Source organism: Vampirovibrio chlorellavorus (assembly GCF_003149375.1).
Lineage (GTDB): Bacteria > Cyanobacteriota > Vampirovibrionia > Vampirovibrionales > Vampirovibrionaceae > Vampirovibrio > Vampirovibrio chlorellavorus_B.
In genome coordinates this window covers 114305-229647 of record NZ_QFWH01000002.1, presented here as the reverse complement: position 1 = coordinate 229647, position 115343 = coordinate 114305, and the positions used below count along the sequence as shown (strand labels likewise).

Annotated in this window: 104 protein-coding genes, 1 tRNA gene, 1 other RNA gene and 1 pseudogene (2 of these 107 running past the window's edge); 48 read left to right on the top strand and 59 right to left on the bottom strand. The window is 54.2% G+C overall.

The genetic code is table 11. The features are described from left to right. The 9 genes from DF283_RS03400 to DF283_RS03360 all read left to right on the top strand — a co-directional run. A protein-coding gene (locus tag DF283_RS03400) for a type II secretion system F family protein (protein WP_303673303.1) crosses the window boundary here: on the top strand, positions 1-259 show its 3' portion. It extends 698 nt beyond the left edge of the window; only the last 259 of its 957 coding nucleotides appear in the window; the start codon falls outside the window, past its left edge; its stop codon occupies positions 257-259. Positions 260-262: 3 nt separating this feature from the next. After that, positions 263-1228: a type II secretion system F family protein gene (locus DF283_RS03395; protein ID WP_303673302.1), complete on the top strand. Its 966-nt coding sequence runs from the start codon at positions 263-265 to the stop codon at positions 1226-1228. Positions 1229-1873: 645 nt separating this feature from the next. Then, positions 1874-3400 (top strand): globin-coupled sensor protein, encoded by a 1527-nt coding sequence (locus tag DF283_RS03390; RefSeq protein WP_303673301.1) that lies wholly within the window; start codon positions 1874-1876, stop codon positions 3398-3400. Between the two features lie 176 nt (positions 3401-3576). Next, positions 3577-3786 (top strand): hypothetical protein, encoded by a 210-nt coding sequence (locus DF283_RS03385; protein ID WP_303673300.1) that lies wholly within the window; start codon positions 3577-3579, stop codon positions 3784-3786. A gap of 227 nt (positions 3787-4013) precedes the next feature. After that, positions 4014-4238: a hypothetical protein gene (locus tag DF283_RS03380; protein WP_303673299.1), complete on the top strand. Its 225-nt coding sequence runs from the start codon at positions 4014-4016 to the stop codon at positions 4236-4238. 88 nt (positions 4239-4326) lie between these two features. Then, entirely contained in the window at positions 4327-5310 is a 984-nt protein-coding gene (gene thiL, locus DF283_RS03375) for a thiamine-phosphate kinase (RefSeq protein ID WP_303673298.1), read from the top strand. Next, positions 5307-6038: a 2-C-methyl-D-erythritol 4-phosphate cytidylyltransferase gene (gene ispD, locus DF283_RS03370; protein ID WP_303673297.1), complete on the top strand. Its 732-nt coding sequence runs from the start codon at positions 5307-5309 to the stop codon at positions 6036-6038. The genes thiL and ispD overlap by 4 nt, the downstream gene beginning before the upstream one ends. Positions 6039-6118: 80 nt before the next feature. Continuing rightward, positions 6119-6748 carry a Holliday junction branch migration protein RuvA gene (gene ruvA / locus DF283_RS03365; RefSeq protein ID WP_303673296.1) on the top strand — a complete coding sequence of 210 codons (630 nt, stop codon included), beginning with the start codon at positions 6119-6121 and terminating at the stop codon, positions 6746-6748. A 428-nt stretch (positions 6749-7176) separates the two neighbouring features. Beyond that, a complete protein-coding gene (locus DF283_RS03360) occupies positions 7177-7737 on the top strand; it encodes a hypothetical protein (protein ID WP_303673295.1) in 561 nt (186 codons plus the stop codon). 83 nt (positions 7738-7820) lie between these two features. On the opposite strand, the gene rpmA is transcribed toward DF283_RS03360, so the two are convergent. From rpmA to ispH, 4 genes are all read right to left on the bottom strand, one after another. Continuing rightward, complete coding sequence (rpmA, locus tag DF283_RS03355; RefSeq protein ID WP_303673294.1) at positions 7821-8081, bottom strand: 50S ribosomal protein L27; 261 nt, start codon at positions 8079-8081, stop codon at positions 7821-7823. 64 nt (positions 8082-8145) lie between these two features. After that, a complete protein-coding gene (rplU, locus tag DF283_RS03350; RefSeq protein ID WP_303673293.1) occupies positions 8146-8463 on the bottom strand; it encodes a 50S ribosomal protein L21 in 318 nt (105 codons plus the stop codon). Between the two features lie 151 nt (positions 8464-8614). Further along, a complete protein-coding gene (locus DF283_RS03345) occupies positions 8615-9694 on the bottom strand; it encodes a 30S ribosomal protein S1 (RefSeq protein WP_303673292.1) in 1080 nt (359 codons plus the stop codon). A 46-nt stretch (positions 9695-9740) separates the two neighbouring features. Further along, positions 9741-10640, bottom strand: a complete 900-nt coding sequence (gene ispH, locus DF283_RS03340; RefSeq protein WP_303673291.1) for a 4-hydroxy-3-methylbut-2-enyl diphosphate reductase — start codon at positions 10638-10640, stop codon at positions 9741-9743. A gap of 287 nt (positions 10641-10927) precedes the next feature. Between ispH and DF283_RS03335 the strand changes: the two genes are divergently transcribed. From DF283_RS03335 to trpS, 4 genes are all read left to right on the top strand, one after another. Continuing rightward, the gene (locus DF283_RS03335) at positions 10928-11746 is read left to right on the top strand and encodes a sigma-70 family RNA polymerase sigma factor (RefSeq protein ID WP_303673290.1); all 819 of its coding nucleotides are present in this window, start codon (positions 10928-10930) and stop codon (positions 11744-11746) included. Between the two features lie 56 nt (positions 11747-11802). Then, a complete protein-coding gene (locus DF283_RS03330; protein WP_303673289.1) occupies positions 11803-12831 on the top strand; it encodes a prepilin peptidase in 1029 nt (342 codons plus the stop codon). 147 nt (positions 12832-12978) lie between these two features. Then, positions 12979-13617: a hypothetical protein gene (locus tag DF283_RS03325; protein WP_303673288.1), complete on the top strand. Its 639-nt coding sequence runs from the start codon at positions 12979-12981 to the stop codon at positions 13615-13617. Positions 13618-13780: 163 nt separating this feature from the next. Further along, positions 13781-14839 carry a tryptophan--tRNA ligase gene (trpS, locus tag DF283_RS03320; protein ID WP_303673287.1) on the top strand — a complete coding sequence of 353 codons (1059 nt, stop codon included), beginning with the start codon at positions 13781-13783 and terminating at the stop codon, positions 14837-14839. 151 nt (positions 14840-14990) lie between these two features. Here the strand turns inward: trpS and DF283_RS03315 are convergent, their stop codons facing one another. The 3 genes from DF283_RS03315 to mqnC all read right to left on the bottom strand — a co-directional run bounded on the left by DF283_RS03315 (position 14991) and on the right by mqnC (position 17693). Next, positions 14991-15260 carry a hypothetical protein gene (locus DF283_RS03315; protein WP_303673286.1) on the bottom strand — a complete coding sequence of 90 codons (270 nt, stop codon included), beginning with the start codon at positions 15258-15260 and terminating at the stop codon, positions 14991-14993. Between the two features lie 268 nt (positions 15261-15528). After that, positions 15529-16338 (bottom strand): hypothetical protein, encoded by an 810-nt coding sequence (locus DF283_RS03310; protein ID WP_303673285.1) that lies wholly within the window; start codon positions 16336-16338, stop codon positions 15529-15531. A gap of 251 nt (positions 16339-16589) precedes the next feature. Beyond that, positions 16590-17693: a cyclic dehypoxanthinyl futalosine synthase gene (mqnC, locus tag DF283_RS03305; protein WP_303673284.1), complete on the bottom strand. Its 1104-nt coding sequence runs from the start codon at positions 17691-17693 to the stop codon at positions 16590-16592. Between the two features lie 191 nt (positions 17694-17884). Here mqnC and DF283_RS03300 point away from each other — a divergent pair, with 191 nt between their 5' ends. Next, positions 17885-19597, top strand: a complete 1713-nt coding sequence (locus DF283_RS03300) for a radical SAM protein (RefSeq protein ID WP_303673283.1) — start codon at positions 17885-17887, stop codon at positions 19595-19597. Between the two features lie 44 nt (positions 19598-19641). On the opposite strand, the gene DF283_RS03295 is transcribed toward DF283_RS03300, so the two are convergent. Beyond that, a complete protein-coding gene (locus DF283_RS03295) occupies positions 19642-20817 on the bottom strand; it encodes a hypothetical protein (protein WP_303673282.1) in 1176 nt (391 codons plus the stop codon). 130 nt (positions 20818-20947) lie between these two features. Between DF283_RS03295 and ispG the strand changes: the two are divergent. Continuing rightward, positions 20948-22027 (top strand): annotated as a pseudogene (ispG, locus tag DF283_RS03290) (flavodoxin-dependent (E)-4-hydroxy-3-methylbut-2-enyl-diphosphate synthase); the annotation flags it as partial. 605 nt (positions 22028-22632) lie between these two features. On the opposite strand, the gene DF283_RS03285 reads toward ispG, so the two are convergent. Continuing rightward, on the bottom strand, positions 22633-24846 hold the full coding sequence (locus DF283_RS03285) for a cellulose biosynthesis cyclic di-GMP-binding regulatory protein BcsB (RefSeq protein ID WP_303673281.1): 2214 nt from the start codon (positions 24844-24846) through the stop codon (positions 22633-22635). A 54-nt stretch (positions 24847-24900) separates the two neighbouring features. Next, the gene (locus tag DF283_RS03280; protein WP_303673280.1) at positions 24901-27096 is read right to left on the bottom strand and encodes a cellulose biosynthesis cyclic di-GMP-binding regulatory protein BcsB; all 2196 of its coding nucleotides are present in this window, start codon (positions 27094-27096) and stop codon (positions 24901-24903) included. Between the two features lie 233 nt (positions 27097-27329). Between DF283_RS03280 and DF283_RS03275 the strand changes: the two genes are divergently transcribed. Continuing rightward, positions 27330-27878, top strand: coding sequence for a DJ-1/PfpI family protein (locus tag DF283_RS03275; RefSeq protein WP_303673279.1), 549 nt, complete (start codon positions 27330-27332; stop codon positions 27876-27878). Positions 27879-28020: 142 nt separating this feature from the next. After that, a complete protein-coding gene (locus DF283_RS03270; protein WP_303673278.1) occupies positions 28021-28266 on the top strand; it encodes a hypothetical protein in 246 nt (81 codons plus the stop codon). A gap of 91 nt (positions 28267-28357) precedes the next feature. On the opposite strand, the gene tyrS is transcribed toward DF283_RS03270, so the two are convergent. From tyrS to DF283_RS03250, 4 genes are all read right to left on the bottom strand, one after another. Then, positions 28358-29617, bottom strand: coding sequence for a tyrosine--tRNA ligase (tyrS, locus tag DF283_RS03265; protein WP_303673277.1), 1260 nt, complete (start codon positions 29615-29617; stop codon positions 28358-28360). Between the two features lie 193 nt (positions 29618-29810). Next, positions 29811-30032 (bottom strand): hypothetical protein, encoded by a 222-nt coding sequence (locus DF283_RS03260; protein ID WP_303673276.1) that lies wholly within the window; start codon positions 30030-30032, stop codon positions 29811-29813. Positions 30033-30038: 6 nt separating this feature from the next. Continuing rightward, entirely contained in the window at positions 30039-31943 is a 1905-nt protein-coding gene (glmS, locus tag DF283_RS03255) for a glutamine--fructose-6-phosphate transaminase (isomerizing) (protein WP_303673275.1), read from the bottom strand. A 242-nt stretch (positions 31944-32185) separates the two neighbouring features. Further along, positions 32186-32479 (bottom strand): hypothetical protein, encoded by a 294-nt coding sequence (locus DF283_RS03250; protein ID WP_303673274.1) that lies wholly within the window; start codon positions 32477-32479, stop codon positions 32186-32188. A gap of 530 nt (positions 32480-33009) precedes the next feature. On the opposite strand from DF283_RS03250, the gene mnmL reads away from it, so the two are divergent. The 3 genes from mnmL to DF283_RS03235 all read left to right on the top strand — a co-directional run bounded on the left by mnmL (position 33010) and on the right by DF283_RS03235 (position 36741). After that, positions 33010-33951 carry a tRNA modification radical SAM protein MnmL/YtqA gene (gene mnmL, locus DF283_RS03245; RefSeq protein ID WP_303673273.1) on the top strand — a complete coding sequence of 314 codons (942 nt, stop codon included), beginning with the start codon at positions 33010-33012 and terminating at the stop codon, positions 33949-33951. Between the two features lie 585 nt (positions 33952-34536). Then, positions 34537-35526, top strand: coding sequence for a sigma-70 family RNA polymerase sigma factor (locus tag DF283_RS03240; protein WP_303673272.1), 990 nt, complete (start codon positions 34537-34539; stop codon positions 35524-35526). A 105-nt stretch (positions 35527-35631) separates the two neighbouring features. Then, on the top strand, positions 35632-36741 hold the full coding sequence (locus DF283_RS03235) for a 30S ribosomal protein S1 (protein WP_303673271.1): 1110 nt from the start codon (positions 35632-35634) through the stop codon (positions 36739-36741). Between the two features lie 73 nt (positions 36742-36814). Here DF283_RS03235 and DF283_RS03230 read toward each other — a convergent pair whose 3' ends face one another. Together DF283_RS03230 and DF283_RS03225 are read right to left on the bottom strand one after the other, a co-directional pair. Then, entirely contained in the window at positions 36815-37540 is a 726-nt protein-coding gene (locus DF283_RS03230; protein ID WP_303673270.1) for a M14 family zinc carboxypeptidase, read from the bottom strand. A gap of 41 nt (positions 37541-37581) precedes the next feature. Further along, positions 37582-38280: a lysophospholipid acyltransferase family protein gene (locus DF283_RS03225; RefSeq protein ID WP_303673269.1), complete on the bottom strand. Its 699-nt coding sequence runs from the start codon at positions 38278-38280 to the stop codon at positions 37582-37584. A gap of 102 nt (positions 38281-38382) precedes the next feature. On the opposite strand from DF283_RS03225, the gene rpe reads away from it, so the two are divergent. The 3 genes from rpe to DF283_RS03210 all read left to right on the top strand — a co-directional run bounded on the left by rpe (position 38383) and on the right by DF283_RS03210 (position 40421). Next, a complete protein-coding gene (rpe, locus tag DF283_RS03220; protein WP_303673268.1) occupies positions 38383-39054 on the top strand; it encodes a ribulose-phosphate 3-epimerase in 672 nt (223 codons plus the stop codon). Between the two features lie 230 nt (positions 39055-39284). Beyond that, entirely contained in the window at positions 39285-39965 is a 681-nt protein-coding gene (locus tag DF283_RS03215) for a hypothetical protein (protein WP_303673267.1), read from the top strand. Positions 39966-40103: 138 nt separating this feature from the next. After that, complete coding sequence (locus tag DF283_RS03210; RefSeq protein WP_303673266.1) at positions 40104-40421, top strand: hypothetical protein; 318 nt, start codon at positions 40104-40106, stop codon at positions 40419-40421. A gap of 38 nt (positions 40422-40459) precedes the next feature. On the opposite strand, the gene DF283_RS03205 is transcribed toward DF283_RS03210, so the two are convergent. Beyond that, positions 40460-40693 (bottom strand): DUF294 nucleotidyltransferase-like/CBS domain-containing protein, encoded by a 234-nt coding sequence (locus tag DF283_RS03205; RefSeq protein WP_303673265.1) that lies wholly within the window; start codon positions 40691-40693, stop codon positions 40460-40462. 1031 nt (positions 40694-41724) lie between these two features. On the opposite strand from DF283_RS03205, the gene DF283_RS03200 reads away from it, so the two are divergent. Then, positions 41725-42378, top strand: a complete 654-nt coding sequence (locus DF283_RS03200) for a hypothetical protein (protein ID WP_303673264.1) — start codon at positions 41725-41727, stop codon at positions 42376-42378. Between the two features lie 3 nt (positions 42379-42381). Here the strand turns inward: DF283_RS03200 and DF283_RS03195 are convergent, their stop codons facing one another. After that, positions 42382-42783 carry a hypothetical protein gene (locus DF283_RS03195; RefSeq protein WP_303673263.1) on the bottom strand — a complete coding sequence of 134 codons (402 nt, stop codon included), beginning with the start codon at positions 42781-42783 and terminating at the stop codon, positions 42382-42384. A 333-nt stretch (positions 42784-43116) separates the two neighbouring features. Here DF283_RS03195 and DF283_RS03190 point away from each other — a divergent pair, with 333 nt between their 5' ends. After that, complete coding sequence (locus DF283_RS03190) at positions 43117-43680, top strand: hypothetical protein (protein WP_303673262.1); 564 nt, start codon at positions 43117-43119, stop codon at positions 43678-43680. A gap of 145 nt (positions 43681-43825) precedes the next feature. Beyond that, positions 43826-45091, top strand: coding sequence for an adenosylhomocysteinase (gene ahcY, locus DF283_RS03185; protein WP_303673541.1), 1266 nt, complete (start codon positions 43826-43828; stop codon positions 45089-45091). 156 nt (positions 45092-45247) lie between these two features. Here ahcY and DF283_RS03180 read toward each other — a convergent pair whose 3' ends face one another. The 3 genes from DF283_RS03180 to DF283_RS03170 form a co-directional block, all read right to left on the bottom strand. Further along, positions 45248-45997: a PD-(D/E)XK nuclease family protein gene (locus DF283_RS03180; RefSeq protein WP_303673261.1), complete on the bottom strand. Its 750-nt coding sequence runs from the start codon at positions 45995-45997 to the stop codon at positions 45248-45250. Then, positions 45981-50135, bottom strand: a complete 4155-nt coding sequence (locus tag DF283_RS03175; RefSeq protein ID WP_303673260.1) for an ATP-dependent helicase — start codon at positions 50133-50135, stop codon at positions 45981-45983. Before DF283_RS03175 ends, DF283_RS03180 begins: the two co-directional genes overlap by 17 nt. Before the next feature lie 174 nt (positions 50136-50309). Then, a complete protein-coding gene (locus DF283_RS03170; protein WP_303673259.1) occupies positions 50310-50456 on the bottom strand; it encodes a hypothetical protein in 147 nt (48 codons plus the stop codon). Between the two features lie 204 nt (positions 50457-50660). Between DF283_RS03170 and fliW the strand changes: the two genes are divergently transcribed. Genes fliW through DF283_RS03150 form a run of 4 tightly spaced genes read left to right on the top strand, consistent with a single transcriptional unit; the run spans position 50661 to position 52883 of the window. After that, positions 50661-51167, top strand: a complete 507-nt coding sequence (fliW, locus tag DF283_RS03165; protein WP_303673258.1) for a flagellar assembly protein FliW — start codon at positions 50661-50663, stop codon at positions 51165-51167. A 5-nt stretch (positions 51168-51172) separates the two neighbouring features. Continuing rightward, positions 51173-51433 carry a carbon storage regulator CsrA gene (csrA, locus tag DF283_RS03160; RefSeq protein ID WP_303673257.1) on the top strand — a complete coding sequence of 87 codons (261 nt, stop codon included), beginning with the start codon at positions 51173-51175 and terminating at the stop codon, positions 51431-51433. A gap of 4 nt (positions 51434-51437) precedes the next feature. Beyond that, a complete protein-coding gene (locus DF283_RS03155; protein ID WP_303673256.1) occupies positions 51438-52172 on the top strand; it encodes a tetratricopeptide repeat protein in 735 nt (244 codons plus the stop codon). Positions 52173-52175: 3 nt separating this feature from the next. Next, entirely contained in the window at positions 52176-52883 is a 708-nt protein-coding gene (locus tag DF283_RS03150; RefSeq protein ID WP_303673255.1) for a glycosyltransferase family 2 protein, read from the top strand. A 53-nt stretch (positions 52884-52936) separates the two neighbouring features. Here the strand turns inward: DF283_RS03150 and nadC are convergent, their stop codons facing one another. Next, the gene (nadC, locus tag DF283_RS03145; RefSeq protein ID WP_303673254.1) at positions 52937-53809 is read right to left on the bottom strand and encodes a carboxylating nicotinate-nucleotide diphosphorylase; all 873 of its coding nucleotides are present in this window, start codon (positions 53807-53809) and stop codon (positions 52937-52939) included. A gap of 14 nt (positions 53810-53823) precedes the next feature. Beyond that, complete coding sequence (nadB, locus tag DF283_RS03140) at positions 53824-55410, bottom strand: L-aspartate oxidase (RefSeq protein WP_303673253.1); 1587 nt, start codon at positions 55408-55410, stop codon at positions 53824-53826. Between the two features lie 230 nt (positions 55411-55640). Between nadB and DF283_RS03135 the strand changes: the two genes are divergently transcribed. The 6 genes from DF283_RS03135 (at position 55641) to rbfA (ending at position 63056) form a co-directional block, all read left to right on the top strand. Then, entirely contained in the window at positions 55641-57653 is a 2013-nt protein-coding gene (locus DF283_RS03135; protein WP_303673252.1) for a monovalent cation:proton antiporter family protein, read from the top strand. Between the two features lie 158 nt (positions 57654-57811). Further along, entirely contained in the window at positions 57812-58417 is a 606-nt protein-coding gene (locus DF283_RS03130; RefSeq protein ID WP_303673251.1) for a ribosome maturation factor RimP, read from the top strand. Positions 58418-58458: 41 nt separating this feature from the next. Next, on the top strand, positions 58459-59775 hold the full coding sequence (nusA, locus tag DF283_RS03125) for a transcription termination factor NusA (RefSeq protein ID WP_303673250.1): 1317 nt from the start codon (positions 58459-58461) through the stop codon (positions 59773-59775). Positions 59776-59802: 27 nt separating this feature from the next. Then, positions 59803-60072, top strand: a complete 270-nt coding sequence (locus DF283_RS12785; RefSeq protein WP_443082984.1) for a YlxR family protein — start codon at positions 59803-59805, stop codon at positions 60070-60072. Next, positions 60069-62567, top strand: coding sequence for a translation initiation factor IF-2 (gene infB, locus DF283_RS03120; protein ID WP_303673249.1), 2499 nt, complete (start codon positions 60069-60071; stop codon positions 62565-62567). The genes DF283_RS12785 and infB overlap by 4 nt, the downstream gene beginning before the upstream one ends. Before the next feature lie 120 nt (positions 62568-62687). Continuing rightward, entirely contained in the window at positions 62688-63056 is a 369-nt protein-coding gene (gene rbfA / locus DF283_RS03115; protein ID WP_303673248.1) for a 30S ribosome-binding factor RbfA, read from the top strand. 62 nt (positions 63057-63118) lie between these two features. Here rbfA and DF283_RS03110 read toward each other — a convergent pair whose 3' ends face one another. From DF283_RS03110 to DF283_RS03095, 4 genes are all read right to left on the bottom strand, one after another. Beyond that, entirely contained in the window at positions 63119-64132 is a 1014-nt protein-coding gene (locus DF283_RS03110; protein WP_303673247.1) for a PdxA family dehydrogenase, read from the bottom strand. After that, positions 64125-65501 (bottom strand): four-carbon acid sugar kinase family protein, encoded by a 1377-nt coding sequence (locus DF283_RS03105; RefSeq protein ID WP_303673246.1) that lies wholly within the window; start codon positions 65499-65501, stop codon positions 64125-64127. Before DF283_RS03105 ends, DF283_RS03110 begins: the two co-directional genes overlap by 8 nt. A 102-nt stretch (positions 65502-65603) precedes the next feature. Then, entirely contained in the window at positions 65604-65957 is a 354-nt protein-coding gene (gene ssb / locus DF283_RS03100) for a single-stranded DNA-binding protein (protein ID WP_303673245.1), read from the bottom strand. A 134-nt stretch (positions 65958-66091) separates the two neighbouring features. Next, the gene (locus DF283_RS03095; RefSeq protein ID WP_303673244.1) at positions 66092-66955 is read right to left on the bottom strand and encodes an inositol monophosphatase family protein; all 864 of its coding nucleotides are present in this window, start codon (positions 66953-66955) and stop codon (positions 66092-66094) included. 93 nt (positions 66956-67048) lie between these two features. Between DF283_RS03095 and dusB the strand changes: the two genes are divergently transcribed. Both dusB and DF283_RS03085 read left to right on the top strand, forming a co-directional pair. Further along, complete coding sequence (gene dusB / locus DF283_RS03090) at positions 67049-68101, top strand: tRNA dihydrouridine synthase DusB (protein ID WP_303673243.1); 1053 nt, start codon at positions 67049-67051, stop codon at positions 68099-68101. A 310-nt stretch (positions 68102-68411) separates the two neighbouring features. Continuing rightward, positions 68412-70154 carry a hypothetical protein gene (locus tag DF283_RS03085; protein WP_303673242.1) on the top strand — a complete coding sequence of 581 codons (1743 nt, stop codon included), beginning with the start codon at positions 68412-68414 and terminating at the stop codon, positions 70152-70154. 153 nt (positions 70155-70307) lie between these two features. On the opposite strand, the gene rplT is transcribed toward DF283_RS03085, so the two are convergent. From rplT to DF283_RS03065, 4 genes are all read right to left on the bottom strand, one after another. Continuing rightward, a complete protein-coding gene (gene rplT / locus DF283_RS03080) occupies positions 70308-70661 on the bottom strand; it encodes a 50S ribosomal protein L20 (RefSeq protein WP_303673540.1) in 354 nt (117 codons plus the stop codon). Between the two features lie 51 nt (positions 70662-70712). Continuing rightward, on the bottom strand, positions 70713-70922 hold the full coding sequence (gene rpmI / locus DF283_RS03075; RefSeq protein ID WP_144102406.1) for a 50S ribosomal protein L35: 210 nt from the start codon (positions 70920-70922) through the stop codon (positions 70713-70715). A gap of 102 nt (positions 70923-71024) precedes the next feature. Beyond that, entirely contained in the window at positions 71025-71504 is a 480-nt protein-coding gene (gene infC / locus DF283_RS03070; RefSeq protein ID WP_303673539.1) for a translation initiation factor IF-3, read from the bottom strand. A 151-nt stretch (positions 71505-71655) separates the two neighbouring features. After that, positions 71656-71736: transfer RNA gene (locus DF283_RS03065), tRNA-Leu, on the bottom strand. Between the two features lie 409 nt (positions 71737-72145). Between DF283_RS03065 and DF283_RS03060 the strand changes: the two genes are divergently transcribed. Beyond that, a complete protein-coding gene (locus DF283_RS03060) occupies positions 72146-73858 on the top strand; it encodes a GGDEF domain-containing protein (RefSeq protein WP_303673241.1) in 1713 nt (570 codons plus the stop codon). Between the two features lie 52 nt (positions 73859-73910). Here DF283_RS03060 and DF283_RS03055 read toward each other — a convergent pair whose 3' ends face one another. From DF283_RS03055 to DF283_RS03040, 4 genes are all read right to left on the bottom strand, one after another. Continuing rightward, positions 73911-74972 (bottom strand): KpsF/GutQ family sugar-phosphate isomerase, encoded by a 1062-nt coding sequence (locus tag DF283_RS03055; RefSeq protein WP_303673240.1) that lies wholly within the window; start codon positions 74970-74972, stop codon positions 73911-73913. A gap of 194 nt (positions 74973-75166) precedes the next feature. Further along, positions 75167-75811 carry a hypothetical protein gene (locus tag DF283_RS03050; protein WP_303673239.1) on the bottom strand — a complete coding sequence of 215 codons (645 nt, stop codon included), beginning with the start codon at positions 75809-75811 and terminating at the stop codon, positions 75167-75169. A 125-nt stretch (positions 75812-75936) separates the two neighbouring features. Beyond that, positions 75937-76929: a vWA domain-containing protein gene (locus DF283_RS03045; RefSeq protein ID WP_303673238.1), complete on the bottom strand. Its 993-nt coding sequence runs from the start codon at positions 76927-76929 to the stop codon at positions 75937-75939. A gap of 594 nt (positions 76930-77523) precedes the next feature. Beyond that, entirely contained in the window at positions 77524-79020 is a 1497-nt protein-coding gene (locus DF283_RS03040) for a tetratricopeptide repeat protein (protein WP_303673538.1), read from the bottom strand. A 219-nt stretch (positions 79021-79239) separates the two neighbouring features. Between DF283_RS03040 and DF283_RS03035 the strand changes: the two genes are divergently transcribed. The 3 genes from DF283_RS03035 (at position 79240) to DF283_RS03025 (ending at position 80881) form a co-directional block, all read left to right on the top strand. Continuing rightward, positions 79240-79773 (top strand): thioredoxin family protein, encoded by a 534-nt coding sequence (locus tag DF283_RS03035; protein WP_303673237.1) that lies wholly within the window; start codon positions 79240-79242, stop codon positions 79771-79773. 471 nt (positions 79774-80244) lie between these two features. Further along, complete coding sequence (locus DF283_RS03030; protein ID WP_303673236.1) at positions 80245-80382, top strand: hypothetical protein; 138 nt, start codon at positions 80245-80247, stop codon at positions 80380-80382. A 163-nt stretch (positions 80383-80545) separates the two neighbouring features. Further along, positions 80546-80881 carry a hypothetical protein gene (locus tag DF283_RS03025; protein WP_303673235.1) on the top strand — a complete coding sequence of 112 codons (336 nt, stop codon included), beginning with the start codon at positions 80546-80548 and terminating at the stop codon, positions 80879-80881. Between the two features lie 10 nt (positions 80882-80891). On the opposite strand, the gene DF283_RS03020 is transcribed toward DF283_RS03025, so the two are convergent. The 6 genes from DF283_RS03020 to DF283_RS02995 form a co-directional block, all read right to left on the bottom strand. Continuing rightward, on the bottom strand, positions 80892-82130 hold the full coding sequence (locus tag DF283_RS03020) for a tetratricopeptide repeat protein (protein WP_303673234.1): 1239 nt from the start codon (positions 82128-82130) through the stop codon (positions 80892-80894). Beyond that, entirely contained in the window at positions 82127-83449 is a 1323-nt protein-coding gene (locus tag DF283_RS03015; protein WP_303673233.1) for a tetratricopeptide repeat protein, read from the bottom strand. The genes DF283_RS03020 and DF283_RS03015 overlap by 4 nt, the downstream gene beginning before the upstream one ends. Continuing rightward, entirely contained in the window at positions 83449-83862 is a 414-nt protein-coding gene (locus DF283_RS03010) for a hypothetical protein (protein WP_303673232.1), read from the bottom strand. The genes DF283_RS03015 and DF283_RS03010 overlap by 1 nt, the downstream gene beginning before the upstream one ends. Before the next feature lie 88 nt (positions 83863-83950). Beyond that, entirely contained in the window at positions 83951-84766 is an 816-nt protein-coding gene (locus DF283_RS03005; RefSeq protein WP_303673231.1) for an SH3 domain-containing protein, read from the bottom strand. 327 nt (positions 84767-85093) lie between these two features. Then, positions 85094-86020: a hypothetical protein gene (locus DF283_RS03000; RefSeq protein ID WP_303673230.1), complete on the bottom strand. Its 927-nt coding sequence runs from the start codon at positions 86018-86020 to the stop codon at positions 85094-85096. A 526-nt stretch (positions 86021-86546) separates the two neighbouring features. Further along, on the bottom strand, positions 86547-87734 hold the full coding sequence (locus DF283_RS02995) for an LptF/LptG family permease (RefSeq protein ID WP_303673229.1): 1188 nt from the start codon (positions 87732-87734) through the stop codon (positions 86547-86549). Positions 87735-87949: 215 nt separating this feature from the next. On the opposite strand from DF283_RS02995, the gene trxA reads away from it, so the two are divergent. Continuing rightward, positions 87950-88279 carry a thioredoxin gene (trxA, locus tag DF283_RS02990; RefSeq protein WP_303673228.1) on the top strand — a complete coding sequence of 110 codons (330 nt, stop codon included), beginning with the start codon at positions 87950-87952 and terminating at the stop codon, positions 88277-88279. 271 nt (positions 88280-88550) lie between these two features. Here the strand turns inward: trxA and DF283_RS02985 are convergent, their stop codons facing one another. From DF283_RS02985 to DF283_RS02940, 10 genes are all read right to left on the bottom strand, one after another. Next, on the bottom strand, positions 88551-88769 hold the full coding sequence (locus tag DF283_RS02985) for a hypothetical protein (protein ID WP_303673227.1): 219 nt from the start codon (positions 88767-88769) through the stop codon (positions 88551-88553). A 115-nt stretch (positions 88770-88884) separates the two neighbouring features. Next, positions 88885-90231 carry a response regulator gene (locus DF283_RS02980; RefSeq protein ID WP_303673226.1) on the bottom strand — a complete coding sequence of 449 codons (1347 nt, stop codon included), beginning with the start codon at positions 90229-90231 and terminating at the stop codon, positions 88885-88887. Next, positions 90228-91382 (bottom strand): ATP-binding protein, encoded by a 1155-nt coding sequence (locus DF283_RS02975; protein ID WP_303673225.1) that lies wholly within the window; start codon positions 91380-91382, stop codon positions 90228-90230. The genes DF283_RS02980 and DF283_RS02975 overlap by 4 nt, the downstream gene beginning before the upstream one ends. Beyond that, positions 91375-92169: an SIR2 family NAD-dependent protein deacylase gene (locus DF283_RS02970; RefSeq protein ID WP_303673224.1), complete on the bottom strand. Its 795-nt coding sequence runs from the start codon at positions 92167-92169 to the stop codon at positions 91375-91377. Before DF283_RS02970 ends, DF283_RS02975 begins: the two co-directional genes overlap by 8 nt. Before the next feature lie 53 nt (positions 92170-92222). Continuing rightward, positions 92223-93191, bottom strand: coding sequence for an SPFH domain-containing protein (locus DF283_RS02965; protein WP_303673223.1), 969 nt, complete (start codon positions 93189-93191; stop codon positions 92223-92225). A gap of 84 nt (positions 93192-93275) precedes the next feature. Continuing rightward, positions 93276-93734, bottom strand: coding sequence for an NfeD family protein (locus tag DF283_RS02960; RefSeq protein WP_303673222.1), 459 nt, complete (start codon positions 93732-93734; stop codon positions 93276-93278). A 78-nt stretch (positions 93735-93812) separates the two neighbouring features. Next, positions 93813-94709 carry a glycine--tRNA ligase subunit alpha gene (gene glyQ / locus DF283_RS02955; protein ID WP_303673221.1) on the bottom strand — a complete coding sequence of 299 codons (897 nt, stop codon included), beginning with the start codon at positions 94707-94709 and terminating at the stop codon, positions 93813-93815. A 130-nt stretch (positions 94710-94839) separates the two neighbouring features. Next, on the bottom strand, positions 94840-95730 hold the full coding sequence (locus DF283_RS02950) for a glycerophosphodiester phosphodiesterase (RefSeq protein WP_303673220.1): 891 nt from the start codon (positions 95728-95730) through the stop codon (positions 94840-94842). Positions 95731-95922: 192 nt separating this feature from the next. Further along, complete coding sequence (locus DF283_RS02945; protein WP_303673219.1) at positions 95923-98667, bottom strand: ATP-dependent helicase; 2745 nt, start codon at positions 98665-98667, stop codon at positions 95923-95925. Then, positions 98667-101942 (bottom strand): PD-(D/E)XK nuclease family protein, encoded by a 3276-nt coding sequence (locus DF283_RS02940; protein WP_303673218.1) that lies wholly within the window; start codon positions 101940-101942, stop codon positions 98667-98669. The genes DF283_RS02945 and DF283_RS02940 overlap by 1 nt, the downstream gene beginning before the upstream one ends. A 184-nt stretch (positions 101943-102126) precedes the next feature. On the opposite strand from DF283_RS02940, the gene DF283_RS02935 reads away from it, so the two are divergent. Beyond that, positions 102127-103146, top strand: coding sequence for a polyprenyl synthetase family protein (locus DF283_RS02935; protein WP_303673217.1), 1020 nt, complete (start codon positions 102127-102129; stop codon positions 103144-103146). 190 nt (positions 103147-103336) lie between these two features. After that, entirely contained in the window at positions 103337-103756 is a 420-nt protein-coding gene (locus DF283_RS02930) for a DUF6812 domain-containing protein (RefSeq protein WP_303673216.1), read from the top strand. Here the strand turns inward: DF283_RS02930 and DF283_RS02925 are convergent. From DF283_RS02925 to der, 4 genes are all read right to left on the bottom strand, one after another. Beyond that, entirely contained in the window at positions 103753-104304 is a 552-nt protein-coding gene (locus tag DF283_RS02925; protein WP_303673215.1) for a hypothetical protein, read from the bottom strand. The two genes, DF283_RS02930 and DF283_RS02925, sit on opposite strands and share 4 nt — an antisense overlap. 61 nt (positions 104305-104365) lie before the next feature. Beyond that, the gene (locus DF283_RS02920) at positions 104366-105388 is read right to left on the bottom strand and encodes an NAD(P)H-dependent glycerol-3-phosphate dehydrogenase (protein WP_303673214.1); all 1023 of its coding nucleotides are present in this window, start codon (positions 105386-105388) and stop codon (positions 104366-104368) included. Next, on the bottom strand, positions 105389-105970 hold the full coding sequence (plsY, locus tag DF283_RS02915; protein WP_303673213.1) for a glycerol-3-phosphate 1-O-acyltransferase PlsY: 582 nt from the start codon (positions 105968-105970) through the stop codon (positions 105389-105391). It abuts the gene before it with no gap. Between the two features lie 12 nt (positions 105971-105982). Then, the gene (der, locus tag DF283_RS02910) at positions 105983-107368 is read right to left on the bottom strand and encodes a ribosome biogenesis GTPase Der (RefSeq protein WP_303673212.1); all 1386 of its coding nucleotides are present in this window, start codon (positions 107366-107368) and stop codon (positions 105983-105985) included. A 228-nt stretch (positions 107369-107596) separates the two neighbouring features. Here der and DF283_RS02905 point away from each other — a divergent pair, with 228 nt between their 5' ends. Together DF283_RS02905 and DF283_RS02900 are read left to right on the top strand one after the other, a co-directional pair. Beyond that, entirely contained in the window at positions 107597-108463 is an 867-nt protein-coding gene (locus tag DF283_RS02905) for a BtpA/SgcQ family protein (protein WP_303673211.1), read from the top strand. 111 nt (positions 108464-108574) lie between these two features. Then, positions 108575-110098 (top strand): carboxypeptidase M32, encoded by a 1524-nt coding sequence (locus DF283_RS02900; RefSeq protein ID WP_303673210.1) that lies wholly within the window; start codon positions 108575-108577, stop codon positions 110096-110098. 114 nt (positions 110099-110212) lie between these two features. On the opposite strand, the gene DF283_RS02895 is transcribed toward DF283_RS02900, so the two are convergent. Continuing rightward, the gene (locus DF283_RS02895; protein WP_303673209.1) at positions 110213-111091 is read right to left on the bottom strand and encodes a hypothetical protein; all 879 of its coding nucleotides are present in this window, start codon (positions 111089-111091) and stop codon (positions 110213-110215) included. A gap of 374 nt (positions 111092-111465) precedes the next feature. Here DF283_RS02895 and DF283_RS02890 point away from each other — a divergent pair, with 374 nt between their 5' ends. Further along, positions 111466-112065: a hypothetical protein gene (locus tag DF283_RS02890; RefSeq protein WP_303673208.1), complete on the top strand. Its 600-nt coding sequence runs from the start codon at positions 111466-111468 to the stop codon at positions 112063-112065. Positions 112066-112185: 120 nt separating this feature from the next. Here the strand turns inward: DF283_RS02890 and ssrA are convergent. From ssrA to DF283_RS02875, 3 genes are all read right to left on the bottom strand, one after another. Beyond that, positions 112186-112617: a transfer-messenger RNA gene (gene ssrA / locus DF283_RS02885) on the bottom strand. A gap of 423 nt (positions 112618-113040) precedes the next feature. Next, a complete protein-coding gene (locus DF283_RS02880) occupies positions 113041-113526 on the bottom strand; it encodes an FKBP-type peptidyl-prolyl cis-trans isomerase (protein ID WP_303673207.1) in 486 nt (161 codons plus the stop codon). A 179-nt stretch (positions 113527-113705) separates the two neighbouring features. Continuing rightward, on the bottom strand, positions 113706-115343 hold the 3' portion of the coding sequence (locus DF283_RS02875; RefSeq protein WP_303673206.1) for a phosphoribosyltransferase-like protein. The gene runs 198 nt beyond the window's last position; only the last 1638 of its 1836 coding nucleotides appear in the window; its start codon lies beyond the right edge, outside the window; its stop codon occupies positions 113706-113708.

Below are 115343 nucleotides of genomic sequence, written 5' to 3'. Positions count from 1 at the left end.
GGGCAATCTGTCTCACACCATCCGGGATCGCTACAAACTCTTCCAGAAAGTAGGCGCCATTTCCGCTCAGGGTAAGCTGTCCGCGGGGATTGTCTGCTGTGTGCCCTTGCTGCTTTGTCTCATTATGTACATGTTCCTGCCGGAGGCCACCACCCAATTCGTGACCAACCCCATTGGCATTGTGCTTCTGGTGCTGGCGGGCTTCTGGGTCTGCTGCGGCATTGGGGTGCTTTACAAGATTGTGCAAATTGAGGTGTAACCCATGCAACTGGCGCTGATGATCTTGTGTTTGCTTGGAACCGCCGTCTTCCTGATTTTAGGACTCAAGGCCAATAAAGAAGATGAACAGGTGCAGGCCCGTATCAACTCGCTCAGCCAGCGAGAGGCCAAAAAGAAAACCAGCCGGGCCAAACAACTGGAAAACAGTTTCTCGCATCGGGTCATTTTCCCGCTGGCGCAACTGGTGTTTGACAATACACAGGCCATTATTCCGTTAAGCAGCAAATCCTGGGTAAAGTCCAAACTCATTCAGGCAGGCTACCAAAAACCGCACTACCAAAAAACCTTTCTCGGCATACAACTGCTCTGCACCGTCATTCTGTTCGGCCTGTTTTTCAGCCTGATTTCACTGGTTGGCAATTTCAGCGGCACCATTGGCCTGAGTGTGGCCACTGCCTTTGGGCTGGCCGGATATGGTTTACCCATGTTGTGGTTGACCCAGCAGGCCCAAAAACGGCAAGAAGGCATTCAGAAGTCTCTGGCCGATTTTCTGGATTTGCTGGTCATTTGCATGGAAGCAGGACTGGGGCTGGATGTGGCCATCAACAAGATCACCAGCCTGAAGTCCGTAAAGACCTCTACCTACCTGCGGGAGGAATTAACCCGCTACACCCGGGACGTGGGCTTTGGACGCAGCCGTAAAGACGCCTTGCTGGACATGGCCGAACGCACCGGGGTTGATGATTTGAACGCCATTATCAACGCCATAATCCAGTCCTACGAAATGGGAACCAGCGTGGCCCATACCTTGCGGGTGCAGGCCGATTCGCTCCGCACAAAGCGCCTGACCAAAGCCGAGGAAAAGGCGAACAAGATCCCGGTCAAAATGGTTATCCCCATCTATGTATTCCTGTTTCCTGCCATCTTTGTGTGTATTTTTGGGCCCATTGGCATGGTCATGATCGACGCCCTGAAGGGGATTTTTGCGGGGGCCAGCCTGCAGGGCTAAAGGGGACTTTTATAAAGGTGTCATCCGGGCGTTTCCACGAACAAAAGCCTTAAAAGAGTGTAAGATTGACACTTTCCAGCACTTGCGCCCAAAAAGTTTTTCTTTACAATTTGGATGAATTTAATTATCATAATAGGAAATTAATCTCATCTTTGAGTTACGAATTTACACGAACTTAAAGACTTCTCGGATTCAGGTTTTTATAGCAGCCAGCCCTTGGCGGCTTTCCATTTTAAATGGTTCATCAAGGCGCAACAAAATTCAGGATCGACTGAGTTTTGTGGGTCTTAATTTTGGAACAGTTTAATTAGATATCCAACCCCACCTGTTGAAAAATAGGTGCTTTGGAACAATTGGTGACGAGTGAGGTAAAAACAAGGCGGGCTTCAAACCCCGCTTTTTCTTTTTCCTGACAAATCGAACGTAGGGTCAGGCATTGCCAAAATTTAAAACTTCTTGTATGTTGTTTATATATTTTTACAATCCATCATATTCCAGATCCCAATCTTAAAAATCAGCCATTTTCGTTCTCGTACAAGTGTTTTAAAGCAACACCAACAACCTGGCAAAACCAGCGCGTGGGACATATCCATACCCGCCATTAATTTTTATTGGAGTTATTGTGAAATTTGAGGAAGTCCATTAATGCAAGCCAGTACCGATCGGGAAGCACGCCTTAGCTTTTTAAGAATTGACTCTCAAGCCTGTCAAACGCTCCAGGGTATTTCTCCCGTTCTGGAAGGTCAGTTAGAGCAAGTTTTAGACGAGTTCTACAATCACATCTTCCAGTGGCCTGAATTAAAGGCCAAATTTCCCAATGAGGCCAGGGTGAGCTATGCCAAAAAAGCGCAGGCGGAACACTGGAAAATGCTCTTTTCCGGGCGCTTCGACAGTCTTTATATGGAACGAATCACCGTCGTTGGAAAAACGCACGAGCAAAAGGCCATTGAGCCTCGCTTCTACTTGGGCGGGTATTGCTTTGCCCTGACCAAATTGATGGCCACCGTGTTTGACCATTACTCCCAAAAAGGCAAAAAACAGCAGGATTTTCTGCCCGCCATGCAAAGCATCCTGAAAGCGGCTTTTCTGGATATGGACATGGCCATCAGCATTTACAACGATACGGTCAAGAAAACCGCTGCCGAAAAGCTGTCCAGCTCTCTCAACGAAGTACTGGGCAAAGTGTCGGAAGTAGACGAAAACGTAACCACGCTGGCCAGCGCGGTGGAAGAGTCGACCGCAAACATCCGCCAGATACTGGAATCCAGCGGAAAAGTCGAGCAAAACGTGAACGATGTTGGCCACAGCGCCAATCAGGTTTCAGACAACATGCAAACCGTGTCTGCGGCGACTGAAGAAATGTCCATGGCCATCAACACCGTGGCTGCAGCCATGGAGCAGATGGAGGCCTCCCTGAAAGAGGTTTCCAGCAACGCGGCCAAAGCCTCCAGTGTGGCCAGTAGCGCCGTATCCAAGGCGGAAGGCACAAAATCCACCGTGGGACAGCTGGGTATTTCCGCCGATGAAATCGGCAAGATCGTGGGCATCATTAAAGACATTGCCTCCCAGACCAACCTGCTGGCCCTGAATGCCACTATCGAGGCGGCCAGCGCCGGGGAGGCAGGAAAAGGCTTCGCCGTGGTGGCCAACGAGGTCAAGGCGTTAGCCAAACAATCCGCCCAAGCCTCTGAAACCATCCGCAACCAGGTCGAGGAAATGCAGGGCAACACCCGAACCTCGATTCAGGCCATTAATGAAATCACCGAAATCATTGAACAAATGAATGAAATTAACCACACCATTGCCGGAGCGGTTGAAGAGCAAACCGCCACCTCCAATGAAATCGCCAAAAACATCACAGAGACCGCAAGAGCGGCACAGGATGTGGCCCAAAACATCAGTGTTTCCACAGCGCTGGCCAATGATGTGGCGGCCAGCGTGACAGAGTCCAAAGTGGCCTTTGCCCAGATCAATCAAAACCTGGAAGAATTAAATCATGGCGCTCAGGATATGGCCAAAGCCGCTGCCAACTCTGCCGTCCGGGCCTCCCAGATTACCGAGGATCTCAAGGCCACCATCAACGACGCCGCGTCTTCGGAAAATCGTCCCAAACTGGTCACCCACCCGGAATACCAGGAGGCGGTGCGCCCGGGACAAACCACCCTGGCCTGAGCCCACCCAGCCGGATCAGAGAAGGTGCGCTTGTCCCATAGACAAAGGGCTCCGCTTCTGCTTTAATAGCCCTGTCAGAATTGATGATTCTGGTATTCTTCAGCTCCAATCTGCGGAAAGCCGGTTTCAAAAATTCAGTCAAAATCAAGCATGCAAGCATTTAAAAAGGTACTATTATGGCTGATCTCAAAGCAATGCTGAGCCAAATGATTCAGATGCCAGCCAAGTCCAGGGTGGGTCAACCGTCACAGCCTGCTGCCAGTGGCGCAAAAAAGGCCATCGATGCCCTGAGCGGTTTCAGCGCCATGCTGAAAAATGGGGAGATTCGCTCCAACCTGAATCAACCGGCCTTACCGTATACGGCGACCAAAAGCTGGGTTGCCTAAACCCAGCCGCCCGAAAGGCAGTATTTTTTATTCACTTAAAGAGATTAAAGCGAGGAAACATGACGCTTCCTCGCTTTAGGTTTTATCCAATCACGGGGTTTCTTGCCCTACCAAATCGCCCTGATTACGGCCACTTTCATTTTTTCGACAATTTGCATGGCAACTTTGGATGATAACTTGTTTTTATTTTTATATCATTAGCAAGTAATCAGGAGAAAAGGTTGCTCATGTCTCAACGACTTGGACAAAATCCAAATGCTTTCTTGCAACTGGCAGGAAAATTACCGGCTGTCAGCACCCGCTCGGCAGGCTCTCCTGTTCCGGTAGCCGCCAGTGGCCCTGGTACTGACCAGTTTGGCCAATTCCTGCAAGGACTGCAATCACGCCCCATCAACCTGGAGCGTCCGCGAGCGGCGGAAGGACAAGGTCAAAAGTTGGACTTGTCGGCGTAAGCACGATCAACCGTGATAAGATTTCTAAGAGAGGCTTAGTTGGCCTCTCTTTTAGCGTTTAAGCCCCGTTTTTCAAAGTCTTGCCACCATGTCCAAAGAACTTGCCATTATTGATCTCATCGCCCAATTATCCGGGCAAACAGAAGCTTTGGCCGATGACGCCTACTGGGACGAGCCCGCCCGACTGGTCTATACCACTGACATGCTGGTAGAGAACCGTCATTTCAGCCTGGACTACTTTACGCCCCAGGATTTGGGCTGGAAAGCGGCGGCGGTCAATATCAGCGATTTGGCGGGTATGGGCGCGCAACTGAAATGTGTTCTCATCTCGCTGGGCTTGCCGGAGCATCTGCCTCTGGCCTTTGTCAGCGACCTTTATCAGGGCTTCCAAAGCGCCTGCCAGCAATTCGGCGGATTCATCGCTGGCGGGGATACCGTCGGCAGCCCCACCCTGACCCTCAACGTGACCGCCATCGGCACCTGCCCCCAGGGAAGCCACCCCGGTCGCCGTTTTGCCGCCCAACCCGGTGACTGGGTGATTGCCACAGGCTTTCATGGCCTGAGTAAAGTGGGGTTGGAAGCCCTGACCCACCAATGGCCGGACTACCACACCAGCAAGCAGGCTCACTTACACCCACTGCCCCAGATACAGGCTGGTCAAGTGCTAGCCAGCCAGTTTGAACGCTACGCCCTGATGGACAGCAGCGACGGGCTGGCCGACGCCCTCATCAAAATCGGCCACAGCAGCAAGCAAGCTGTGGTGGTGGAGCAGCGCAAATTACCCATTCACCCGGAAGTGAGGGCTTACGCCCAGCAGGAGGTCACCCGGAATACTGTGTTAAATGCTGAACAGGTAGCGCTGGACACCGTGCTATACGGCGGGGAAGACTTCCAGCTGGTGGCCACAGTGCCGGCGGTGGACGCTGATATATTGGCCCACTTCCACGTGATTGGCCGGGTCGGCGCAGCATCATTGACACCGGGAGCCTATCTGACCACGGAGCCCTCTCTCCCTCCCGTTTCCCTGCAACTGGATCAGGCCTATCAACATTTTCAGGGGGAATCCCCGTGAGTCCCTCTGCGTGCTGGGCCGTGATTCCGGCGGGCGGCACGGGCAGCCGATTTTCATCCACCCAGAACAAACTACTGGCCCCACTGGCCGGGAAACCCGTGCTTTGCCGCACCGTGGCCGCCCTGCTAGGCGTCCCCGACATTGAAGGCATAGTGGTCACGGCTAGCGCTGACCATTTGGAAACCTATCGCCATTTGCTGGAACGAGAATTTCCGGCGCGGAATCTGCGCTTTACCACGGGCGGCAGCTCCCGCAGGGCCTCCGTCTATCAAGGGCTACTGGCCTTACCGAATCACGCCACGATTGCCCTGATCCACGATGCGGCTCGTCCGCTCATCCAGGCACAAACCATAGCGCAAGCCCTGCAGGCCGTGCAGCAGGGGGCCCTGGGCAGTGTGGTGGCCATCCCGGTGGTGGACACCCTCAAAACGGTGGCTCCGCAAGGCAATTCACAAGGCGAACCACTGACCATCACCCAAACCGTGGATCGCAGTTGCTTTTGGCGGGCTCAAACCCCGCAAGTATTTCAGCTTGAAACCTTACGGCAGGCCCATGAACAGGTTCCCCAAGAGGCAGTGGTCACGGATGACGCCCAACTCCTGGAGCTGCTGAATCTCGGGCCCCTGCACATTGTGCCGGGAGAGGTCAGCAACCTCAAAATCACCACCCCGGAAGACATCACCCTGGCCGAATGGTATTTGCAGCGGGCAGCATACAATCGCCAATAACCAATATCCCTGCGCTCTGATTTCTTTGCGCGCAATATAGGCGCTATAATGGGCAACATCAATTGAACAGGAAGCAAAGCATGCTGTCGTATCTCAAGGGCGAATTGGTTGGCAAAGCGTTGGAATCCCCACGGGGCGCTTATTTTCTGGTGGATATGCACGGCATGGGCTTTGAAGTGCTGACCAGTCAGCGTTCCGTGGAGAGCAGCCCTCCCGTCGGACAGGCCGTTCAATTGTTTACCACCCTGGTGGTGCGGGAAGACGCACTGTTTCTGGTCGGTTTCAACAGCAAGGAAGAGCGGGATCTCTTCAATATTCTGCAAAGCGCCTCCGGCATCGGCACCAAGGTGGCGCTCTCTCTACTGTCCGCCTTGTCCGTTTCCGAAATCGCCCAGGCAGTGGTGTCCAACAACTTCAACCTCCTGACCAAAGCCAAAGGGGTGGGCAACAAGCTGGCCCAAAAAATGACCCTGGAGCTGAAGGAAAAGATGATGAACTGGCGCACGGTGGACTTTGCCAACCAGCTCAGCGCCGAAACGTTTCAGGGCGCCTCTGAGGCATTCGTGGAGGCGGAATCGGTTCTGCTATCGCTGGGATATCAGCCCGAGGAAATCCAGCGCAGCTTCAAGGCCATCGCCGCCGAGTCATCGCCCGATTCTTCGGAACTCATCCTGCGTGAATCGCTGCGCTGGCTAGCGCATTCCGTGTAGGCCAAGCAGTCAAGACCAGCCTGCCTCCCGCCCCGCATTGAGAGAAATCCGTTCCCATCTGCTGGCGGGTGCTTTGCTATGGATGGGTGACTGTCAAAAGAAAAGAAACCCCTGCTCGTGGGTCAAGCAGGGGAGGAGATGATGAATTCTGAACCAGAGCCTTCAGCATCTCCGGCAGAGAGAAAGAAGAGAGAGCAGTGAAAAGCCTGTGCCGGGGAGCCCGGCTGTGCTTGTATTAAAACAAGCAGTCGGATGGCTGATTCTAGGAACTTCCTCTCAATTTCTGGCGTACCACTGGGAGAAAAGTCACTTTCACCCTGCCACTCCCTTTGAAGGGTGAACGGGGATTCCACGATGTTCGGAATAAAACCCTAAACTTTTAAAACAACCGGTCGATAAACAGCTTATAGAAAAATGAGCCTGTATCGATGACTGCCCATCCCGCCCAAACCTCTCAACACCCTGAAACCGTTGCCCCCGGAAATCCAGAGCGCCCTCCAGACTTGTCCTTCTCAAAGGCCGATGCCAAGAGCGGCGGACTGTCGGTGTCTTCCCCGGAAGCCGATGCTCCCTTGACCAGTGCCACCGTCCCGTCTGACCCGGCAGTGGTTTCAATCGCCAAATATCAAGCCGTGGTTGACGAATTGGCCCGCTATAAAGCCCATTTCGGGGAACTTCCAGAATTATCCATTCCAGCAACGGAGGGGCCTCCCGACCCCAGCCAGCCCCTCACCACGGGCAGGCCGGAAGATTCGGAGAATGCCTCGGAGTCTCCCCTGCTGACCGCAAACCCCACGCCGGCAGAATGTATCGACCCGGAGCAAAGCCGGGAGGAAACCGAGCAGTTGCTGAGTATCCTGTCTGTCAATGATCGGGATTTGGCCCATGAAGTGAACGATTTAAGGGAATTGCTGAACATCTCATCATCGTCTCCCAACAGCCCTTTAAAACATTTTGGCTTTCAGCGGGGCAAATCGGCCAATCAATAAGCCCGTTCTCTGCTAACTCCTACGACAAAAAACCCGAACCGCAAAAAGGGCTCGGGTTTTTGAATGGTTTTGAAGAAGATCGATTAAGAGAGTACCGGGATGATGCTGACCTTTTGGGAGGTCTTGCGGTGACGCTCAAACTTGACGGCGCCAGCCACAAGAGCGAACAGGGTGTCATCCCCGCCACGGCCTACGTTGGTACCGGGGTGGAACTTGGTGCCACGCTGACGAACCAAAATTTCGCCGGCATTGACCGCTTGACCACCAAACCGCTTGACGCCCAGCCGTTTAGACTCGCTATCGCGTCCGTTCTTTGTCGATCCTACACCTTTTTTTGATGCCATTGCTTGTTTTCTCCAGATTTAAACTTGCTGCGACAAATACCCGCCATCAGGCAGGCGGTCAAAATTACTTCGGCAGATTCAACCCTTCGATCTGAATTTGGGTGTAGCTCTGACGATGGCCATTTTTGCGGCGGTAACCTTTTTTGCAGCGCATTTTGTAAACCAACACTTTGGGGCCACGGAAGTGACGCAACACTTTGGCCTTCACAGTGGCACCGCTCACGTAAGGAGCGCCCACCAGAGATTTTTCGCCGTCAACGACCATTAAAACGTTGCCGATTTCAAAAGTCTCATCCACATCTTTGGGCAACAAATCCACATCGATGTAACGACCTTCTTGAACCTGATATTGTTTTCCGTTCAAATCCACAATAGCTAACATGTGTTTAATACCTTTGTTGAGGGGAATCTAACCGTACAATTGCGGGACACAGATCTCGATGGTGACGGCTGAAGTGAGGAATCAATATACCAACACCAAAAAACCGTGTCAAATGAGTGAGAATTTCAGAGCCAGAGGCCCAAGGCCTACCCTACTGGGCAGGACCTTGGAACTCCAAAGTGATTTTGCGCTCACCGGCAAAGATGGAAACGATGCGGAAGCTGTAGCTTTCGGTCAGGAAGTACTGACGGCCGCTGTTATCGTAGGCGCAGTAGGCTTCTACACCGGGGGCCAGCTCAGCCAGCACACCGGAGTTGAGCAACTTGGAAATACGACCGTTCAACACTTCGCCCACCTTGAACTGCTCGTTCACGGAGACCCAGGGATCGGGCTGTAAACGTTTCAGGCTCAGGCTAATGCGCTGCAGATCGCGGTCTACGGTCAACACACGAACCGTCAGGCGCTCGCCTAGGGTCAGCACTTCGGACGGGTGCTGAATCCGGCGCCAGGTAATTTCAGACAACGGCAGCAAACCATCGATGCCGTTGATATCCACAAACACCCCGAAATCGGTGATCTTCACGATTTCGCCTTCCACGATGTCGGCTTCATTCAGCTTGCCAATGGTTTCGGCGCGCATTTTGGCCTTTTGCTCGAACACGGCTTCCCGGTGGCTGAGGATGAGCTTGTTTTTGTGCTTGTCCACTTCCAGAATTTTGGCAGGCAAGGCATCACCGACCAAATCGTGCAGGGTTTTGGCCACCCGCAACTGACTGGCGGGAATAAAGCCCTTGAAGCCCAGAATATTGACGATAACACCACCCTTGGTGGTGCCGCTGACGGTGGTTTCCACGATTTCACGGGAATCACGCAGTTCCATCAGACGATCCCAGTTTTTCCACATGGCCACCCGACGGATGGACAGAGTATAGTGGGCGCGGGTTTCATCGGCGCCATCATGCTGGCTCAGCAGGAACAACTCCAGCACCTGACCGGGCTTGTACTGCGCTTTCAGGTCATCCAGACTGTAGCAACCCGGAACTTCCTTCATGGGAACGACACCTTCGGACTTACCGCCGATATCCACCGTCATGCCATCTTTTTCCAGTTTCAAAACCTCGCCCACCACAATGGTGCCAGGCTTCAAAGCGGTTTCAAAACTCTTTTCCAGCAAGTCGGCAAAGCTTTGGCGCATTTCATCCGACGTTTCTAATAATGTGGTCATTCCCATTAATCAAAATTCCTTTTTGATTGCTAACTGTAACGTTGATTGGAGTTTAAAGCGCTTGCAGGTACTCCAGAACCTCCTGAATCAACCAGTCCGGGGTGGAAGCCCCAGCGGTGACGCCGATGATGCTGGCCTTTTCCAGGGCCTCGCATCCTTCGAGTTCCTTGTAAGTTTCAATGTGGATGGTATCCGTGCCTTCCGCCCGGCAGATTTCAGCCAAATGCGTGGTATTGGCACTATTTTTACCACCAATCACCACCATGAACTCCACTTTGCCGGTCAACTCCAGGGCGGAGTTCTGCCGAAAATAAGTGGCCGGGCAAATGGTATTGAACACCTTCAGCTCTTTGGCTACCTTGGAGAGTTCTTTAACCATCTCAAAAAAGTTTTCTTCCATCTGGGTGGTTTGGGACACCACCCCGATACGGCGACGAGGTACATCCTTCAGCTTCTCGGCGATCTCGTTCACCTTGTTAATGGCCACGATTTTGGCCCCCGGTACCCGTTGAGAGTAAGCCTTGATCCCGATAATCTCGGGATGCTCTTCCTTGCCCACGATGACCACAGTGTACCCTTCCTCAGCCAGCTGGATGGCCTTGTTCTGCACCAGGCGAACATCGGGGCAGGTGGCGTCAGAGACTTCCACGCCCTTGGCCAGCGCTTCATCCACCATCTCCGGCGGGGCCCCGTGGGTACGAATGACGCAAACGCTTCCCGGCGGCACTTCATCCAGGGAGGATACGGTTTTGATATGCTTGGCATCCAGGTGATCAATCACTTGCTGATTGTGAATCAACTGCCCTAGAACATAAACGGGCTTATCACTGCTTTCCCCAACCGCCAGTGTTTTATCCACGGCTTTTTGAACCCCGTGACAGAAACCGGAATGTTCTGCCACCAGTATGGTTTTGGGCTTTTTGGACTCGGTTACGGAGTGGGTGAGTTCCAAGCGGACTACAAACCTTTCGTTTAAAATCCCTGTTGATGCCAGGCATCTGAACGATGCGAACATTTGGAATAACAGGGGACACCGTTTCGTTCCTTAATTTGTATTACAATCCACCCGAAAAAATCAACCATCTTTAGGAAAGGGCCGCAGCCCTTGCGATGCTATAATGCCGAAAGCATCTTTATACTTCGTCGCCGGCCCCGCACCTTGAAAGCGTGTTTGACCCGTTTCATCAGGAGAGCCGCGAATGTTATCCAGAGCTGAGTGAGTTAGAGGACGGTGACTTCGTGAGCAGTACGCCTACCAGAGCATCTTCGGAAGATATCTTCTCCAGCGATCTGGAAGACTTGCTCCATAGTTATCTCAGCTGCGATTTGGACGCCCAAAGCAAAGAAAAATTGCGCGACCAGATTGTGGCCCGGGTGATGCCTTACGTTAAAAAAATCGCCCACGGACTGGCCCGGCGCAGCTCCGATCCGGTGGAAGACCTGATTCAGGTGGGCAATATTGGTCTGCTGAAAGCCATTGATAAATTCAACCCCCTGGTGGGCACCAGCTTTAAAACCTATGCCACCTATTTCATTACCGGGGAAATCCGCCACTACCTCCGGGACAAAACGGCCATGATCAAGGCCCCCCGGCAGATGTACGAGCTGTACTACCGAATCAATCAGATTGTCCACAAGCTGACCGAATATCTGGGGCGCACCCCCACCGACCTGGAAATCGCCGAGGAACTGCAATGCCCGGTCACCAAGATTACCCAGGCCCAGGACATTGAGCGTCGCCGCCTGCCCGTTTCGCTGGATCAGTATCTGGTCAATGACAACGGCGGCAATGAAACGGTCTACATGGAACGACTGGTCGACCACGCCCAAACCGAGTTCCGGGAAACCCATGAAAACCGGCTGGTCATTGAGCGGGCCATGGCCAACCTGAAACCCGATCTGCGGGATGTCATCACCATGACCTACTACGAAGACCTCAGCCAAACCGAAATCGCCGAGCGTCTGGGTATCTCTCAAATGCAGGTGAGCCGCCGGTTGCGCAAAGCGCTGGATTTATTGTCCCAAACGCTGAAAGCGGATCAGGGGACCTCTTCATAAAAAATTTTCCGCCACTCACAAAAGCCATCGTGTGAACTGAATAGAAAGAAAACCCCGTGTTTGACCCCGTTACGCAGGCCTTCTGGATTCCCTTTATTTTTGTGATTGGGCTGTGCGTGGGCAGCTTTTTGAACGTTATGGCCCTGCGCTTTCTGGCCGATGAGCCCATTGTGCTACCCCCCTCTCACTGCCCTAAGTGCGATACCAAACTACGCCCTGTTGATAACATTCCGGTCCTTAGCTATCTGCTGCTGGGGGGCAAATGCCACAATTGCAAGGCTCCTATTAGCATTCAGTATCCGCTGATTGAGCTGGCCACAGGGGCCCTGTTCTGTTTTACCGTGTGGTTTTTTGGCCTGAACTGGCAATCGGCCTTTTTAATGTTCATGATTGCCAACCTCATTGTCATTTTCATCACCGACCTGCGGGAAAGCCTGATTTTTAACTTCAACTCCATCTACATGCTCATCCCCGTCGGATTGCTTTACAGCCTGCTGAATCTGGGCGGGATGGAGGGAACGGCCTTTACTGTGGATTTAGGCGCGTTGGTGCTACATGTGCCCGAGGCCCTGATATCGGCCTTATGGGCCATGTTGATTTCACTGATTTTCTTTGAGGGCATGATTCTGCTTTCCCTGTTCTTCTTTGGCACGGAAGGGTTTGGCCACGGAGACACCTTTTTGATGATGGGCGCCGGCGCCTTTCTAGGCTGGCCACTGACGGTTTTGGCGCTGGGCTTGGGCTTTCTGGCCCAAACCATTCCAGCCATCCCCTTACTGATCCTTCAATGGATTCAAAACAAACAATATGTTTCTCTCATCTCCGGGGCGGTCGCTCTGGGGTGTGGCACCAGTCCCCTGTTACTGATGAACTCGGGGCTTCCCGCGGAAACGACGGTCTGGATCAGCCTGGGTTGCCTCATACTCTCGCTGATTTCGCTATTGGTCTTCCTCAAGCAGGTGCGCACCGCCCAGACCTTTACCTATTTACCCTTGGGCCCGGCCCTGATTATCGGCATTCTGGTGTCCCTGTACTGGGGAAACGATCTGATTGGCTGGTACCAGCACTACTTGCTGCGGCACTAGAAAAACGACCCTTGCCCAAAGCCTATTGTCGAGCCGATGGGTTTTTGTGCTACTCTCTTCATTGAGATTCATCATTTTCAACGGTCGGTTTTAATTTTCGTAAGCCTCCTCAAGATCCCCCTTGCGTCCTCACGTTGGAGAAGTGCCGTGCTTGCTTTTCATTTGCTGAACCACCGCATTCTGGTCGATCCGGTTTACGGTCTGGAAGTCCTGAACCACATGTGGGCCACCGAGCCGGTGGGCACCACCAGTATTTTACTGACCTCCATTGGTCTGCTGATCACCCTGAGCTTTAAATTGCTGGATTTTATGTGGGACATCTACAAGGAACGGGCCCGGCAAGGGCGACTGCAAGTGGAACTCACCGTGGAATCCAGCCCGGAGGGTAAGCCTGCCCTGTGCGCCATTGTGTCTAATGTGGGTCGGGAACCGGTGGTCGTTCGGGATATTGGCTACAGCAAACCCCGCCTGATTGGCAGCGAGTTTATTCGGCTACAAACAGCCGAGTCTCCCTTACCGCATGCCTTAAACGCCCGTGAACTGATTCGCATCCACAACATCACCGAAAACGAAGCGGACCTGAACCAGTTATTGGGCCGCTTTCGGGTCAAGGACTCTCTGGGGAAGCTGTGGGAAGTCCCGGATTTAGAGATTCGCAAGGCCCGACGGGCTCTAAAAAATATGCGTGGCAAACCGCGCCCCATGGAAAAAGGCCCCAAGCCCTTGCCCCGCACAGAAATACTGGCCCAACTGGAAGCCAGCGCCCCCATTTCCACCCAAAACTAAAGGCCGCGCAGCCTTTGAGTCAGGCGCGTACCCCTTCCCCAAACGCATGTAAAGCTGGGCGCAGCCCGCAAGCCATGGCATTGCCCTTGGCGATTACTGTCCGGCAACTGTTTCAGAATGCGCCAATGACAGGCGGCGGCGCTTCCCCTATAATGGGGCCATTATGACTGAGCCAAACCAATCCCCCCCCGCCCCCACTGAAATTCTCAACCTGAAAGAAATTGAAAAGCTGCCCGCATCGGCCAAAGTGGTCATGTCCGGCATGCGCCCCACCGGTAAGCTCCACCTGGGGCACTACATGGGCGTTCTTAAAAACTGGGTTACCCTGCAAGACCAGTACCCCTGCTTTTTCTCCATTGCCGACTGGCATGCCCTCACCACCAAGTACGATGACACGGCCAGCTTGAGAGACAATATCCTGGAAATGGCTTTGGATTGGCTGGCCGCTGGCATTGATCCGCAAAAAGCCACCCTGTTTGTGCAGTCTTCCATCCCGGAAATTGCCGAACTCCACCTGCTGCTGAGCATGATTACCCCGGCCAAATGGGTACAGACCGATCCCACCCTGAAGGACATGGTGGCCATGTTGCATGAAGATTTGTCTTACGGCCTGCTGGGGTATCCGGTGCTGCAAACCGTGGATATTCTCTCGGTTCGGGCCGGGTTGGTGCCGGTGGGCAAAGACCAGTTGGCCCATCTGGAGATTTCCAGAGACATTGCCCGCCGCTTTAATCACCTCTATCAAACCGACTTATTCGCCGAACCTCGCCCCCTGCTGACTAAAACACCCATGCTCATTGGGCTGGATGGCCGCAAAATGGGGAAATCCTTCAACAACGCCATTTACCTGAGCGATTCCGCCGAAGAGACCTGGAGCAAGGTGAAAACGGCCATTACCGATCCAGCCCGAATCAAGCGCACCGACCCCGGGACGCCGGAAAACTGCGAAGTGGTTTACAAGTACTACCAGGCCTTTGCCGATGCCAGCGCTCAGGCGGTGACCGCTGAGGAGTGCCGTGCGGCAGCCCGGGGTTGTATGGATTGCAAAAAACAGCTGGGCGAGCTGATTAACGCGCAGATGGCTCCCATGCGGGAACGCCGGGCCCTGTACGCATCCGACAAGGCCCAGGTGGAAGCGCTGCTGAAAACCGGCGGCGATCAGGCCCGTGCCCGCTGTCAGGAGACGCTTCAGCAGGTTAAACAATTAATGAAACTGTTTTAACAGCCACCCCAATGACCGAAGAAAAAAGAAAACAGCGTAGTCAGGGACGCACGCTGCCAAAAGGGGACAATAAGGGTCTGTTGTCAGTTGACGAATCTCTAAAACCGGTTTCTCAAACCAGTTTTTACAAATACTTTGTAAATAATAAAGCCTAGCGGCCACCCAGAAACAGGTTGGTTCCACTTCCTGGGAACAATATTGGCTGCTGAAAAGGCCCATCAAATAAACCTTGGAAACTTGTATTAAATGAGAAGGGGTTAAACTGTGGATAGAAGACCGTGTTTAACGGTTGACCACTGGTGAAAAAGAGCAAAGCCCCAATATCTTGAGAAAATGCGGCCCGCTGACCACCGGGCAGGTTGGGGAAAACCCCTTGAGTCAAAAAGGGATTGGGAAATAAAAAGCCGCCTGGTACTGACATTACCGTTGTCCTCCAAAAATTCAGATTGATAAGCCTAAAAAAAGAATGAACGAATGCTGACTATATTTCGCCATCAATCCATACATTTACTCTCTCGGGTAATCCTGAGATATAGTTCAGCCAATATAATAAAAACAATCAAAAAGACAGAATTGCCCCCGGGTCGAAAAATGGTGTAACAAACTTATTACAACCCGGCCTGATAAAACCCTTGCCCCCCTTGAAGCCCGTTTGCGACATCCCACTGCCGCCTTCCCGGATCCGCCCCCTAAAAAGACGCGGTAGGCTTGGCGTTAAATAGTCTGTAAAGCTCCTGCTCCCGGCCACCCACAGTGTACAGGCCCATTGACTGAAACTTGTAGGCCAGGCTTTGCCCTTCCGCCTCCAGCGTTTCCCGGACACTTTGGGAAAACACAATACTGTTAGATCCTGCAAAAGAAGTCAGCCGCTGCATTTCCTGCAAGGCCGCCTCAAAAGTGGTTTCCCGATCCAGGACGTGAATGCCAATACGGAAGGGAGGCTGAGGATCCTTGGGACGCAGCAAGGCGTAATGACTCAACACGGCTTGGGAAGCAGTCAGGGCATAGTGGATAGATTGCGACAGTGACGAAAATTCCAGGGTGAAGTCACTAAAATCCCGATCCAGGGGTTTTCCGGCCTGCCGGGCGGGCCCTTGCTCCAGCAACTGGGCGCCGGCAGGGCAGTGACTCGAATCATAATTGACCTGAACCAGATACCAACGATTTGTCACCAGCTTTTTTTGCCGGGTCTCCTGTAAGGCATGCAAGCGTTTCAAGCGAGTCCGCTGCAATTCGGCCTGATGCTCCAGATCACGGCGCTGCTCGATCGTCTTGAAATATTCCGACAGAATGCTCAACCCAAAAAACAACACCGTAAACACGCAGGCCACAATCCCCTGCGTGGTAGAAATCTCCTGCCGGTTAAAATACAGGACCGGGGGGGTGATAAAAAGCTGCACTGTCGCGTTCAAGGGGGCAAACAACTGGGTCAAAGGCCCCAAAAAAGGGTTTAGGGCCTTGTTATTGACCGCAAGCAACAACCAATGAAAAATGGCCACTGGCGAAATAACCGCAAACAGGGCAGCCAACACGTCACAAAAAATATACAGGATTCGCAGCATCGCTCAAAAGGGATGAGTGCCCGTTTATCGAAGGTTCAATCTCTGGTAAACCGGCACCCAGAACCCGTTCTCAACATTCAATACAGCAAGGCCTAAACCTGCTTCCCCCCAGCATAGCCTGAAACCATGCGCCGGGTGTTCCTCTCAATAGAGGAATTCGGGAAATGGGCACATCACAGGGGTTAAAATCAGGCCTGCTGTGGGTAGGTTTGCAAAATGTTATAGGCCGTATCCCGCTGGGCGGCGTCAAATCCGGCCCGATGAATGACCTTGACCATCTCTTCCACGCTTTTGCGGGTGGGGTTAATGCCGCACTGGGTCACCACATTCTCTTCCAACAACAGGCCGCCCATATCGTTGGCCCCCATTCTGAGGGCAGTTTGGCCGATCTTGAGCCCCTGAGTGATCCAGGAGGCCCCGATGTTGGGAATATTATCCAGCACAATGCGGGCCAGGGCGCTGACTTTGAGATACTCCACGCCAGTAGCGGGTGGATTGGGCAATTTTTCCAGCTTGGTGTTCAGCTTTTGGAAAGTCCAGGGAATAAAGCTGAGGAAACCACCAGTTTTATCCTGCAAATTCCGAATCTGGAACAGGTGATCCACAATGTGCCAGTCCTCTTCCATCATGCCAAACATCATGGTGGCCGATGTTTTCAGGCCCAGCCCATGGGCCACTTCCATCACTTCCAGCCAGTCGTGGGTACTGACTTTTTTGTGGCTGACCTTACGGCGGATGTCATCGTGCAAAATTTCGCCCCCGGCCCCCGGAATGGAGGAAATGCCCGCCTCAATCAGTTGCTCAATCACCCATTGCAGGCTTTTACCGGTGATCTGGGTCATGTAGGCGATTTCGGTGGGAGAAAAAGAGTGGATGGTCAGGGTGGGGAAGTCCTTGCGCAGGTTGCGCACCACATCCAGGTAGTATTCAAACGGCAAATCGGGGTTGACCCCGCCTTGCAGCAGCAGTTGGGTGCCGCCGGCATCGACCAGTTCCTGGGTTTTTTCCTTGATCTGAAAGTAATTCAGGGTGTACGCGTCGGCATCGTCCTTGTGGCGGTAAAAGGCGCAGAACAGGCAGTCCACATTGCACACGTTGGTGTAGTTCACATTGCGATCGATGACAAAGGTCACCGGGGAACCGGGGGGGTGAAAGCGCTCCTTGACCGCCTCGGCCATCAGGCCCAGTTCAAACAGACTGGCCTCTCGCAGCAGGCGAAGGGCTTCGTTTTCGTCAATTCTGGGGTGGGAATCCGCGTTGAGTGAGGTGGAACTTTGGGCAATCGTAGACATTGGTCTGTGTTACTATCCTATAGATTCCGGGCGCTATATAATGCATACCATAGCAGAAAACCCGTCAGGGCCCAAGGCGTCAACACAAGTAACCACTCGTCCGTTAAAACGCACTATTTAGCCCACCATTTAATTAAAACCCACTGATCCGAATCAGCACCGCTTGAACCCAGGGAGCATTTTTCCGTTTTATGCCCACCACGCAATTGAAAAAGCCTGATAACCGCCCCAGCTATCGCCAGGATGCGCATGAAGAAGCTTATTTATACCAACCTGTCGCCCCCAACCCGGACGCCTTGCGGGTGGCCATGGTATATCCGGCCCCGTATCAAATCGCCATGTCCTCTCTGGGTTTTATGATTCTGTTCAAGCAACTGGATATCAATCCGGATATTGACGCCCGCCGCATATACGCGGACACCTTGCAGGAGCATAACCCCAAGGAACTGGAGTTAATGGGCCTGTCCTTCGCCTTTGAGCTGGATATTGTGAAGGTGCTGGACATTTACGCCGAATACGACATTCCCATGTTCGCCAAAGACCGGGATCGCAGCCACCCCCTGATTTTTGCCGGCGGCCCGGTGCCCATGAGCAACCCGGAGCCCTTTGCCGAATTCTTCGACTTTTTCCTGATTGGGGAAGGCGAAGAGGTCATGAACACCCTCATGAACGTTTATCGCCAATACCGCCACCTCACCGATCGGGAGGAACTGATTCACCGGTTGGCCGCCGAAGTCCCCGGTTTGTACGCACCCGGGATGTATGAGGTGCATTATGAAAGCCCCGATGGCCCCATTAGCGCCATTGTCCCCAAGTACGACGATATTCCGGCCCTGGTGCAAAAGCAGATTGTGGCCAACATGGACGATTTCATCGCCCACACCCCCATTCTCAGCGACAAGGCCATCTTCTCCAATACCTTGCTGGTAGAGGTCATGCGGGGTTGCGCCCACCGTTGCCGCTTCTGTCTGGCCAGCTACAGCATGCTGGGCCCGATGGGGTCCGGGCTACCGGCAGCCCGAGGCGGCACCATCGAGAAGGTCATTCAAATCATTGAAAACGGCATTCAGTACACTGATAAAGTGGGCCTGTTAGGCGCCTTGGTCTCCGATCACCCGGAGTTCCCGGCCTTGTGCGATTACCTGGACAGCAAGGAAGGCTTGACCGTTTCCTCCTCCTCCCTGCGGGTGGACACCATTACCGAGCAAATCGCCAACACCTTTAAAAAGGGCGGCCAAAAGCAACTGACCCTGGCCATTGAAACCGGCTCAGAGCGCATGCGTCGCCGGGTGAATAAAAACCTGCGCCATGAGCAGATTCTGCAAGCCGCAGGAACCCTGGCCAAGGCCGGACTGGAAGGCGTGAAGTTCTACGGGATGGTGGGCTTGCCCGATGAGACTGATCATGACGTGGAGCTGCTGGCGGACTTGTTAAAAGAAGTGCGCAAAGAGAATCCCAAACTGAAAATCCATTTGGGATGCAGCTCCTTTGTGCCCAAGGCGGGTACGCCCTTCCAGTGGCAACCCAAGATCGACAACAAAACCGTGGATCATCGCTTTGAGATTCTGCGGAAAAAGCTGCTGAAAGTGGCCGATGTGCGGGCTTCCAGCGCCAAGTGGGATTACTTTCAGGCCTTTCTGTCCCGAGGGGATCGCCGTTTGAGCAAGCTGATCGTGCGCTTCTACCAGTTGGGCGGCAGTCTGGGTTCGGTTAATCGGGCTTACAAGGAGCTGAAAAAGGAAGGCCTGGTGGACTTCCCGGATCTGGATTGGTACGCCCTGCGGGAGCGCCCCGAACATGAGATCCTGCCCTGGGAGATGATTAGTCTGGGCGTGCCCAAACACATCCTGTACAAGGAAGGGCTGCCCCCGCCCGGCTTTGAAAACGCCGTATTTAAAAACTAGTCTGGCATTTTCAGCTTTAACGCTCTGAGGCTCAAGTCCTGTGTTTAATCGGGCGGATTTTTAGCTGCGCCCAATTTATCCGCGGCCCAATTGAAGGGCAGTAGCACATTGTCCAGCAACCCGGAGACAAACAGGGTGGTCTTCACCCACTTGCCAGCCCCGGTCTGGTCGTGGGGAACCACCCCCGGATACTTTTGCTCGGTAGCGGTAATGGCGGCGGCGGCTTTTTGCCAAAACGCCTTTACTGGACTCACCTTTTGGGTATTGGAGGCCTGAACGCCCTGAATGGCCGCTTTTCCCAGCAGGGTGCCATCCTTAATGCCATGAATGCCTAACGCCGTGATCAAGACGGCGGCCAGATTCTCCCCGCTGGCGGTGTAATGTTCGGCCTTGGCCGCATTCATACGAGGGGAGTGCTGCGCGGCCTTGACTTCGCTGTTCACGGCTGCGGCGGTGCCCCAGCCCATAATCCCCAAGCCGGACAAGCCTCCCAGAAAAGGGTACTTGGCCCCCAAAAAAGCCACCGCCCCAATGATGCCAGCACTCATGGCCGGATGCTGCCGACAGACAGCCACAAAATCCGCCACAGAGCGGTACATGCCGTACAGGCGATAATCCCAGCCGGTGCCCCGATAGTGATTACGCCCTGACATCCAGGAATCCATAGCCTCTTGGTATGCGGCGTTTTTAAACCGTCGCTCAAAGGGGTTTCCGGCAAATTCCGCCTGTATCATTTCCGACACACTGCTGAATAGCTTTCCGTGGCGGCGGGCCTCATCCAGAGCGGCCCGCTCAAACTCTGGCTTCAGGGCTTTCCGGTTCACCCGCTCCAGAATCTGTAGCACCTTTTTTTCATCCGTCCCGAAGCGGGCTTCCACCGTGGCCCGGCAAAATGTCTTGGCCAGCAGTTTGGCCTGCTTTTCCCGCTGATGAGCCTGATGACGCTGCCGTTGAAAATCCAGAACGGAGAAGGGCAAAGCCGACCGGGGAAAGGCCGAGAAAATCCCACCGCTCATCCCCACAGGCGGTAAGGCTCCCGAAGGCGTGGAGGACACTGGGGGTAAAGGCAGGGACCTGCCAAATGTCCGTATCCCCTGAGGCGTTTCCGCAGGAAAGGACTGTCTATGGGCAGGCCAAGCCAGCCATGTGTTCTGAACCATCATTTCTTTCCGCATCAGTTGGGTATGAACAAGCTCGGCGTTCACCGCCGAATGGCTCATTATACCGAATCCAGCTCCGCCGCTCAATTTCCTGAATGTGCTTGGAGATAGAAGGTCCTGGTCTTTCATGCCGGGGGCGATGGCGCTAGAATAGGGGCACGTCACCAATCAACAATCAAACAGGTATCAGGCCATGGACATTCAAAGACGCAGATCTCGCCAAATTAATGTAGGGAACGTGGCAGTGGGCGGAGACGCTCCCATTTCGGTACAGTCCATGCTGACCAACGACACCCGTGACGTAAAAGAAAGCGTCTACCAAATCCAGCGTCTGGCCGACGCCGGGTGCGAAATCATCCGCCTGGCCGTGCCGGATAAGGAAGCGGCAGAAGCCCTGAAGGCCATCGTGCCCCAATCGCCCATTCCGGTGGTGGCCGATATTCACTTTGATTACCGGCTGGCCCTGGCCGCCGCCGACAACGGGGTGCATTGCATCCGCATCAATCCGGGCAACCAGCCTCGCAAGGAGTTCATTCGGGCCGTGGTGGCCAAGTGCAAGGAACGGGAGATCCCCATCCGCATCGGGGTGAACAGTGGCTCGGTGGAAAAACCCATCAAGGACGCTTATCCCGATGATTTGGTGACCCAGTTGGTGGAAAGCGCCCTGCTGAATGCCCGCATTCTGGAAGAAGAGGATTTTTTTGAGTTTAAAATCTCGGTGAAAGCCAGCGATCCGCTGAAGATGGTGGAGGCTTATCGCCGGTTGGCCAAGCTGGTGGATTACCCCCTGCATCTGGGCGTCACGGAGGCCGGTACTTTAAAGCGGGGGCTGATTAAAACCTCCATGGCCTTTGGCATGCTGCTATCGGAAGGGATTGGCGACACCATTCGGGTGTCGCTCACCGCCGATTCGATTGAGGAAGTGTTTGCCGGTCACGAAATTTTACGGGGTATGGGCCTGCGCCAATCCGGCTCTAATCTCATTAGCTGCCCCTCCTGCGGACGGTGTGAGGTGGATTTGCACGGACTGGCTAACTCCGTGGAAGCCCTGATGGCCGATATGGATCGTCAAAATCCGGGCAAGCCACTGGATGTAGCGGTGATGGGCTGCTTTGTGAATGGCCCCGGCGAAGCGGGTCACGCCGATATCGGCATTGCGGGCGGCATTGGGCAGTACTACATTTTTAAAGGCGAAGAAAAAGTGATGCGGGTGCCAGAACACGAGGCGCTGGAGAAGTTCAAGGCCGAGTTGCAAAAGACTTACGCCGAATACGACCCGGACGCCAAGAAGCATCAACCCAAGCAGGCGGCCAATTGGCAAACCGCCAACAAGGACGCCGAAACGCTGGCCGTGGAAGCGCACATTGCGGAGTTGGAATCCTCCGTTTAACGCCGCTCTCAGAAACGTGGATTGCCCCTGCTGAGGAGGCTTTCTGGGAAAATTCGATCAGTGAATTTCCGCCTGTTGAGAGGGGTGGGAACAAGTTGGGTATAAGCTTTTTGTTGCGCTTTGTGGGTGATAATTAAAAGCATCTGATGGGTAATGGAGTAACTGCTCCCGAGATTGTTTCGCTTTTTCCTGTTGCAGCCGCATGAACAGCCAATAATTTGCTGGGACCCCTCTGAAAAATAAGCTTTTTGTAGAAATGCTATTCATACTTTAAAAACCCACATTTTTGAAATGCTACAGTGTATCTTTACTACAAAAGCTAGCAATCCGGGCGTTTAAAAATCTTTCATGAACAAGATATCTTACCTTTAAAAAAATGGGGTATTAAGGCTTACAGCAAGGGGAGGTCTGGAGGGGGGCAGGGCGTGCCCTGGACTCTGTCCCCCTTCCAGTGGGGTACAAGGGGCAAAGCCCCTTGAAAAGCTCTATCGTCCAAACAGGAAGCGCAGCACAGAGATTACACCCATCAAGCTGAAGAAGCCGATGGCAATCCAGCCCCAGGTGGGCATCTGGAAGCCGCCCCGCTGCGCTTGCGGGTAGAAAAAGCGCGCCTCTCCCTTGCTCAGTAAAATGGCGCTTTGGGGGCCGTTGTCGTTGACCACGGTCAGGTTTCCCTGATTAATGCCCTTAAACCAGGCATCGTTGGCAAACAACTGGGCATCCCGCACCAGGGCCGTGTCATTCTCCCCGGTAACCAGCAAAACCACCCGGGCGTCATTCCAGGGGGAGAGCATTTCTTCCACAATGCCCTGACCCGGGGCATAGTTCAGTTGGGCCACTTTGGTTTTCTGGTCTTCCTGCAAGGTGTTCCAGGTACCTTCGGTCAGCAGGGCCGTTTTGTCTTTCAACTCGGTAAACAACTTGTTTTGGCTGTGCTGACCGATGATGACCAGATGACGATCTTTTTTAATGTCATCCGGCAGTTTGGAGGCGTGATAGGCTGCCAGCTCGATGCCTTTGCGAGAGGCCGACTCCCGCCCCATGCGGGTGGCAAACTGCAGCATGGTTTCCAGATCAGTTCGGTTAATGGTATCCGGCAACACAATGGCCGTTCGTGACATATCCTGATAGGCCGTAAATGGATAGCCGCCATCGTTGATCAGGCCCACATCCGGCAAGGGGGCTTTGATTTCCCCGGGGAATTCGACGTAAGAGGTATTATGCACCGTGCCCCAAATATGCACATCCGTCACAAAGCGACACAAGTCGTACTTTTCCGGGTACAGGTGAAAGCGATATTCCAGATCGTTGAAGGTGTGGAACTCCTCGGTGGGAATTTCCACGGTTAAATCGGCCAGACTTTTGCCGTTTTTGTCATCCAGCGGCACACTTTTAATGGCCTTGCCGTTCAACAGCACTTCCAGCTTGGACTGGGTGGCATCCAACTGCGAGGCGTAGCTGTACATGGTGTGCAGCTTCACTTTTTGCCGACCGGGCAGGTAAATATCGGGCATCAGCTTCAGCTGATAAAAAATGGGCAGGGCCGTAATGCCCCGAGAGGTCTGGGTTTTGAGGCCCAGATTGTCAAAATTATCGCCGGATTGCAAGATAAAGCCGTCCCAGGCCCGATGCGGATAATCGGCCCCTTTCTGGTAGTCTTTCACAATGGCGGAGCGCCCCACCAGCACTTTATTCAGGCTCCCCTGAGCCAGCACATGGGCCGCTTTTTTCACCCCGGCGGGGCCATTGCCGCTCACAATCAGCACCGCCCGGGTGGGATTGTAGGGGTTGGGCACCAGTTGCAGCACCCCGTAATCATCGGGCAGGGTGGTGCCGCTTTTATCGGAGAACCGCCCGTCGGACAGGGGCAAATCCAGGCCACTGGCCACCGAGCCAATGGCGCTGTTCTCCTGCGGCGTACCCACCAGAATGACATTCTGGTTCGACTGCAAGGCGCTTTCATCCCCCATGGAGGGCTTGAGGTCCCGCCATTTAGCCTGTTGCCCCAGATGGGCCGCCACCACCCCGAAGGCTTCCAGCGCTTCATCGGAGGGGGCGTTGGGCAGCACATAGGTAACCCTGGTAGGGGTGTAGTTATTCAAGGGATCCAGTAAAGGGAAAGGATACTGGGCCAGATCCGGGTGTACCCGCTCCCAACTGTAATTGAGGGTCAGGGCGCTGTCCGGTAAAATTTCCGTCCACAGTTCCTCGCTAAAGGGATCTTCGCACTTGTAGGTGTAGTGCTGATCCACCTGAAACGACAGCATGTTGTTGTCTTTCAGCAGCTCCGGGGGTACCGAAATATTCACCGTGGTGGGGGTCACATTGTTTTTCCCCAGCGGAATGGATTTCAGGATGCGATTGTTCACCAGCACGTTCAGGCTGGAGCGCTCCGGCAGCAGGTTGCTGCCATGCTGAAAGGTCAGGTGAATATTGGAGGAGGGCAGCACTTTCCAGCCCTTGGGTCGGGTAAAGGGATAATCCCGCTGGGTGCGCACCGTTTTGAGTCGATAGCCTTGCGGATCGCCCAGTTCCTTCATGCCAATGCGCAGGGAGGAGCCCGCCGCGGGCTTGGCCGCCGGGGCCGGGGCTACCGACTGGGCTTGCGACACGGGCAGCAGGCTGAGAGACGGGGCCAGAATTAGCCCCAACAGGGTCACCAGTGTGGTCCATTGCATCAGGTTGGGTTTACGATTCATCCCGTGGGTTCCTTATGGCTCAAAGCGTTTTAAATCTTGTTTAACCGGTTAGCCCTAGCGCCTGAACAGGGCTCGAACCAGCATGGGCAGAATAATCAGTACCAAAAAGGCGCCCAGCAAGCCCCAAATAATGACACTCCAGGAAAGCCCTTTCACCCAGCTCAAGGCGGCATCCCACCAATTGCCGGTTACGGCGTTTTTTTCCTCGATATGGAAGCGGGTTTCTGTAATGGGGTTGAGCTGGCTTTGCAAGGTAGACGCCTGTTGCACAAAGCCGCTGGCCAGTGTCTCAAACTGCTCGTCCGACTCAAACAGCTCACCCAGGGCCAAAAACCCGGCGGGTTTGCTGGCCGTAAACACGCTGGCCACCCGATCCGGGGCCAAGGCGTATTGTTCCAGATAGGCCCCCTGCCCCAACTCGGCGGTCTCCCCGCTGATGGTGCCTCCGTTGGGGTCAGCCAGCTTCAGCACCTGCATCAGGGAACTGCCGGACAACTGCCACACCAGCTTGGCCCCGGCGGGCAAGGCGGCCGCATCGGTGGATTCCCGGAAAATAGCCAGATTCCGGTCACCGGGCAGACTGGCGAAGCCTTTGCTCAGGGACAGGCGCAAGTCCGTATCGGCCAGGGTAGAGCGCCCCAAACGGGTGGTAAAGCCCAGCAGGGTATCCAGCACGGCGGCACTGGGCGAAGCGGGCACGGCCAGATGAACGCCTTCCAGATTGTCCGCTTTGGAATACGGGTACATGGTGCTGTTCAGCAAGCCCGCATCCGGCAAATACGACCCCGGCGCCCCTTCCACCCGGAACTGGGAATCATCCAGAATCTTGCCCCAGGCGTTGTCCTCGTAATTGTCCACGCACCAGCCGTACTTGTCCGGCATCAGGTGGAACTGGGCCACCAACTCGTTGCGCGGGTGAATCAATTCGCTGGCCACCGGAATGCTGGCCCGCAACAGTTGCTCCCCAGCCGGGTTGGTCAGGGGCAAATTGGCAATAGACACATCGTTCAGGCGCAGCTCCAGCGAGGAGAATTCCGGGTTGAGCTGGGGGCTGTAGCTGTAGTTGAGATCCAGCCACAATTTACCGCCGCTCTTGTGAAACTTACTGACCACCGGCACTTTGTAGGTAATGGGCGGGGCGTTGATTTTATGCACTTCCTGAATGTCAAAGCCCAACTCCCGGAAGGTGCGGGACTGCCCTTCCACAAAGCGAGGCACCTTGGCCGTGCGGGTGCCGGGGGGATTCCAGCCACTGGGGACTTCCGCCGCACCACCAGCCAACATGGAAGCCTTCGGGCGCAAGGTTAAGGCTTCCGCAGCCTTAAGTACCGCTTCATCAGTGTTGCCAGTGACCACCAACACGGTTTGAGACTGGGAGCCAGGGGCCTGAAAAAACAAGACCAATCCCTGATCCGGGCCTAAAGACTGACCGGACTGCTTATTGACCCATTGTCCCCCTTGCAGGGCATAATTACCCACCGCCCCGGCCACAGACTGTACGCCAGACAAGTGCGAGGCGGTGCCAATCCAGACGGCATGCTCATCAGGGGCCGCCGAGGAACGTCCAAACACCACCCGACTCTTCAGCTCATGGTCCTGAGCCTGCTGGGCCAAATGCACATTGACCAGGGCCAGGGCCTGCAATTCTTTATCTGAGGCCGATTGATCCACCACATACTGCACCCGGGCCGGACTGTAGGTCAACTCATCGATGATGGGGTAGGGGAAAGCGCCGAGATCCACCTTGGGCACCACCGGCTGATAGTCAAACACAATGCGGGTGGCAGGCAGAATTTGCGTCCACAGGGACTTATCCAGCGGATCTTCACAATGATCGGTGTAATGCTGCTGCACCCGAAAATTGAGCGTATTAAAGTCCTGCAACAGGCCCACCGGCAGGGGAATGGTCATCTTGGTGCCTTCGGCGTTTTGTGGGGTCAGCGGAATGTGCTTGATCACCTTGTCATTGACCATGACCTGCAACCAGGAGCGATGGGGCTGCAATTCGATGGAATGCTGGAACTCCAGGTAAACCGCACTTTTAGGAGAGACCTGCCAAGTTTTGGGCTTGGTAAATTTGGCCTGATACTGAGAACTGACCGTGGGCAGCAGGATGACATCGTTGACTTTCAGGCGCTTGAGCGGCACCACTTCCGTAGCGGCCAAGGTGGGCATGCTATTCGGGCCAAGCCCCAGGCTGATGGCCAACAGAAAACCGGCCCACGTGCGCTTCAAAACCGCTTTACTCACCGTTACTCCTTGAGTTTAAAGAAGTTGTCCCAATACATCACTCAAAACTGGATATGGTTCTGATTATAATATGCCACCGGGGTTTGTGGGGCCGATTTCGGATCCGGCTCCTACAAAACGTCTGCTTTGGCCCCAGTACCGAAATCCCCGAACGGGCCCTTTCCGCAACGTGGCATCTTTGCTTAAATAAGGGCTCAAGAGACTACGTTCCCCGATCAATGGAGATACAGGCCATGGCCCAAAAGATTTTGATGCTGATTGCCCCCGACCAATTTCGGGATGAGGAGTTACTAGTCCCCCGAAAAATCCTGACCGAAGCAGGCTGGAGCGTGGAGACAGCCAGCACCCGCACGGGCACGGCCACGGGCATGCTGGGAGCCACCGAAGTGATCCACTTTGACCTGACCCACGCTCAGGATCAGGCTCAAAAACAGGCCTATGAGGCCGTCATCGTGGTGGGTGGCATGGGTTCCCCCGAGTATTTGTGGGAGAACGCCCCAGTGCATCAACTGCTGCAAACCCTCAACCAGCAACACCGGCTGATTGCGGCCATTTGCCTGTCCGGGGCGGTATTGGCCAAAGCCGGATTGCTGAACGGCAAACAGGCCACCGTGTGGGAGAGCCCGGACGCTCTGGCAGTCTTTAAATCGCATCAGGTGACTTATACAGGCGATCCCGTGACTGTGGATGGTCGCTTTGTGACCGCCAATGGCCCCGAGGCGGCTGAGGCCTTTGCCCAGGCCATTCTCACCCAGTTGAAGACCTTAACCCCCAGCGCGTAAGGTCATTTCAATCAATACAAGCCAAGCCGCCTTACCTCTTTATAAAAGCCCCTGAGCAACTTTTCGGGTTCAGGGGCTTTAATTTGCTAGATTCATAGTAAAAAACAGATCCATTTCCCCAGAGATTTAGAGGTACCCGACCGTGGCCATTTCCATTCACGAACTCCGCAAACCCAACGCCTCAGAGAACCCCTGGCAAAGCGCCCCTGTGTTTTCCAGCGCAGCCAACACCAGTCCCTTTCATGTGGCATCCGTAGCTCCAACAGCCTTCAGTTGGCAAGCGCAAGCCCCGAAACAGGCACAAGCAGCTTGTACCCTGCCAACGAATGGCACCCCCCGCTCCAGAGGCATCCTGAAGTTCGTCAACTACCTGTACGATCGGCAGTAAACAACCGATTCAGGAGTGTACAAAACCGGGCAAGCAAACAGCAATTCACAGCGGATTGTTGGCTTCTCAGGGTTGTTGTTATTGCGGTTGGCTACTGAAAATTCAGGCGGATGAACTTACGCTTGCCCACCTGCAAGACCACGGACTGACCAGTGGCATAGGCAATCTGGGCGTCTACATCCGCCACCTTTTCACCATCCAGCTTCACGCCGCCCCCCTGAATGAGCCGCCGAGCCTCGTTCCGGCTGGGGGCCAACTGCTGATCGGTCAACAAGGCGGTTAACCCATAGGGAGTCTCCGCCGACAGCGCCAATTCCGGCATGTCTTCGGGGATATCGCGCTTTTGAAACTTGGTAATAAAGGCCTGCTCGGCAGCGGCAGCCGCTTCCGGGCCATGATACTGACCCACCAGATGCTTGGCCAGATACATTTTAATGTCCCGGGGGTTCAACACCCCATCTTTAAACTGCTGGGCCTGTTCTTCCAGTTGTTGCTCGTTCAACAAGTCCAGCAACAACTCGTAGCGGGGCAGCAAGGCATCGGGGATGGACATTAGTTTGCCGTAAAAATCCTCGGGAACATCGGTCAGGTTGATGCAATGCTCGGGATAGGACTTGGACATCTTGACCTTGCCGTCGGTGCCTTCCAGCAGGGGCATCAGCAGCACCATTTGCGGATCTCGCTCCCGTCCGTAGGCCAATTGCAGCTCTCGGCCCATCAGGTTGTTAAAGCGCTGATCCGTACCGCCCAGCTCAATGTCGGCATCCACCACCACGGAATCATAGCCTTGCATCAGGGGGTAAAACAGCTCGTGCAGGGAAATGGGGCGGTTCTCTTTCAGGCGGTTGGCAAAGTCTTCCCGGGCGATGATTTGAGCCACGGTGGTTTTGGCGGCCAGCTTCAAAAAGTCTTCCAGTTTCATGCCGCTAAGCCACTCACTGTTGCGCACCACCTGGGCCTTGCGCACATCAATGACTTTTCCGGCCTGATCCAGATAGGTTTGAGCGTTGACCTGCACTTCCGCATCGGTCAGCGGCGGGCGAGTGGCGCTTCGCCCGGAGGGATCGCCAATCATGGCCGTGGCATCCCCGATAATTAAAATAGCCTGATGGCCCAAGTCCTGAAAGGCCCGCAGCTTGCGCAACACCACAGTGTGGCCCAAATGCAGATCGGGGCGGGTGGGATCCAGGCCCAGTTTTACTTTTAAGGGCGTGGCCGTATCCGCGGCCTTTTGCAGCTTGCGGGCCAATTCCATGACCCCGCCCGGCAACAGTTCTCCGCCACGGCAAAGGGTTTGGGCCTGCTCTAGAAAAATCTGGTTGATCTCAATCGGGGAAGAAGTCGTTGTCATAAGATGATGGTACCACGTTTCAAAAAAGGGGCTAGAAAGAAGAGAGACTGGAAAGTAGAGGATATCACTAGAAACCAGAGGAGCCAGAAAAAAGGGCGCACCAAGGGAAAGCGGAACAACGGGCCGCATCACGCTGGAGCGGGTGCGCCATAGACAGGGCAATACGATAACAAAAAAAGCGCCAACGTGCCCGCTAGTTTTTCAGGTAAGCCCCTTCGCACCAAAAGGGCTGCATCGGATCGGCCAAATCCACCCGCACCACCGCCCAGCGCAGCAAGCGGGCAGGGGTTTCCAACTGGTGCAGCAAACGCTCTTCCAGCACCGCCAAGGGCTCCGCTTCCTGGAGCAGGCTGGACCACCCTTCCAGGCGAATCTGAAAGCTCTCCACAGTAGCGTGGGCATGGGTCAGTGGCACCGTTGCTTACTCCACCGTTACGCTTTTGGCCAGATTGCGGGGCTGATCCACGTCCTTGCCTAAAAATTCAGCCATGTAATAGGCCAATAATTGCAGGGGAATGGTGGTCAGCATGGGCGAAAAATGCTCTGCCGACTCTGGAATCTCCAGAATGTCCTCAAAGGTATCCCGCAATTCATTGGGAATGGGCGTGTTGGTAATACCAATCAGCCTAGCCTCACGGGCCTTGGCCTCCTGACAGTTGGAAATCATCTTCTCAAACACCGGGCCTTTGGTCAGCACGGAGACCACCGGGACATTGCTGTCCAGCATGGCGATGGGGCCGTGCTTCAGTTCGCTGCCGGAGTATCCTTCCGCATGGATGTAGCTGATTTCCTTCAGCTTCAGGGCACCTTCCAGCGCCACCGGGAAGTTGACCCCCCGGGCAATGAACAGGACATCCCGGGCCTGACCGTATTTGCGGGCCAGCACTTGCAGCGGCTCAGTATTGTGCAGCACGCTTTCAATGCGGGCGGGCATTTTCAGCAGTTCGGATTTAAGCGACTCCAATTGCTCTGGGGACAGGGTCTGCCGTTTTTCCGCCAAGGACAAGCCCAACAGGTACAAGGCGGTAATTTGGGCGGTAAAGCTCTTGGTGGCGGCCACGCTGACTTCCACCCCGGCCCGCACGGGCATTACAAAATCCGCCTCCCGGGCCATGCTGGAGTCTTCCCGGTTGGTGAGTGTGAGGACTTTGGCCCCTTTTTGATGTGACAAGCGCAAGGCAGCCAAGGTATCAGCGGTTTCGCCCGACTGAGACATGGTAATGACCAAATCCCGATCGCTGATAAACGGGTTGCGGTAGCGGAATTCGCCAGCGGCTTCCACTTCCACCGGCAACTGCACCAGTTCCTCAATAAAGTATTTACCCACCAGCCCGGCGTTATAAGAAGTGCCGCAGCCGATGATCACAATGCGGTTGATGGCGCTCAAATGCTTATCGAAACGCTGCTCCTGCTCGGGGGTATCCCCCAGAATCCAGATGGGCTGGTGTACACTTTGCAGTCGCCCGGTCAGGGAGTTGCGCACCACATCGGGCTGCTCGTAAATCTCCTTGAGCATGAAGTGCTTGTAGCCTTTTTTATCAATGGTCAAGGGATCGGTGCTGATGGTTTCAATGACCGGCTCCACCTGCTCACCCTGCAGGTTCATAATGCGCAAGCCCGCTGGGGAAATCTCCACAATCTCGCCGTCTTTCAGGTAAATCAGGCGGTTGGTATGGTTGACAATGGCCACGGCGTCGCTGGCCACGATGTACTCATCGTTTCCGTGCTGGTCTTTGCCCACACCCACCACCAGGGGAGCCTGATGCCGGGCGGCATACAGGTGGTTGGGGAATTTTTTGGAGATTACGGTCAGCGCATAGGCCCCTTGCAGTTTCTGCAAGGCCTTTAAAATCACCTTGGAGAAATCCGTTTCCGTTTCCGCAATATGCTCCAGCAACTGCACCACGCTTTCGGTGTCCGTTTCGGAAACAAACTGATGACCCTTGGCCTGCAACTCCTGACGCAGCTCGTAGAAGTTCTCAATGATGCCGTTATGCACCAGGGCGATTTCCTGTCGGGAGCCGGTGTGAGGGTGGGCGTTCACGTTGGTGGCCGCCCCATGAGTCGCCCAGCGAATGTGGCCAATGCCAATGTTGCGATGCCCGTTCACCACTTCCGCAGGCAGGGTGGGCAGGCGCAATTCGTTGGGCAAAATGCCTTCCAGATTCAGCAACTTGCCGGAGGCCTTGTAAACGTGCAACAGGCTCTCATCGTCCAGATAAGCCACCCCGGCGGAATCGTAGCCTCGATATTCCAACGTGCGTAAACTGTCTACAATCAAGGGAACCGGAGATTTTTGGCCCAAATAGCCGACGATGCCACACATTGCGCTGAGTCCTCAGGGTTGTTCGGGAAGCTGAAACGGAGTATCAAGTAGAATCAAAATGAGTCATCAAACAAAATATCACGCGGCGGTCGTCTGGAATGCCAGAGACACCCACCCCGCGCATCCTGCTTGATTGAACTTGATCATTGCCGAAAACCCTCCCTTGCGCAAGAGGCAGCGGACAAAATCAGCGGCCTCACTTTCCCAAGCTCAACCGATGCGCCCCTTATGGAGTCAGACGACTACAGCACCGTAAATGCGGCCCGCACCGCCTGCTCATTTTCAGTCACCAGATACAAGGAGTCCCCTTCTTCCAGAAAAACGGCCTCCAGCTCCACAATGGCCCGCCCGTTGCGGGTCACGCACACCACCCGGGTATTCTCCGGCAAGGGCACGTTGTCCAGCAGCAAGCCCTTGGCAAAGGACACTTTGGAGATCTTTACCTCCACCAGAAACAGGCCATGCCGCTTCAAAATGGTGACATTGTTGAGATCCCGAGGCGTAAGGCCGTTGTTATTTTTCAGAATGGTTGTCATGCCCTCTTTTCCTTTCCCGTTTTCAAGTCCCTAACTTATAACGGTTCACCGCAGTTGGATGTCCCGCAATTGATTGTCTCTGTAAAAGCCCACTGAATGGGTCAAAGCCCCTCTGGTCAGAATACCCACCTTTTTTCTACCCACCGCTTTCACCGGTTCAATTTAGTGACCCGTGTCGCGGTTCCTGTTTTGAGTGTAGCGGCGCTCTGATGCAAGCGGACACTCAACACCTGTGAATCTAGCAAAAGCAAAAACACTTGAAAAGAGATGTGTCTGAAACACGAAGGTCAAATGCCACAAAAACCGGCGTCAGCGAGCATCACTCTTCGCACAATCGCTCTTCGCACAATTGATGCAATGGCCCTGTTTTCATTTAGCTTAACAGGCAACACATGCTGCCACCGGCCAACCGCTGTCCTTAACAAAAGCCCAAAGCATTTGCGAAGCCCCTGCCACTTTTGTAGGATACGGTCAGGTTTCCTATACTTGGCCCACCAATTACCCAATCAATCGCCTGAGCGCCCGCTGTCATGACGACCACCGAAACCCAAAAACCATACCGCCCCTACAGCGCCTACCTGAAAGAAAAGCTGGGGTATAAAACCTACAAGCTGACCCTGGACGCTGGCTTTACCTGCCCCAACCGGGATGGCACCAAGGCATACGGCGGCTGCACGTTTTGCGATCAGACCGGCTCTTCCTCCCGGGCCCAGGACCGACGGGACAGCATTACAGAACAGCTGCTGAAAAACATGGAGAAGCAGCGCAAACGCTTCAAGGCCGATAAATTTATCGCCTACTTCCAGAGCTTCACCAACACGTACGACTCGGTTTGTCGCCTGAAAGCGCTGTACGACGAAGCCTGTGCAGCGCACGAGGATATTATCGGGCTGGCCATTTCCACCCGCCCCGACTGCGTGGACGAAGAAAAAATCGCCCTGATTGCCAGCTATAAGGAACGCATGCAATACGTCTCCGTGGAGTACGGCCTGCAAACCATCCACAATCGCACGCTGGACTTGCTGAACCGGGCGGAAACCTTTGAGGACTTTTTAACCGCCTATGAGCTGACCCGCCAGTACGAGCTGGATCACTGTATCCACGTGATTCTGGATTTGCCAGGCGAAAGCTGGGAAGATCAGATGCAAACCGCCGACAAGCTGGCGGAACTACGGGTGAACGGGGTGAAAATCCACTTGCTCTGCGCCATGGAGAAAACCCCGCTGGCCGCTCAATACCTGCGGGGCGAATGGAACCCGCTGGATCAGGAGGCCTATGTCTCCCTGATTTGCGACTTTATCGAGCGGCTGCATCCTGAATGTGTCATTCACCGGGTGGCCGGAAATGGGCATCATCAGCACGTGGTGGCCCCGTTATGGCTACAACGCAAACTGGAGCTGATGAACGAGATCGACGCGGAGTTCGCCCGACGCGGCACCCGACAAGGCGCCAAGTGCAGGGTATTGCGCTAACTCTCGGCGGGCATTTACCCAATCGCACCACTCTTCAAGCCTTTTGTAAAGAAAAATTACAAAAAGGCAATTTCAGGATTGAAAAGTATATACAAGTGGAATAACATTTAAATATACAAACGCCCCCCTACCGGAAATAAACAGCCCGCACCCCATTGCAAGAAGCCCCGCAGAACGCAAACAGCACCGGTAAACACAGGGAAACAGACAGAATCCGGGACAATGATTCAGTTCTCAGGTTGTTGATCCATTGCCGATTGGCCTCCCGGTTTGACGCACTACCCAAAGCAACCCGTATTTTGCTGCCGATGGCTGAGCATTCAGCCTGTGGTCGCAGTCAACACGTCCTGTTCTCCGCGAACAGGAAGCGCCCGTTTTTAAACCTAACTCTCGCACTCCTCTCAAAACTACATGCTAGAAGGGAAAGCCTTGCCATTTGACAAGGCTCTTTTTTTTACCGCCCCAAACGGCGACCACCCCGGATTGTTACCATCCGATAATCTCCCCGAACCCGACCCCATATCAAACCGCAAGTTGAAATCCCGCTTTGAGCCATCCCACACGAAAACACAGGAGGGTGAACCTATGGCAAACCCGGTCAATGCTTTCGTTCCTCTGCACAGCGATTTGGAAGATGACGACATGAGCCTGGCGCTGAGCGAAAATGACGCCAATAATGCCTTAGAAGCCAGCGACAGGCCCTACGGAATACAGGAATCCGGAGAAGACACCACCGCCTGGTACCTTCGCCACATGACCCAGCAATCCAGCCTGCTGAACAAGACCGAAGAGTTAGAACTGGCCAAGCGCGTCTCCCAGGGGGACAAGTTAGCCAAGCAAAAACTGGCCCAGGCCAACCTGCGGCTGGTCATCAGCATCGCCAAACGCTACGGAGGCCGTGGCGTCAGTTTTATGGATCTGGTGCAGGAAGGAAATTTAGGGCTGATGAAGGCCATTGAAAAATTCAACTACCGCTTGGGATACCGATTTTCCACCTATGCCACCTGGTGGATCAAGCAATCGGTGTTCAAGGCCTTTTCCGAGCAGGATCGCCCCATCCGCCTGCCAGGACACGTTATGGACAGCGTCATCAAACTGCGCCAAGCCAGGCAAACCCTGAAGGACAAGCTGGATCGCCCGGCTACGGATGCTGAACTGGCCGCCCATCTGGGTGTTTCCCTGCGGAAAATCCAGCAGCTCACCCGGGCCTCTGGCCGCATGATGAGCCTGGAATCCGAGTTAACCTTGAAGGACGGCAACACCCAACCGTTGGGCGAAACCATTGAGGATGATCGCTGGCCTGAACCGGAACAAAAATTGCACCGAGATAAATCTTTACAATTATTGAGAATGGCCTTGCACAGTCACCTGGATGACCGAGAACGTGATATCTTATTTAAACGTTTTGGCATCGAAGCCAGTCAGAAAACCACCCTCCTCAAGACGCCCGAACGCCTGACCCTTGAGGAAATAGGACGCCATTATGGGGTAACCCGGGAGTGTATTCGTCAAACGGAATTGCGAGCGATTCGCAAACTTCGTTCGTCGTCATTTTTACAACAATTAATCGATTAGACAGTTCGGTTTCCCGTGATATTATTGATATAATTCATTGGTTGGGCTATGCTCTGCTATAGTCCAGCCCTTCTATTTTTGTTTCTGTTGGAGGTATCTCACCCTATGTCCCCCCGTAAAATCAATCCCTCCCTTGGGGATGAGGAAATGCAGACGCCTGAAAAACTTGAGTTTGAAAAGTTACTGCAGCAATATGACTATGCCTTTAAGCGCGGTGAGATCGTTCGGGGGACGATTATCGCCTTGGAATCCAGCGGCGCCCTGGTTGATATTGGTGCAAAAACCGCTGCGTTCCTGCCGAATAAAGAAGTTGCCTCGCCTTATGCCACTGCCCAATCCGTGGTAAAACCGGGCGAAGATTTTGATTTTTACATCCTCTTTGAGGAAGACGAAGACGGTCAGCTGACCCTGTCCCTGCGTCGGGTACAAACCGCCCAAAACTGGAACACCCTGGAAGAGTTGATGAACAACGACACCGTGGTGCAGTGCAAAGTCACCGCCGTGGTCAAGGGTGGTTTACTGGTCGATGTGATGGGCCTGCGTGGCTTCATTCCTTCCAGCCACCTGCGGGTTCGTCAGCAACTGGAAGAATTAGTGGGCAACGAGTTGCCCGCGAAAATTATCAACCTGGATCGTCAACGCAACAACATCATCCTGTCTCACCGCAAGATGATGGCCGAGCAAATGGCCGAGCAGCGCAAGGACCTGTTCTCCAAGCTGCATGAAGGCGCTTTGGTGCAGGGCGAAGTGGTCCGCCTTACCGACTTCGGCGCATTCGTCGATTTGGGTGGTGTGGATGGCTTGCTGCCCCTGTCTCAAATGTCCTGGCGCTGGGTGGAGCATCCCTCCGACATCCTCAGCATCGGCGACAAGATTCAGGTGGAAGTCATTGGCATCGATCATGACAAGCAACGGGTCAGCCTCTCCATCAAAGGCCAGCATGCCGATCCCTGGAACGAAGTCACCAAGGAACTGGGCATGGGCGATGAAGTGGAAGGCACCATTACCCGCATGAAGCACTTCGGCGCTTTCGTGGAAGTGTATCCCGGTGTGGAAGCCCTGTTGCCCAGCAAAGACATTGCCGAATACGAGCATCGCAACAACGTGAAGCTGGATGTGGGTCAAACCATTAAAACCTACATCATCAAATTCAGCCCGGACGAGCGGCGTATCAGCTTGAGCTTCCACGCTCCGGCCACTGCCAACGCAGAATAAGCGCTGACATCAGCTCAAAACTTAAAAGCCCTGTGTTAAAGCAGGGCTTTTTTAATGATGATTTTTTAAAAACTTAAAACCGAATCGCTACTTCCAGCGAAGTGCGATTGGCCGCCCACACTTGCTCCAGCGATTCCGCCGGGGGGAGTTCCGGATCAAAGGGCTCATCCAGGCCGGGCGGCAGTTCCAGAGTCACCACCGGAATTTGCCGAATCACACCGGCATAGGTGCCAAAGGAACCCGGCGTGGGGTAACCGATACTCTCAACCACCGCATACCCGGACTCCTCAGACATGGCCTCGGCAAACGCTCGAGCAGGGCCGTCAAAGTTCAGCACTTTATAGGGAGAATGGACGGTCAGGATTTTTTGAGGCTGGTAACGTTCAATCAATTCAATCATCAGGCGGGTTTCCGGCTCACTGGCCGCCGCCAAGCCCGAATAATAAGGCGTATCTCGGTTGTCCTCCGCCCAGTCCGGAGTGGGATAGTTACGGTTCAAGTCCACGCCATTGGCGTTTACCCGAGTGCCAGCGGCCAGCCCATCCGAGTTGAGTACCGGAATGATGAGGGTGGGCCGGGCCCTAAAATCGATGGGTTCTCCCGCAAACTGCCCGGCTTGCAACTGTTCCACGAAATGAGTCACCAACGCCCCACTAATGGTTTCATCTCCATGAAAAACACCCACGATCAGGGTATTCAGACGCTCCGGCTGTGGAGGGCCGAAAAACACGCCTTCAATAGGCCGGTTTTGCACCGAATGGGCCAGAATCTGGCGATGGGAGGGAAGCAGAACACTCATACTATTATTTTAAGGGAGAAACGCCGTTTGGAGACACGTCCCTAAAGACGTTCCTGATGATGAAAGCCATACTGGCTGTCAGCCGCTAAATTCACCCGCAGCAATTCCGACTCCAACTCCGTGCAATAGGCCTGAATCTGCTCGTCCGAGAGGGCTTCGGGCACCTGCAGGGGCTTGCCATACATCAGGCGCATTTTGGTAAAGGGCATGGGGGCGTGATAATGGTCCCATGCCCGATCAAACTTGCTCAACAGCCATTCGGTGGCCGAACCCAGCGGAATGATAGGCGCACCGGTCTGGCTGGCCAGACGAATAATTCCCGGTTTGACTTTGTAGCGAGGGCCCCGAGGGCCATCCACGGTAAAGGCAATGGAGAGATCATCTTCCAGCAGGGCTTTTCGCAATCCTAAAATAGCCTGCGTGCCGCCCCGTTTGTGAGATCCCCGCACAAAATGCCGAAAGCCAATGGTGCGGGCCAACCGGGTGATAAATTCTCCATCGTTACTGGGGCTGACCAAAATGGCCACTTTTTCGAGCGGCACGGCTTTGAACAGGCAGTACATACGCCCGTGCCACAGGGCATAAATCACCGGTTTGCCGGAGTCCAGAATGGTCTGGGCTTGCGGATCGCTTTCCACGCCTTCTAGCCGCCAGGAGGCCCGAATCCAGCGCAAGGGCTGGCCTGCCACCTGAGACAACAGGATCTTGAGAATGCGGCTGTTTTTGAGTTTTATGCCCATCGCTTCACGCCATTAACCGGAACCTGTCCCATCATAGCCTATTTGTGATTAGATGAGAAAGTTGCTTCGTACCGTTGTGTCCTCTCAAGGAGTGCTTCCCCCATGAGCGCAGTCAGCCCCCGCTATCAAGCCCATCCGACGTTGGTGGCCCCCTCCATTCTCTCGGCGGATTTTGCCCGGCTGGGAGAGGAACTGCACCGGCTGGAAGCGGCTCAGGCCGACTGGATTCACGTGGATGTAATGGACGGCATGTTTGTGCCCAACCTGACCCTTGGCCCACCGATTATCAAAGCCTTGCGCAAGCACAGCGCCCTGCCGTTTGACGTGCATCTGATGATTGAGCAACCCGACCGCTATTTGGCCGACTTCCGGGATGCCGGGGCCGATATCATTACCGTGCATGCGGAAGCCTGCCCGCACTTGCACCGCACCCTGAGCGAAATTCGTCGGCTGGGCTGTAAGGCGGGGGTTTCCCTGAACCCGGCCACGCCCGTTTCCGCTATCGAAAACGTGCTGGACGCCCTGGATTTGGTGCTGGTGATGTCGGTTAATCCCGGTTTTGGGGGACAGAGCTTTATACCCCAAAGCCTGAAGAAGCTGGCCCAGGTAAAAACGCTGATCGCCGATCGGCCGATTTTTCTGGAGGTGGATGGTGGGGTTTCACCTAAAAACGCCGCTGAAGTGCGATCCGCCGGGGCCAACGTGATTGTGGCCGGTTCCGCCGTATTTAAAGCCGAGGATATGGCCGCCACAATTCAGGCCCTGAAGGGGTAATCAGGCCATTGACGACGCCAGGGTTCTATTCAATCTAACGCAGCGCACCCTCATCTTTCGCTTGGAGCCGTCCTGTCATTCCCACGCAGGGGGGAATCCACTGCCCGCAGGAACGCTTCATTTTTCAGGATGGCCTGCCCGTTTCTGGATCAAAGCATCTGGATCAAAGTTCATGGATTCTGGGCCGAAACGGATTACAGTGAAAAACAACCCGCGTTCACGGAGTCTGAATGGCCACACCGCGACAGAATACCAATCGCCTGGCAAGCCTACTGGTGGGGCTGGTGCTGACCTCCCTCCTGACGGTCACAGTCGGGTGGGCCTGGGATGGGGACTGGACGCAGGGCCGCTCCGGCTATGGCAACGATATTTTCGAGGACACGGGCCGCAGTGATGGTCAGGCCGGTACCGATCCGCCCCAAAAATTCTGGAAGGCCGATCCTCGGGACCATGCCAACGTTGACCCGGAGGAGCTGCACGACTACTTCGACAAGCGCAAAAACCGGGATTACGTGCCCTACGCCTTAGCCCGGGTGGAACAAGCCTTGCGCTATCAAAATTTCATCCTCCCCAAGGGCTACTACCTCATCAAACCGGGAGACGCTAACGACGGCTCTCCGCTGGTTACGATGGGTAGCCTGCAAACGCCCACAGAAAACAGCTCTGCCCCATCGCAGCCCGGCGATCGACCGGCCAGCCTCAGTAAGCGCGTGGCCTTTTACCAGAGCTTTGTGATCATCCGACAGGGCAAAGTGCTGGGCGTGGTGCCCGTGCATCGCATGACGCCCTACAAACCGCCCCGGGATGCGAAAATCCCCCGGCGGGCCCTGGCCTGGGTGGCTTGGGAGAACCGTCGCCCAGTCCTCAAGTTTTATTATAAAAAATGGCTGTATGAAACGGACTTTCAGTAGCCCCGGTATTGTCAATCCACAATGTGGTGGGATATGCTTTGCGGCACATTTGATAGAATAGGCTGATAGAATAGGCCAGTGCATCCTTTTTGATGACCCTATTTTGAGGATCCCCAAAGCGCAAAGGTTCTGTTTCCCTTGATTCTGGAAGCGTTCAGTACGCACTTAAAAGCCAATACCATCCCGGACAAACCGCCGGAGCGCATTCTGATGGAATGGCTGACCAGCATCCTACTCTTGCCGCCAGCACCAGGTGATCAGGTGGGGCGGGTTATCCACACCGAAATTGCTATGAGCGAATACAACGGCCAATTTTTATTTGAAGGCACCAGCAAAACCGGACGCGAACTCCTGCGATCACTCACCCTGTACTGCCGCAGCTACGATCACTGGCAATTCAGCCGTTGGGTGCATGAAGTACGGGCCTCCGACTTTCAGTGCCAGTATGATGCCTAGCCATAAACCGGCGCTCATCAATCTAACAAGGACAGTCGCTAGCAGCGGCAGGCCCTGACAAAGGCCTTCACGTCCTGTTCTTTCAGGGTGCCGGAGGGGGCGTTCCGCATATCCTGTTCAAAAACGCAGCCCAACCATTGCTGCCCTTCCAGTACGGGCATTGAATCCAGCCGGTACAGGCGCATCAGGCGCAGGGCTTCAAAGGCGTAATCGTTGGCGGACACAAAGAAAGTCTCCGAATGATGGTGTGGGGATGCAGTGCGCAATGCCATGGCCGTAATTGTCTCCCGTTGCGATGCCGTTGAAAGTTACAACTGAACCGGTTCGCAGCCTGATGAAATTTGCACCGGCCCATTAACCGGCACAAAGCCGAAGCGTCAGCTCACAGAGCCTTTGGCGTCAGGCGGCTGGGTTTACTTGTGGATGAAAACAAGAAAATAGGTGGTTAAAGCGAATACATAAGACTGTATGGATTATCCGCCCGAAAGTCTATTACCCAAACAGGCAGAATCAGCCCCACTGCTCAGCAACAGGCGTTCAATCAGGGAAGGCTGCCCTGAAAAAGAAAAAAGCACAACCCAAAAAATGGCGTTGTGCGCGCTATGAGGAGTTAACTGTAAGTGCAAGTTGAAGTGAATCTTTGAAAGTCAGAAGGAGGAGAATCGAAGTGCAAGTACGGAGCGAAATCTTATGTTATTAATATAGACAAGAGCGCCAAAAACTTTAATTTTCGACCTTAAAGCCCGTCCCCCAAGGCTTTCACCCTTCAAAAACCCCTCATTTTCCAGAAAAAACCCCTAAAACAGAAACAATTCTTAACAAATCGGCCTGCGCCCCTCTCAGGCTGCGTTATGGCAGCGTTCCGGGATAAACAGAGGGATGGTTCACAAGTCCTGACGACAAAAACGGCGGCAACGAGGCATGCGGGCTTCGCCGAAGGAGAGCGGGTACGGCCTTGCCCGGAGGACCTTCCAGTCTGTTTCCCCGCTGCTGTTGCTCTTGGGCGGCCCCGCTGGCCTCATTCTGGAGAAATTGCAAGAGGCACTCTTCGTTCAGATTCATCATGCGTACAACTACCTACTGGACTCCCCTTGGGGAAACCGCCTACACCGTTTCATACTAACCAAATAACCGACCCTCATCATCGACCAACCGATTTAAATTTCCCATCGACCGGAGATCTACAGTGATCGGCCTAGAAATCCTGGATGGGGCAGTTCCCTTGTGTCCGGATGCCTAAATCCTTGTAATATTGAATAAAAAGTATTGGGTTTAGGAGTTGGCGGAGGAAGTGAATGTCACCATGAATCGAACAGTATGCGGAAAGGCTTTTACCCTGTTGGCGGCTGGACTTTTGTTTCTGAACAGCCAGGTTCCCCCCGCACAAGCCGAATTATGCGGCATGGCAGGCTCCAACGCCAGCATACCGGGGGACAAATTTGCCGGGTACTGGCAAACCACCTTCGGGTTACTGCGGCTGGTGCAATTTGGGCCCAGCTGGGTGGAGGGCCCCGGTAGCGCTTCTGGCTACATTCGGGGCACCCAGACCGGCCCCCTGCTACAGGGCAGGCTGGGGGAAGATCCCGGGCAGTTGTACGGGGCCAATGTTCAGTTGCAAATGACTGAAGGCGGCCGCTGCCTGAAGGGGACGTACGTGTTTGACGGTGACAAGGAGGTCAATGAAATCCTGGGGTTTCGCATCCAGCGGCCCACCCAGCCTTACCGCTTTTATTACGAACTGACCGATCGCACCGAGCAGCTAAAGCGCCTGACCGGAGGCATACTGGATTTGGACACCATTGATGGACAAGACTTCAGAGCCTTTCCGGCTGGCTTTGTGCCCAGCGCCATTCCCACCACTGCACCAGCAACCATCATGCCTTCAGCGGGTCAGCAGGAAAGCGATGATCCAGACGCGCACGAGGACAATCACCAGCGCCCGGAAGGATACGACTAGGCCCTAAATCCGCGCATCCAGATGATAGCCGACAGCGGCGCCCACCAACGGGCCTACAATCCAACCAACCATTGGGATGCTCTGTCCTGCGGACGCTCCCAGACTGGCTCCGGCAACAGCGCCATCCCAATTGGGGTCCAGCGCTTTGGGCACCGGGGACTTCCGAAGTCCTTGAAGCCCTGCCTGGCCTTGCTCCGCCTGAGCGAACTCGGCCTGATTGAACAGAAAACCCTGAAGCTGCAAGCTGTGTTCCGGTTTTTGCATAAAGTTTAGAAAACCCGTACAGCCAAACGCAAACAGCCCCCCCAGTAACAAAACTGCCGCCAGCAGCCGATTCCCGCTTTTAATCAGCAGGCCGGTGCGATTGTGGGCCAAGTACAACCAGTTGCGGTCAACGTCAGGCATACGAACTCCTTCCAAACCCGTCTTTTCCCGTATTGAAAAATGGGCTTGAATCGATGCATTATTTAAATATAAAAACAATCAAATGCACGGAATTGCTCAGTGCAAGGCCAAGCCCCCCTGACGCCGGTCCGATTGGCGTAAAATAAAGTACCAGGATGCCAGCCGACCGTTCAAAAGGAAGCGACAAGGTTTGATGGGTTAACGGCTAATCCAGTGAGAGCATAAAACGGTGAATCACAAGAAATGATGAGTCTGCGGCAGTTACGGCTAAAAAAATGTACCGGGATCATTATATTTTTATCCCTGTTGCTTTGCCTATTCACCGGGTGGGCAGTGGCTCAAAAAACAATGACCGCCAAGGCCCGCATCAGCAGCGATGCCGAACTGGCCCAACTCAAGCAGGATTTGGACAAACTGGACACTTTGGTCAGTCAGGGACTGGTGGGAGAGGCCTCCGTGGTAGCCGGGCAGGAAATCCGGGCCAGAGATATCTACCGGCGCTATCTGGACAAAGCAGCCTCCATGAGCCAGGAACTGCTCAGGGTCAATCAAAAAATCAACACGGCAGGTCAGGATATTTCCCTGCAACAACTGGGGGCCATTTGCCAAAAGGTCAGTCTGGCCAACCTGCGGTTTAAAAGCACCTTCCAGCTCGGTGAAGACCAATTTCAAAGTTATCGGCTGATTCAGGAGGCCCTAACCAATCTGGAAGCGGCCACGGAATACTGGCGGGTTTCAAACCGTTTCCGCAAGGTACACCGGGGCGGGGCCAAGGAACAGATGGAAGACGATGAAATCCTACGGGTGCGCTTGTTAAAAGCCGTGAACGCCATCGAGGAATTGAAACGCCTGATGGACACCCGAGCGGCCCTGTCAAAGGATCTGGAAGAAGATTAAATCGGGTTCCAGCCAGAACGTCTGAACCCGGCAGGGGGCATCGGTCGGCTGCTTGGCTTGGGCTTGCTTCTCTGGTAAAGTGAGCCCGTAGGTCACGATGCAAACGATATGACCGCAATCAATTTAGGAGTTTACCATGGCCGTGATGACAGCAATTCCCTGCGAAATCAAAGACCCTTCCCTGGCCGCTCAGGGTAAAAAGCAAATTGAATGGGCCGATCGGGACATGCCCGTGCTGGCGCAAATCCGGGAGCGCTTTGCCAAAGAAAAGCCCTTTGCCGGAATCCGCCTGTCCGCTTGCTGTCACATCACCAAGGAAACCGCCAACCTGGCCCGTGCCCTGCAAGCCGGTGGCGCCGAGACGGTGTTAATCGCCTCCAACCCGCTCAGCACCCAGGATGACGTGGCCGCATCGCTGGTTCACGATTACAACGTTTCCGTGTACGCCATCAAAGGCGAATCCGTGGAAACCTACACCAAGCACGTCAACATCGCCCTGGATCACAAGCCCCAAATCATCATCGATGACGGCTCCGACGTGGTGGCCACTTTGGTGAAAGAGCGTCCCGACCTGATTAGCGATATGCTTGGCAGCACCGAGGAAACCACGACTGGCATCGTGCGCTTGCAGGCTATGGAAAAAGACGGCAAGCTGCCCTGGCCCGCCATCGCCGTGAACGATGCCCAGACCAAACACTTCTTTGACAACCGCTACGGCACCGGCCAAAGCACCATGGATGGCGTCATTCGAGCCACCAACATTCTGCTGGCAGGTAAGAACGTGGTGGTGGTCGGGTACGGCTGGTGCGGTAAAGGCTGCGCCATGCGGGCTCGTGGCTTGGGCGCCAACGTCATCGTCACCGAAGTCAACCCCATTCGGGCCATCGAAGCGGTCATGGACGGCTTCCGGGTGATGCCCATGCAAGAAGCCGCTAAAGAAGGCGATGTGTTCGTGACCGTGACCGGCAACCGCCACGTCATCGACAAAAAGCACTTTGAAGCCATGAAAGACGGAGCCATCGTTTGCAACTCCGGTCATTTCGATTTGGAATTGAACCTGGAATCCCTGGCCGCCATGTCCAAAAGCCGTGAACAAATCCGTCCCTTCATGGAAGAGTTCACCCTGAACAACGGACGTCGGGTGCTGGTGCTGGGCGAAGGCCGCTTGATCAACCTGGCCGCCGCTGAGGGCCACCCGGCCAGCGTCATGGATATGAGCTTCGCTAACCAAGCGTTGGCTGTCGAATATCTGGTCAAAAACAAGGGCAAACTCTCCAACAACGTCCATGTTTTACCGGCTCATGTGGATACCGATATCGCCACCCTGAAGCTGAAGGCCATGGGCGTATCCATCGATGTCCTGACCCCGGAAATGACCGAATACATGAACTCCTGGACCATTGGGACATAAGCCCAAGGATTCCAGCAAACAAACACCAAAGGCCTCCTTTTCCATCGAGAAGGGGGCCTTTAGATTTGAGCCCTGCCCGAGAAGGCCAAAACCACCGTCTCCAAAAGCGCCGAGAGCAATTCATAGGGGCACCAATTCATAGGGGCGAGGCTTTCCTTAATTTAAACTATCGATACCGCAAATGGTTCGATAAGCACAAAACTTATCGGGGCACTGACGATTGTCCGGCAAGTCATAGGATTCTTCCACCGCCATGGCCGAAACAATGGCGGACAGGGTTTGCCGGGTGGCCTCGTGCTTGGCCGCAGTGTAATCCAGAACCACCTCCCGCACCGGAGAGTGATTATCGGCCTTCACTTCCACGTATACAAACCGCACCTGCTCCGGCTGAAGGGGCCCATGCCAGTTCAAATTCAAATCCGCCGCGGATTGCGTGTGAGCCACTTCCACCAAGGCGAACAAATACAAGCGGGTTTGCCAGTCCACTTCCGGATTGCGTGGCACCCCGGTTCCGGTTTTCCAGTCGATCACCAGCACCGTATCCTCCCGGCGAGCCACCCGATCGATTCGTCCGGTCAACCACTCCGTATATCCCTGGCTGGTGGGCATGGGCACGTGAAAGGCCCACTCGTTGGCGATCACCGGTAAATGCGCCACAGGATGCGCCATCAGCTTCTGCCAGCTCACCCGCACATCCATGGGGGCGTTTTCCAGTAGAAGGCTGCAATCCAGCCCCCGAGCCTGATAATCCAGCAATTTATGCACGTCCCGGCCCAGCCGAAAATGCTGAATATCGCTGGGCCACTGCATTTTTTTAACGTGCTTGTAAAAAAACTGACGTTTGCATCGGCTCCAGGATTTAAAGGCATCGGAGGAAATCTGGGTAAATTCAAGTGGCCTGGGCACTTTCAACCTCCCCATCCCCAATCGGAACCACATTATTCAGCGGCGGATTCAATTTGGCGTGTAGGGTTTGAAAAACCGCGGCAGGTTCAACTTTCCGAATTTTGTTATAGCGGGTCATGGTCTGCAAATGCGCTGAAAGGTATAAAGCGCGCTTGGCCCGGGTCAGGCCCACATAAATTAATCGGGCTTCCTCTTCAATTTTTTCCCGCTTTTTATTTTCCTGATAACGCTCTTCCAGCAATTGCCCTTGCCCCTTGAAGTGAATGCGATCCAGCTCCTGAACCAGTTTATCCGTTTCATCAAAGCGAATGCTACCGACCTCATGCGGAAAGGTTTCCGCCTGCAAGAAGGGCATAAACACCACGTCAAATTCCTGCCCCTTGGACTTGTGCATGCTCATCACCTGCACCACCTGACTGGCGTTTTGAGCCAATACTTCGCCAAAGCCCTTCTTGCCCCGCCAGGATTTTTGAAAAGCCTCAAACTGGTGCAGCACAATCTCCAACGGCGATAAATGCACCAAATGCTGAAAAGCGTTCAAGATATCCTGAGCCATCAAGGCGCACAAATATCCGTTGCTGCGATCCGCCACAGACGTGCAAAACCGATCCACGATGCGGGCCACCAGGGCGCTGACATTCCCTCCCGCCGCTTGCCGACTGAAGTCAACAAAATCGTAATACCACTGCCGCAGCGTTTCATCATCCAAATTCAACGGCGATTGATACAGCAAGGGCTGGCTGTCCATCAGGCCCTTGCGAGCAGGAGACTCTGGCAAACCAGAGCGTTCCACTTGCAACTGATACCACTGACTTTGCAGGGCTAAATCGGAAGGCGAGGCCAGTAGCTTGAGGGTGCAGACGATGAAGGAAAAAACCGGATTCACGTTCAACTGCTCACTCAAACTGACCGCCGGGATTTGGGCCTGGTGTAACAACCCGGTGACCCGGTTAACCTGCGAATTGGTGCGCACCAAAACGGCAATGGCGGCTTCCGGTTCTTCAGAGCGGATTTGCTGAATGCGCTCCACCAGCCAGCTCTCTTCCATCTTGTCCAGATCAAACAATTCGGCGGCGGGGGCATACAACAAAGCCGGGTTTTGTCCGGGTACGGGTTGCATATCCACTGGCTCAAAGGCTTGTTCCAGCCCCGGAAGCTGACTGGCCTGTCGCATCCAGAAATTGGCCAGGGCGATAATTTCTGGGGCGCAGCGTCCGCTTTGAACCATGTGAACCGGCACGTGCGCGGTTTTGACAAAATCCCGAAACACGGCAGTATCGGCGGAACTGAAGGTGGTGGTGATGGATTGGTTGGTATCGCCAGTGCGAATTAAATTGGGATTTTCACCACCCAATAGGGCGATAAATTCCTGCAACAGGCGAGAAGAGTCCTGGGCCTCATCCTCGATAATATAGGCAAATTGCCGCTGATATTTTTCCCGAATATCGGGAAAACACCGTAAAATATCCACGGCTCTGGTGATTAAATCCGTAAAATCCAGCGAGCCGCTGTGGTGCAGTTCGTGATTATACAACTTGAAGGCGGGCAAAAATTCCGCCAGCCGAAAATTACCGGGCTGGCTCTCAATGTGTTTCTGAATGGCGGCTTCGGTGATGCCAAACATTTTGCAGTGGTTCATACCCCGATCAATGGCCCGCTGCCAGTCCATCACATTTTTGGTGGATTCCGGCTGGGTGAGCAAGGCCACTTTACTGAGGATTTCGCCCCGCCCGTAATCATCCAGTATGGTCATATCATCGGGTAAAAATCCGGCCAGCACGGCATGATCGTTTTCCGCCAGAATGCGAAAGGCCAAACTGTGAATGGTAGACACCACCGGCAACTGATTGCTCACCCCGGCCAGCTTCTTTTTCAAGCGACCCAGCAGGGTTTTGGCGGCGCTGTCCATATAGGTCAGCACCAGAATGCGATCGGGTTGTGTGCCCCGCTGAATCAACTCCAGCAGCAATTCCACGTTCACAAAGGTTTTGCCCGCACCGGGAACGGCACTAATGGCCATGGTGCCAGCCTGATACGCCAGAATGGGTTGCTGATCCGCCCGCAGTACCGCTCGCTCCAGCGCCTGCAAATCCTGCGTGAGTTCCGGTACATTCAGCAAGCGCGGTTTTAACAAGCCCATGTGCGTTCCCCCTAAATCGTCCAGATCGCTGGCGTAGGCCAAAATCTTTTCTGTGGCCAACAACATGAGAGAACGGGTAATATGCCCCGCCCGAGTGCGAATGACCGCCTCGTTAAATTCCTCGCTGAAGGCCGTATTAGAGCCATCCCACACCGCCGAATGCACCCAGGCGTTATACAGCGGAGCATTGTCACTGCGGGCCCACTCCCGGGCACTGACATCCAGCCAGCACTGCACTTTGCGGTAAATTTCCAAATCAATCATCTTTTGAGGCGTGCCAATAATCAGGGCGTCTGGCTGCACGGCCTCCGGCATTTCAGGCGTATCGGCCATAGTGCCGCTTTTCACCTGCTCCAGCCACCAGCGGTTAAAATCCTCACCGGCCACCGTATCCGGCGCTTGCCCCGATCGGGTCAGCCCTTTATAAATTTCCCGCTGCCGTAAATAGCTCTGAATAATACGGTTCAAATCCGCGTAGCCATCCCGCTCCGTGGCACAAGGGGCCAGCAATTCCTTAAAAGCCGAATAAAGCTGTTGATCAAACCCCAGGGCGGGTGCCTTTTGCAACCATTGCCCCAGCAATTCATAGCGGGATAAAGCAGTGCCGTTCAGGGCAAAAGGCAGCACTTCCAGCGGCGGCAGGGGGTAAAAGCCTTCCGAATTGCTGCCCAGCCAATCGCCCACCGCTTGAGACAACTGATCCAGCCCCTCCCCGGAAATATCGGGTAAATGCTGAAAACCCAGACCCTGCATCAGGATGGTCTTAATTTCCCACCGGGAAGGATAGACATTCCACTGTGCGGCATTGGCCCACTGAATCAGGGAAATAAAACTTTTGCACTTGGGATTATCGCTGGGGCGCTTGGTGCCTGACAACAACTGCACCGGAATGCCTCGCTGACTAAGGCGACTGTGCAACTGATGAAAACTCAGAAAATCCGTTTTGGGCAGTACCAGACAAAAATCGCCGGGACTGTAACCCGCCTCCAGCGCTTCCAGAACATCGTCCACCACTTGTTCCAGCAGCTCCACCCGGGTCATAAAGCCATCGTCCAGCTTGACCATGGGCGGCATGGGCAAAAAGCCTTCCGTACGCTTCCAGTTGGCCAATAGGGCTTGTCCGGCCTGATAAGCGCTGTCCTCTCGGGTTAAAACCACCGTCTCCCCGGGTCGCAAGGCTTTCAGGGCATTCCAGTCATAAGGATAGGCGTTTAAATACCCCCGCCGGGAGCCGCCATCCACATCCGCCGCCAACACCAGCGTTTCCAGCTCCGGGCTTAAAAATTCAATGAGCCGCTGCTGGGCCACAATGGTTTCATCCACATCATCCACAATCAAATGCCGAATCTCGCCTTTCAGCCCAGTGGACAGGGCGTTGTCCTTCTTCAGCAGGCTGTTGAAAATATCGAGCTGCTTGTTGGGGTCTAACACCCGCAACAGGTAACTCTCAATATCAAACTGCTGTTCCAGCCAACTCACTTCCGGGTGGCACATCTCGTTCATCAAGATAGAGCGTTCCTGCATGTCCTTGCGGGAAAGCAGATTCTCCGAGCGCAGGCGCAGGCGACGCACCAGTTGCTTTAAAATATGCTGATCCGAGCCGGGAAAGTTCTCGAAAACGGCCTGTCCCTTTTGCTCGGACTCTTTGCGCAAGCGGGCCAGCAGCCATTTTAAAATCAGCTCGCTGTCCTCCAGGCCGGATAATTCCGGGCGAATGACCGCAGCGCCTTTTTTCAGGGTGCGGCTGATTTCCTGCTCCACCAGGGGCCAGTAGTTAAACAACGTATTACGCACAAAACCGGCGTAGGTGTAAATGGGCAGTTGGGCCACCGCCTGCTTCCGGGATTCCAGAAGGCGCTCAATAAATTTTTGCTGACGGGCATGGTTGCTACAGAGAACCAGCACCGAGGACGCCGGGACGGTTTGCAGCAATCGACTGGTTTCCGCCACCAGACGACCGGTTTTACCAGAGCCCAACGGGCCTTCCACGTATAACATCGCTTCCGGACGTGCCCTTGAGACTTGCCCTTGCAAGCCCGCCAAACTGTAACAGCACTACTATACCGGATTCCCCGAAAGCCCAACAGGGATCAATCTTCGGTTTTCGCTATAATTCAACCCACAGAATCAAAACTTAGGAACAACCACACACTACGCCCGTTCCGGAGGGGCCTAGTTTGCGCCCTCACTGGGCAAAAATTGCCTTAAAATGGCCTCTCGATTCTTCCGAAACTGCAAATAGGTGTCCCAATCCTTGGCGATCTGCTCTGATTCCTTCAGAAGTCGCTCCAGCTCCTGCTGCGTGATGCTTGTCATCATACGTTTGCAATAATCCCTCAGTCCCATTGCGTGCCTCAAGTCACTCTGTCATCGACCCAATCGTGGAAAAGTTTAGAAAAACTGGCCCATTTATGACTTTTTCTTTAAAATAGCTTATGGATTGTTACAATCTAGGCATCCCTGAAACGGTATTATACAAGAATGTAATCAAAAGTAAAAAGTTGGTGAGAATGGGAACCCCCAATGGCTAACAAAATTATTCAAACCGCGCGCTTTGGAGAGGTCTCTGTAGACGAGGATCGCATCATTAACTTCATTGAGCCGATTTTGGGCTTTAGCGACTCCGCGCGTTACGTAATTCTGGATCACGCAGAAGATTCGCCGTTTAAATGGCTCCAATCCGCTGATGATCCTGAACTGGCCTTTGTGGTGACCAACCCCAAGTTGTTCGATATCGACTACGAATTTACCCTGTCCGATGAAACCGCAGAACATTTAGCCCTGCATAGCGCTGATGACGCTTTGGTGATGACCATCGTCAACATTCCGCAGGAAGATCCCAGTAAAATGACCACCAACCTGCTGGGGCCCATTGTGGTCAATCAGGCCAGCCGAAAAGCCCTGCAAGTGGTGCTGCACGACAGTGGATACAGCACCAAAACCCGCCTGATTCCTGATGAAGTTCTACAGCAGCAACCCAAAGGAGCGTCCTCGGTCTCATCTCCGGCATCCGCTGATAAAGGAGAGTAGGACTCATGCTGGTACTCACCCGGAAAACCGGTCAAAAAATCATCATCGCCAATGAAATCGAAGTGACCATCCTGGAAACCAAGGGAGATTCGGTCAAAATTGGCATTGAAGCCCCCAAACAAATCACCATCTACCGGGAAGAAATTTTCGAGGAAATCAAAAAAAGCAACCGACTGGCCACTCAGGATGCGGAAACAGCCCGCCTGAACAAGGCCATTGAGGCGGTCAACCTGATTAAAACCAGTCCTCCCGCAAAGGAGGGATAGGCCGGTGGCTGTCTTCTCTCAACTTAATGAAGCCAGAGATCTGTTATTCAGAGAGAGAAAGGCCCCGGCAGCCGAAAAATCGCTAGGCCCGTTAATGAAGCAGGCCAAGTCATTCAGTGCTGAAGAGCAACGGGCCCTGTTTGAACTGATGGGTCTGGCGCTGAGGGCGCAAGGCCGGTTCGTGGAGGCTGCCGAGCTTTACACACAGGTTCATGATTACTACCAGAGTGGCTACTGCGCCATGTTACAAGGCAAAACGCAAGCCATGCAGCAGGCCTGGAGCAGGGTGCTGAGCCAGCGTCAAAACCACTGGTGCGTGTCCCTGTACGGATTAATCAGCGGTCAACTGAGGACGGTTCCCACCATTTTCCAGATTCGCAACCACATGGAAAGCGATATCGCCAACCTGATTGCGGCCAACCGGGTCGAATACCTGGAAAATTACCTGAACTACGTGGATTTCCTGACTCAAGTCAATCTGGAAGCGCCCAAATTTGCCGGGCGGGCCCTGATGAACGCCGGTTGGCTGGATCGAGCGGGAAAATATCTTCTGCAAGGACAAAAAGCCCTGCCCAACGACCCTGAAATCTACTTCCATCTGGGGCAGTACAGCATGGCTTCAAAGCACCTGAAAGAGGCTCGCCTGATGTTGAATCAGTGCCTGCTCATCAGCCCAACCTATCGCCCCGCCAGTGACTTACTGGAGACGTTAACCGATCATTCCCCCGAAACGCATTGAGCCATGACGACCCATCAAACCATCAGCATCCTGATCCCCGTATTTAATGAGATTCGCTTCTTGAGCGCCCTGCTGGAAAAAGTGAACGCGGTGGATTTCTGCGGCCTGCAAAAGCAAATCATTCTGGTGGATGACGGTTCCACCGACGGGACCCGCGACCTGTTGAAGCGCTATGAGGGACAACCGCCTTACACGGTGCTGTATCATACGCACAACCAGGGCAAGGGAGCCGCCCTCCGAACGGCCATTCAGCATGCCAGCGGGGATATTATCGTCATTCAGGACGCCGACCTGGAATACGATCCCAAGGACTACCCGGAACTGATTCAACTGATTCTGGATGGCAAGGCCGATGTGGCCTATGGCAGCCGGTTAACCGCCGGGAAGCCGGTACGGGCTTTCAACGTGCTGCATTACTTTGGCAACAAATTTCTCACTTTTATGACCAATATTCTCTACAACACCACCCTGACGGATATGGAAACCTGCTACAAAGCCTTCCGGGCCGAGTTTTTAAAGGATGTGGTCATTCGATCCAACCGATTTGACTTTGAACCGGAGATTACAGCCAAGGTACTAAAGCGCGGGGCCCGATTGTACGAAGCCCCCATTTCCTACAGCGGCCGCAACTTTGATGAAGGCAAGAAAATCACCTGGCGGGACGGCATTTCCGCCCTATGGACGCTGGTGAAGTATCGCTTTATTGATTAAGCCTTAAGAGACCACCCTCAGGCTGTGACAGCTCAGCGCCAAGGGGATGGGTGTTACGCCAAATCCAGTCCCACATCAATGGCCGGAACACCCAGAGTAATTTTGCTGGTGGAAATGACATCCACCCCGGTTTCAGCGTAAGCCCGAATGGTCTCCAGGCTGATACCGCCACTGGCCTCCACGATGGCCCGATTCTGGATAAGGCTCAAGGCCTCCCGAATGGTGTCAGGGCTCATGTTATCCAGCAAAATAATATCGGCACCCGCTTCTACCGCTTGCTGGACTTGCCCCAGCGTGTCGGCCTCCACCTCAATCTTGGTAGTGTGGGAAATTTTGGCGCGCAGGGTCTTGACGGCCACCGCAATCGCCTCATTCGGGCTGATATCCCCCAGCGCCTGCAAGTGATTGTCTTTCAGCATGACGCAACTGCCCAGGTTAAACCGGTGCGGCACCCCGCCCCCGTGAAGAACGGCCTGTTGCTCCAGCAAGCGCAGGCCCGGCGTGGTTTTTCGGGTGTGGGTAATTCGGGTGTTAGTCCCACTGACTGCCTCGACAAAACGCCGGGTCTCGGTAGCCACCCCGCTCAGGAGCTGCAAAAAGTTCAAAGCGGTGCGCTCCGCTTTCAGAATGGACGCCATAGGCCCCTGCACCTGGGCGATGACCGTCCCGGCATGCGCAACAGCCCCATCCTGAAGCATGGGCGTAAACACCAAGGCCGAATCTACCATTTGACAGACCAAACCAGCCACCGTCAAGCCGGAAACCACACAATCCTGACGCACCCGGAACAGGGCCTGCTTTTGCAGCCGGGCCAACTGGGGCAATGAATCCGTAGTGACATCCCCTTGGGCCAAATCTTCCAGCAGGGCGTTATGGACGATGCCTTGAATGGCGAGGGACTCGGCGCCCACAGGAGTGTGAGTCACAGGCATCACCGGGATCATACAACCGAAACCCCGGCAAAGACATCGGTGGATAAAGCGGGCGCTGACTCTGGAAAGTCCAACCGTGTGTGAGCCCCACGGCTTTCACAACGCGCCAGGGCCGCTTGCGCAATCAGCCGGGCCACTTTCAACTGACTCATCAATTCAAAACCGACCGGAATGACCTGCTGCCAGTGATGGGACAGCACCTGCGCCTCCAGTGTCTCCAGCGCCGCCAAGGCCAGCTCAAGGTCCTTGCCACTTCGTAAAATGCCCACCTGCTGCCACATCAGGTCATGGAGCTTCCCTAAAGCCTCAAACATAGCGGGCTGAGACTCGTAACCATATTGCCCGGATGAGGCGCCAGACGCCTGCTCAACCAGTGCCCGGGCATTTTCACCGATGTAACGGGCCACCCGCCGGGCCAAAACAACACACTCCAGCAATGAGTTACTGGCCAGCCGATTGGCGCCGTGCAAACCGGTGTAAGCAGTTTCTCCTACCGAATACAGCCCGGGAACGGTGGTTTTGCCTTCCACATCCACGGTGATGCCACCCATGAGGTAGTGAGCGGCCGGGGCCACGGGAATCCAGTCCTTGCGAATATCCACACCAAACTTCAAGCAGCTGCTCAAAATAGTCGGGAAGCGCTTCTCAATAGTTTCCGCGGGAAGGTGGGTAATGTCCAGATAAACATACGGCAGATGGGCGGCGCGCATCTCGGCGTAAATGGCCCGGGTCACAATATCCCGAGGAGCCAACTCCCCATCGGGGTGATACTTGCTGGCAAACAGCCGCCCCTCCCGATCTCTCAGCAGGCCGCCTTCCCCCCGCAGGGCTTCGGAGACCAGAAAATGAAGCTGCCCGTCGGCGTAAAATGCGGTGGGGTGGAACTGAATAAACTCCATATTCTCGATAGCGGCACGCGCTTGGGCAGCCAGGGCGATTCCATCGCCAGTGGCAATGGCCGGATTGGTGGTATGACTGTAGATTCGACCAATTCCACCGGTAGCCAGAACCGTATGGGGACTGTAAACCACCACTTCCTCTCGCTTGTGGTAATCGACGGCCCGGCAGCCCTGACAAACGCCGTCCACCAGCAGCAATTCCACCACTTGGGCGTATTCCATGACCTCGATTCGGGGATTTTTGCGAACCTTGTCAATCAAGGCCATTTCCACGGAGTGACCGGTGGCATCACCGCCCGCGTGTAAAATACGCTGGACACTGTGAGCCGCCTCACGGGTTAAAGCCAGCTGGTTATCCGGGTTCCGGTCGAATGGAACCCCGTAAAACAACAAATCCTCGATGGAGGCATACCCTTCCGCCAGAATGGAACGGGCGGACTGTTCGTTGCAGAGCCCGGCACCAGCCCGAATGGTATCCTGCAAGTGCAAGTCGAGGGAATCATCCGGATTCGACGGCAAGACGGCGGCAATACCTCCCTGCGCATAACGGGAGTTACTTTCATCCAGTGCGGATTTCGTTATCAACAGCGTGTCCACGCCTGCTTCCGCTAATTTTAGAGCCGTAAACAAACCTGAAATTCCCGTACCCACTACCAGTGCGGAAACTTGCCTGACCGAAAAATGATGATTGTTCATGAAGGCGGGGTGCTGCTTAAACACAACTTCGTAATTACTTGGTGATTATAGCCTAAGACTCTGCGAATTTCTTTTGATTTCCTCATAATCACACGCACGCTCATACTGATTTTCTCATGAACACCTGTTCTCTACCCCGGCCCGGCGAGCCTGGAGGGTCGGTTGGCCCCGGGCGAGAAAAGCTGTTAGACTGATAAACAAACAGAGGGAGGAGGGTTAAACACATCACAATGGAACACAGCGCCCTGGATGCTTCCGTTTTGGTCTTACTGGCTCTGATTTTCTCCATTGGAGCGATTTTTGCCTACATCCTGCAACGCTTTCACCTCCCCACCTTTCTGGCTTTCATCCTCACCGGCATCCTGCTGGGCCCCAATGCCCTGAATCTGGTTCACGTTCAGGAAATCCAGACCATGGCCCAGGTCGGTATCATCTTCCTGCTGTTCATTGTCGGGCTGGATCTCTCTGTGGACAAGCTCCGTCAGCTACGATACCAGGCACCACTGGCAGGCCTGATGCAATTGGGGCTGACCGCACTGGCCCTGACGCTGGCCCTGCACTTTCTGGGAAAGTTTCCGTGGCAACTGGCCTTTCTGGTAGGCTCTATCCTCTCTCTGAGCAGTACGGCCATCGTGCTGAAGAGCCTGGAAGAACACCGGGAAATCGATTCGGACCACGGCCGACTGATTCTGGGCGTCCTCATCATTCAGGATCTGTCCATCATTCCGCTCATGGCGCTGGTGCCCTCTCTCACGCAGCCTTTCACCAGCGAAACCACCACACAACTGGCCTGGATCACCTTCAATGCGCTAATTTTCGGGGCCATTGCCGTTGCCATCAGCCTCAAGGTAGTCCCTGTCTTTCTGGATCGACTGGCATCCACCAACAAAAAAGAAGTGTTTACCCTGGCCCTGGTCTGCATTGGGCTGGGCATGGCCTTGCTCACCCATCAAATGGGCCTGTCTTATGAGGCAGGGGCATTTGTAGCGGGTCTTGCCCTCAGCCGCAGTCTGTTTTGCAGGCAGGTCATTGCCGACAGTAAAGCGTTTCGAGACGTTTTTATTACCCTGTTTTTTGTTTCGATGGGCCTGTTGTTTGATGTGCGCTTTTTATTGCAGAACGGATGGCTGGTACTGGGGGTAACCACCCTGTTGATCCTCCTCAAAGCCGTGTGCGCATACGTAGCCGTTCGGGCCTTGCGCTTTCCGCACCGAACCGCCTTATGGGCCGGACTGTCTCTCTTTCAGGTGGGGGAATTCTCCTTTGTGCTACTGGGAAGAACCCTGGACACCATTCGTCAGGTACCCAGCTGGCAAGAGCTTCTTGGCTTCTGGAACCCCATTATTATCGATGCCATTATCATTTCCATGTTTCTTACCCCCCTTGTGCTACGGCTCATCCACCGCTTCAGTAGTCCCTACCTGAAAGGCCGCATGAAACGGGTCAAAACAACTGTCGAACCCGAGGAATCACAGGCAAGCTCTCTGGCGCACGTGATCGTTGCTGGCTATGGCCCCATCGCCCGGAACCTGACCACCGCTCTGGAAGAGCAGGGCATTCCCTACATCGTGGTGGAAACCAACCTGAAAACCGTCCGAAAACTCAAGGCCAGAGGGATTCGCTGTGTGTACGGCGACATTTCACGCCGGGAGATACTGGAATTCGCGGGTATCGAACAAACTACCATCCTGGCAATTACCTTCCCCGACATCCGAACCGCCGAATCGGCCGCCCAACTGGCCAAGCAAATTAACCCCAAAACCTATTGCATGGCCCGTTCCAGATACCGGGCTGACATTGAACGCCTCCATCGCATCGGGGTGGACAGCATCATCTACGAAGAGTTTGAAACCAGCGTCAGCTTTATTTTCAACATTATGAACCATCTACACTACCCGGTTCTAGAAACGGATCGCCTGATCACCCGGGTTCGACAACTGGAAAACAACCTGCACAGAGCGCCCGTCACCCGAGAGCATACCATTTTTGGACGCTTTAGCCTCCTGGAAGGCACTCAAATCCGCTGGTTACCCATCTCCACTGGCAGCGAGCTATCAGGAAAAAGCCTGAAAGAGGCCAAAATCCGACAAAAAACCGGAGTCAATGTTATCGCGCTGGTGCAAGGACAGGATAAAGTTCAGGTGGCCGCCGATCCCGATTTGATCCTGCAAGCTGAAGACATGCTGGTGGGTGCCGGAACCCTCTCCCAGTTGCAGGCCCTGGAAAATTTACTGTCCCCCTGAACACAGAGTCCTTGCCAGAAATTTGTTTATGTTAAAATCAGCACTACTTCTTGATGATTGTCAGAAGTGGGTCAACGAAAAAAGGCCCACTTCTTTTGTTAAGAGAGAAAATCAGCACCCCAATTGACGCAACAGCTTTCAGGAGTTTGCAATCCGGTATGAAACGGTCCGCCTCTCCCTCCACGCAGCCCAAACCAGAGCAAGTGCAAGCCGTTCAACAGGCTGTTTTTCCTCTGGTTGAAAGCCAGCTGGACCCCCGGTATTTTCTGGTGGACGCCGTCTTTGAAAAAGAGGCGGGATACTGGTACTTGCGGGTCTACGTCGACCTGAAAGAAGGCTCTATTTCCATCAGCGAATGTGAGGCCATCAGTCGTAGCCTGGACCCGGTTCTGGAAACGTTTCCCCTACTGGCGGACGTGGCCTACAGTCTTGAAGTCAGCTCTCCGGGTCTATTCAGGCCGCTGAAAACGCTTCGTGAGTTTACGTTTTACCAGGGAGAGCCCGTTCGCATCACCGGCGCCATTGAATCCAGGAACAAGAAAAAAGCGGCCAAGGCCTTGCCTTCCGAGTTGCCCACTGTGGCGGAAGGCATCCTCACCGGATTTGATGAAGCCCGTAAGGCAGTGATGCTCCGTGATAAGAAGACTGCCCAGGATTTCGAGGTTTGCCTGCAGGACGAGCAGGCTGTTTACCTCAACCCGGTTATTCGCTTCCCGGAAGAAGAGGACGAAACGTCCTTATCCGCAGCGATTGACCCATTATAATTATCAGGAATCAAAGGATAAACAGGAGGTACGCCGTCACCATGATTAAAGTTGGCCCCGCGTTGATGGAACATGCTGAACAACTGGAGCGGGAACGTGGCATTCCCAGAGACGTTGTCATTTCCTCCTTGAAAGAAGCCATGCTGGCTGCTTATAAGCGCTACGCCAAGCTGGAAAGCCTGACCGGTTATGAGTGCCGCCTGAATGAAAAATCCGGCGAGATTGGCATTTACGAACTCAAACGGGTGGTTAAAGAGCTGAGCGACCCGGAAGCGGTCGAGTTCGATGAAGAAGGCGAGGAAATCCCCCGGGAACCTGAAATCGAGCTGAAAGAAGCCCGAAAAATAAAGCCGGATGTCGAGCTTAATGACATTCTGGAAATCGAGGTCACTCCGGATGAATTTGGCCGCATTGCCGCCCAGTCCGCCAAGCAGGTGATTACCCAGCGGATTCGGGAAGCGGAGAAAAAGCTGGTTCAAAAAGAATTTGAAGAAAAACGCGGCTCGGTGACCACGGCCATTGTCCAGCGCATCGAAGGCCGCAATGTAATTGTGAACATCGGCAAGTCCGAAGCCATTTTGCCTCCCAAAGAGCAATTACCGTCCGAGTACTACCGGGTCGGCAACAAGCTGCGGGTTTATGTGCTGGACTTGAAAGACTCCGGTCGAGTGCCTCAAATCATCGTGTCCCAGGCCCACGCCGCCATGGTTAAGGAAGTATTCGAGCTGGAAGTGCCTGAAATCGAGGACGGTCTGGTCGAAATCAAGAGCATTGCCCGGGAAGCCGGTTACCGGACAAAAGTGGCCGTCACTTCGCATGACCCGGATGTGGACGCTCAGGGCGCCTGTATTGGAACCCGTGGCAGCCGGATTCAGGCCATTGTCAATGAGCTGAAGAACGAGAAAATCGATATCATTCGCTGGTCGCCCGATCCGGTGGAGTTTATCGTCAACGCCTTGGCTCCCGCAAAAATTATCCGGGTTCTCATCATGCACGACCCCCGTCAATCCAGAGCGCTGGTCATTGTACCGGACGATCAACTCTCTCTGGCCATTGGGCGGGAAGGGCAGAATGTGCGCCTGGCGGCCAAACTCACTGGCTTCAAGCTGGATATCAAGAGCATTGGCCAAGTCGAACAGGAAGGCGGTATGGGCTACTTTGAACAAATGGCCGCTCCGCCCGCCGATTACATCCCTGAAGGTCAGGAATTTACCGAAGGTGAAGATCAACCCGTGCCGGTGGCTGCGGGTGAAATCCACTCGGAGGAAGAAGTCCACACCGAGGCCGATGCAGGCAGCCTGGAGACACTCGAACAAGACACGGAACCCTCTGTGGAAACGGAGGAAGTGGAGGGCTAGACCCTCCCCACTGGCTGGAGGTCAGTCTTGCCACGTACCATACTTCGGCAGTGCATTCACTGCCGACAACAGCTTCCTCGTGAAAGCATGCTTTGCTTGACCAGCAATCGCGATCACCACTTTTCAATCAATGGAAATCCTCCTTTGCAAGGACGCTCCTCCTACGTATGCAGGAACAAAGCCTGTCTAACTGAGGCGCTACGGGCAAAGAAATTTCAGCGCACGTTGAAAAGAGCGATCCCTGATGCTATATTGGAAGCCTTGAATGACCAATTGAAAGGAATCTCCTCACTGTGACGTCCCCCAAAGTAAGAGTCCACGAAATCTCCAAAATCCTGGGCGTCAGTAATGCCGCAGTGATTGATTTACTTGCAAAAAACCATGGCGTTCAAGTCAAAAGCCATTCCAGTACGGTCGATCAGGCAGTGGCCGATCGGCTGATCAGCCAGTATAAAGCACAAGGGCAACCAGCGGCGGCCAGTCAGCAGGACAAGCCCGCAACCACTGAAAATAAAGCGGCCGCCCCCGAAGAAGGCGCACTGAAAGGCAAGCCCGCTCAAACGGCACCCACCACAGCCGCCGCACCCAAAAAGGAAGCGGAAGCGTCGCCTGCCAGCAAAGCCCCGGCACCACAAGCGAAGCCACCCCACACGCAACCTTTGCCAGGCAGTTCGAAACCATCCGGAGGGGCTGTTTCAGCCGGGGGATCTATTCCGGCTTCAGGGCCAAGTACCATTCAAAGACCGGCTCACCCCGCTGCGAGTGCCCCCCAGGCAGGACCACAGGGCCCTCCCCAGAACACACAAGGCTATCGGCCAGCTCAGAGCCCAAACAGACCCGGCCAACAACGCCCCGGCCAAGGTGGTCAGCGTCCGGGAGGCTTCCAGCAGCCACAGCAGCGCCAGGGACAGTCGTCGCGTCGTCCTTCACCTTACGAAAACCGCCTCAGCATTCGCCAAAAGCGCGAAGAGGAGCAAGCGGCACTGGACGCCTTGCCCAAGGTCACTCGCATTGATGAGCCCATCGTGGTTCGTGATTTGGCCGAAAAGCTCCGCCTGAGAGAAACTGAAATCATCAAGCACTTGTTTATGAAGGGCATGATGGTCACGGTAAACCAGACACTGGATGTCGATTTTGCCAAAGGGGTGGCCAAGGAGTTTGGCTTCGAGGTTGAAGAGACCGCCAAGGTCAAACACGAGGGCGAATATACTCATCTGGGCGCGGAAAGCAAAAAGTTGGATGAGTCCAAGTTTCAGAACTTGCAGGGTCGCGCTCCGGTTGTCTCTATTATGGGCCACGTGGATCACGGTAAAACCACCTTGCTAGACTCCATTCGGGAAAGTCGCCACAAGGTAGTGGACAGCGAGGCCGGTGGTATTACCCAAAGTATTGGCGCCTACACAGTGGAAAAGGGCGAGCAGCGTGTGGTGTTTCTGGACACCCCGGGTCACGAAGCCTTTACCTCCATGCGTATGCGTGGGGCCCAGTCCACCGACATCGCCATTCTGGTGGTGGCTGCCGATGACGGGGTGATGCCCCAGACCATTGAGGCCATTAACCACGCCAAGGCCGCCAAAATTCCCATCATTGTGGCGGTCAATAAAATTGACAAGGCCGACGCCGACCCGGATCGGGTGCTGGTTCAACTGGCCGATTATGGTTTGTCTGCTGAAAAATGGGGCGGGGACACCCTGACCGTTGAAGTCAGCGCGCTGCAAAAACTGGGTCTGGATGATTTGCTGGATTCCATTTTGCTGGTATCTGAACTGCTGGAACTCAAGGCGGACGCCACAGTGCCCGGTGAGGGCATCATCATTGAAGCCCAACTGGACAAGCGCATGGGCCCGGTGGCCACCGCTTTGGTTCAAAATGGCAACCTGAAGGTCGGCGACAACGTGCTGATCGGTTCAGTCGGCGGGCGCGTACGGGCCTTGATCGACGATCACGGTTCTCGCATCCAGCAGGCAGGCCCGTCCACCCCGGTTGAAATTTTAGGTCTGGATGGCGTTCCCAACGCTGGCGATGCCTTCCGGGTGGTTCGCAACGACAAGGAATTCAAACAATCGTTGGCAGCCGGAAAGCAAAAGGAACGGGATCAACGCATCGGAGTCAGTCGCTCTGTGGCAGCAGGCTTCAGTGGCCGCTCCGAGATTGAAAGCGACAACGCGGTCAAGGAAAACCAGTTCAATTTACTGGTGAAAGCAGACACTCAGGGTTCACTGGAAGCCGTGGTGGATGTCCTGCAGCGCATGACCAACGACGAAGTGAAAATCAACATTGTCCACAGCGCCACCGGGGATATTTCCGAGGCGGATGTCATGCTGGCTTCAACGGCCAATGCCCTGATTATCGCCTTCAATGCCAAAGTGGACACCACACCGCAGCGTCTGGCCGATCAGGAAGGCGTCACCATCAAGCGTTACGATGTGATTTACCACATCACCGAAGAGATTGAAAAATGGGTTCTGGGCCAACTGGAACCAGAAACCGAGGAAGTACACACCGGTTCCGCCGAAGTGCGTCAAATTTTCAAAGTGGGCAAAACCGGCACCATTGCAGGTTGCATGGTCACCAGCGGCAAGCTGATCCGCAACGCCAAGGCCGTGGTTCTGCGTAACGGCAAAGAAATTTTCTCTGGCACCTTGAATAACCTGAAACGCTTCAAGGATGACGTCAAAGAAGTGGCCACCGGTTACGAATGCGGTATTTCGTTCGACAAGTTCCAGGGCTTGCAAGAAGGCGATGTCATTGACGTCTTCACTACCAAGGCGCTGGAGCGAACCTCACTGTAAGGGCTTGATGTCAGGTCAGTAAAGTATATTCCGAAACAAACCGGTATTCTTGAAAACAAATGGGCTTGCCATTTCGTTTTATTTCAATAGACAAAGATTAACCATTGGAGGTCTTAAGCCATGGCCAACCGAAGTGACTTCAGCCGGGCTGATAAGGTAAGAAAAGCGATCATCCGGGAGTTCAGTGACATTCTGACCACGGAAGTGAAAGATCCCGCCTTGGTTAATCAATTAATTTCCGTGACCGATGCGGAAGTCAGCGGCGATTTACGACACGTCCGTGTTTTCGTCAGTGTTATGGGCAATGAAGAAACCCAAAACGCGGTGATGACCGTACTGCAAGAGCAGACGCCCAAGATTCGCTCGGCCATTGGCCAACGCATTCGTTTGCGTTACACGCCCGAAATTGAAGTCCATCTGGACAATTCGCTGGAGCGTGGCTCACGGGTTACCCAGTTGCTGAACCAGATTTCACGCGGGGAAGTCTAGGGCAGGGCTAAGCCGCTGGCTTTCATGCCCTTCAGGGCCACTCAGAATCCTGCAAGGTTGTTTCAGGATTGCAATGCCAACTGTCTGGGTTGAACTGCAGGCATTTTTAACTGATGGGCCATTTTATAGGCCGCCATCAGGCTGCAGGGATCGGCGATACCCTGCCCCACAATATCGGGGGCCGTGCCATGGCTAACCGACGTACGCAGGAAAGGCAAGCCAATGGTCACATTCACCGCATTCAGGCCCGCCACCATTTTAAAGGGAATCAGCCCCTGATCGTGATAGGCGGCCACGTAGGCATCATACCGCAGCCGATCAATATCAAAATGCCGAAAGGCGGCATCCGCGGCCACCGGCGGTTCGATGCCGAATCCATACTTTTGGGAGACTGCTTTTAAGGCTGGTTTCAGAATACGTTCCTCTTCCTCTCCATCAATTTCACCGGCATGGGGATTGACCCCCAGGATGCACAAGCGGGGAGACTGAATCTGGCAAGACGCCTGAAAAAACTCGGCCAGATTGCTGAGGGATTGAGAGACTTCCCGAATGCTCAGAGACTCAGAAACCTTGCGCAAGGCCACATGACGGGTCAGGAGCAACATGCGAAACTGACGATATACAAACAGCATATCGGACTGAAAGGTTTGCCCGTAATTCTTGCGGGCCAGCTGCTGAAGCATTTCCGTGTGCCCGGTAAAGGGAATCCCTGCCAAGTGCAAATTTTCCTTGGAAATAGGCCCGGTTACCAAGGCTTGTGCGTGCCCGGCGCTAATTTCAGCGACAGCCGCCTCAATGCTCTCATAAGCCACTTGGCCGGGCGGCTTTTGATGCGCCGAAAACCGGGAGTGCTGCAGATCTTCGTAGTCAAAACGATGACCTTCCGGCAGTTCAATACCCAAGGCGTCCGCCGTATGCACCAGGTTGGCAATATCCCCGAAAATACGCAAGCGCACCCCGTCATCGGGCAACTCCGCCTGATGGGCCAAAAAACGGGCGGTAATTTCCGGGCCAATCCCGGTGTAATCGCCAATAGTCAGGCAAAAAGTGGCATGTTTAGGCAGCGTTTCAGGCATGAACGGAGGTAGACTCGTGTTGCTTGATAAACTTTACCACGTTGGCAAGGGCCAGGGGAGTGCCAAACCCACCCGATTTGGTAATAATCCAGCGCCCCTGACTGTCGGTACTCAACGGAATAGAGTCATCTGCCTCCGCCAGTATTTCAAGTTGAGTACTGCGCAAGTCCTGACAAACCTGACAGGTGGTCTCACCTCCCACCAAAACCAGCTTGACCGGTTTATGACGGTAAACCGACTCCGTGAGCAGGGAAAGCACCTTCTGGGCTCGCTCGGAAGCCTCCAGCTCGGACAGGTTATGCTCTTTGGCCAAATTCATGGTTCGGGCACAGGCCTCTTCCTTCAGGGCGCTGGAGAGAACCACCGTATTTCGTTCACCCAAAGCGGCTAACAGGTTGTCCAGCAACCCATCCAGCGGACTGAGTCCTAAAATTTGATCCGGGGTCAGCTCAAACAGTTCCAAACTGCTGCCTTGCCCGTAGTAAGCGTAATTTTCCATCAGCCGCAGGGTTTGCGTGCGGGTAATGTCGGTGGTGCTACCGTTCACAATCAAAATGGGAGAGGCGTGGGTCTGCAAAGCCCGCTTTTCTTTTGGAAGTTCGCTACCCAATTCGGGCCGATTGGTCCACAGGGCAGCCAGTGCGTAGGCCAGCCCCGCCGATCCACAAGGAATGACCCGGGCGTACTTCTGGGCCTTTTCAATGGCCAAAGCGATCTGCTCCAGGTCTTCATGACTGGTGGCGTCAATAACCACCAACTTTTTCCCTTCTTCAATCAGCTCTTTCAGCCTGACCAAAACCGGGCCAGCCCCGTGCAAGACCATGCTCAGCGGGATATAACCCACCAAACCGGGCCGGGTAGCCTGCTCCAACAAGGTGGGCAGATGAGATTGACGCACCGGAAACAGGGGATCACGAGCCACCACGGTTTTTTCCACGGGCACCCCACGCACCAGCTGATAACCACCGACGGTGCGGCGTCCTTCCAGCGGATAGGCTGGCACAATCACGGCGCACTGGGCTTTCAGCTCGTCCAGCATGCCAAGACACTCATGGGCAATGTGCCCCCGCAAGGTGGAGTCAATTTTTTTATAGAAGTTCTCCACACCCAGCCTGTCCCGGCAAAAAGCCACCGCCTGACGCACCATGGATTGCGCTTCCAGCGGCTGCATGTGCCGGGAGCCGGTATTCATCGACCAAACCTGGTTGTCCTGATCCGAGACCGCCTGAGAAAGGTCTTGATGGGCCATCTTCTGGAAGTCCAGCAGAATGTGCGTCTGGGCCTGAGCGGAAAAAAACTGCAGGGCCGTGTCACAGGCCCCGGTCAGGTCATCCGCGATAATGCCGACACTTAAACCGGGAATTTGCATAGCATATCCTTATCAATGCTCAGTGGAGACAGTGAATAACAATGGATTAATACCGAGATCCGCCAATCTTAAACGTCCCGTCACCGGACAGGAAAGACTGACCTAGAAAGAGGCGCCCACTTCCATAGGGGCGGCGTTATCCCGTTTGCTGCCCACAAAGCTGACATCGGTGGCTTTAATGTAGGGCCATTCCTTGGGGTTGCCCGCCTGATCGTTGTAGCGATTCACTTCCAGCTGTCCGGTCACACTGACCAGGGCGCCTTTCTTGATCCACTCACCCACAAACTCCGCCTTACGGCCCCACACCTCGATGGTGAACCAGTCCGTAATACGATTTTCCTTGGAGTAATTCCGATCCACGGCCACCGAGAACCGGGCTTTAACGCTGCCGCTTTCAAAGTATTTGATCTCGGGGTCCTGACCCAAACGGCCCACAATGGTTACGGAGTTTGCCATAACAGAAGTCTCCAAAGTTTTTTACAATGAATGAGGCCCATTATACCGTAAGGAGCAATGATCTCCCAACCGATCCGGCAAGCATGAGGGCAAAGCCTGGAAAGCTCGCCGAAAGCACGCCTACCCCCAACGCGCTAGACGTCCTGAGCCAACAGTGTCTCCAGCTCGTCGTGCAGGTCATTCCCGTTGGTGCCAACCAGATGAATGCGCCGCTCCGCATAGGGAACCGGCCCCCCGGTCAGGCTGGTCACCTTGCCCCCGGCTTCTTCCACCAGCAAAATGCCAGCGGCCACATCCCAAATGGAGAGCTTCAACTCCCAGAAACCATCCAGCCGGCTGCAAGCCACGTAGGCCAAATCCAACGCCGCGGCCCCCGGACGACGCACCCCCTGACAATGCGGGGCGATGCGCTCAAAGTGCCGCAGATTATTCACGGTCGAGGTGGCGATATCGTAGGGAAAACCGGTGGCCAGCAAGGCGTGATTGAGCGTGTGGGCCCGGTTCTTGCTGACAAAAATGGCCTGATCGTTCAAGAAAGCGCCCCGCCCGCGCAAGGCATAGAACAGCTCTTTTTTGAAGGGATCGTAAATGACCCCGATTTGCGGCTGCCCAGCGTAAAAGTAGGCAATGGACACGGCAAAATGGGGAAAACCATGGGCATAATTCGTGGTGCCATCCAGCGGATCGACCACCCAGGTATTGGATAAATCGACCGTTTGCCCTTCCTGAAAGGTCTCTTCGGTCAGCAGCAAAGCCTCCGGGCAACCCTTACTCAGGATATCGACAATCACCGCATCGCATTCTTTATCCACCGCCGTGACCAGATCAATGCTGGTATTTTTGAATTCCACCTGCACGGCCTGGCCAAAAGAGGCCATTTGTATTTTTCCGGCAGCCTGCGCGGCCTGAATGGCCACCTTCAGGCACCGCTCCGCCTTCTCAGGGGCTAACAACAAGGCATTCTCAGCTTCGGTCATCTTGGACGTGGCTCCATTCATTTTCAGACGCCTCCAGTTTTAGATATGATATATCAAATCATAAGACGTATTTTGCCCACCAAATTTACCCACAACCGCTGAGCATTCTGCCCAATGACCACCCCTGCAACCCCTCACGCCATTTTTTCCACGCCACTGCAAATCGGTACCGTGACGGTCAACAGCCGGGTCATCCTGGCCCCTATGGCCGGGGTCACCGATGTGGTCTTTCGGGGCTTGGTGCGCCGCTGGGCTCCGGATTCTCTCATTTGCACGGAAATGATCAGCTCCAATGGACTGGTGTATTCCAAACGTTTTGACGCCCCCATTCTGGACAAAACAGTGGTGGATCAGCCCATTGCCTACCAGTTGGCCGCCCACCGGGAGGAAGTGCTGCTGGAAGCGGCCCGCACCATCATTCGGGACAAGCAGCCCGACACGCTGGACATTAACATGGGTTGTCCGGTTAAAAAGATTACCGGCAACTTTGAGGGCTGCGCCCTGATGAAAGAGCCGGACTTGGCCTATAAGCTCATCTCTTCCTTGGTGAAAACGCTGGAGCGAGACGGAACCCCTACCCCGGTGACTGTCAAATTCCGGCTGGGCTGGGATAGCGACAGTATGAACTATCTGGAATTCGGCAAGATGTGTCAGGACGCTGGGGCCAGCATGGTGACCCTGCATGCCCGCACCCGGGCCCAGGGCTACAAGCCCGGCTGCAAATGGGAAGCCTTCGGCGAGCTGAAGGAAGCGCTATCCATTCCAGTGATTGCCAACGGGGATATTGTGTCCATGGAAGACGCCCTGCACGTGATGACCACCTACGGGGTGGACGGGGTGATGATTGGACGAGGCACCCAAGGCCAACCCTGGCTGATTGGGGCCATTGATGAAGCCCTGAAAACGGGCAAGCCCGTGGCCCCGCCCAACATCAAGCTGCGTTTGGAAAGCGCCTATGAGCATGCCCGCCTGTTGGCGGATTACCGGGGCGAAGTGACTGGGGTGAAGGAAATGCGCCGCCACCTGACCGATTATGTAAAAGGCTTCCCCGGGGCCAGCGCCTACCGCAGCCGCATTACCAGTGTCAGCACCCTGGAGGAAGTCCACACCATTTTGGGTGAAATCGCCGAATATGCGGCCACTCAGGAATTGGCCGTAGCGGTTTAAGCGAACAGCCCTGAAAAGCCCACGGCGATCCCCCCCTCCCAAAATAGTGCTTGGCAATTTGAAGCCGTTTGTGGTTTTCTTATACGCATCATGTTGAATCTCGTCTTGCATCATCAGCACGTCCACCACCATCATCACCCGATGATGGCTTACGGCTTGCTGGCTGGTAACGATTAGAAAACTGCAAGAGTTCAACACCCCCCACAGATTTTCTATCCAGACCCAAATTCGACAAGAACCGTAAGCCCCCGTGTTTACGGTTCTTTGCGTATGGGCACCAAATTTGATTCCAGAGGTTTTAACCACTACCATGCAACCCCTGTCACCATCTCCACAACGCTTCCCCCCCCCGCCCCGCTTCGGCTCCGCGGGGGGTGGCAGCGGCTTGACCGGCATGACCAAAGCGGTTGATGGCCTGTTTCGATCGTTCCAAAGCAATCGGGGGGCGGAAATGCTGGTGGAAGACGTGGTGGGCTTTGGGTTGCTGCGAACCGGCATGGACTTGCGGCGCAATAAAATGTATGGGGATGATTCCTTAAACGTGCCCGCCGCCGCAGAGCGTTTCGCCCGAGAGATTCTTTCCATCCTGACCGATTGTGTGCTGGGGGGCGTGGTGGCCTGGGGGGTTGGCAAGGCCGTTTTTGACCGTAAAAATCAGGCCTTCAGCAGTCAGTTTATTCAGTACCCTTCTTTAGAACTATTTCAGGATATTGCCAAGTCCAGCAAACTGGAAGGGGTCACTTGCCCCAATGAGGCCCAAGCAGCATTCAGGGAAGCATTGGCTGAGCGGATTGTTTTAAAAGACGGGAAGGCCCTGCCGGATAAAGCCCTGCAAGCCTTGAACGCCGTTTGGAACCAGAAACCAACCCGGGATGTGATCAATGATAAGGCCAAAGTGTTGGTGCAAGCGGTTAACCAACAGGCCGAGGACTTTAATCTGTCCCTGCGGGTGAATACCCCCAAAGGCAGTCAAACCGTTCAATTCGCTGCGAACGAATTGCTGGATGACGTCAGTCGTTTTTCCTGTTCTATGGCTGAGGCCTGGAAAAACAAGGGCACGCAAGGCACCGCCTGGCAAGCCATGGCCAAAAAGGCCATTGGGCGAACCCTCATCGCCAAAAACTGGACCATTCCCATCGGTCTGGCCGCCGGAATGACGGCCACCTTTGCCAGCTCCTTTCTGCTCAATGGATTGACCAAGAAATTCTCCGGCATTGATTACTTCCCCGGGGAGACCAGCCTGCGCAAGCAGCAGCCAAACCGTGCGCTTAACCATTCCCCGAAGGAGAAAGGCTTTTGGGAAAAGCACTTCCCGTATGTCGGTGAGGCGCTCAAGAATGGCAATCCGCTGCCACTGGTCGGCGCACTGGTTCCGTTACTGGCCGCCGTGGGCGCCTTTGACACCTACAACCGACGCTTCATCAACCCCATTAAAGGCCTGAAAGAAGGCACACTGAAAAAGCTGTTTGACTTCAGCAAGAAAGCGCCCTTTACCTCCCAGCAGCAAATGGCCGCCATGTTCGCCCTGCTCATCACCTCCCGCCTGCTATCCTCCCGCAGCGATAACGAGTATAAAGAGCGCATTCTGGATTCCGCCGTGGGCTGGGGAGCCTGGATTATAGGCACCCCCCTGATCAAAAAGGGGGTCTCCAAATTGCTGGATCGGAAACTACTGACCCAAGCGGGGGCCCTCAAAAGCAGAGAGGCTGTGGAAGCCTTCTCTAAACAGGCTTTGGCCAAAAACGTGTGGGTGGGCATTGGCAGCACGCTGGGCACCATTGGCATTTTGGGCCTGCTGGCCCCTTGGGCGGGCATCAAGTGGACCCAGTGGAACGAAAAGCGCAAACAGCAGAATGCGACCTTGGGCCAATCCCCACAAGCACAACCACAGGCACAGCCCATGCCCGCTCTGGGCTCGGTGGCTCCCAAGCCGTTTGCGCCAACGCCCACCATCGCGAATCCCTTTAGCCCCGGAATGGCCCGCCCCATGACGCCGCCGGCAGGCAACGCTTTTTTGAACGTTCCCCCCAATTACGCCTGGCCCCAGCGCTAGCCGATTTAAAAAAAGAAGAGACGCCCTGCGGACTGAAACAGGCGACTCACTGGGGGACAGTGAGGCTTTCTCGAAAAACCAACTCAGCGCCGCCCACAAAAAAGCCCCTCAGAAACTGAGAGGCTTTTTAAAGGTTTTCTACAGTAGAAGCGCTTAGATAGCGGCTTTTACTTGGGCGGCCAACTGGGCGAAAGCCTGAGCGTCGCGAGCGGCCAAATCGGCCAACAGCTTACGATTCAGGTTGATGCCAGCTTTTTGAACGCCGTTGATAAACTTGCTGTAAGACATACCGTGCTGACGAGCGGCGGCATTGATACGGGCGATCCACAAGCGGCGCAAGTCACGCTTCTTGTTACGACGATCGCGGTAAGCGTACTTCAAAGACTTCATAACCGCCTGGTTGGCGACTTTGAAGAGCTTGCTCCGGGTGCCCCGGAAACCTTTAGCCAGCTTCAGAATTTTCTTATGGCGCTGGCGGGATACAAATCCTCTTTTTACACGCATGATTTGAGTTTCCTTACGGTGAGTTGTGATTCAAAAATAAACGAGCGGCCAGAACTAGCGGGAGTACTTGGGGTACGGCAGTTCCAAACGGATTTTCTTTTCGTTGGCGGTGCTGATGACCACATCCGGGTTGAGGCGACGCTTGCGACGGGAGGACTTGGTTACGTTCAAGTGACCCCGAAACGCTTGAGCCCGCATCACTTTACCGGTAGCGGTCACGCGGTAGCGCTTGGCACCCGATTTGTGCGTTTTCATTTTGGGCATGACTAACTAATCTCCTAGGGTATACCCTGTTTTTCGACTGGACTGGGAAATGGGACGGTCAGGAAAGTCAGAATGTAAAACGTTTAAAGGGAACCCAAACGCTTACTTCTTCTTGGCAGGCCCGATGTTAATGGTTATGGTACGGCCTTCCATCCGGATGTCCCCTTCGGGTGATCCGAAGTCTTGCAAGTCTACTACAAACTTTCTGCCGAGATCAAATGCCAGATTGGCATGCTGGGTTTCGCGGCCCTTCAGGCGAATGGTACATTTTACCTTGTTGCCGGCTTCCAGAAACTTGATAGCGTGCGCCTTCTTGGTTTCATAGTCATGATCGTCAATCCGGACGCTCATCTTGATCTCTTTGACCTCGACCACGTGCTGCTTTTTCTTGGCTTCACGGGCCTTTTTGTCATTCTCGAACTTGAATTTACCGAAATCGACCAGACGCACAACAAGCGGCGAAGAGTCAAAGCTCATCACCACCAAATCAAGGCCCCGCTCTCTGGCCAAGGCTTCTGCATCTCTGCGAGAGATGACTTCATTAATTTCGCCATCAATCAGGCGAACTTCCATAGCCCTGATTTCAGGACTTAAAATTTGCGGACCTTTATTAACCTGCCGCTGGGGTGGATACTTGGAAATAGAACGTTCCTCCAGACCTGATAAAGAAACAACGGGCTTAAGCGAAAAATCTTGAAAATATTATAGCGCCGGATCAAAAAATTAGCGAATATGCGGAAGGGGGGACTTGAACCCCCACAGCTTGCGCCACATGCTCCTGAAACATGCGTGTCTACCATTCCACCACTTCCGCATGAAGTAGGTAACGGGGAAGAGAACTGTAATGTAGCCTAACAGCGCCCGCAGATCAAGAGGCAGAGCAGCCTGTCTCCAAAAATTCTAAAAATTGTTTATATTCCCTCATGGAAAACGCTGCGTTGACGGGCATCTGGCAAAACTGATCCATTGGCCTATACACGCTGGCCGATTCTGAAAGCGCCCAAATGTATGATAACTATGCTTGGGTTTTCGCGGCGGGTATACCGTGGAACAAACCATCCTTAAAAACATCCTCTCCCCTAGCCAAAACAGACAGCCCAAGCACAAACGCCCCGGAATTTGTTTTTATGTCTGTAGTGAAAGCCGGAATGAAGTGGGCCTTTTGAGATTTACATTTACAAGGCCTGCCCCGTTCAGTTGACAGGGACGATCCAATCCGCACGATGAGCATGCTGAACCGACAGCCAAACGCCAATGCCCTCCCAAGCGCCACCGCTTCGGAGCAAATCGGGCTGGCAGTGGGATTGTCCACCCTGCTCAAGCGCAACAGCGCCCAAGAAAGCCAGACTGCCGGGCAGATCTTTCAGGCAATTTTAAGCTGCAACCAGCAATCCGCCCACTCGGATCCGCTGGCTCAGGCCGATTATGCCCTGAAGCAGGCCCGCTGCCAAACCGCCTTTCAGTTCGATCTCTCCGAACAGCTGCCGGAAGCGGTCAGCCAGATCTATCAAGCCCTCGCTCAGGCACTGGGCACCCCTCATTGCGCCGTACTGGTGGCCGATGAACAAACCGGCCTGTACGCCCTGCTAGAGGATTTGCAAACCCCGGGGGCCAAGATCCACGAATTGACCGGCCCTCAGGATGCCGCCCTGCGGAATCGCTTGCCGGAAGCGATTACACAAAGCTGCTTTCCACTGGAAAATGGTCAAACGGGACTGCTGGCCGTCAGCGCCTCCAGCCAAATCCCGCAGCAGCAGGTCCTGCTGGACAGTCTTTGCCCTGCACTGGCCACCAAAGTCAATCGACTACTGCGCTTCCGGCAATCCCAGACCCTGCCGTTCGTGCAGGGCGTGGTACTGGAACTGGCCTCCAGACTGGTCACCGCCGTGGATCGAGACGCCATCATTACCGCCACCCTGGACATCTTTACCCGTCGGCTGGGGTTTGACGCCTGCCAGTACGTGGGCTTCAATCCCGAAAACGGACAAGGGGAAGTCCTGTTTGACATGCGCCATCAGGATGGAAAAGTCAGGCTGCACAGTTACAGCCACGCCGGACTGCAGGGCAAGCGCCGCAAAATCAGGGAATTTTCGAATCTGGTGGGCCTGCTGTCTTCGATGGCTCGCAACCGGTTTTACCTGCACCTGAACGGACAAAAACTGGGTGAACGTTCATTGGGTGATATCTTCGGCGTGAAGCACGTGCAATCGGCCCTGCTATTGCCCATGGTGGACCTGGCCACCGGGGAGATCCAGGGGACTTTCAACCTGTTTTACACCAGCGACGCCCTGATCGGCGAGGAAAGCCGTCAGGTGGCGCAAGAAGCCGTTCGATTGGCTTCTCAGGCCATCAGCAGGGCGCTGGTTCTGGAAAAGGCTCTGGCCATGGCCTCCAGCGATGAGCTGACCGGGCTGATGAATCGCCGGGGATACTATCAACGGTTTGAATCGGAACTGGAGCGGGCCCGCCGCAACCAGACCCCGCTTTGCGTGGCCTTAATAGACGTCGATCACTTTAAGCACTTCAATGATACCTACGGTCACCTCAGCGGCGATCTGGTGCTGAAAGCGCTGGCCGAACTGTTCACTCAAAAACTGCGTCGTAGTGACGTGATTTGCCGTTTCGGCGGAGAAGAATTCGCCATTTTACTGCCGGATACCAACCTGAAGTCGGCGGTGGAGCTGATGGAGCGGGTTCGGCAGACGGTGGAGAGCCTGAGCATTACCGGCATCAACGGAGAAGCGCTCAAGGTCACCATCAGTGTGGGGGTGGCCGAAGTGAATACCCTGCCCAAAGCCAGCCTGCACCGCTCCGAGATTTCCGATACGCTGGCCCTGGCCGATGAGCAACTGTACGCGGCCAAAAATCAGGGTCGCAACCGGGTTTGCTATGCCCGCCCCGGGGAGACCAGCCAGCAAGTCTTTCAAGCAGGATAGCGCCAGCGCCCGAAAGGCTTATCTGACAGAAAGCTCCGCCCCAAAAACCCGGCTAACTGATGCCGGTTTTTAAAATATCGTGCATATGCACCACCCCAATAGGCTGCCCCTGCGGGGAGCAACTGACCAGCACGGTGATTTTATGGGTTTCCATCAGGCGCAAGGCCGTCACCGCCAAGGCGTCCGGCTCAATTTGCTTGGGCGACACGGTCATGACCTCAGCCAGTGGAATGGTTCGGGGGTCATTGAAGCGAGTGAGAGCCCGGCGCACGTCTCCGTCCGTCAAAATCCCCTGCATCACACCCTGAGCGTCCAGCACAATGGCCAGCCCCAGCTTTTTGGAGCTGACTTCCATCAGGGCATCCAGAAAGGGGGTATCCACGGACACCCGTGGCAAGCTGTCCCCGGTGTGCATGACATCGGAGACCCGCAATAACAAACGCTTCCCTAAATTGCCCGCCGGGTGAAACAGGGCAAAATCATCCGGGGAAAAGCCCCGACGCTCCAGCAACACCACCGCCAAAGCATCTCCCAAGGCCAGGGTAGCCGTGGTGCTGGCAGTGGGGGCCAAGCCCAAAGGACAGGCCTCCTGCCGCACGGCGATATTCAAGACCACATCGCTTTGCTGGGCCAGCGTGGAACTGACCTTACCGGTCATGCCAATCAGGGGAACTCCGAATCGCTTCACCAACGGTAAAATCCCGAGAATTTCGGGGGTTTCCCCGCTATTGGAGATGGCAATCACCATATCCTGCGGGGTCAGCAAGCCCAAATCCCCATGGCTGCCTTCGGCAGGGTGCAAAAAGTAACTGGGCGTTCCGGTGCTGGACAGGGTGGCGGCGATTTTCTTGCCAATGTGCCCGGATTTCCCCATGCCGGTAATCACCACCCGGCCGGTGCAGGCCTCAATCAATTCCACGGCCCGCACGAACTGATCGTCCATTTGAGCCTTCAAGTCTTCAAGGGCCTGAATTTCAATATCCACCACCCCACGGGCACGGGCCAGCAATGCTTCCGGGGCATCCGGCACGTTTTGGAGAGGGACTGGAGGAAGGGGAGGGGTCTGAGAGAGTGGCTGAGCAATGGGAGCAGAATTGGTCGAAGCGTTTGACATGAAAAAAGCGGCATCCTGTTTTCAATTACGAGAATAAAACCCAGCCCGATTGTAGCATTGACCTGGGCTGGCCCCAAGGAAGCGCCCCTCCAAACCAAGAGTGGGCGGCCTTTTGAAGTGATCGCTGAGCGAAGCCCCCCGATTACGCCAGACGGCCAAACCGGGGGAGTCTCTCAAACGGCAGGTACCGGCGATTAGAACTCCGGATCGTGCTTCCGCTCGGGCTTTTCTGTTTTTTGCAGAATCTTGATATGCTCCACATCCACCCAGGGCTCATCCAGCGCGTTGCTGAACTGTGTGCCCACAATCTGGATTTTGTCGCCGGTTTCCAGATCCATCACCTCACTGCTCTTCTTGCGAGGAAAGAACAGCTTCAGCTCGGAAAGCGGTATGGTGTGCTGAGACACATCGGGACGCAGGATGAAAAAGCTGACGTAATCCCGGGAATCGCGGAAGGCTTTTTTATAGTCCAGGGCCGTATCGGCAAAGCGGTTGAACACGCCGGTAAAGGTCACCTTCTGGTTCAGGTGCCGGGACGGGTTTTTCAGCAGCTCCAGACTGTCCACCTTGGTGGCGCTGGCCACGCTGGCTTCAATCTCCTTGTCCAGGGCCGCTTTTTCCTTGGCGTCCAGCTTGCCCATGGGTTCTTTTTTATCCACTTTATCCGTAGCAGGGGGCTTACCGGGTTCTTTTTTCTGAACCGGGGTCGGCTTGCTGGCTGGAGGGGCAGCCATTACAGAAGCGGGCATTGCCAGCGCGGAAAACAGGAACAAAGCGGACAAGGCCAGTGGCAAAAAACGCTGGCTGCCAGACTGACGGTTTAAGGGTTGGCTGTGCATATTGAAAAGTCCCATCCTATTTATAATTTGGCTATACAAGTATGAAAGTGGCGTGGCCGCCGTTGTGTGAAAATCATGGGTATAAAAATACATTTCGGGCGCTGAATGCCATCCTGCGGCCTATTTTACCTCTTATTGGACTCAATGGGTACCGCAGCCGGTAAAACCACCTCTGGAACGGTCACCGTGCGAGGCGTAGCCACCGGCGGCTGAACGGACTGAGGCATAGGGACCACCGGGTTCTGTGAGTGTTGAATGACCGTCCCTTGCACGTTGGTTTCCACGGCCAAGGCCTTGTTCAGGCTATTGGCCAGCTCAGCGGCGGTATTGGCGGTATAAAACTGGCCCTTGGTAGCCAAGGCCACGCAGCGCAATTGCTTCACCGCCGCATAGTCCTGTAAGCCAAGCCCAATCACGTTGATTTTGATGTGAATACCCATTTGCTGCATTTTCACAGCCACATCGCAGGGGTCCTCCCCACAGGTCTCAATGCCATCGCTGATCAGAATAATGGAATGGGTGCCATTGACCGCGTTGAAGTCTTCCTGCAGGGAGCGCAATACCGTGTAGCTGATGGGGGTGGCCCCGGTGGGGCGCAGGCCAATCATTTTACTGGCGATCAGGTTGCGGTTGTTCTCTCCCAGGGGTACCAACAGGCTGGTGGCCTTGCAGGCGGTAAACTGGTTGGCGGAATTGCCATAGACCCTCAAGCCCACCCGGGTACGGGGCGAAATATTGCGCAACACGTCCAGCACGGTGCGCTTGGCGGCAATCATTTTATTCTCGCCGCTTTGCTCAATGGGCTCAGACATGGAGTACGAGGAATCCAGAATGATCATGACGTTCTCTGGCCCGGCCTGTTGGTTCAATCCCTGCTGGCTTTGCTGGACATTACCAGTAATGGGCGGCAACTGAGCCTTGGCCGTTGAGGGAACCATCCCCATGGCCGCCAGAGCCACACTGACCGTGATCACAGCCAACCAGGAGAGGGACGGATACCCCATCCTGCCTATCGGCGCATTCTTTACCGTTTGTCTGGAACCTTGCACAAAAGCCTCAATCCGGTTCACAATATGATTCAACCAGTAACGCTGAGATCGATCATCCTGATGACTCATGACGCCATCCTCCCCCAACAGGTTCCGGTGCCCCATCCCAAACCCCGATCAAGTCAGCCGTCCGCCGCTCAAAGGATGAGGCAACGGACAGATTCGGGTAGGCACGTCTCATCCACCATCATAGCAGGCAATTGGATGGCCAGCCTCACCCGCTTCCAAAAAATAAACAAACTTTCGATACCATGCCGCCCAAGGCCCCACAGGAAGGACTCATCAAAGAGAACGGGGTGAGTAACGCTGCGGCAGACTGAGCGCATTAACGCAAACCGTCCCCAGTCAGCAGGCCGGGCTCCCCCAAACCATGAGGCGGAAGATGGGCTTTTAAAAAACGGGCAAAAAAAAATCTCTTGCGTGAGGGGGAAAAGTGCAAGAGATCGGATAGAGAGAGGCAGTATTTATTAAATGAGAGACATTATGTTTTGGTGTGTTGTTTGTTTGCACTGTCATAAATCCCCCTGAAAAAAATGAATTGCCTGAACTAAAAAACTTTTTACATAAGTTTACTTTTAATTTTATTTTAAATTTTAAAACCCAAAAAACCCAACCCTCAAAGGCCAGGCTCCCCGAAGTGTCCCAGACTGCAAGAGTACCCCCTCAAACCTTGTTGACCAGGGCTTGCTGAATACGCTTTACCTCGGCGGAACCCGCGGCGGAAGGCTTGGCCAGCAAGTAGGCGTCCAGCGCCCCACGGGCTTCTCCCTTGCGATTTAACTGGCTGAGGTACCAAGCCTTCAGCATCAGGTATTCCGGCTCACTGCGATCATAAGTAATGGCTCTCTGGATATCCCCGAACGCACTGTCAAAGTCCCCCAGCTCCTGATGCACCAGGCTGCGGCGATGATAGGCCCGGGGATCTTTGGGTTGCATCTCAATGGTCTTATCAATGGCCTGCAATGCTTTTTCCAGCCAGGGTCTGGCGTTTTCTCCCTTTTGAATAGCCTGAAGCGCCTTTTGATAATAACCCACCCCCAAATTCAGATAATTCAGGGGGGTACCGCTCTGTTCCACCGTGCGCTCCAGCCTGCCAAGGGCCTTCTCCTGCGCATTGGCCAGCTCCTGCACCCGCTCGGTAGTGACCTCACGCTGTTCCGGTGAAAGATTGTTGATATCGGCGGCCAGCGTATAAAGCCGACGAATGGTAATCACGTCCCGCAAGGAGGGCTTGATGACGCTTCGGTTTTCCGAGTACATAATGTCCCCGGGCTGATCACTATGGCCCATCAAGCCCAGACTGTGCCCCAGCTCGTGAACGGCCACCGCATGAATCTGCTCACCGCTCTGCGGCTTGCCCAAAATATCAAAGGTGGCTATCTTCACATCCATGTAGTCAATACGGTCGCCCTGATAATGCGGGGTCATCAAGCCCGCAGTATAGGCGGTTCGCCCTTCCTCGTTATACGCCTGACTATCGATGTTGTTCACCCAGCTCACCCGAATATCGGCCTGCTCTTTACTGGTCACCTGCGTGTAGGACAGCTGATTTTCAAGCGCCGCGCACCATACATCCAGCCCCCGTCGAACCTCAGCCACAAACCCCGGCTGAAAATTGCGAATGCCCAGAGGAGACTCCTCAATATAAACCCTCAGCGGTAGCCGGGACAAAGCCCAACGCACTCGCTTCCCCCCCTCTGTGGCATTGTCCAGGTAATCACCACCCTTGGGAATGACCCCTTCATAGCGATCCGCCTTTGCCCCTCCAGTCTCTCCGCTCAAACGCCACTGCCGACTGTTGCTGCTTTCCGTATACAGTCGTAAACGGGACAGCCCCACCCGAGACAAACGAGCGGCCTGAGAGTCAGGGGCCAGCGTCAAAATTTTCTGGTATTCAGCCTGAGCCTCCGCAAAGCGGTTCAACTTCAGGTAAGAGTCCGCCAGATAATAATGGGCATTGGCGTTCAGGCTGTTTTGAGCCACCGAGTCCAGAAAATAACGGATGGCGCCCGCGTAATTGCCCTGAGTATAAAGGTTCAGCCCCAGCTGATAGGCATCGGCATGGGCAGGGGCCGCAGCAAGCAACATGACTACCGCAGCACAGGCCACCCCCAACGGAAACACGGCGCTATACGATTTGAAAACGGCAATTATTTTCATGTTCACGCGTTAATCTCAAACACTCACTCGCTTAAAGGCACTATCGGCCAACCAGTCTCAAACTGTAATTTCTATTTTACTCCCTGCCCGTTCATTAGAAACGGCTCCGGATTCATCCACCAGCTGCCATCCACCCAGGCCCTCCACATTTTACAGACTTCCCACCTCCCGGGCGAGGGATGCCCGCCTTCAACCCGCACAAAAGAAGGAACACATTGAATGATCGCACCCACTTCCAGTAAAATGACCTTACAGCTTCCCGTGGAAAAACCCAGTGCCGTCCCCACCCAAGCAAAGGCAGCCGCCATGTTCAAACGCAGCTTTTTACTGGTTTTGATGATTACCTCTCTGGTGTTCGCCTCGGCCTTTGCCACCCAGTTATGGATGACCAAAGACCTGCCCTCCTCCTACGATCCGGGGCTCAGCATTGAAACCGCCTTTAAAACCTCCAAAGTGCCTTTGCTGGTTGAGTTTTACAGCGACACATGCGGCACCTGCAAACAACTGACACCGGTTATTCACGAGTTGAAAGAAGGCCCCTACAAGCACAGACTGACTCTGGTCATGCTGGATGTCAGCGAACCGGCCAACCAGGACATTGCCAAGTTATTCGGGGTAGACGCCTTGCCCGGTGTGTTCGTGTTTGATCCCCATCACATGAAGAAGCACCCCATCAAGCCGGAATTTTTCACCTCCAAAGGCACCTTGCAACAGGCCATCGACAAGGCTTTATCCAAAACCATGAATTTATAAACACCATGGAATCGCCAAACTTTCAGGGGAAAACCATCGTGTTTTCCGAAAACCGGGGGATCAGGGCTTCATTTTTTAGAGAATTGGCCGCTATATAAAATTGATAACCCGATCGGAAACACGGACGCCGGATTCAATATTTCTTCACAAATTAAGGCCAGCCCCTAAACCGGGCAGAAAGCATGTCCTGTAGTCAAATCCGGCGCTCCTTCATTCGCCCGACCGAGAATGCCGTCAATGTCGCGAATGCAGAAAAGCCGGGACTGTGTGTAAAATACTAGTGAAGGATAAGATTGGCACAGTCAAAATAGCAGCCATTCAAGGCTTAGCCATCAGCCAGGAGGGATTATGAGTAAAAATGTCGTGATGACACACGAGGTTGGACTGGGTAATTCAGTCTTCACTGAAATTTCAAGAGATTTTCGTTGCACCCTCAAAGCTGTTAAACGGGTCTTGGGTGACAAGCACATCATGACCACCGTGTTACTCCATGCCTGCGTGTTTCCGACTGATCGCATGAGCCTGAAAATGGTCTGGGATCAGTTTGCCGCTCTACCCGTTGCCCAACGCGCCGATATTCTGCAGCAGCTTCGCAGTCGGGCCATGTAGATCCGTTTTCAGAAAACCACGCCCCCCTCTGTGAACAAGAAAAGCCTCCCTGGCGACCGAAAGTGCCTGTTGCGCAACAAATCCGGCTCTGTAGCGTCTTTCCTTGAAAATACCGGTTTTGGGGATAACCCACGGTAAAATCACAGGAAGGGGAGTTGGGGCCATGATTTCAGGACGCAAACCACCAAGACGGTGCAAAACCATCTATTCCGTACTGTGTCTGGCTGTTTTGGCCGTTTCTATACCCAATCCCCAGAAGGCTCAGGGGCAGCCCTGGACGCTGGCTCAGGCCAGCATTCCTTCAGCGGGTGCTGTGCTTGGCTGGGAGCTAAATATGAACCGTATTTACACACCCAAACTCGATCCGGGCGTCCCGGCCTCTCAAACAAACTCCGGCCAGCAGGCGCCTGTCATCTTTTACGACCTGAAGCACTGGCCCGTCCAGCCCACTCGGCAGGATCGCCCCTTTCTCCTCAATACGCCGAACCCCGGCAGGTAAAAGCCACCCTTCAAGGCTGACCCGAATAACTGGTCACCGGGGCAGGTACCGGCTGAATGCCGTACAGCTTCTGGATTGTTCGCACGTCTCGGCTGGACAGTTCAGACACCAGAGGATGGGTATACATAATATCCCCCGGATCGCTGCTGTGCCCCCAAATACCGATAGCATGTCCCAGCTCGTGCAAAACCAGCTTACGTACCTGCTGTTTCCGGTTCTCAAGGGTGATAGCAGTGCCTGGTTCCCCAGTATTAACCACAATGGTCACCCGCAAGCGCTTCATAGGATCTTCTGTATTCAGCGTTTCAATGTTAAAGCTGGCGTGACCAATGCTGGCGTTGGCATCCATTAAAGGTCCCTGCTTAAGAGTAATTAAAATGCGGGCCTGATCAGGATATCCGACTTCCCGGAAACGGAGTCGGCCCTGCGTAGCATGCGTCCATGTGTCAAAATCCTTGTAGACTTCCGGAACAAACAACGCTTGAGAGGGATCATTCAGCACCACGAAAACAGGCAATGGCATTTGCCAGTCCTGCCAAATCAGACGCTCCCCGCGGGACTCCTTGGTGGTAAGCGTGGAATAATCAGGCTCCCTGCTGGCCGAAAAACGACGAGCATCAAAACTGCGCACCAGCTCCACAATTTGCGGATCCGGGCTGGAGGAGAGCTTGACGTACTGGCGGTAATGCTCATAAGCGTCCATGATTTTACCTTGCTTCTCCTGAATCACCGCAAGATTAAAATGCAATAAAGGTTCATTGGGAGCCATTTCAATGGCTTTTTGATAGGTCCCTTGCGCCTGATCAAAAGCCCCCAGACTTTCCTGTAAATTGGCCAGGTTGTTATAAGCGGGAATCAGATAAGGATCCAGGGTCAAGGCCTGTTGATAAATAGCAATAGCTTCATTATTTTTGCCCTGCCGAGACAAATCAATGCCCGTATTGTAGGCTTTTACCGCCTCTCGGCGCTGCGCCTCAGAAACACTACGCTGGTGGGCATTGATTAGCTGATTGACCCGATACTGGGAACTGGCCTTGACCGGCGGATTGGCGTTCAACTGCCTCTCCAGCTGGGTCAACCGGCGCTCCTGAGACAGGTTCTCGTACTTCCGCCCCAGAACCTGAATTTCCACCGTGTCTAAAGTCTTATCATGATCCATTTCCTGAGCGGAGACCGGCACGAGCAAGCCACATAACAGGGCGCTCATCAAACATAGGGAAAAATTAAGCAGAGAAACCTGAAATTTCATTGCAACTTGGCTGTTACTTTAGGGGATGAAGGAAACAACACCACATACTTAAGTGGATTTTTTTCAGCAGCGGCGCCCTGAACTTTGTTTTGCTCCTGCTCGGTAGGAGTGGCCGACTCAATATCGGCGTACAAACCTTCCATGTAAGTTTTCAAAGTGTCGTTGGCTTCTTTCAGGCGATTCATTTTTTTGTACAACAGAGCCAGGTTGTAATAGGAGTCCTTGTTCCTGGGATCCGCTTGAATGGCCTTTTTATAGGCTGCCACCGCAGGTCTGGACTTGTACTGTAATTCATAGACAAAACCCAACCGATTCCACAACTCCGCATCGTTGGGATGTTTTTTGAGAATCTCCTGATACTCCCGGATGGCTTCGTTGTAATCCTGATTAGCTTGTAAAACAAAGGCCAGGTTTTTACGCGCGGTGACTAAATTGGGGTTGAGGGCCAGGGCGTGCTGATAGGCAAACTTGGCATCCGTGCGCTTCCGGCTCATCTCCAGAATGAAACCCATATTATTGTATAACTGAGCCTTGAGCTTATCTGAAGGCGCGTCTTTTATGGCATCCAGAATTTCTTTCTTGGCCTGCGCCAAGTTCCCGACACTCAAGGAGGCTATGGAAGCGTTGGAAGTCACCTCGGAAAAGCCCATTTTATTTTTGGAGCGCAATAACATAAACTGCTGATGTGCCTTTGGGTAATCACCGGCTAGCAATAGAATAATGCCGTAATCATTAATAATCCCAACCGTTTTCAGTTGAGCGGCAGCCACCTCATAATAGCGAGCGGCATCTTTATAACGGGCTTCATCCAAAGCCTGATTACCCTTGGCCTGAGCCATTTTGGCAATTTTAGCCAAATTGCTTTCAATAGCCTTTCGCTCAGGTTCGGTCAACTTGGGCTCCAACGCCTTTAACTCCATAAAGGCGTTCACCTCGTAAGGATTATTGCGCAAAATAGCGATGTACTCATTTCGGCTTTTCAAGTAATCCTGCGCAATGGCGTAAGTGCGTGCAAGCCCCAAAGAGGCAATCAGGGGGCGTTTTTGAGGCGGAATGCTTTCCAGCAGGGAAATCGATTCTTCATAAAATTTGGTATTGAACAACGATTGCGCCAAACCGACTTTGGCCTCAATATTATCCGGATCACCAGCCAAAACCTGCCGCCATTCATAATTGGCCGCGGACCAGTCTTTGGTCTGCATGGCAGCCCGAGCCTGTACCAGATTCCCCGTGATATCGGCCAGGGCGACAAAAGGACCACAAGCAAAAACCAGAAGTAAACTTAACAGGCAACCAACAAGACGGGAATCCTTGCGCATTAGTAATACGCCCCTCGCATGCCGTATAGGGGAAAGAAAGGGAAGTAGCCCTGATAGCCACCGGTGTAAGGGAAGTTCAACTGGCGATCGCCGTTATTCTGCAAGAAATAACTGACATCCATATACTGATTATCAGGCGATTTATACTGCATGCCCACTAAAAAACCATTCTCAAAAACAAAGACGGTCGCCGCGCCGCTTTTGTTTTCATCAAAATAGTAAAAATTGACGATGGGCGGATACATTTGCTCAGAACGCACAATCTCATCCGGAGGGCGTCCCAGCGCCATAGTCACATCGTTGAAAGAGGATGAACCATACACCAGGTTCTGAACGCTGCGCTCAGAGGTCCACGGGGTAGCGTTTTGCAAGGCCCAGCCAGAGGTAGCCCAGAAAAGACTTAAAGACAGCAAGCACGCTGTCAGTAAGCAAGTCTGTCTTTGAAATTTCGTAAGCGTCAGCGTCATAGAGCACGCAGGCCTTTAGTGAAGGGGCGGAAGATTATTGTTTACGAGAAGAGGAGGTCGTGGTGGCCAATTTACCACGAAGGGGCGTTTGGGCGTTCTTCAGGTCATCGGTGGGATTGCCCAAGGTAACGGTATCAATCTCGGTATAGTCGTTTTTGAGGTACTCAAACTGCCCTTTAACCCAGCCTTCCCGGCCATTGGACATAATGATCTTCACCCAGCCGGAATTGGTGTGGCCAATGTAACGATATTCTTCGCCAGTGGTAGTGGAGCCGACTTTATCGCCTTTGCCCAAAGGCTTGGAATAAACCGCAGCATCGGCCAGAGCCAGCACCTTGGGAGCGCTCAACAGGCTCGCCTTTTCAGATTCGACCTGTCTCAGGCCATCCCGAATACCTTCCAACTTGGGAGAGGCCGTAGTAGCGTAATTGTAAGCGTTCAGGCGGACCACTTTACCTTGCACGTTGGCCCGGGCGTTTTGCTGATTTTGCAGGGAGCCAAACACTTCCCGCTCGTCCATCATTCGTTGCTGGCGGATGTCATCCAGCTGGTTGTTGCGAGGGTTGGCGATAATATCGGGAATTTTGCCAAAGGGAATGGTCAAACCGCCTTGCAAAAACCAGCTCATAGCATCGGTTTTGCCGTTGACGGAGTTAAGATTCCCTAAAATGGGGTTGTTGTTCAAACCGAATTGCAAGCCGAAGTTGGAGCGCCCCAAGTTGGCGTTGGGCAAGGCCAGGGGGTTGCGGGGCAGCACCAGGGCGGATGTACCGCCCACCGCATTGGACTGCGTGGGAGCGTAAACCTGAGTTCTGTTACCACCAATATTAATACCAATATTGTTGCACAATGCAGATAACTCACCCGATACGTTACTCCCATTGAGACCCATACAAACATCTTTCATAGTAGAGTTATTAATGGTTGTAGTTGCAGAGCCTTGCTCACCCTCAGCCTGAGTAGGAATGACTTGAGACGTGAGTACAATTAAAAATGCGAGAATGGTGAACAGCCTAAGAGAAAGTTTAGCTGATTTCTTCAACAGAAAAATAGTCATTTAACTAGATGCTCCTGGGCTGACAACAAATGGATGAAAAGAAACGAAGAACTCTTTCAAATTGGGTGAAACCCAGATCCCAGGCCGAAGCCTGGAATCTGAAGTTTCAGACAGTTTCAACTAGAAGTTGATGTTGTTTTGGGTTGCAGTAATGTCACCGGTGACAGAGGCAGCATTCAGACCCACGGTGGTGTTGTAGAAGCTAGCGGAGTTGATGGTGCCGCCGCCAGCGCCCAGATCACCAGCGTTCACGAAGATGGCGTTGGTCATATCACCAACCACACCCACGGAACCTTCGGTCAAGCCATTGTTAGTACCGATGTAAGAACCGGAACCGATCACGCCGTAGCCATTCAGCTGGTCGCCGTTGATCAGGTTGCCGTTGTCTTGTACGCAAGCGTTGGAAGCGTTCAAGCCAGCACCCAGCACGTTGTCCTGAACGTTCAGGTCAAAGTTCTGGCTGTTGTCGTTGTTAGAATCGTTAACGCTCTTATTGTTGAAGTTGTCGCTCAAAGCAACATTAGCGGTGTTGTTGTCATCGCCATCGTTGCTAACGTTGTTATCGTTACCATCGTTGCTGGTCAGGTTGTTTTTGGAGAAGGCGTTGGTTTCGTTGCCGGACAGCAAGCTGTTGCCGTTGGCCTGGTTGTTGTCATCGCCATTGTTGCTGACGTTGCCATCGTTGCCATCGTTGCTAACGTTGTTGTCGTTGCCATCGTTGGATTTGAAAGCATCAGTCAAGGAAAGGCTGGTGGTTTCGTTGTTGCTGTTGGTATCGTTGAAGCTGTTGTTATCGTTGTTGGTGTTGGTATCGTTGAAGCTGTTGTTGTCGCTCAGGTTGTCGTTGTCCTGGCTGGCGTCAGTCAGGTTGTTGTTGGAGAACAGATCGTTACCGTTAACCTGATCGTTATCGGCGCTGGTGGTGTTGCCAACAGTGCTGCCGATGTTGCTGCCATTGTTGAAATCGTTGTTATCGGAAACAGCGAAAGCGCCAGCGGTGCTGACAACGGCCAAGGACAAGGCCAAAGCGAATAATTTATTCTTCATTGAAGTACTTCCTTCCAAAGAATGACTTTAACTAAATTTGACTTTAACAATTTGGTACTAACCTCTCCCATAATGGCCAATGAAACCCAACTGTCAACACGGCAACAAAGCACATCATTTATATATAAACGCCCCAGAATTCCCGCCTCATACAGACTTCACAGCGTCATCCGTAGGAAAATCACCCCAAAAATCACCCTTAAAATCACCCCCAAATTCCATAAAAAACGATACAAACCCATTATTTTTTTAAAATAATCATTTCACTCTGCGTTCCCAAAAATCCCGAAAAGCCTTGCAAAGCTGACCACACGACTAGTCCACACTTGGACAACTGGACAATTGAAATTATTTTGTTCCGCAATGATTCAGTTTTAATTTGCAGAACAAAACAGACTTTCACAAGTTTCCGCACGAACAGCCAATCTTCCTGAAAAGCAGTATTATTCAAATTTCAGAAAACTTTTCCCAAACCTGTCGCAATACGCACCAAGCATTTATTTACAGACCCTCTATCTACAAATTTCTACAAAACTTTTGTTTTTCGCTGAATCAGCACACAGCCAATGATGGCCATAATGGTGACCGGCATCCAGGCCAGCAGGGTCAGGTAAGCGGGAAGCGGCATACTGGCGATGAAATCAAAGTGGCTGGATTTACCGATATTTTGAAACGTATTGTGCAACATATAAAACAGAAATAGCACGACAATGGCGTAGACAAAGCCACGATTGCTACCCTGACGGGGCGGCGTAATGGAGAGGGGCACCGCACTGAGGATAATGACCAGACAACTCAGGGGCCAGGTCAGCTTGGCCCACAATTGCAGGTAGTTCCCACGGGCCACCCGCTCCTGATTGGATTCCCGCTTTTGAATGGCCTGCAGCATTTGGCCAAAGGTTTGTTGCTCAGAACTGATCCAGGTGCCAGAAGCTCGTTCCCGTTCCAGTTCGGCCCGCTTTTCATCCTGATTGGGATTCTTGATGAGATCCCCCAGACGCAAACTGCCCAAATGGCCGCTGCTAAATTTCTGCTCATCGGCGGCGGCACTTTGTCCCCGCACAATGGTGTAATGGTTCACGTTCTCCAGACTCCAACCGTCATAAGCGTTCAGCTCGCCAGAACGGGCCTGATAAATTTGCATGGCCTTGGGCTTTGATAAATCAAGGATGGTGGTGTCTTCCAGGTGATGCCCCTGATAGTTGCTGACGTAAATCATCTGGGTCAGGTTGTGCTTCTCATCGAAGGTGGTGTAGGTAAAACTGCTTCCGTTGGCAGGCAAGGCCGATTCGCTGATGGCCACCCGCTTCATTTGCTCGGTTTTCTGGTTGCACCAGGGCACGACGTAATCATTCAGCCAGTAAGCCATGCCACTGCACAGCAAGCCCAGGGCCAAAGCGGGAACCATAATCCGCCACAAGCTGATGCCGTTCATGCGCAAGGCGATGATTTCAAACTGGTTGTTCAACTGGTTAAACACCAGCAGCACGGCCAAAAACACGCTGGCAGGCATCACCAGGGCAATGGATCGGGGGAGCTGCAAGCCCACCATGGTAATCAGGGTGCTAAACGGTATGCCGTACTTCTGCACATCCCGAATGAACTTGAGCAGGGTGTCCGAAAAGAAAGCCACCAGGGTGAAGACCACCACCCCCATAATAAAGTAGTCCAGCAGTTGCCGGAAAATATAACGATCGAGCAGTTTGGGGGCCATTGAAAAAACCTTTGCCTCAAATGAGAGATTCGGAAACACGAGCGAGAAAACGTAAGCCATCAGGAGCCAGAGAGGGGATGCCGGGTAACGCTCAAGTTCAACCAGCTTTATGATAGAATCAAACGCAATGAAAAGCAAAGATCCTGAGTGTTGGAGGACAAGACACGCCAGCCCCCGGGATCGCCGTGATTGCGTTTATGTAAAGGAGCCCACCCATGGGAAACGTATTAAATGTAACGGATGAAAGTTTTGAACAGGAAGTTAAAAAAGCCGACGTGCCGGTTCTGGTAGACTTCTGGGCTCCCTGGTGCGGGCCCTGCCGCGCCCTGGCCCCGGTGATTGATGAACTGGCCAGCGAGTACGAAGGGAAGCTGAAAGTGGTTAAGGTGAATACCGATGACTCTTTGCAAACCGCCCAAAACTACCACATCAGCGGCATTCCCACCCTGATCATCTTTAAGAATGGTGAACCGGTTGAGCAAATGGTGGGCAACCACAAAAAGTCCACCCTCACCGAAGTGCTGAACAAGCACCTGAACAACTAGTCCCACCGCACGGGATCAAACCTCAAAAAGCACGATCTTCGGGTCGTGCTTTTTTGGTGAGGGGGTCATAAAAGATGGCAATAAAAAAGGAAAGCCTATGCCTGGGCTTTCCCTGATGAATCACACGAAATTGGAGAATAAGAAAGACACACTACTTTTGGTTGTTATAAATCCGTATAGGTGTAATACCAATACCCGAGGTGAACCAAACCTCAGGTTAAGTTATATGAAGCTAAAAACCCGAATCAGAAAACCGTGAATGATGGAATCGTCAGGCTTGTTGGGGCGGACGGGCCTGCTGCGGTTGCTGGGGTTGAGCCGGAGGCTGCTGTAAACGCTGTACCTCCAGCATGGCCTTAAACCCCAGGTACACCAGAGAACATTTTTTGACCGCAGGCAAATACAGGGCGCAGTCGGCCCCCAGGCACAATTCATCCACACTGGGATTGCGAATGCTTAAAATGGGACAAATGGGGGTGCTGGCAGTCATAAAGAAAAGATCCCTGATCAATGGGCTGTCTCTCTATTATGAAAAGAATCCGGCCCGCAAGGCATCCCTTAAACGCATGAAGCCAAGCCTTACCAGCAGGACTCAGCTATTCCGCTCAGTTCTCTGTCAACAGCCGGTGTACCCAGGAAAACAGGCGAGACAATTCAAAGGGGCGAGGCAAATATAAGTCCGCGCCTGCCTGTAAGACCCGTTGACGGTTATGCAGACTGGACGCGCAAATAATACGGACTTCCGGATAGTGCGCCCGAATCTCAGAGGTCAGCTGCAAGCCGGTTTCCTCCTGATTGACCAACGCATCCAGAATGACCAGACGGGTTCCAGGCAAACGGGCGTTTTCGGTCAATCGCTGCCAGGCGTCCACAGGGTTGGTGACCAGTTCAACGGCGAAGCCCTCCATTTCCAGCGTGGTTTTAAGCAGGTAGGCCAGTGCGGCATCCGTTTCCAGTATTAAAATACCCGGTCGCCGGTCGGCAATAACCGGCGTGGCAATGCTTCCAGCCAAACGCAAGCGATCACTTTGCCAGCTGGAGCCCGATTGCATGCGGGCCAGACTACCCATTTGCTGGCTGGCGTTAAACAGGGACATAAAAGAGTCAAATGGCTGGGTTTCCGTGGAGGCAATGCCAATACTCAGACTGAGCAAGGGCACGCGGCGACTAATGTTATCCGAAATGACTGAAATCAGGTAACCCTGCTTGCGATCCTTCTCCGAATAAAAGTTGGGCGAAACGGTTTCAAACTGCCGACAGGCCAAAGCAGCCAGCTTATCAGCCTTATCTGGATGAGAAACAATCACGAAGTGATTTTCATCGCTCTGACTGATGAAGTCAGGCACCATCACAATGCGGCTGAGCATGGCCGCTACTGTTTTCAGCACCTGACGGGCCGGTAAATCTCCGTAGGCTTCGCTGTACACGTCAAAATGATCCAGGGCCACGGTAAGCAGGGCGACGGGCTTTTGCTGGTTCAGGCGACGCTGCACCACTTTCTGGGCAAACTGCAAACCCGGCAACTGGGTGACGGCATTGGCCGCAAAGTCCAGATTGCGTCGCAAATGCACCAGCAAACGAATCTGAAACTCCTCTTCTGACAGGGTTGGTCCAAAAATATCATCCGCGCCCTGCAATAAATACTGGATGCGCTGATTCTCCTGAGCGTCACTCTGGACTACCACAATGGGTCTTACCTTCAGACCCTGTTCCCGAATTTGCTCACAGAAGCCCAGCACATCATCACCCTGAGCCTCCAAATCGTCGGCGAACAGGCAAATCAAATCCGGCATAACCTCGGCCAGAATCGCCTGAACCGTCTCTCCCCCAGGTCCCAGACGCTCACTGTGCAACAGGGTCAGCATGCCGGGATGCCCAAAGTTGCCCATCAAAGCGGTCATATCCTGACCGGGAGCATTTCCCACCAGCAACACTACCTGAAAGTCACTCATCGCTCCACCTCCGAGGCGGACAGCCGACGCTGGTACATGGCTTGTCGCTCCGGGGTGGCCGCCGGAAAAATAACGGTAAAGCTGCTGCCCTGACCCGGGGTGCTTTCCGCCGAAATCCGCCCCCCCATGGCCGTGGTCAGGGACTGGGTGATGTATAGGCCCAGACCGGTGCCCTCCACTTGCTGCTTCAGAGGGCTTTCCACCCGGTAAAACTGGGTGAAGATTTTAGGCAGCAATTCCGCCGGAATGCCCGGGCCCTGATCCTGCACCACAATGCGCACCTGAGTGTCATCTTCCGGGAGAAACTCCGCCCGAACAGTGACCAGGGTGCCCTCCGGCGAATATTTGGCCGCGTTATCCAGTAAATTGATGAACACCTGCTCCAGCTTGTCCACGTCCGCCCATACTTCAATCGATTCCGGGTGTACGCTCAGATGAAACATACGAGGGGGGACGGTAGACTGCTGGGCCATGATCTTAGCCCGCACGCTCTCCACCGTCTTTTCCAGCAGCTTTTTCAGGGGAATGGGCCGGTAACTCAACTCCACCCGCCCGGCGCTGAGCCGGGAAGCGGCCAATAAGTTTTCCACCAACCGAATCAAACGATCCGCCTGATCCTTGATAATGCTGATAAAACGTCGTTTTTCCTCATCCGGCAACTGCCCCCCATAGCGCAGCAGGGTATCGGCAAAGCCCTTGATGCTGGTCAGGGGGGTTCTAAACTCGTGACTGACGGTACTTACAAAATCGGAATGGGCCTGCGTCAGTGTGGTATCCTCCGAAAATGGGTCGATCAGCGTCAACACACTGCCATGATCCAGCGGGCTGTGCTTGATCTTGACTTTCAAAGCCTCCGGTTGGGCTGGCTGGGCTGCAGATCGCAAAAAGCCACTGTGCAGCGGGGTCGGCTCCCCGTCCGGTAACCCCAGACAAAAGGCGCAATCCACCTTGGGGAGTGGCTGAATCCAATCGTTCAGGCGGGTAACTGTTGGCAGAGACGGTGATCCCAACAACTGCCGCAGGACCGGATTAACATACAGTACCTGTCCAGCCGCGTCGCACACCATAGCCCCGGAGGTTAAACTTTCCAGCAAGGGTAACGCGCCCAAATCATCCAGAGCAAAAGCATCCAAAGGAAACGACTCAGCCATGGGAAGCCTCCACAAGACCCAATTTTTGGGCCAAAGCCGATCGCAAGGCTGGCAGCACCGCCGCCGCTGGCCCTTGCAAAAAGTGATCCACAACGAAGGGGGTGAATGCGCTCATCTCCGGGTTGATTTCAATCACGGTCGCCCCGGCCTCTTTGGCGATCTGGGGCAGGCTGGCCGCCGGATGCACCACCCCGGAGGTACCCACAATAAGCATCACCGAGGCATGTTCGGCAGCGAGAAAAGCCCTGTCCAGCACTTGAGGCGGCAGCATTTCCCCAAACCAGACCACATCGGGACGCACCCAGGCGTTGCACACCGGACAACGTGGCGGAGAGACTTCCGCATCGGCCAGTAGCGCCAAACTGACCGGGTGATTGTGATCCAGGCATTTGTGGCGAAAAATATTGCCGTGCAATTCAAGTACGGTCTGGCTACCCGCCCGCTGGTGCAGGTTATCGATATTCTGGGTGATGAGGGTGAAAGCGGGAAATAGGGTTTCCAAATCGGCCAGGGCCTGATGAGCGGCGTTGGGCTGGGCCTGCCACACCGTATTTCGGCGAAAGTCGTACCAGTCCCACACCATAGCCGGGTTACTCAAAAAACCCTCCCGGGTGGCCAAATCTTCGGCCTTGTAGTTGGCCCACAGTCCAGTCTGGGCATCCCGAAAGGTGGGAATGCCACTCTCTTTGGAAACGCCCGCCCCAGTCAAAACCACCAGACTGCCTTGAGTCTGGTGGCAATGTGTGAGCGCTTGAACTGCTTTATGCAGAATGGCCAAATCGGGCAAGAGGGGTTACTCCTTGTTTGGCACCATTTTCTCTGGCTATCATTCTACGATAGCTAGCCCCGATCGCCAGCGCCTTTTTCCGCCTGATTTTGTACCGCCCGCACCGAACCGGCCAAAGCACCCATAAAGGCAATGGACTCATACGGTAAAAACAGGGTGTTGGATTGCCCTTGAGACACTTTTTCCAGCGATTCCAGATACTTCACCTGCAAGACTTCCTTAGACGGGTTGGCATCTTTAATAGAAGTGAACATTTTATAGACCATTTCCGCTTCGGCGCTTTGTACACTGCGAATGGCGGCGGCTTCCCCTTCCGCTTTTTTGATGGAAGCCTGCTTGTGGCCTTCGGCCTCCAAAATCATGGCCTGCTGGACGCCTTCGGCATTGCGGATGGCCGCTTCCCGCTCCCCTTCCGATCGCAAAATCGCGGACTGCTTCTCGCCTTCCGCGGTCAGAATCATGGCCCGTTTTTCCCGTTCGGCCCGCATTTCCTTCTGCATGGAATCCACAATATCCCGGGGCGGATCGATATCCTTCACTTCCACCCGGTTCACTTTTAAGCCCCACTTGCCCGTGGCGTCGTCCAGCACGTGCTGCAACTTGGAGTTAATGACATCCCGGCTGGCCAGGGTTTCATCCAGGGTCATTTCCCCAATGATATTCCGCATGGTGGTCAGGGCCAGCTTTTCCACGGCGGTAATTAAATCAACCACCTCATAGGTGGCCCGCACCGGGTCAGTCACCTGAAAGTAGATGATGGCGTCAATGTTCATGGTCACGTTTTCTTTGGTAATCACCGGCTGAGAGGGCAGATTGTAGACCTGCTCCCGCATATCCACCATGCGAATGCTATCCAGAAAAGGCACCAGCAACCGAATCCCAGCTTCTTGCGTGGCCAGGTACTGCCCCAAACGCTCTACCACTCCCACAGTAGACTGGCGCACAATACGCACCGAGGAACCCACCACCACCAGAGAGAAAATGATGAGAATAAAAACCAGAAAACCGCCCAGTACTTCCATTTATAGAAACTCCCTATCGCTCGATTCAAAAAATGCGCTTGAAATCACCCAAAACGGTTGTAAAACCGATTGCCCACAAAGCACTCAGGACGGTGACGGCTTGGGGGTCACGGCCAGTTTGGCCCCGTCCACCTTCACAATCAAGGCCTCCTGCCCCACCGGAATGGTTTCTCCATCCTCATTAGCCAGATAAGCCGTCCAGACCTCCCCGGTATGGGTGACCTTGACCTTACCCGTGTACTTGTCCACCGGCTCTAACACCAGCACCACCGTATTCAGCAAGGCCGACACGTTAGACTCCACGGCAGGGCGATTGCCCACTTTGAAGGCTTTGGTCAGCACCGGGCGGGCCCACCATACCATTAACAGGGAAGAAAGCACGAAAACCAGCGTTTGCCCCAACAGGCCCGGAATAAACAGGGAGGCCAGTGCAGCTATCAGCGCGCCGAGGGCAAAAAAGCACACGAAGAAGCCCACGGTAAACACTTCGATAATTCCCAACAGCAAGGCCAGTGCCACCCAGCCCAGCATGACGTTTGACATGCCCACTTCCATCAGTCTGCTTTACCTCTAATCCTGCTCTTCTCCTATTGTAACTGATAGAACAGGGAGAAGCACTTCTTAATTCAACTGCGGGGCGGGTTGGTGCTTCAGCAGGGGGAAGCCCAGCGCCTCCCGTTGCTGCACATACAGCTTGGCCACTTGCTCCGCCAAACGCCGAATGCGCAAAATGTAATTGGTGCGCTCATCCTTGCTGATGACGCCACGGGCATCCAGCAAGTTAAAGGCGTGAGAGCATTTCAGCACGTAATCGTAAGCGGGCAGCACCAACTGGTGAGACAAGGCGTTCTCCACCTCGCCCCGGTACAGATCAAACAACTGCATCAGGGTCTGCGGATTGGACACTTCAAAGTTGTACTTGGACTGCTCAATCTCGTTCTGCAGGTAGATATCGCCGTACGTAAGCGTTTCATTCCACTTCAGCTTATAGACGCTGTCCACATCCTGCAGGTACATGGCGATCCGCTCGCAACCGTAAGTGATTTCCACGGCAGTCGGATGAATATCCAAACCACCAGCCTGCTGGAAATAGGTAAACTGGGTGATTTCCATGCCATCCAGCCATACTTCCCAGCCCACGCCCCAAGCCCCCAGGGTGGGCGATTCCCAGTTGTCTTCCACAAAACGAATATCATGCTCAGCAATATTGATGCCCAGCACTTCCAGACTTTTCAGATACAGATCCTGAATATTGTCCGGGGAAGGCTTCATAATGACCTGATACTGAAAATAGTGCTGCAAGCGGTTGGGGTTTTCCCCGTACCGGCCATCGGTAGGACGACGGCACGGATCCACGTTACCCACGTTCCAGGGTTCCGGCCCCAGCACCCGCAAGAAGGTAGCCGGGTTCATGGTGCTGGCGCCTTTTTCACTGTCGTAGGGAAACTGCACCACACAGCCCTGCTGGGCCCAATACTGGTTTAAATTAGCGACCAACTCCTGAAATGTAAGTGCCATAGGTATCCATAATCTTTCTTTTTAAAAGGAGGTGTACAAAAGGTTGGAAGCAGGCCCGGCACTTTGCCGGAACGCCCGCCCAGACGGAGGACAAAAAGACTCGCGACACGATGTCGACAGCCTTAAAAGTCTAACACAAGGGCAGAGGGCGATCCTTCACGGCTGCGTTCAACAAATCAACGGCATTGGTAATCAGGCCATCCACGCCCATAGCCATTAACTGAGGAAATTTTTGCCGCTCCTCCTCCCGAGTCTCGCTGCTGGCCCAGGCCACCACCGGCAGGCCTGCCGAATGGGCGATTTCAACCAATGCCGGGGTGGTATCGCTATAACTGGGCTGAATGGCGTCCACCCCGACCCATCGCTGCGCGTAGAGCTTGATAAACCCTTTCAGCAGAACCGGCCACTGCTTGACCAGATCCGGAACCTGCACATTCAGGGCCGTTTTAATCTGTGGATCGTAACGCTTGATTTTCCGTAAACTGACCGGGGAAAAACTCAGCACCGTGACCCGATCGTATAAATTTTTCTCTCGAATCAGGCGGGCCACCTTCCGTTCCAACTGCCCACTGGCAAAGGGATTCACCGTTTTCAGCTCGATACAAAACCGGGTATTGGGAAAATCCGTTAACACGGCGTCCAGAGAGGGCACCTGCAAGCCTTCAAACCACTGCGGACTTTTATAATTGCCCGATGGCCCCATCATGCGCTGAATCTCCCGTTCATGCGCCGCCGCATTAAACCGGGCCTTCTGCAATTCATGCCAATCCGTCTGCCGGACGGGCTTTTGCTGCTCGGGTAGACGAAACGTCCGGCCCGTCTTAAAGTCGTGATACACCACCACAGTGCCATCCCGGGTGGTCATGACATCCAGCTCAATGGCCGCACCTTGCTTCTGAGCCTCCAGAAAGGCGGGCATGGTATTTTCGGGAGTCACCCGACTGAGATCCTGATTGGTGGTCGCCCCCCGATGGGCAATAATGACAAAAGGCCGTTGGAACTGACTCAAATGACTTAACATACTGCAAAACTCCCCACCCAAAACACCCACAATATTTAAAGGCACAAATGCCTAACTGTACTGAAATTTAAAACTAAAAATATCGTATCTTCAATTAAGCGAACAAACACCCACAAACTGACAGGCTCAAAAAATTACGTACCTTTAAAGAGCAACCCCATTCATAAAACCCGGGACGCTCCCCTATGACAGTTACGGCAAAGCCTGCACAAGGCCCATTTTCTGACGCCAAGCCTCCGTGTCGGCCTCCCAATAAAGCTCCGAGAGTACTGCTTCATCACGGGTTTCAGACAAAACCGTGCGCCACGCCGCCGGGTACTCATCCGGGGCTGTCCAGTCTGGGGCGTGATTACTACGAATCACATACAGCTTTCGCATGGCCCGAGTGAGGGCCACATAAAACACCCGCTGCGCCTCCGTTCCTGCCCGAGGGGCTTGCCAGCACTTCTGATAAACTTCCTTCTTCAAATTATCCAGACCGTTCACCTTGCCCAGAATCAGGCCAAAGCCCGCCTTGCCCTCATATTGCGGATCAAAAATCAGAGTAGTATCGTTGCCTCCCCGGTTGCCGCCCAAATCGGTATAAGCGGCAAACACCACCGGAAACTCCAGCCCCTTGGAGGCAAACACGGTCATAATGCGCACGGCGTCCTCGCCGGAGAGTTCCTCTTTCACCGGCAATTCCTGATTGGGATTGGCGGCGTACTGCTCTAGAATCTCCAGCACCTCATCCAGCGTGGGCTGAATGGGCTTATTTTGCCCAAATAAATACAGCAATTTCTCAAACATGCGCAGGGTAATGCGCTGTTGCTTTTGCTGCCACACCGGCGTCTGGGAGGAAATCAATCCTACGACGCCCGCCAATTGCTGAAACAACTGTACCGCTGATAACCGGGCCTTACGCTTGCGGATGGCCAATAGCTGAAAGGCCAGATCGCCTACCGCCTGAGCCACAAGGGCAGGCAAACGAGGGCAAGCCTCTGGATTACCGTGCAAGTGCAGACAGGCATCGAACAAAGTGGCCTTGCGATGCGCCCATTCCGGAGAGGGATTGGGCAAGCTGTCTTTCAGGGTCACCAAGGCCCGCAGTTGCCGATGGTTCAATTTGGCCTGCAAAAGCCGCACCAGTGACAACTCATCGCTCAAGTCGCACATTAAACGCAGCAGGGCCATAGCATCCTGAATGACTGCCTCCTGAAAAAAGCCCAGATTCTTGGGCTTAATGGAGGGAATCCCCAACGCCGCCATTTGAGCTTGAATGCGCTCCGCCTTGGCGTGGGATTTCACCAGCACCGCAATATCCGAGAAGCGACACTCCCCGGCCTCCACCAGACGGGCCACTTCCAAAGCGATAAAGCGGGCTTCCCGCTCTTTTTGTTCCTCAATGGTTTTTTTGCCCGGCTGACCGTTCTCCTTTTCAATCATTTCATCCAGATCCAGCCAAACCACTTTGGGCTCAGCAACCCCGGCGTTTTTCTCACAGGGTTCCAACTGTTGATTGGGGCCTTGGGCAATTTGCTCGGTCAACTGGTTGGCCACAGCCAGCACCGGCGGCAAGGATCGGTAATTGGTTTGCAGATTCACCGTCTTGTGGGGATGCTTCCCGAAAATCAGCCTTAAGTTCTCCGGCTGGGCAAACCGAAAAGCGTAAATGGACTGCTTCTCATCGCCCACCACGGTCAGATTTCGGGCCCGCTCCCGAATGATCAAGCTCAGCAAGCGCAACTGGCTACCGTTGGAATCCTGAAACTCATCCACAATGACCGCGGCAAACTGGTTCTGGTACCGTTGGCGCAAATCCGGGCGGCGTTCCAGCAGGTGAATGGTGTGATTGATCAGATCATCGAAATCGCAGGCCTTTTCCATCAGCAGACGGGCCTGATATAGAGCATAAACCGTAGCCACAATGCCGATCAGGCGGGTTTCAACCGCCAGTACCGCTGTTAATAAATCCGTATCGGGGAAAGCAGGCTCAAAGGTTTTGGGCACCAGATAAAACCTGGCCAAGCCCTCCACCTCGTCCTTGTAACTGCCGGGGCTCAGCTTCTTGCCCTTGGCTTCCGCTTTGCGCTCAGCCGCCTGAATGGGTTGCCAACTGCCATGGGCCCAGGGAGCCAGACTGGCCGTCCACGCATCTACCTTGGCCAACAGGTTCTCCAGCTTGGCCGCGTCAGGATCATGGGGCACAGGCAAATCGATCAACCGTTCGGTCAGGGCCGTGGACTGGCGCAGGGCGGTTTCATAAAACTCCAGCGGGGAAAGCCCGGCGGTTTTGATGCGGGTAATCAGGGCGAACAAGCGCTCGGGAGACAAGGTGCTTTCCACATCCGCCAGCCCGCAATTTTGCAGGGAGGCCAGACTCAAGACATCCGGCGGCAAATGCCCGGACAAGCCAAACTGGGCCAACAATGGCCCGAGCGAATGATTCTCCCCCAGCAAGACGCTTTTAACCACCCGGTTGAACAACACTTGCTGGTCCAGCGGGTTGAGAATGACAAAATCCGGCGGCAAGTGGACATCCACGGCGTGTAAGCGCAACAATCGCATGCAAAACTGGTGAAAGGTGCTAATCCAGGTATCCGGGCCCAGACCGCCTTCCCCATTTTCCAGCAGGCGACGATGAATCCGCTCCCGCATGCCCTGTGCGGCGTCCTTGGTAAAGGTCACCATCACAATGGCTTCCTCCGGACGAGCCACGCCCTGTTGGCGCAAATCCTGCACCAGTTTCACAAAGCGCCGGGAAATCAGCTCCGTCTTGCCGGTTCCGGCGCCCGCCAACACCTGCAAAGGCTCATCAATAGGGGTGATGACCGCCTCTTGCTGCCGCGCGTTCAGACCCTTCAGGAAATTATCGCCCGAAGGCTTGCCCACGTGTTGCACTTCGGATGACCCAGTTGGTTCGGATACAGGCACTTCAAACAGATCCTGTTGACTCATTACTCCAAACCCTCCCCCTCTGCGGCGTTACCCTGCTCGCAAATGCCCACGTAGGGGCAGTAATCGCAAGCCCCCGATTCCGGTACCGGTGGAAAGTGTGTCGTCGAGAGAATCGGGTCAATCACATGGCTCTGAATATCCCGTAACACATGCTCTCGCTGGGCATCCAGCACATCGGCGCCCAAGCCCAGCCGGATGGAACCCTGATCGGGATTATCCGGGAACTGGGGGCGCACCAGTTGCAGGGAAATTCCGGCCATACCGCCCGCAAGCGCCGGATCCTGCTGAGCGGCCCAATAGTACAGGGGCAATTGATAATCAATGGGGTAGGCCGCGTTTAACTTGTTGGCAAAACGTTGGTGATGGGGCAGCTCCGGCTCGTCCGGCAAGGCGTCCACGGTGGCCTCAAAGCGCTGCTCGCACAAGTCCCAGCGGGTACCGTACTTGCTGGGCCCGTAGGTTTTGTAATCCACCACTTCCCAGCGCCCATCGGCCAATTGAACCAAGGCGTCCATTTTTCCGCTCAAGCGACACCGTTCCAACCCGGCCAGAGCGACCTCTTTCAGCTCCCGTTCGGCATAAATGGCCTTCAGGCTGCCGTATCGGTCAAAATACCCTTTCTCGGTCAAGTCCTCAATGGAAGCGAGCAAAGACTGCCGAAGCGCATGCAGAGCCAGCGGGCTCATCTGGGCCAAGGTCTGGCGTTCCCGCTCCCCAAAGCCCGCCATGTAAAAGGCATGAGCATCATCCTCAAATCCAAAGAAGGCCTCGGCCACTTCCCGCAAGCGCTGAGGGGTATGCTCCCCCGTCGGGGTTTGGCTGTTGAAGGCTTCCATCACCTTGTGAATCAGCGTGCCCAGACTGGCCGCCACCGAGCCCGGCTCTTTCAGGCCCAGCAAATGCTTGTAATAGTATTGCCGGGGGCACTGCATGTAGCGGGTAATGGCCGTGGGGCTGATGGACAGATCCACGCCCGCCTCAAAAACCGGTTCCGGGGCTTGCGGCTGGAGTTGGGCCCAGGCGCTGTGGCTCTGGTAATCGGTTTGAAAATCCGGCAAATCACTTTCAAAGGATGCCTCTGGCTGTAAAGCCTGTAACCGAGCGGGCTGATTACAAAAATCCACCTCACAAGCCGCTACCGAAGCACCGCCAGACTCACAGGCGCACACCTGCGCCGCCGAAGGGCATTGCAGGAACTGCCGTTTTTGGGCCAGCAGGGCCATATAGTAAGGGGAGGGCAAGACCCGCTCGGCCTCCTGCTGCTGATGGCAGGTTAAAAACAGGCGTTCACTGGCCCGGCTGGCCGCCACGGCAAACAAACGCCGCTCTTCGGCTTCGCTAAACCGGAGGGGCAAGCCCAGTGCTTCCAACGCCGAGGGACTGAGCCACTCCGAGCTTTCCCGCTGACTGGGGAATTCCTCGCTTTGCAGGAAAGGCATGGCCACCACGGGAAACGTCTCCCCCTGCGCCTGGTGAACGCTGAGCAAGCGAACCTGATTCTGCTTTTCGGGGGCCGCCGAGGCCTGCCAGAACTGCTCATACTGGTTCAATAGCAATTGCAAGGACACCCCTTGCCCGGTGGCCTGCTGAAAGCGCTGGCCCCATTGCCCCAAGGCTTTTCGCACAGGCTGAACAGACGTCCACAACACCGACTCAGGGCTGTTGTCATCCGGTGTGACGGCAGGCGATAGCGCCTGTAAGACCCCATCCAGCAACTGCCCCGGATCGGCCTGCTCCAACCACTGTTGATACAAAGCCACCACCACTTGCAGCCTCTCCACAACCACGGGAGAAGTTTGCTCCGGGTTGAGCCACAGCCCTAGCAGCCAAACGGGTTCGGCGTCCTGAACAGGCGCTGTCAGTTTGGCCAACGCCGCCGCGTGGGCCGTATCGTGCAGAACCGCCTCTAACCAGCGCAGCAAATATCGATTGTGATTTTTCAGGGAAAGGGCCCACTCCGGGGAGGAGGCTACAGCTTGCAAGGCTTGGCTTTCCAGTGTTTCTGGCGCTTCAAACTGCTCCGGCTGAAGGCCCCACTGTTCCCACAGAGCCAGCACCTGCAGCAAGGCGTAAAAATCCCGCTGAAAATCTAGCACCGCCTCACTCAAACTTTCATCCTGGAACGGGATGCCTCGCTGTAAAAAGGCGGCGTACAAGTGCGATTTATACCGCCCGGAACGCAACAGCACCACGCAATCCCCCCAAGTGGCCGAACGAGTGCCCTCTTCCACCGTAAAATCAGTCACAGTAACCGACTGTTTGCTGACAATCTCCATCAAGTAGTCGGCCAGGGCGATGGCTTCGGCGGCCGCATCGGTAAAATAGCCAAATTGAAGCATCTGGGAGACCCGCGCCGGATCGGGGGCCTGCTCCTCCCAAATAGGCGAAGGCAACAGCCCATTCAGCAACGACAAGACCGGCGCGTTATTCCGCAAATTGGCCTGCTGCACCTGATGGGTAACACCTCGACCCTGCTGCCGGAAGAAGGTCTCAAAGCAGTCCGGCTGTCCGCCCCGGTAGCTGCGAATCCCCAACGTTGGGTTACCCGCCAGCACCAGCCTTACCGGCAGCGAGGCCAACAGATGGTAATGCGCGGACGATAACTCCTGCGCCTCATCGATCAAAAGGGCCGACAGCCGGGCAGGTAGAACAGGGGGCCGGTCAGCGGCCACAACGGCGCCTTGAGCTTGGAGCCTTTGCAGCAGCGCCGGGTAGGTCAACAGCCGGGCCTGCTGGCAAAAGTGCAGGAATTGCGCGTAAATCTGTCCCAATAAACCCGCCCGATCCTCAGAGAGGTCCGTATACGTTGCCAATCTCTCCGGTAAGCAGCCCTGCACCTGGCATTGCCGAATGAGATTCGCCATCAGCCGAATAAAAGAGGCATCCTGACTGGCCGAAAACAAGGGGTGTTGAGGGCTAATGATGGTTTGCACGGCTTGAGCAATCAGGGATTGGCTCTCCAGCTCACTCAGCAAGTGCCATCGGCTTGTTTCAGGCTGCCCCTGATTCAGCCGAGCCAGCCAAAAGGCATCCACGGTTTGCACCGTAATTTCAGACAGAACTTTCGCCGCTTCCAGACCGGCCAATTGACTTTCCAATTGCAGGTAAGCCTGTAACCGGGACTGATTCTGCGAACTGACCGCCAGCATATAGAGACTGGACAGGGGCAGCCCTTCCTGCACGTGCAGACGAATGGCTTCCTGGGCTAAAAAACGGCTTTTACCACTACCGGGAGGGCCAGTAACCAACAAAACCGGCGGGAACTTGGAACTCAATTTTTCGACTCCCTGCGCAAAGCAATAAAAAATTGAAGGTTTGAGACTGCGTTTTATTATTTTCCCCCGATAGGCGTCCCTTGTAAAATAGAGACAGTTTGACGCCACCCCGGTTCTTACCGATAATGCCCGATAAGGCAAAGCCCTGGCCAGTTACCTTTACCCCACAAGATTGGATTGAATAATGTCCTCCCTGCTGTCACCCACCCTCCAACAAGCGTTTGATCTCATTCTGGCGCCCCTGAACTCGGTGAAGGACAACCTAAAAGCGATCATCCCCCCTCAATCCGCCGTGCTTGCAGAGACCGTGGAATATTCCCTGCTCAGTGGGGGGAAATACCTGCGGCCCGTGGTTACTTTACTGTGCGCGCAGGCCAGCAAGCCTCAATCCGCAAGCGAAATTCATCAGGCCGTGGAAGCCTCTGCAGTGGCCGAGATGATTCATGTGGCCACCCTGCTGCACGATGACGTTATTGATGGCTCCGAGCTGCGACGGGGACGTAAAACCGTGCGTGCCCAGTGGGGCAATAAAATTTCCATTCTCAGCGGAGACTATCTGCTGGCCCAGGCCAGCGTCAAGCTGGCCAAACTGGGAAACCCTCGTCTGGTGTCCATTTTCGCCCATGTACTGGCCGACCTGTGTGACGGGGAAGTAGAACAGATGAACAGCAGCTACCATCTGGACACCGCTTGGGATAGCTACTACCGCAAAACCATGTGCAAAACCGCCAGCCTGTTTTCCGCCGGGTGCGAGTCGGCAGGGGTCATTAACGGCTTGCCGGAAGCGCAGATACAAGCCCTGAAATCTTACGGGCACCACTTTGGCATTGCCTTTCAGGTGGCTGATGACCTGCTGGACTACACGGCCACCGAAGCCGAAATGGGAAAGCCGGTGCTGGATGACCTGCGCAACGGGTTGCTGACCGCTCCCATCCTGCTGGCCCTGGAATCGGAGAAACTGAGCGCCGAAGCGCAAGCGGAACTGAAGCAGTTGACCACCCAGTTGTTTGAAACGCCCAGTGATGAAACGTTGATCCAGAAAATCCAAGACTATCTGACCAAAGCCGATGCGGTGGCTGGTACGCAACGATTGGCCGATCAATACGTGGAGAAAGCCAAGCAATCACTGGATTTCCTACCTGATTCCGAGGCCAAGACCGCCCTGATCAACCTGGCCGAGTTCATCCCCCAGCGCCGGGCGTAGAAACAAGTGCGCCCGACGCCCCAATCGCTGTAAGTTCAAACCTTCTCAGGAATGCCTCCTGCTGGTTAAATTTCAATCACACTGATTTGTGTTGTTTCAATTTACAGTCTCAAAATCCGATTAAACTTTTGCCCAACACGGTCGATACCCCTCATACGCCACACCCTACGAGCATGAGGACAGCAACACCATGTCAGCCGGGCCATTCCCCTCGGAAAATTCTCCCAAAACCAGACGCATTGGCGGCAAAGAAGCGGCCATTCCCATGGAAGTGGTCATCCTGACCGCCGATCACGAAGTGCAGGGCATCATCCACGTTTCCAGAGACGCCCGTGAGGAACGCCGCATCAGCGACTTGCTCAACGACCCGGATCGACGCTTTCTGGCCGTCACCGACGCCAAACTTATCAACCGGAACGGCCCCAGCTCGCCCCGGATTTACAGCTTTATGCAACTCCATATCGACAACATCATCATGGTGCATCCCTCGGCCCAGGCGGTGCTTAAAAATACCGAATACAGCAAGGATGAAGCCCTGCGCTTTGACGAGCTGCGTTCCAAGATGGTGCGCACCATGGGACAGCCTTCTGCCGGTTCCCAGAACGCCTAGTGAAAATACTGTCGCATGGCATCCAGAACCGCTTGCGCCTCCGGGTCGCCCCGCTGAGCTTTTTGAGCCGCTCGATCCAGCACCTGCCGGGGGTCTTTTCCCTGGGCTTTCAATTCCTGAGCCTGACGAACCCAATCGTTGGCCTTCAGCAGGAAGTGTTGATGCCGATCCAGCAAGGTATTTTCAAAGGGTAAAAGCTCAGGCCGGGCCTTGGCCACCGCCGCCTGACTTCGCCTCAAGTCCGCCTCCGAGAACGGGGTCAGACGCTCAATGGGGATATCCTCCCAAGGGTGGGCCTGGGCTGGCGCTGGCCTCAACCCGAACGCCGATAAAGGTAAGAGACTCAGCAAACCCGCCTGAAGCAACTGCCTTCGGCTGAAGCCAGTCGGTACCCCCTCAAATCCGTCTTTCCGTTGCAACGAAGGACGGGAAAAGAGCGGCCTGCCCTGCGGCGCACGCCACCGTAATCCTTTTTTGGGCGCTGAATTTTGATACCCGGAAGGGCCTTGGGACTGTCTGGCGGCATTGGGCCGAATTGGTAACATCATGTTGCTCCCCCACTCTTATGTTAATATTCTCCGCCTGAAAATCGGCCCAAGCCCTCTCCCGCTATAACAGCGGCTTACCGGAAGCCTCCTTTTGCTCGGACTTCAACTTTCGGGTCATCAGGCTTTTCACAATCATTTTCTCGGAAAAAGGCCCGGACAGACACATCTCCACCATATCCACAATGGGCGTATCCAGCCCCATTTTATGTGACAACTCGTAAACGGCGTGGGTGGTCTTAACCCCTTCGGCCACCACTTTGAGGTCCGTCAAAATATTGTCCAGCGTTTCCCCCTGGGCCAAACGGGCCCCCACCTGAAAGTTTCGACTCAAAGGGCTGTTGGCGGTGGCCAATAAATCGCCCAGACCACTCATTCCATACAGACTCTCCGGGTCAGCCCCCAAAGCCACGCTAAAGCGGGTCATCTCCGATAAGCCACGGGTGATTAGGGCTCCCAGGGCATTATCACCCAACTGTTTTTGCTTCATATAGCCACTGGCGATGGCGAAAATGTTCTTCAGAGCCCCGCCCAACTCCACCCCGGTTACATCGGTGTTGGAATAAAGGCGGAATAAATCGTGGGATAAATCGCGTTGCAGGGCTTCGGCAATCTCTAAATCCTCACAAGCAATGGAACAAGCGGTGGGCAAGCCGTTCAAAATCTCCATGGCCAAGGTGGGCCCCGACAAAACCGCATAGGGATTGTCCGGCATTTCCTCGGCAAACACCTCGGACATGCGCTTCAGGCTGGGAAACTCTATCCCTTTGGAGGCGTTGACCAGCACCACCTGCCGAGGCAACTTCACCTCATCCCGCAAACGGCGCAGGACTTCCCGGGTGCCGGAAACGGTCACCACCATCAAAATCACATCTGCATCCCGAACGGCCTCTTCAAGCGAGGCGGTCAGGTTGAGCTTTTGGGGCAAAATCACCGGCAACGGAAACAGCACCTTGCGATCCCGGCTCATGGCGGCTACTTTGTCCGGGTTTCTGTCCCACAGCCACACGTTCTCGTGCTGAGCGCCGTTCAACCAGGCCAGGGTCAGCCCCCAACTGCCTGCACCCAAAATTGCCAGTTTTTTCATTTAAATACGGTTCTCCGTACCATTTAACAGCCGCTGAATGTTGGCCTTATGCAAATAAATAACATAAAGTCCGGCAATGGCGGCATAAATTTGATACGGAACGGGGGCCTTGAACACCATCAGCAGGATGGGCGCCAACACGCTGGCCAACATGGAGCCCACCGAGACCATCCGGGTCAGGCGCATGGTGGTATAGGCAATCACGGCCAGTAAAAGCCCGGCCACCGGGTCAAGGCCCACAAAGCCACCCAAACCGGTGGCCGCCGACTTCCCGCCGGCAAAGCCCAGATAAATAGACTTGCTGTGACCAATCACCGTGGACAAAGCCACCAGCACGTGCAACCAGGGGGCGCCCGGAAACACGAACTTGGCCAACAGCACTGGCACCGTACCCTTCAGAAAGTCCATCAACAACACAAACAGGAACGGCTTGAACCCGGCAGCCCGCTTGACGTTGGTGGCGCCCACGTTACCGCTGCCCACCTGCCGAATATCCTGCCCGGTCAGCTTTTTAACCACCAGGTACGCCGTGGGAACCGCCCCAATCAAATAGCCAAGCATGGCCGCAATCAGGTAATGCATTGTCTCTACCGCCTATTTTCCCTTCTTTTGCATTCTTTCCTTTTTCTCTTCACGAGAACGAGTCACAATCACAATCGGCGTTCCGGAGAACTCGAAGTTTTCACGCAACTTTTTTTCCAGATAACGACGATAGGAATCTTTCATGAGTTTAGCATCATTGACGAACACGATAAACGTGGGCGGGGCCACCCCGACCTGAGTGGCGTACAGCAACTTCAGGCGGCGCTGCTTAATGGGAGCAGGCGGAGACAGGGTAAAGGCCTCGGCCATGACCTCATTGACCAGACTGGTCTTGATGCGGCGATTGGCGTTCTCATGCACGGTTTTGGCCAGTTCAAAAATGTTGGTCAGCCGCTGGCCTTTGGCCGCGCTGGTAAACAGCACCGGGGCAAACGCGGCGAAGGGCAGCTCCTGATAGAGTTTTTTCTTGAAGGTCTCCACGGTTTTAGAGGTCTTGTCGGGGATCAAATCCCATTTGTTGACCACCAGCACCAGCCCTTTGCCCGCCTGGTTGCTCATATCGATGATTTTCTTATCCTGATCGGTCACCATACCAGCGGTTTGGCTTTGAATGTTTTCAGTGGCATCCAGCACCATCACCGTTACATTGGCGTCTCGGACGGCCCGAATAGAGCGATCCACCGAGAACATCTCGATGCCGTAGTCCACTTTGCCTTTTTTACGAATGCCTGCGGTATCCACCAGCACGAATTCCTCACCCTCGAAGGTCACCGGAACGTTCAGGGAGTCCCGGGTGGTGCCGGAAATATCGCTGACAATGGAGCGTTCTTCGCCCAGCAGGGCATTGAGAATGGAGGATTTGCCCACGTTGGGACGGCCCACCAGAGCGATGTGGATGCGGGTGTCCTCTTGCACGTCTTCCGCCGGGACAGGCAAGCGCTTGATGATTTCATCCAGCAAGTCGCCCACGCCCACGTTGCCATGCAAGGCGGACAGGGAGTAGGGTTCCCCTAAAGAAAGGGCGTAAAACTCAGCGGCCAGCGCTTTTTGATCGTGGCGATCGATTTTATTGATGGTCAGCAAAATGGGCTTGCCGCTACGACGGAGCTGTTCGGCGATATCCTCATCAACCGCAGTGATACCGGCTTGACCATCCAGCAGAAACACCACCAGATCCGCTTCCGCCAAGGCCACTTCCACCTGCATATTGATCAATTCGGCAAACGGATGCTCTTCCAGATCGGCATCCGGCATGACCCCGCCGGTATCCACCAGCGTAAACGCTTTCCCTTGCCAGTCCGCGTCGTAATAGGAGCGATCCCGGGTTACCCCCGGAGTATCGTCCACAATGGCTTTTCGGGAGCCGATAATGCGGTTGACCAGAGTGGATTTGCCCACATTGGGGCGACCAATAATAGCGACAGTCGGTTTTTTCATAAGGTGTTGTCCATTCTTGAAGGGAATCCGTTTCTCCAATAAAAAGCGGAGCGGGTTCCGGTTTGCGTTTGGGCTCAAACCGAGCCTGTTTTTGGGAGATCAGGGTTTGGACGGGCTAACGCGAGGGCTGGGATTGGGAATTGGGCCGGAGAAACTGCGGACGAGTCTCCAAATATTTTCTACAAACGGACGCTGTGAGAAGAACTGCTTCCGTATTAGAATATGGCTATGTTATCGGAAATATTTCAAAAACCCAAACCCATTATCGGTCGGGTGCAATTGCTGGCCCTGCCCGGCTCCCCGGACTGGGACGGCAACTGGGACATCCTGATTGCCCGGGCGGAGCAGGAAGCCACCGCTCTGGCCACTGGTGGCGTGGATGGCCTGATTTTAGAGAACTTCCACGATACCCCATTCTCCCGGGAACGCATGGATGTGGCCGGGGCTATCGCCATGGCCTTGCTGACCAAGCGACTCAAGCAATTCACCCACTTGCCCGTGGGGATTTCCGTTTTGCGCAACGACCCGGAAACCGCGTTGGCCATTGCCCTGAACACCGGCGCTGACTTTCTCAGACTCTCGGTCCTCAGTGGCGCTTTTGTTTCCGAGAGCGGTGTGGTGAACAGCCGCTTGAATGAATTGCTGCATTACAAAAACCGACTGAAGGCCGAGCTGCCCCCCTTGCTGGTGGATCTGTCCCCTCAGCATCTGACCACCGGCATTAACCAAGCCACCAACAGGCAAGCCCACACACTGGCCCACTTGTTGACCCTGGCACAGGAACTCCCGACCCACTTTGGCCCCATTAGCCTAGCCATATCCAGCCAAGCCCTACAGCCTGAAGCGCTCATCGCTTTCAAACAACAAACCCGTTTCCCGGTCTGGGTGGAGCATGAAAGTCCTCACCACGAGCCGGATGGCTGGTTTGAATCCGCCGACGGCCTGATTCTGGCAGCGGGCATTCGCAAGGCCAGCGCCCTGCACCCGGATTTGCCACCCACCATTGACATGCCCCAGGTGGAGGAACTGGTCAATCGCCTGCGGGGGGTTAAAACGGTTCAGGAAATGGACCCTGATATTTTTCTGCAGCGGTAAACGGCCCCCTTTATTGAGCTTGGCGTCAAGCCCTTTTGAGAGCGGTTCATTCCGGCTACAATAGTGTGAGAGATTAAGCGCAAACCGAGTGCGAAAAGAGAGGGTCAGGCCATGCAAACATCCACCGCTGTATCCGTTCAGGCGTTTCAGGCGCTGGTCAACGAAATCCACGATCTCTCGGCCACCCAGGCCATACTGAGCTGGGATTTGGAAACCTACATGCCGGAGCAGGGCGGCCCATTAAGGGCCAAGCAAATGGCCACCCTGGCCAAACTCTCTCACAATATGATGACCAGCCCGGAAATGGCCGAACACCTGCGCAACCTGCGTCAACCGGGGGTACTGGAAAAACTGGACACCATGAGTCAGGCCCTGGTGCGGGAAGTGGGTCGCAATTTCGACAAAAGCCAGAAAACGCCCATCGAACTGTTGCAAGAAATTGTGGAAACCACCGCTGAGGCCCACAAAATCTGGGTAGAGGCCCGAGCCAACAAAAACTTCAAGCAGTTTGAGCCGGTTTTGCGCAAAATCGTCTCCCTCAATCAGCGTATGGCCGAAGCCCAAGGCTATGAGGATTCCCCCTACGATGCCCTGCTGGATGACTATGAGCCGGGCCTGACCGTGAAGCAGCTGGACCCTCAGTTTCAACAACTAAAGGCAGAGTTAGTGCCCCTGCTCAAGGCCATTCAGGGCAGTGGCTACACCCCGCAAACGGACTTTTTGCACCAGGGCCCCTTCCCGCAAAGCGATCAACTGGCTTTTTCCGAGCAAGTGCTAAAAGATATGGGCTTTGATTTTGCCGCGGGCCGACTGGACTTGGCCCCGCACCCCTTTTCTTCCGGCACCAGCTCCATGGATGTGCGCCTGACCACCCGGGTGGACGAGTATGATGTGTTCTCCGCCCTGTCCTCCTCCATGCACGAAGGGGGACACGGCATGTACGAGCAAGGGGTCAACCCGGCCCTGAACCGTACCCCACTGGCGGAAGGCACCTCGCTGGGCATTCATGAATCCCAGTCCCGCATGTGGGAAAATCTGGTGGGGCGCTCCAAAGCGTTCTGGAGCCATTACCTCCCCAAGCTGCAAGCAACATTTCCCGCTTTGGAAGGCGTTGATCTGGCGCGGTTTTACCATGCCATTAACCGGGTGCAACCCTCTTTCATCCGGGTGGAAGCCGATGAAGTGACCTACAATCTGCACATTATGGTGCGCTATGAGATTGAAAAGGCCCTGATTGAAGGCACCATGAACGTGGATGAAGTGCCGGAGGCCTGGGCCGCCAAAATGCGGGAATATTTAGGCATTACCCCGGCCAATGACGCCGAGGGGGCCTTGCAGGACATTCACTGGTCCCACGGATCGTTTGGGTACTTCCCCACTTACACGCTGGGGAATTTGTATTCCGCCCAGTTTTTTAACACCGCCAAGCAGCAAAACCCCACCCTGGAGCAAGACATTGCCCACGGGAATCTGCTCACGCTCAAAAACTGGCTGAACCAGGAAATTCACGCCGTGGGCAAGATGGAATCCGCCGCCACCATTGTGCAGCGGGTCACCGGAGAACCCCTGAACGCCCGCTACTTTGTGGACTACCTGTGGCAAAAATACGGCGACATTTTTAACATTCAGCGCTAACCGGCCAAGCCAGCGGTCGCTGTCGGTTCCTTGGTAACCAGCGCAGCATTGCCCCGGGTCCTTCGGACACCGTGGGGCTCTGACTTCAGGCGTCCAACACTATGAGGTTCGGGGCTACATCTCTCGAATCAGTCTCATGCCCAACACAGGCCGGAACCGGTTGACGGCAAAATGCTCGAACCCGGCCCCAATCTGCAGGCTGTAATTTTTACCAAGCTCCAGATGCACTTGCGGCAGGTAGAGGTAATGATTATTTTTTGATTTGGCAAGGCTTAAATTGGTCTCAAACCCCAAGCGCAGATGCTTGGAGTGGGTGTAAAACAAGCTGGGATTCAGCAATCCCACAAAACTTCCGCTTCTGTGATTCAGGCCTGTATGGCGAAGTCCGGCCATGGTCAAGGCACTCCACCGATCATTGAGTTGACACCCCACAATGTAGAGACCGGTGACCGAGGTTTTGCGGGTATGCAGATTATATTTTCCGATGGCCTGCATGCCATGAATGAGCCGGTGGTGTCTATCCGCCCCAAAGGTGACCTGATAGGCCCCTTTTAAAGTTTCAAGCCGGGTGTTTTCAAAGGGCAGCTCAAACTCAATGGCGTGATTGTCCAGAATGGCATATTCGATTTCCGGGGCCCAGTCCAGAGCGGTTTTACCAGTGACTGTTTTCAGAAAAAGACTGTTTACCTCAAACTCTCCCTGCCGGGCACCCAAAGGCCGAATCAGGTCGAAGTTCATCGGCTCCGGGATATGGGGAATCAGGCTGCCTGAGCTGCCTGTGTTGGGATCGGTGTCTTTAATTTCCTCCAGCAACGCTTCATGGCCGCTTTCAGGCCGATGCGACTGCACCTCATGTTCCACGATCTCCAGAACTTCCTCCAGTTCTGGTTGCCAGTCTGGGTAGTTGGCGATTTCTCCCACCAGTGGATCCGCCAAGGCGCTGGAGAAACAGCCGGCTCCAAGCAACAGACCGGCAATCAGCCATGACTTCACTAAAAAGCTCCTTGTCCTTGCGGGGTGTTCCGACGGATCGTTCCGTTTATTTTAGCAAATGATGAGCCTGTTCAATGCGCCAGACTTTTACCCAATACAAGGGACAGCAACGTTCAAGGTTGAGGAGGGGCGGGTAATTTGCAAATGGATTGCGGAGCGAGCCAGCAGGGGGAATATGACGCAACTTCCCCCAGAGAATATATAAATTAAACTTGAACTGAGGAGTCGATTATAGAGCGTTTATGTTAGGATTCCCCCGAACTGTTACCCCAAGAAAAAAGAACATATAAAATATTTTGAAAACTGATTGCCCAAATTGTAGAAAGATTATCCCACTCGGTACAGAGATCTGCCCTAATTGTGGTGCCAATACAATGGAAGGTGAGCTATCTTCACCGAAATCGAATCATCCATACAAGGATCCTTTTTTATGGCCACTTATCCTGATTCCGTTACTGACAGCTGTATCTTTTAATATTTATAGTTCAATTTATATTGAACACGAAATCGAAGCTGTTCTTTTGGAAGGTTTTTTAGGACTTCTGTGGCTATGTTTTATCAGTATTCTTATTCTGTTTGCTCTTTGGCACAAACTCCGAAAAATGACTCTCTCATTACTAATCAGCCTCGTTTTCTGGCTCTGGATCACGCCTGCATTTCTGCGATGGTTTCCAGTGGGTGATTACGTTCACTTATCTATTAAGTACCCTGAATACAAGGCCCAAACCGACGTTTCTCCTAATGCCAGATTGAAGTTCCACTGGGGAACAACCGGATTATCTTTCACAGTAGGTAGCAATAGGACACTCATTTATGATCCAAGTGATAAATTGCCGTCCGAGAATGCAATAAAAGCTACAAAATGGCGAAAGGCTTCCCGTTATGTCCGCAACGGTCACGAGTATTTCTCAGACTGGCTGGTAACAAGGCATCTTTGGGGGCATTTTTATCTTGTTGAGGAATGGCACCAATAAGCATTAAGAATCGAAAAAATATTTAATTCTTTAGCAAAATAATGGAGCCGTCGATCAAGTAGAACCAAGACCTTCAGGCCGTAGAGGTCACTTAGTCGCCCTCTCGCACAGAAGAAGAAATGGTGGAGCCGGAGAGATTCGAACTCTCGTCCAGAACGTACGCCGGCAAACGTCTACGCGTGTAGGGAAGAGTTATCGTCAACCAACCCAAGGCACTTCCCAGGACCTTAGGATTGATCCAAGCGTTTGGCCTCGCCAGGCTCGATCATGGGATTCGCATTCACCGTATGATCATCCGGCTTCCGCTAGCATGCATGGGGGACCCGGTATCTCGGCATGCAGGAGATACAAGGTGGCCACCCTCAGTAGGTCGAGGGGATTTCTTGGCTTATGCTACAAGACTGCTATTAAGCAGCTTTGCGAGCACGAGCGCCGAAATCAACGGCGATGACATTGCTTTTGGCATTTGTCAAATTGCTTGTTTTTACGTGGAACAGCACCACGACGCGCAGTTTGCGTCCGTATTCGCCCTGTCAAATCCAAATCGGCCCCATAAAGCTGGGGTTTGAACTTATGGCAAGTCCAAAGCGCAGCTTGATGAGCGTTTGGAAAAATTGTGGGGACTCGGTTTTCAAAGTACAAAACGCTTGTATAGGGAACTATAACACATGACGTCGAGGACTTGGAGAGGTTCAATCGGAAATATTAAAATATCAGCCTTTAAAAATCACGCTCTGGAATATCGCTGCGGACAGGCGGGGGTGACCGTCAACGAATGCCGCCCCTACGCCAAAACTGGCCACTTTGGAATAAAGCGGCCAGTGGCAACAGTGATTAAAAGACCCCGACTTCGGGTGTCTGGGCGAAACACGCTGGCTTCTGAGCAGGCCGTCCCGATTATGACCCGGGTCGTGTGAACCACGGGCCATTGTAGGAGGCCAGTCAGGCTTCAGTGCCTGGCGCCATACCCGTTTGTTAGTGGTGGTGTCCGTGGGGACCGTGGGGATGACCGTGGCTCAGCTCTTCAGCGGAGGCTTCCCGAATGCCCACGATTTCGACGTCAAAGTTCAGCACCTGACCAGCCAAGGGATGGTTGGCGTCCAGAATGACTTCCTGGCCTTCCTGCTTCACAATAGTGGCCATCATCACCCCTTCTTCCGACTGGAGCTGAACCACCATCCCGGCTTGAGGAACCTCTCCCCCGAATTGCTCAATGGGCAGGCCAAAAATCAGTTCCGGGTTGTGAACGCCGTAGCCTTGCTCGGGCTGCACGGTCACCTGTTTTTTATCACCGGCTTTCAGGCCTTCCAGGGCATTTTCCAGACCGGGAATAATGTTCTGATGACCTTGCAAGTACTCCATGGGCTCATCCTGAGAAGAGTCCAGCAGGGTGCCACTGGCATCCGTCAGGGTGTAGTTCATTTTTACAACTTTATTAACAGTTACCAGTTCGGCAGCCATGACACAATCCTTATTATTGCTTGGTTTGAACGGAATATTTACTTGTGGATTTTAAATATGTTACCTTAACAGGCCCGGTTCACAAGATCAACTCATCCTGCTTGCCTCTCACCTCACCGGCGGCCTTCACCGGAACCGCCCGGCAGGCAGAGGGTCAACAAACACCCAGCTCCAGCCCTTTACACGGTAGCCGAAAGCCTGGGACGATCCGATGATGCTGGCGCTTCGGGAGAATGGGTTGCATCGTGCGCAATCATGGGTGTCTTCAAGAACGGTGCAGGAGGCTGTATATTTTTGCAACCAGCCCGGTTCAGGGTGAAAAGCGGGGCGATATAGCGGGCAAAAAATCCGTTGTTATTATCGGGCGCCATGTAGGGAAAAGCCAGACTCAAGCCATTGCCCCCGTGGCCCAGATGCAGAATCGCCTTTTTAAACTTTGCTTGTAACGCTGGTGAAGCCTGCTGGTAAAAGGCCTGATCCTCAAACAACGGCACGATTTGCGCGGGCCGGTAAGTGCATCGGGAATCGTTCCGCTGAATCTCCTGGAATACCTGAACCGCCTTGCTGGTTGAGACCAGCGGGGCAAAGTGCAGGGGGATTTCAGGACCCAACGCCTCTCGCAGTTTGTTGTACACATCCACCAGACTGTCCCCACTACTGGCCAAATCATCCACAATGGTCAACAGGGTTTGCGCCGAGTGCTTGCTCAGGGCAGGGAGCCCGTCCACCAGCTGCTCCGGGGCCACTCCGTTCACCTGGGCATAGTGATAATTCACGAGCCCATAACTTTTTTTCTTTTCATCAATATAATAAATAATGTTGTGAGGCTGCAGCCCCAAACGCTGCGCCCGCGCCGTGATATCCCGGTGCTGCTCCTGCAAAAGCCGGGTTAGACGAAGCGGACTATACACTTGCGCTTGCTCGTTCAGAATGCTCAAAACCAACTGGAATACTTCAGGCGCCGCCTCATCTAAAAATTTAGGCTTCTGCTCGCCCATAAAATCCGCCAGCGCCTGCTTCAGTTGTGGAAGCCCAAGCTGCTTGGGGGCCAATTGTTCCACGATCTTTTCAACAGAAGGAGGTGCATTCTTTTTGTGGGGTGCCAGGTAACCACCGGCCTCCTTCAAATCTTCCAGGGAATTTTTCAGATTCAGTGATGTCATCAGCTCCTGGGTCGGTTGGTTCAAGATAAGCTGAATTGTCTCTGTCTCATCGGCGTTGGTTCTACCGGATTGCTGCCGGACTGCTTCTATCAGTGGAGGCAGTTTGGCCATCAGGACTTCTAACGGCTGCTGGTTGAAGGGATTCACCCCTTCATCCCAGCCCGGGGGATACAACAGCTTGATGTCATTTTGGCGAATATGCTCGCATAATTGAGGATCGCGTCGCAGCCGGGCCTTGGTGGGTTGATCCAGGAGGATAGCCCCGCTTTTCACGGTATTCAGATCGTCCACTTCTACCAAGACGGGGTTAACAAAAGGATGCATGATCCCGGAAACCTTGTGCTTCAGGGACAGATAGTCCAGCGTGCTGCCCAGCGTGGCCTCTCCCTGATAGTACAAAGCCCGGGAGTTCTTTTTGCAGTACCGAACCAGCGCACTTTGCAACCCGTTCAGGCTCTTCATATTGGCAAAGCGGGTCATTTGGGTCAGGATTTTGACAGCCAGCTCCCGATCGCGCTGGTCTGGAAAGTTTTCCAAAAGCGCCTTCTCCAAAGCCTCTACGGTAATTATGTGCTGTTGAGCCTCCAGCTTCTTCACCACCTGCTCAGCGGAGACCTTGAGTGGAGACTGCCGGGGAGACAGGCGACTTGCCCC

What these genes read in the sequence shown, in the direction of transcription:
- DF283_RS03395 (WP_303673302.1), top strand. Translation starts at nt 263, where the DNA reads ATGCAACTGGCGCTGATGATCTTGTGTTTGCTTGGAACCGCCGTCTTC.
- DF283_RS03390 (WP_303673301.1), top strand. Translation starts at nt 1,874, where the DNA reads ATGCAAGCCAGTACCGATCGGGAAGCACGCCTTAGCTTTTTAAGAATT.
- DF283_RS03385 (WP_303673300.1), top strand. Translation starts at nt 3,577, where the DNA reads ATGGCTGATCTCAAAGCAATGCTGAGCCAAATGATTCAGATGCCAGCC.
- DF283_RS03380 (WP_303673299.1), top strand. Translation starts at nt 4,014, where the DNA reads ATGTCTCAACGACTTGGACAAAATCCAAATGCTTTCTTGCAACTGGCA.
- thiL (WP_303673298.1), top strand. Translation starts at nt 4,327, where the DNA reads ATGTCCAAAGAACTTGCCATTATTGATCTCATCGCCCAATTATCCGGG.
- ruvA (WP_303673296.1), top strand. Translation starts at nt 6,119, where the DNA reads ATGCTGTCGTATCTCAAGGGCGAATTGGTTGGCAAAGCGTTGGAATCC.
- DF283_RS03360 (WP_303673295.1), top strand. Translation starts at nt 7,177, where the DNA reads ATGACTGCCCATCCCGCCCAAACCTCTCAACACCCTGAAACCGTTGCC.
- rpmA (WP_303673294.1), bottom strand. Translation starts at nt 8,081, where the DNA reads ATGGCATCAAAAAAAGGTGTAGGATCGACAAAGAACGGACGCGATAGC.
- rplU (WP_303673293.1), bottom strand. Translation starts at nt 8,463, where the DNA reads ATGTTAGCTATTGTGGATTTGAACGGAAAACAATATCAGGTTCAAGAA.
- DF283_RS03345 (WP_303673292.1), bottom strand. Translation starts at nt 9,694, where the DNA reads ATGGGAATGACCACATTATTAGAAACGTCGGATGAAATGCGCCAAAGC.
- trpS (WP_303673287.1), top strand. Translation starts at nt 13,781, where the DNA reads ATGACTGAGCCAAACCAATCCCCCCCCGCCCCCACTGAAATTCTCAAC.
- DF283_RS03315 (WP_303673286.1), bottom strand. Translation starts at nt 15,260, where the DNA reads ATGTCAGTACCAGGCGGCTTTTTATTTCCCAATCCCTTTTTGACTCAA.
- mqnC (WP_303673284.1), bottom strand. Translation starts at nt 17,693, where the DNA reads ATGTCTACGATTGCCCAAAGTTCCACCTCACTCAACGCGGATTCCCAC.
- DF283_RS03300 (WP_303673283.1), top strand. Translation starts at nt 17,885, where the DNA reads ATGCCCACCACGCAATTGAAAAAGCCTGATAACCGCCCCAGCTATCGC.
- DF283_RS03295 (WP_303673282.1), bottom strand. Translation starts at nt 20,817, where the DNA reads ATGAGCCATTCGGCGGTGAACGCCGAGCTTGTTCATACCCAACTGATG.
- DF283_RS03285 (WP_303673281.1), bottom strand. Translation starts at nt 24,846, where the DNA reads ATGAATCGTAAACCCAACCTGATGCAATGGACCACACTGGTGACCCTG.
- DF283_RS03275 (WP_303673279.1), top strand. Translation starts at nt 27,330, where the DNA reads ATGGCCCAAAAGATTTTGATGCTGATTGCCCCCGACCAATTTCGGGAT.
- tyrS (WP_303673277.1), bottom strand. Translation starts at nt 29,617, where the DNA reads ATGACAACGACTTCTTCCCCGATTGAGATCAACCAGATTTTTCTAGAG.
- glmS (WP_303673275.1), bottom strand. Translation starts at nt 31,943, where the DNA reads ATGTGTGGCATCGTCGGCTATTTGGGCCAAAAATCTCCGGTTCCCTTG.
- DF283_RS03250 (WP_303673274.1), bottom strand. Translation starts at nt 32,479, where the DNA reads ATGACAACCATTCTGAAAAATAACAACGGCCTTACGCCTCGGGATCTC.
- mnmL (WP_303673273.1), top strand. Translation starts at nt 33,010, where the DNA reads ATGACGACCACCGAAACCCAAAAACCATACCGCCCCTACAGCGCCTAC.
- DF283_RS03240 (WP_303673272.1), top strand. Translation starts at nt 34,537, where the DNA reads ATGGCAAACCCGGTCAATGCTTTCGTTCCTCTGCACAGCGATTTGGAA.
- DF283_RS03235 (WP_303673271.1), top strand. Translation starts at nt 35,632, where the DNA reads ATGTCCCCCCGTAAAATCAATCCCTCCCTTGGGGATGAGGAAATGCAG.
- DF283_RS03230 (WP_303673270.1), bottom strand. Translation starts at nt 37,540, where the DNA reads ATGAGTGTTCTGCTTCCCTCCCATCGCCAGATTCTGGCCCATTCGGTG.
- DF283_RS03225 (WP_303673269.1), bottom strand. Translation starts at nt 38,280, where the DNA reads ATGGGCATAAAACTCAAAAACAGCCGCATTCTCAAGATCCTGTTGTCT.
- rpe (WP_303673268.1), top strand. Translation starts at nt 38,383, where the DNA reads ATGAGCGCAGTCAGCCCCCGCTATCAAGCCCATCCGACGTTGGTGGCC.
- DF283_RS03215 (WP_303673267.1), top strand. Translation starts at nt 39,285, where the DNA reads ATGGCCACACCGCGACAGAATACCAATCGCCTGGCAAGCCTACTGGTG.
- DF283_RS03205 (WP_303673265.1), bottom strand. Translation starts at nt 40,693, where the DNA reads ATGGCATTGCGCACTGCATCCCCACACCATCATTCGGAGACTTTCTTT.
- DF283_RS03200 (WP_303673264.1), top strand. Translation starts at nt 41,725, where the DNA reads ATGAATCGAACAGTATGCGGAAAGGCTTTTACCCTGTTGGCGGCTGGA.
- DF283_RS03195 (WP_303673263.1), bottom strand. Translation starts at nt 42,783, where the DNA reads ATGCCTGACGTTGACCGCAACTGGTTGTACTTGGCCCACAATCGCACC.
- ahcY (WP_303673541.1), top strand. Translation starts at nt 43,826, where the DNA reads ATGACAGCAATTCCCTGCGAAATCAAAGACCCTTCCCTGGCCGCTCAG.
- DF283_RS03175 (WP_303673260.1), bottom strand. Translation starts at nt 50,135, where the DNA reads ATGTTATACGTGGAAGGCCCGTTGGGCTCTGGTAAAACCGGTCGTCTG.
- DF283_RS03170 (WP_303673259.1), bottom strand. Translation starts at nt 50,456, where the DNA reads ATGATGACAAGCATCACGCAGCAGGAGCTGGAGCGACTTCTGAAGGAA.
- fliW (WP_303673258.1), top strand. Translation starts at nt 50,661, where the DNA reads ATGGCTAACAAAATTATTCAAACCGCGCGCTTTGGAGAGGTCTCTGTA.
- csrA (WP_303673257.1), top strand. Translation starts at nt 51,173, where the DNA reads ATGCTGGTACTCACCCGGAAAACCGGTCAAAAAATCATCATCGCCAAT.
- DF283_RS03150 (WP_303673255.1), top strand. Translation starts at nt 52,176, where the DNA reads ATGACGACCCATCAAACCATCAGCATCCTGATCCCCGTATTTAATGAG.
- nadB (WP_303673253.1), bottom strand. Translation starts at nt 55,410, where the DNA reads ATGAACAATCATCATTTTTCGGTCAGGCAAGTTTCCGCACTGGTAGTG.
- DF283_RS03135 (WP_303673252.1), top strand. Translation starts at nt 55,641, where the DNA reads ATGGAACACAGCGCCCTGGATGCTTCCGTTTTGGTCTTACTGGCTCTG.
- DF283_RS03130 (WP_303673251.1), top strand. Translation starts at nt 57,812, where the DNA reads ATGAAACGGTCCGCCTCTCCCTCCACGCAGCCCAAACCAGAGCAAGTG.
- nusA (WP_303673250.1), top strand. Translation starts at nt 58,459, where the DNA reads ATGATTAAAGTTGGCCCCGCGTTGATGGAACATGCTGAACAACTGGAG.
- rbfA (WP_303673248.1), top strand. Translation starts at nt 62,688, where the DNA reads ATGGCCAACCGAAGTGACTTCAGCCGGGCTGATAAGGTAAGAAAAGCG.
- DF283_RS03110 (WP_303673247.1), bottom strand. Translation starts at nt 64,132, where the DNA reads ATGCCTGAAACGCTGCCTAAACATGCCACTTTTTGCCTGACTATTGGC.
- DF283_RS03105 (WP_303673246.1), bottom strand. Translation starts at nt 65,501, where the DNA reads ATGCAAATTCCCGGTTTAAGTGTCGGCATTATCGCGGATGACCTGACC.
- ssb (WP_303673245.1), bottom strand. Translation starts at nt 65,957, where the DNA reads ATGGCAAACTCCGTAACCATTGTGGGCCGTTTGGGTCAGGACCCCGAG.
- DF283_RS03095 (WP_303673244.1), bottom strand. Translation starts at nt 66,955, where the DNA reads ATGAATGGAGCCACGTCCAAGATGACCGAAGCTGAGAATGCCTTGTTG.
- dusB (WP_303673243.1), top strand. Translation starts at nt 67,049, where the DNA reads ATGACCACCCCTGCAACCCCTCACGCCATTTTTTCCACGCCACTGCAA.
- DF283_RS03085 (WP_303673242.1), top strand. Translation starts at nt 68,412, where the DNA reads ATGCAACCCCTGTCACCATCTCCACAACGCTTCCCCCCCCCGCCCCGC.
- rpmI (WP_144102406.1), bottom strand. Translation starts at nt 70,922, where the DNA reads ATGCCCAAAATGAAAACGCACAAATCGGGTGCCAAGCGCTACCGCGTG.
- DF283_RS03060 (WP_303673241.1), top strand. Translation starts at nt 72,146, where the DNA reads ATGAGCATGCTGAACCGACAGCCAAACGCCAATGCCCTCCCAAGCGCC.
- DF283_RS03055 (WP_303673240.1), bottom strand. Translation starts at nt 74,972, where the DNA reads ATGTCAAACGCTTCGACCAATTCTGCTCCCATTGCTCAGCCACTCTCT.
- DF283_RS03050 (WP_303673239.1), bottom strand. Translation starts at nt 75,811, where the DNA reads ATGCACAGCCAACCCTTAAACCGTCAGTCTGGCAGCCAGCGTTTTTTG.
- DF283_RS03045 (WP_303673238.1), bottom strand. Translation starts at nt 76,929, where the DNA reads ATGAGTCATCAGGATGATCGATCTCAGCGTTACTGGTTGAATCATATT.
- DF283_RS03040 (WP_303673538.1), bottom strand. Translation starts at nt 79,020, where the DNA reads ATGAAAATAATTGCCGTTTTCAAATCGTATAGCGCCGTGTTTCCGTTG.
- DF283_RS03035 (WP_303673237.1), top strand. Translation starts at nt 79,240, where the DNA reads ATGATCGCACCCACTTCCAGTAAAATGACCTTACAGCTTCCCGTGGAA.
- DF283_RS03030 (WP_303673236.1), top strand. Translation starts at nt 80,245, where the DNA reads ATGACCACCGTGTTACTCCATGCCTGCGTGTTTCCGACTGATCGCATG.
- DF283_RS03025 (WP_303673235.1), top strand. Translation starts at nt 80,546, where the DNA reads ATGATTTCAGGACGCAAACCACCAAGACGGTGCAAAACCATCTATTCC.
- DF283_RS03020 (WP_303673234.1), bottom strand. Translation starts at nt 82,130, where the DNA reads ATGAAATTTCAGGTTTCTCTGCTTAATTTTTCCCTATGTTTGATGAGC.
- DF283_RS03015 (WP_303673233.1), bottom strand. Translation starts at nt 83,449, where the DNA reads ATGCGCAAGGATTCCCGTCTTGTTGGTTGCCTGTTAAGTTTACTTCTG.
- DF283_RS03000 (WP_303673230.1), bottom strand. Translation starts at nt 86,020, where the DNA reads ATGAAGAATAAATTATTCGCTTTGGCCTTGTCCTTGGCCGTTGTCAGC.
- DF283_RS02995 (WP_303673229.1), bottom strand. Translation starts at nt 87,734, where the DNA reads ATGGCCCCCAAACTGCTCGATCGTTATATTTTCCGGCAACTGCTGGAC.
- trxA (WP_303673228.1), top strand. Translation starts at nt 87,950, where the DNA reads ATGGGAAACGTATTAAATGTAACGGATGAAAGTTTTGAACAGGAAGTT.
- DF283_RS02985 (WP_303673227.1), bottom strand. Translation starts at nt 88,769, where the DNA reads ATGACTGCCAGCACCCCCATTTGTCCCATTTTAAGCATTCGCAATCCC.
- DF283_RS02980 (WP_303673226.1), bottom strand. Translation starts at nt 90,231, where the DNA reads ATGAGTGACTTTCAGGTAGTGTTGCTGGTGGGAAATGCTCCCGGTCAG.
- DF283_RS02975 (WP_303673225.1), bottom strand. Translation starts at nt 91,382, where the DNA reads ATGGCTGAGTCGTTTCCTTTGGATGCTTTTGCTCTGGATGATTTGGGC.
- DF283_RS02965 (WP_303673223.1), bottom strand. Translation starts at nt 93,191, where the DNA reads ATGGAAGTACTGGGCGGTTTTCTGGTTTTTATTCTCATCATTTTCTCT.
- DF283_RS02960 (WP_303673222.1), bottom strand. Translation starts at nt 93,734, where the DNA reads ATGTCAAACGTCATGCTGGGCTGGGTGGCACTGGCCTTGCTGTTGGGA.
- glyQ (WP_303673221.1), bottom strand. Translation starts at nt 94,709, where the DNA reads ATGGCACTTACATTTCAGGAGTTGGTCGCTAATTTAAACCAGTATTGG.
- DF283_RS02950 (WP_303673220.1), bottom strand. Translation starts at nt 95,730, where the DNA reads ATGTTAAGTCATTTGAGTCAGTTCCAACGGCCTTTTGTCATTATTGCC.
- DF283_RS02945 (WP_303673219.1), bottom strand. Translation starts at nt 98,667, where the DNA reads ATGAGTCAACAGGATCTGTTTGAAGTGCCTGTATCCGAACCAACTGGG.
- DF283_RS02935 (WP_303673217.1), top strand. Translation starts at nt 102,127, where the DNA reads ATGTCCTCCCTGCTGTCACCCACCCTCCAACAAGCGTTTGATCTCATT.
- DF283_RS02930 (WP_303673216.1), top strand. Translation starts at nt 103,337, where the DNA reads ATGTCAGCCGGGCCATTCCCCTCGGAAAATTCTCCCAAAACCAGACGC.
- DF283_RS02925 (WP_303673215.1), bottom strand. Translation starts at nt 104,304, where the DNA reads ATGATGTTACCAATTCGGCCCAATGCCGCCAGACAGTCCCAAGGCCCT.
- DF283_RS02920 (WP_303673214.1), bottom strand. Translation starts at nt 105,388, where the DNA reads ATGAAAAAACTGGCAATTTTGGGTGCAGGCAGTTGGGGGCTGACCCTG.
- plsY (WP_303673213.1), bottom strand. Translation starts at nt 105,970, where the DNA reads ATGCATTACCTGATTGCGGCCATGCTTGGCTATTTGATTGGGGCGGTT.
- der (WP_303673212.1), bottom strand. Translation starts at nt 107,368, where the DNA reads ATGAAAAAACCGACTGTCGCTATTATTGGTCGCCCCAATGTGGGCAAA.
- DF283_RS02905 (WP_303673211.1), top strand. Translation starts at nt 107,597, where the DNA reads ATGTTATCGGAAATATTTCAAAAACCCAAACCCATTATCGGTCGGGTG.
- DF283_RS02900 (WP_303673210.1), top strand. Translation starts at nt 108,575, where the DNA reads ATGCAAACATCCACCGCTGTATCCGTTCAGGCGTTTCAGGCGCTGGTC.
- DF283_RS02890 (WP_303673208.1), top strand. Translation starts at nt 111,466, where the DNA reads ATGGAAGGTGAGCTATCTTCACCGAAATCGAATCATCCATACAAGGAT.
- DF283_RS02880 (WP_303673207.1), bottom strand. Translation starts at nt 113,526, where the DNA reads ATGGCTGCCGAACTGGTAACTGTTAATAAAGTTGTAAAAATGAACTAC.